Source organism: Clostridium sp. NSJ-145 (assembly GCF_021044725.1).
GTDB classification, from domain to species: Bacteria; Bacillota; Clostridia; order Clostridiales; family Clostridiaceae; genus Clostridium; species Clostridium disporicum_B.
Map to the genome: position 1 here is coordinate 1 of NZ_JAJNOS010000002.1, position 115,343 is coordinate 115,343.

The window sequence follows — 115,343 nt, forward strand, 5'->3', positions numbered from 1 at the left end:
ACCTCCTATTTGTCGTGTCAAAAAACTTGTTCATTTAGAAATAATTTCATATAAATATATGAATAAAAAATAAAAAGACCGTCTACTGAAATGATTTTAAAAATCATTTCAGAGACAGCTCCTTTTTTTATCCTGCCATTGAAAAAATAATTCCAATAACTGCTGAAGCTGCAATAAATACTACTGGATGTAGTTTTTTTGTAGCTTTTATTTTATTAGTAAGTATAAAAAGTATTATAGCTAGTAAAATTGCTCCAAAATTAAATAGGTCTAATATTGAGCCAGTAGCTTTAAATTTATCAGAATTTGTTAATGATAGCATTATTACAGGTACACCAGCAGCAGCTATTAATGCTGTAGAAGTTGGTCTTAAAGAGTAAAATATTGATTTAACTATATGGCTATCTTTAAACTTAGATAAGAACTTAGCTATAATAAGAATTACTATTATAGATGGAGCTATAAGTCCTAAAGTAGCTATTACAGAACCAAGAGGTCCTGCAGAAGTAAAACCAACATATGTAGCCATATTTACACCGATTGGTCCAGGAGTTGATTCAGATACTGCTATCATATCTACAAGTTGAGCTTGCGTAAACCAACCAGTTTTTAAAGCCATAGCATCTAAAAATGGAAGAGTAGCCATACCACCACCAACGGCAAAAAGGCCCGTCTTAAAGAATTCATAAAAAAGCATTAAATAAATCATTTATTTTCCCTCCATTTAAGTATTACTCCAGCTATACCAGCGAAAAGGACAAATACTATAGGTGATAAATTTGTAAAAATAGCTGCAATAAAAATTATAAAGAAAATTATTGTTGTAGCTATATCTATAACAGAACTTTTCCAAAGCTTAATTACAGCATTGATAATAAGTACACTTACACATATACGTATTCCGGCAAAAGCATTTTTAACAATGGCTAAATCAGCGAAGTTTTGAAGAAATGCTGCGATTAGAGTGATTATTATTAAAGAAGGAAAAACAACTCCAAGTGTAGCTACAATACCTCCGATATTACCAGCACATTTTTGTCCTATAAAGGTAGCTGTATTAACTGCAATTATTCCAGGAGTGCATTGGCCAATAGCATAATAATCCATTATTTCTTCATTAGTTACCCATTTTCTTTTTTCTACTACCTCACGTTGCAAAATTGGTAGCATTGCATAACCACCACCAAAGGTAAGCCCACCAATCCTAGCAAATGTGAAGAATAAATCTAATAATTGTTTCATTATTTATAATTCTCCTTATTTAAAAATACTTGATTATATTACCAAGTTTTTATACTTAGATGGTATAATAAAGATATACTAAATTATAATAGCACTTTTTTTTATATATTTAAATATTAATAAATTATGAATTATTTAAGGGGGCGACATCATGTTTGAAATGGGAATGTTTAATATAATGTCATTTATATTTCCAATATTTTTTATAGTATTTTTTGCAATGTTTATTTTTATAATAGTTAGCAATATAAAAGAATGGAGTAATAATAATAAACAACCAATTATACCAGTAGCTTCAACTATTATCTCAAAGAGGATTAATGTATCTCATCACCATCATGGAGAGACACATACTACCTCAAGAAGTACAACATATTATACAACTTTTCAATTTGATAATGGTGAAAGACTTGAGCTAAAAGTATCAGGTAAGGAATATGGATTAATGGCTGAAGGAGATAAGGGGATTTTATCTTTTCAAGGAACAAGATTTATTAGTTTTGAAAGAGAGAATAGATATTAAAAAAGAAGCTACATAACGTAGTTTCTTTTTTATTTATCATATATACTTAATGATAATTATTATCATAGTAAAAATGAGAACTTTGTTTGAAAATATCAATATAATATTAAAGAAGTACTAAAAAGGGGATATTACTATGGTGGAAGGAAAAGAAAATAAGTATCATATGATAAAAAAAGTACTAATAATAATATTGATAGCAAATTTTGCAGTATCGGTAGCAAAGATAATTATTGGTTATATAACTAAGAGCTTAAGTTTATCGGCAGATGGTTTTCACTCCTTTTCTGATGGGGCATCAAATATTGTTGGATTAATAAGTATAACTTTAGCTTCAAAACCAATAGATAATGAGCACCCATATGGTCACAAAAAAATAGAAACAATGGCTAGTTTAATAATTGGAGGAATGCTAGTATTTCTTACTTATAATATAGTGGTACAGTCAATACAGAAGTTTTTTAATCAGACAGAAATTACAGTTAGTTTAGAAAGCATTTTAATATTATTATCAACTTTGTGTATTAATATTTTTGTGGCTTATTATGAAAACAAGCAAGGTAAAAAATATAATAGCTCTTTCTTAATAGCAGATTCAATTCACACTAAAAGCGATATTTTTGTATCTATTGGAGTTTTAACTACTTTGATATGTATAAAAATGGGGGTACCTCCAATAATAGATGTTTTTGTATCAATTATTGTTGCTTGCTTTATTTTATATGCTGCCTACGAGATATTTAAGGATGCTTATAATGTGCTTATAGATAGTAAAATTTTGGATGAAGAGAAAGTTAGAGATGTGGTTATGAAGAGCTTCAACAATGTTAAAGATGTTCATAATATAAGATCAAGAGGTGGAAAAGATTATATTTTTCTGGATATGCACATAAAGGTAAATCCTGATTTACAAGTAAGTGAAGTTCACTCTCTTGTTCATAATATCGATAAAGTAATAAAGAAAAAAGATGAGAGGGTTATTGAAACAATAATTCATGTAGAACCATTTAAATGATTTACTAGATAAGTTTACAAGATTATAGTCAGTTTACGCTGAGGTTATGGTTTGACTTCGTCAAAGGTTATTGGGAAGCTTTGGACCCAGGTTATGGATTTGGCGAAGCAACCATCACCATTACATAATGAATCTATCACTTCTACGTGGTTTGTGCATTACTTTCATGAGATGAACCATAACTGTTGAGCTTTAGTAAACAATAGTTTATTATGTTAAATCTTTTTAATATATTTTTAACATTTAATGATAGATAGAAGATATAAAAAATCTGTAAAATGAAAAGTTTACATAAAAAAGCATTGTTTAACTAGTGTATATAATGGTATTATATACTTGTAAAAAATTATTAATTATCGAGAGGAATAATAATTAAATATGAGTAATTTTGAAATTTTTACAGGAATTTTTGGAGGTTTAGGTTTATTTCTATATGGAATGAAGCTAATGGGAGATGGCCTTGAGAATATGGCTGGGGACAAGCTAAAAAGCATCCTAGAAAAAATAACAAGCAATAGACTTATGGGTGTTTTTGTAGGTACTGTTGTTACAGCTATAATTCAAAGCTCAAGCGCAACTACAGTTATGGTTGTAAGTTTCGTTAATGCTGGTTTAATGTCATTAATGCAAGCTACAGGTGTAATTTTAGGAGCAAATGTTGGGACAACTATCACTGCTCAAATGGTAAGCTTTAAGTTAGATGCTATAGCACCAATATTTATAGGTGTTGGAGCAGTAATAATGCTTGCAGCTAAGAAGAAGAAAACTAAAGATTTAGCGTACATACTTTTAGGGTTTGGTATATTATTCATGGGTATGGGGATGATGTCAGGAGCTATGAAACCTGTATCTAAGCTACCTATATTTGAAGAGTTCATAGTTATAATGGGAAGTAATCCGTTATTAGGAGTACTTGTCGGAGTAATAATGACGGCGATATTACAAAGTTCATCTGCTACAACAGGTATATTAGTTGCTTTAGCAGCAGCTGGAACTATCGATATGAAATTAGCTTTCCCAGTTGTGTTAGGTTGTAATATAGGGACTTGTGTAACTTCTATGATGGCAGCGATAACAGCTAATAGAACAGCTAAGAAGGCAGCTCTATTACATTTAACATTTAAGATTTTAGGAACTATAATATTCCTACCTTTTGCATCACAAGTAGTAAAACTAGTTGGTTATATGACACCAGACAATGTTGGTAGACAAGTAGCTAATGCACATACTATATTTAATTTATCTATAACGATTATAATGTTACCTATTGCAGGGTATGTAGTTAAATTTGTAAATCGTATATTACCTGATAAAGAAGATGAAGAAAAAGAAGGAGCTATTTACCTAGACAAAAAGTTATTAGAGACTCCGGTTGTTGCTAGTGGACAAGTTGTTAAAGAAACTGTAAGAATGGCTGATATAGCAAAAGATAACTTTAAATTAGCTATGAAGGCGTTCTTTGAAGGTAACGAAGAAGATATAAACAAAGTTTATGAAAATGAGAATTTAATTAATATATTAGAAAAAGAGATTACTGAGTATTTAGTAGAGTTATCTCAACATAATTTACCAGAGGAAAATGCTAAATTATTAAGTGAAGCTTATCACTCTATTAATGATATAGAGAGAATAGGGGATCACTGTGAAAATATTGTTGAGCTTGCTTCGGCTAGAGTAAAGAAGAATATTGAAATTACTGATGATGCATTAGAAGAGTTAGAAGAAATCTATAAAGCAACATTAGATGCGTTAGAGATTGCGATAAGTAGTTATGAAAATGAATCAACAGAACATAATTCAATTATCGATAAAGTTGAAGATAGAATAGATTCATTAGAAAAGAAATTTAGAAGCAATAATATTAAGAGATTAAATAGTAAGAGATGTATGGCTGATGCTGGAGTAATGTTATTTGACCTTTTATCTAACCTTGAAAGAATAGGAGATCATGCAAATAATATAGCAACAGCTAAGGAAGTACACAATAATAGATTACACGCTTAATTTAATTAATAGTTAAGAGTTAATGAAGAAACCGCTGTGAGGCGGTTTCTTTTAATTTACTTAGAAATATAAATTTAAAAGTAAGAGAATTTTTTATGAAAAATAGATATTAGCTTTTCTCTTTTAACTCTTAACTAAAGAGTTCTCCACCTATCAGAGTTTTTTTCTCGTCTTATAGTATATTTAATATATTTAGATATTTCTGAATAGCCAGGAATTTTTTTGATACACACTGAGAATTTAGCAGAGAAAGCCTTTAAAGCAGTAGGAATTGCCTTTAAAGCTGTATTAAATAACTCTAATGGATTAAGATACTTATCCTTCTCTCTCATCATATTTAATGTATCAACAGCAGCTTCAGAACATTCGTCAACTATATTATTTATACTTTCTTTTATTGACTCATCAAAATCAGAAGGATAAGATACTTCAAGTACTATTCTATAAGATGTTACCCTTGTTTTTTTACAAGGAATTTTACTTTGAACACTATTGCCCTCAACTACACCAATTGTCTCAACTAAATAATCGTCTTTAGTTTCAGGAATATCAATATATGCTAGAGTCTTACTGTAAATTTCTCGTACATCAGATAAAGAAAATTCTTGCTTGGTTGCTTCATATTCAACTTCTGAGCCTCTAGTTAAATCGGAAGTTTCGTAATTATAATTTTCTTCTGCTCTATAACAAATAAATGAATCTATTCTTCTTAAATCAACACCGAAATATACCCAACTTCGACCTAGCCATCTAAATCCTGATACAGAACGACTATCAACATTTAATAAATAACACCAATAACTTCTACCATTAGTTTCCCAGATATATGTGAATTTATAAAGACAAAAACTTATAGAACCTGGACTGACAGCTTTGGTAGATAATCCGTCTTTTTCCCCTTTTTTATCTCCAGAACCGGATAATTTTTGAACTCCTTTATCATTTTTACTAGGTATATAATTTGGAGGACCACCCTGTGGACCACCAGAATTTACAGGAGAACCAGGTGGAGGGGGTGTATTTCCCGGGAAAAAAGGTATGTTTGGCATTGGGAAAAAAGGAGGACCTTGTCTATATTCCTCTTCATATGGAACAAGAGTAAACTCGAAGTTTATATAATCAGAGTTATCATCTTTGGATTCATAGTATTTTCTATCTTCTTTCATTGCAGACTCCTAATAAATTTATCCATAGTTATTATATTAAATAGAGAGGGTTTTGTGACAAAATTGAACTCTATATATAGGTTAATAAAAATTAAATATTACTATGAAACTGTATATGATAAAATTATATAATAAGATTTTATGAAAGAGGGATTTGAGATGGAAAGAAGTATTAGAGAGTTTATAGGGATTACTATAATTATTGTTATTTTATTTTTTGCTATGTCTGGAATATCGTCTTTAGGAAAAAATGAGATTGATCCTGAGACCATTGGAAAATTTAAAATTTATTCTAAAGATATAAATACTGATAAAGAGATAATAGTTGAAGAGTTTGGCTTTTATAAAGATGTAGATACTATAGAAAAAAGATTGAAGATAATTGCAAGTAAGTTGTCAGATAGTGAGTTTAAAATGTTGCCAATAGAGCTTATAGGTATTGAAGAGATAGATGGTAAAATTATAGCTACATTTAATCTAAAAGAGAATGAAGAAAATTTAAATGAATCAGACTGGACTAAATATTCAGAACCTAGTTGGGCTAAGAATTTCTTTCAAGGGTCAGCAGGTGGAAGTTGGACTTGTTATACATTACAAACAACTATGCTTCAACCAGAGTATGATGGTAAATGGATAGATGGGGTAAGATTTTTATATAACGGAGAAGAAAATAAAAATTTTCAACATATTGAAGGTTTAGATCAAATAAAGTATAGATAGTTTATTTGATAGAAATAAATAAGTCAGCTTTTATATAAATAGTGATTGAAGTATATTAAGTTGATTTTATATTGCAATTAGAGTAAAATTGTTATGACTAAAGTAAACTCCTTCTTTGAAGGAATGCACTCAGTGTAACTTCAAGTTACAAAATCTAAGATTTTGACTTTTAGTTAAGTTTGATATTTATAACTTTACTTAAAAGAGATTACTTTATTTTAAGATAAAATGAAAATATACTTATGAGGTGATTAGATGAGCGGTATTGCTGGAAGTGGTTGTGAAAGAATAATACCTGAGGAAGAAAGAAAATCTCTTGAGGAGATTGAGAGAAGTATTATTAAAAGATATAGAAAAGGAATTTGGTCTAAGTTTATAAAGGCAATAAAAGACTATAATCTTGTAGAAGATGGTGATAAAATAGCTGTTGCTATATCAGGAGGGAAAGACTCTTTACTTATGGCAAAGTTATTCCAAGAGCTTCATAAACATAGTCAAGTTAAATTTGATTTAGAGTTTATAGCTATGGATCCAGGATACCATCCACAAATAAGAGAATTATTAGAGGAAAACTGTAAGCATTTAAATATTCCAGTTAATATTTATGAGACTAAGATATTTGACATAATAGATGAAAAGGCTAAGGAATATCCATGCTACCTTTGTGCAAGAATGAGAAGAGGTTCTTTATATGCAAAGGCTAGAGAAATGGGATGTAATAAGCTTGCTTTAGGACATCATTATAATGATGTAATTGAAACTACTATGTTAAATGTGCTTTATGCTGGAAACTTTAAGACAATGCTACCTAAATTAAAGGCTGATAATTTCCCAGATATGGAACTTATAAGACCTCTTTACTATGTTGAAGAAGAATATATAAAGAGATTTATAAGATATACAGGACTTTGGCCATTAAACTGTGCATGTATGGTTGCAGCTAAAAAGGTTGGAAATAAGAGACATGAAATTAAAGATCTTATAGCTAAGCTAAAAGAAAACTTTAATGATGTAGATAAATCTATATTTAAAGCAGCAGCTAACGTAAATATGAACTCTATCTTAGGATGGGAAAAAGATGGAGAGAAGTATTCGTTTTTAGATATATATGACGGAGAAGAATAAATAAAGTGCGAAGCACTTTGGTGAAAAGTTTGACTTCGTCAAAGGGGAAAAGTCAACTAAAGTTCAGGGGAAAACATTGCCTATGGCAATAGGGGGAAATATCTCTAACGAGATGAAATACTTTTTCTGCTACTACAGTAGCGTTTTCACCTTAACATAGTTAAATTTTCTCTTCTACGTAGTAGCCTTTTCACTTCGACGAAGTCGACTTTTAACTTGCGCACTTAGTGCGCACTTTTTTTATGGTCTTGGGGTACGGTTTCCACCCATACCTCCGCCACCAGGCATTCCACCATTCATGCTTCCTCCTTCTGAAGCACCAGATGAAGTGACACTCATAACAGAGCTAGATAGAGTGAAATTTGTAAGCTTTGAACCACCACTATAATTTCCATTTTCATATAGTCCATCAATATCTTCTAAGCTATAATTTCCACCAGTAGAAACTGTGTAAGTATTTCCAGTTTGAAGTTCAGGAGTAGAGATTATTATAGAACTAAATGTTTTTGATGGTGCAAAGGTGATAATCTCATTTCCAGATTCATCAGTTACATTAACTAAAGTATTAGCTGTTCCGTTTGTGAATATATTAATAGAAGCTTGAGTAGAAGATGAACTTGGAGATTGAGCCATACCAGAGCTTCCAGCAGCTATAAATGTTCCACCAGTTATATTAAATGTAGTATCATAATCTAAAGCACCATTTCCACTATTTTCAGGACCATTAATAATAACAGTTCCACCAGACATTTCAATTGAACCGTTAGAGTCAACACCATCTCCAGCAGCATCTACATACAGATATCCACCAGTTATATTTATTACACCAGTAGAAGAACTGAATCCGTTTTGTCCTGGTCTACCATTAGTTGAAGAGCCATCATTTCCACCAGCAGCATTTAAGCCGTCATCGCTAGCTACTAGTCTGATATTACCATCATTTATATTTATAGTAGAACTTTCAATACCTTCATAAGATTTTGATATATCTATATTTCCACCATTAATATCAAGTAATGTATCAGAATGTATACCATCATCACCTGAAGCTAAAATTATATCTCCTCCATTTATAGTAATGCTATCATTACTATGGATTGAATCATCAGAAGAATCTATAGTAATATTTCCTCCATCTATAGTAATATTAGTTACTGCTTTGATACCTTTAGCACTTGATGAAGACTCAGTATCTGAGCTTGAAGTTGTAGCACCCCATTGTCCCCATGGATTCATCCTATCATTATTAGTTTTAGTACTAGCATTAGCACTTCCACCACCTGAAGATATTGTAATATTACCATCTAATACTGTTACATTGCTCTCAGCCTGAATTCCATCACAACCTGCAGTTATATTTAATGTTCCAGACTCTATTGATATATAGCCTTTTGTCGTATCTTCTGTATTAGTAGATTTTAATCCATCGCCTTGAGCGTTGACAATTATATTTCCACCTTTAATAGTAATAGAATCTTTACCTCTAATCCCATCATCTGCAGAATTAACAGTTATATTTCCACCAGTGATTTTTAAGTCGTCTTTACTTGTTATTCCGTCATTATAATTAGCATTTACCGTTAAAGAACCTTCGCCCTTTATTGTTAAATCATCTTTACTGAATATTGCAGAATTAGGCTCATCTGAAGTCGCATCTTGAAGAACATAATTTTCTCCATCAGTTATAGTATTTGTAGTACCTTCAGGTAAAACGATTATTGCATTTTCAGCAACCTTTACATATATTGGGGCACTATTGGTACAAGTTAAATCTACATTATTAAGCACAAGATAAACATTATTTAAATCAGGACTGTCAACTATTATTTGTCCATCGCTTAAGCTTCCATTGATAGAATAAGTACCTCCAGCTGTTATTGTAACTTTATTATTAGATACAGTGGCACCAGTTCCATCAACTGAGATACTATTTCCTAAAGTAATAGTTGCATCTACTGGCCCCATTTCATCTGAAGTATCAGTAGTAGCTACTGTTGAAGTTATAGTGTTAGAAGTTTCGGTATTATTAGATGTAGCACTTTGTGAACAGGAAACTATTGTTAAACATAGTGCTGTTACTGTAAGCATTGCAATAAATTTTCTTTTCATAATATTTTCCTCCAAAATAAGTTTAATAAATAATTTCTTTTAAATGAAATTATTTAATTTACATTTAAATAATTGAAGTTATTTCTGAAACTTAAAATAAGCAATATGTTTCAGAGGTAATAATTATTTAATACTTAAATTATAAAAAATTAACCTTAAAGAAACCTTAACAGATAAAATCCTTTTATTAAGTGAAAGTTAAAAAAATATTTTTAAGTTAAGCTTCGGTTAAGGTTTCGTTCTTATAATAAAAGCAAATGAACTATTAAACGAAAGGAGACTACGTGGTATGGCAATAAAATCATTTAAAAGATATGAAAAAAAATTTTTAATAAATAAAGAACAATATGATAATTTGATTCCGATATTACTTAAATATATGGATTATGATGAGTATTGCAAAGATGGAAGGAATTATAGCATTTATAATTTATATTATGATACTGAAAACGATGATGTAATAAGACATTCGATTTATAAGCCTTATTATAAAGAGAAACTTAGGTTAAGAAGTTATAGAACCCCAAAAACTTTAGAAGATAAGGTGTTTTTAGAACTTAAAAAGAAAATAAATGGAATAGTTAATAAAAGAAGAGTAGTAATGACATTAGGAGTAGCATATGACTTCTTAGAATCAGGAAAGAGACCTCAGACAGAGGATTATATAAATAATCAAGTTTTAAATGAAATAGAATATTATCTAAAAAACAATCCAGTATATCCCAAGGTATATATAGGTTATAGTAGAAAAGCTCTTTTTGGAAAAGAAGATAGGGATTTTAGAGTTACCTTTGATTCAGAGATTATGGCTAGAAGAGATGATTTATCATTAGAAAGTGGAAGTTATGGTAATGAATTATTAGAGGATAATATGTATTTGATGGAAGTGAAAATATTAGGTGCAATGCCATTATGGTTTGCCAATATACTTTCAGAATTAGAGATATATAATACGCATTTTTCAAAATATGGAGATGAGTATGTTAAATATACTTTAGAAAGACAAAATAGTGATCTAAGAAGGAGAGAGAAAATATGTTAGAAAAATTAATGACATCAATCAACAGTGGAACATTTACACTAAACAATGTTCTAATAGTAATAGCCACGGCTATAGTATTAGGGTTAGTTATTAGTCTAACCTATATAAAAACACATAAAAAAGAAGGATATGTACCAAGCTTCACAGTTACATTAATAATGCTTCCAGTAATAATTGCTATTATAATTCTTTTAGTTGGAAACAATGTAGCAAGAGCATTTAGTTTAGCTGGAGCATTTTCAATTATACGTTTTAGAAGTGCACCTGGAGATCCAAAGGATTTATCATATGTATTTTTTACTCTAGCAGTTGGGCTTGCAACTGGAATGGGCTTCATAGGATATGCTGTAATATTCACAATAATTCTTTGTCTATTAATGATTATTATAGAAGTAACAAAATTTGCAGTTCCAAAAAGTAAAGCATTAGAACTAAAAATTACTGTTCCTGAAAATTTAAATTATGAAGGGATTTTTGATGAAATATTAAATAAATATACAATTAGTTGGAATTTATCTAGAGTTAGAACAAGAGATTTTGGAGCTTTATTTGAATTAAGATATAAGCTTAATGTTAAACAAGAATGTGATACTAAAAAGTTTATAGACGAATTAAGATGTCGTAATGGAAATCTTAACATATCTCTTACAAGTGATTTTGTGGATGAGAGAGTATATTCATAAGTAAAGTTTTATATTATAAAGAGCTAGGGCTGCTTATAAATGCAGCACTAGCTTTTTAAATTTTAAGCAATATTTTTTGCATTTTTTTAACTGACTCTTCTAATTCTTTTAAATCATCATCAGACAAAGGTGATATTTTTTTTATTAAGTTAGATTTTACTCTTTGTTCTCGTTCCTTTAAAAAGTTACAAGCTGCCTCAGTAGCCTGAATTCGTATAACTCTTCTATCATTAGGGTCTTGGAATCTATTTATTAAACCTTCACTAACTAACTTATCAATAATAGGTGTCATATTAGGTTTAGATATAGATAAATCATTTCCAATTTGAGATATAGCGCGAGGTCCATTATGAATTAAATAAAATAGAGCTTTTACATGAGATGGTGGTAAGTTACAGTTTTTCAACATTTCTTCATGGTTAAATATCCTTTTATTTAGAGATAATAGTAACATATATAAATCATTTGAAATATTATTTAAATTAGTGTTATCCATTTTTGCCTCCTTAGAGAATTCTTTAGTATTATTATAATTCAATTGATAAAAATATACAAGAAAATAGTTATAGAAATATAACTATTATAAAAATATAATTATATTTCCATAAAAGTTATTGACATATAATAGTTATAAAAATATAATTATTTTATGTTAAAAAATAGTTTGTAAAGGAGATAGAGTAAATGAAGAAGATTATAAAGCACTTAAAGCCTTTTGTTGGAGCAATATTTATTTCTTTTGTATTGCTTTTTGTTCAAGCTATCTGTGATCTTTCTCTTCCAGATTATATGAGTAATATAGTTAATGTTGGTATTCAACAAGGTGGGGTAGACAATGCAGTACCAGAAATAATAAGAGCTTCTGAATTTGATAAATTATTAATTTTCATTAAAGATGAAGATAAAAGTTTAGTTAAGGATAGCTATAATTTATTAGATAAAAGTACTTTATCAGTAGATGAATATGATAAGTATGTAAAAAAATATCCTGAGTTAGCAAATGAAAATCTTTATAAGTTAGATACAAAGAATAAAGAGGATATAAAAAATTTAAATACTGTTATGGGAAAAGCTATAATGGTAACTATGATGTTTGAAAACCAAGGAAATGAATCTATGCTTAATAATATGGCAGGAAATAATACAGATTCAAATCAGATTACTGGAGCATTAAGCCAGATGCCTGAAGGAACAGATGTATTTCAAATGTTATCAATGATGCCTAAAGAACAATTAGATAGTATGTTGTCTCAAGTTGATGAAAAGATGTCAGCTGTATCAGATAGCATGATTACTCAAGCAGCAACTACATATATAAAATCTGAATATAATGCTATAGGAATAAATACAGATAAATTACAATCAAACTACATTATTATAGCTGGAGCTAAGATGTTAGGAATAGCATTAATCAGTATGATAGCTACAGTTATAGTAGGATTTATAGCAGCTAGAATTGCAGCAGCATTAGGAAAAAATTTAAGAAAAGATGTATTTACAAGTGTTGTTGGATTCTCAAATAATGAATTTGACCATTTCTCAACAGCATCACTTATTACAAGAAGTACTAATGATATTCAACAGATACAAACGCTTGTAGTAATGCTAATAAGAGTTGTATTTTATGCACCTATATTAGGAGCAGGAGGAATTTTAAAGGTTATTGGAACTAGAACTAATATGGGTTGGATTATTGGAATAGCTGTTTTATCACTATTAACAGTAGTTTCAGTTTTATTTGGATTAGCTATGCCTAAGTTTAAGGTTGTTCAAAAACTTGTAGATAAAGTTAACCTTGTAACTAGAGAATCTTTAACTGGTATGCTTGTAATTAGAGCGTTTAGTACTCAAAAGTACGAGGAAAAGAAATTTGATAATGCAAATAGAGACTTAACAAAAACAAATCTTTTTGTTACTAGAATTACATCTATGATGATGCCAATTATGATGTTGATAATGAATTCTATTTCATTATTAATAGTATGGATAGGAGCTCATAGAATAAATGATGGATTGCTTCAAGTTGGAGATATGATGGCATTTATTCAATATACAATGCAAATTATAATGGCATTTTTAATGATTTCTATGATTTCAGTTATCCTACCAAGAGCTGCTGCATCAGTACAACGTATAGCAGAAGTATTATCAGCAGATGTTTCTATTAAGGATATAGAAAATCCTAAGAGCTTTAATGAAGATCAAAAAGGTATAGTAGAATTTAAGAATGTAAGCTTCAGATATCCAGGTGCAGAAGAAAATGTATTAGAAAATATAAGTTTTATTGCAAAGCCAGGAGAAACTACTGCTTTTATAGGAAGTACAGGAAGTGGTAAATCAACTCTTATTAATCTAATACCTCGTTTCTATGATGCAACTGAAGGTGAAATACTTATTGATGGAACAAATATAAAAGAAGTAAGTCAACATGATTTAAGAGACAAAATTGGATATGTCCCTCAAAAAGGAATGCTTTTCTCTGGAACTATAGAAAGCAACTTAAAGTATGGGGATGAAAATTTATCTGAAGAGGGAATGGTTAAAGCTGCAAATATTGCACAAGCTATGGAGTTTATTTCAAGCAAAGAAAAAGGATTTGAAACTGAAATAGCTCAAGGTGGTACTAACGTTTCAGGTGGGCAAAAACAAAGATTATCTATTGCTCGTGCTCTAGCTAAGAGTCCAGAAATATTTATATTTGACGATAGTTTTTCAGCTCTAGACTTTAAAACTGATGCAACTTTAAGAAAAGCTCTTAAGAGTGAGATATCTGGAAGTACAATGCTTATAGTTGCACAAAGAATTAGTACAATTATGAATGCAGAACAAATTATTGTACTTGATGAAGGAAAAGTAGTAGGAAAAGGAACTCATAGCGAGCTTATGAAAAACTGTGAAGTTTACAAGCAAATAGCTTTATCACAACTTTCAAAGGAGGAGCTAGAGAATGAGTAATCATAAAAAAGGTCCAATGGGTGGACATGGAATGAGAAAAGTTGAAAAAGCTAAAGATTTTAAAGGTACAATGAAAAAGCTTTTAAGTTATCTTAAGCCATATTCTTTATCTATAATATTTGTATTTATATTTGCTGTTGCGTCAGCTACATTTTCAATAGTTGGACCTAAGATATTAGGAAATGTTACAACAGAGATTTTTACAGGACTTATGGAAAAGGTTCAGGGAATAACAGGTGGAGGAATTGATTTTACTTCTATAGGTAGAACAATACTTTTACTATTAGGTTTATACTTAATAAGTGCTTTATTCTCATTTATACAAAGCTTTATTATGACAGGTGTATCTCAAAAAGTATCTTATAATATGAGAAAAGATATATCTGAAAAGATTAATAGAATGCCACTTAAGTATTTTGATACAAAGACTCATGGTGAAGTTTTATCAAGAGTTACTAATGATGTTGATACAGTAAGCCAAACTTTAAATCAAAGCTTATCACAAATATTAACTTCTATAACAACTCTTATTGGTGTACTTATAATGATGCTATCAATAAGTGGAACTATGACATTAGTAGCACTTCTTATAATGCCACTATCAGTAGGGCTTATAGTTGGAGTAATTAAGAAGTCACAAAAATATTTTAAAGACCAACAAAAGTTTTTAGGTAGCGTTAATGGTCAGGTAGAAGAAATATATTCAGGACATAATATAATGAAAGCATTTAATGGAGAAGAACGTGCTATAAGAGAATTTGACGAATTAAATGAAGAATTATATAACAGTGCTTGGAAATCTCAGTTTTTATCAGGAATGATGATGCCTATTATGAGCTTTATTGGTAATTTAGGATATGTAGTAGTTTCTATATTAGGTGGATGGTTGACTATTAAAAATAGAATAGAGGTTGGAGATATTCAAGCTTTTATTCAATATATAAGAAGTTTTAACCAACCAATAGCGCAAACAGCTCAGATAGCAAATGTACTTCAATCAACAGCAGCTGCTGCTGAAAGAGTATTTGAATTCTTAGATGAAGAAGAAGAAACTAAGGATCCTGTATCTCCAGTTTCAACTGAAGAAATAGAAGGAGAAGTTGACTTTGAGCATGTTCATTTTGGATATAATGAAGATAAGATTATAATAAATGACTTTAATGCTAAGATTAAGCCAGGACAAAGAGTAGCTATAGTTGGACCTACAGGTGCTGGTAAGACTACAATAGTTAAATTGTTAATGAGATTCTATGACGTAAATGATGGCGCAATTTTAATAGATGGTCATGATATCAGAGAGTTTAATCGTGGAGAGTTAAGAAGTTTATTTGGTATGGTGCTTCAAGATACTTGGCTATTTAATGGTTCAATAATGGAAAATATCCGTTATAGTAAATTAGATGCTACTGATGAGGAAGTAATAGAAGCAGCTAAGGCTGCTCATGTTCATAGATTTGTTAAGACATTACCAGATGGATATAATATGGTTCTTAATGAAGAAGCAAGTAACGTATCACAGGGTCAAAAGCAATTATTGACTATTGCTAGAGCTATTTTAGCAGATCCGAAGATATTAATACTTGATGAAGCTACAAGCTCAGTTGATACTCGTACAGAAGTATTAATTCAAAAAGCTATGGATAATTTAATGCATGGTAGAACAAGTTTTATAATTGCTCATAGATTATCTACAATTAGAGATGCTGACTTAATCCTTGTTATGAAAGATGGAGACATTGTAGAGCAAGGAAACCACGAAGAGTTATTAGCTAAGAAAGGATTCTACGCAAATCTATACAATAGCCAATTCGAAGAAGTAGAAGCGTAAGTGAGTAGCGTGTTTCCTTTAGTAACAGTAAAATTATAGAGAAACTCCCTAAAGGGGAGTTTTTTCTTTTAAAGTGATTTGATTAAGAATTAAATTAAAAAGTTAATAATAAGAATATATTAGGCAGTTAATGGATTAATATGTTAACTTGAGGGGGCTGTTAGTATGTATACACTTATTAAATTTATTTTATACTTTTTAATATATAGTTTTTTAGGATGGGTATGTGAAACTATATATTGCTCTATACTTGATAGAAAATTTGTTAATAGAGGATTTTTAAATGGACCTGTATGTCCTGTATATGGTTTTGGGGCATTATTAGTTATAGCTTTATTAAATAAATATAGAGGAGATATTTTTGCTATATTTTTCTTAGGGATGATAGTTACATCTGTTGTTGAGTATATAACTGCTGTAATATTGGAGACAGCATTCCAAACAAAATGGTGGGATTATTCTAAACATAAATTTAATATTCATGGTAGAGTATGTCTTTTAAACTCAACACTTTTTGGATTATTGTCAGTAGTGCTTATAGAAGTAATAAATGTTAGAATTACTACAGTAGTAAATAGTATACCAAAGATGGTTAATGTGGTTTTAGCATGTGTAGCAATGATTATATTTTTATTAGATTTTATTACTACATTAATTGCTATGATTAAGTTAAATAAAAAATTGAATGACTTAATCCAAGTTTTAATAGAGCTAAAGAGTATGAATATTAAATTAAAAGAGTTAAATGAGCATGAATTTGAAGAGGTTATAAAAATGCTTAAAGATAAAAATGAATCAACATATGTAATAGATCAATTAACAAAAATTTATGATAGATATAAAAAGTTAAACGTTAGATCAATATTACAAAGAAGGATACTTAAAGCATTTCCCAATATAGAGCATAAAAAGTATAAAGAACAGTTTATTGGACTAAAAGAAATTATTAATAAAAAGATAAAAAAATAAGTAGCAAAATATTTTGTGAAATTAATTATTAGAAAATAAAGAACTCCCATTTGGGAGTTTTTTATTTGCAGAATATATTATTTATTGGAGAAAAGTTCATAATGAATTCTAGTAGTCGGAACTTCTAATTCTAATAAAGAATTTTCTAATGCTTTCATAAATGGAGGAGGACCACAGAAATAAAAATCAGAGTTCAAATCTACATTGTTTTCCAAATAATCTTTGCTAACATATCCTGAATAATCATAATCTATACCTAGTTTATCATTTTCTAAAGGTTTAGAGTAAAAAATAGTATTTTTTATACCTCGTACTTTTGCTATAGAAGCAATATCATCTTTAAAAGGATGAATTGTGGAATTTTGAACTGCTTGAATAAAATGAATATTATTTCTAGCAGAAGATTCTTCATATAGCATTGATAATAGAGGAGTAATACCAATTCCGGCAGATATTAAAACTAGAGGAGTATTTTTTGAAGAATTGCTTATTGTGAATAAGCCAGTTGGCACCATAGCTTCTATTGAATCGCCAACCTTAAGATTTTCATGTAAATAAGTACTTATTAAACCACAGTCAATTTTTTTAACACTAATTCTATATAGTTCATCATTTGGAAACATTGATAAACTATAAGTTCTAATAACATCTTTATATTTAGGGTCATTAGTTTTTATCTTAAAAGGTAAAAATTGACCTGCTTTATGCTTTACAAGTTTACCACCATCTTTTGATTTAAAATAGAAAGAAATTATTTCTGGGCACACTTCAACTTTATCTACTAAGATAAGTTCTCTAAAACCATTCCAAGAACCGTTAATCATATAAAAACCTCCTTTGATTTTATTATTAATTAATAATAATTATCTACTAATAATAAGCAAAAGTCAATATAATGTGAAAAAATATTCCATAAAGTGGATTAAAGGTATCTAGTATTTGTACATTTATATTAATAATATTTAGAAATAAGAATAAAAAGATAACACAAAAGTACAAACTTATTGGACCATAAAGCCTTAATTTTAAGATTGAGTAAGACTATACTATTAACAAATATAAAAGATTAAAAAGAAGGAAGGATAATTTATGAACAACTTAAATTTAAGAGATGCCTCAGAATGTGATGCCCCCATTATAGCCGAGCTAGTTTATGTTACGGAAGATGATCCACAGCATGAATGGGGTGAAGGCAGTAAAGAGGAAATTCTAGACAGGATTGGTTATTTAGTAAAGGTAGAAGGATCAAGATACTATTATAAGAATATAAAGGTAGCTGAGTTAGATGGTAAACCTTGTGGAGTTATAATACTATTAAAAAGCGATGATATACCAAGGCTAGACATTACTACAAGTATAAAATTATTTTTGTCTATAAAAGGAGTAATAAGAAAAATTAAATTTATAAAAGATATTATTTTAGCTTCTAGATTAGACGAATGTGGAGAACATGAAATATATGTAGCTAATCTTGCAACTAGTGAAGAGGTAAGAGGAAAAGGTATCGGAAAATCCCTTATGATTTTAGCAGAGAAAATGGCTAAGGAACAAGGGTATGAAAGATGTTCATTATTAGCAAAAGATAAGAGTCTTATAAAATTTTATTCTAAGTTAGATTATAAATTAGAAAAAGAAGAAAGATATTTTTCACACAACTTATATCGAATGGTTAAGGTGATTTAATAATAAAATTTATGTTATTTTATAATGTATCATATCAATATAAAGAAATAAAAGAATTTTTTATTTTTAAATAATATATAGAAAGAAGATGAAATTATAAATATTAATTCATATATATTAGGTATATTTCTTTGGAAAATTATTGAGAAATATATTTACAAGTTTGTATACCTTGTATTACTATTAGCAATACAAAGTATACAAAGGATAGGTGATGTTTTTGATTTTAAAATTAGATATGACAAGTAGTATTCCTATATATGTTCAGCTTAGAAATCAGATAGTGATGGGAATTGGAAGAGGGGAGTTAGAAATAGGGCAAGGTCTTCCTACTGTAAGACAGATGGCTGATGATATTGGGGTAAATATGATGACAGTAAATAAAGCCTATAATATTTTAAAAGCTGAAGGATATATTGAAATTGATAGAAGACATGGAGCTAAAGTTAATCCAGCTTTAGATACTAGTAAGGAGTTTAAGGAAAAAGTAGAGCAGGAACTTGAACTTATAATTGCTGAATCAGCTATTAAGGGAATTGATTATAAAGAATTTATGAAAATGTGTGAAGATATTTTTAATAATATGAATGGGTTAAAGATAGTGGGTAATGAGGGGTAGAATATGATATTTGATTTAATATTAGGATCAGCTATTTTAGTGGCATTAATAGCATTTTATTTTGAAAACAATACGGCAACGAAAGCTAAAAATGGTGTTTTGCTTGGAGTAACTTTACCTTATTCTGAAATTAAAAATAAAGATGTATTACAGATTGTAGAAGAATATAAAAAGGGTAATAAGATATTTGCTTTAATAGGTATTATAGTATTTTTTCCTATTGTTCTTATAAAGTATCCATCACTTAAAATGATATATTTGTTTATATGGATATTTTTTATGGAACTATTAAGTTATAAATTATTTGATAAGTATAATAAGAGACTAAAAATTTTGAAGATAGAAAATAAATGGTTCATTTCACAAACTAGACTCTTGACTATAGATACGGAAGTTACAAGGCTTAAAGATAAAATGCCGGTTTCAGCATTGTGGTTTATTCCGAGTATAATCATATCTCTTATTCCAATAGCTATTGTTGTTATAAATAAAAATTTTAGTTTTGGACTTTTAATATCAGCATCAACAGGATTTATTGGAACTGTAATATTTATAATAGTTTATAGAGTATATTGTAAGAAACCAACAGAGATTTATAGTGAAGATTCAAAGGTTAATATAGCTTATAACTTAATTTATAAGAGAATGTGGACAATGGGAACTGTTGTTGCTGCTACAGTTCAAAGTATAGGAATGTTATTCATATTTTTACCAATGACTTTAAATAGTAATAGCACTATATTGCTTATATTATCAGCAATAGTGCCTGCTACAATTATATTTGTAGGGATTTATTATATTAATAATAAAGTAACAGAAGAGCAAAATAGATTAATAAATACAAGTAATAATCCTATTTATGTGGATAATGATGAATATTGGTTTAGAGATATATATAACAATCCTAATGATAGAAGATATATAGTAGAACCTAGAGTGGGATATAAAATGACGTATAACTTAGGGACTAAAAAAGGTAGAAGAATATTCTACGGAATGTATATTTTCGTAGCTATATTATTAGTTGGAATATCTATTATGACTTTACGTTTAGATTTTAGCAAGATGAAGATAGTTATTAATAATGAAGTAGTTAAAATTGAAACTCCAAGTTATGGCTTTGATTTTAATATAGATCAAATTGAAGAAGTTAAGATGGTAGATAGCATTAAGGTGAACATAAGAACAAATGGAGCAGCTACAGATAAATACTCTATAGGATATTTTGATGTAGAAGGTTATGGAAATTGTAGACTGTATATATATGATAAAAAGAATCCATATATCATGGTTAAAGTAAAGGATGAAGGATATATTTTTATAGCTGGGACAAGCAAAGAAGAAACAGAGAGATATTATGAAGAATTTATAAAAAATGTTATTCGTTAAAGTTCACAACTTATTTATATATTTTGTAGTATGTAAATCCAAACTTGAATAATATTTATTAAGGGGGAGAGGTGAGGGGGATGAATTATTTATCACTAATAATATGTTTTATTGTAAATATAATTATATCTATTGGAATTCCTTTGGGGATATTAATTTATTTTGCAATAAAGAAAAAGCAATTTGTAAAGCCTTTTTTAGTAGGGGCATTGGTATTTTTAGTTTCTCAGGTAGTATTAAGAATGCCACTTCTAAATGGAGTGGTAGCTAAAACTGATTGGTTTTATAATATGTCAGTACTAAATCCAATATTGTATGCTGTATTTTTAGGGTTAACGGCAGGGATATTTGAGGAAGTAGGAAGGTTCATCGGGTTTAAAACTGGACTTAAGAAAAATAGGACATGGTATGATGGAATAGCTTTTGGATTAGGGCACGGAGGGATTGAAGCAATTCTATTTGCAGGAATATCAAGTATACAAAATTTATATGTAATATTTAGTTTGAATAATGGAACATTTAATTCATCATTAGTTGGAGCAAGTGAAGAGACTGTAAGAGGAATATTTGATTCAACTAGCAGTATTATGGTTTTATATGGGGGGATAGAGAGAATATCAGCAATTATAATGCATATTGGATTTACAATGCTTGTATTGTATGGAATAAATAAGGGGAAAAAAGTTTTATATTTACTTTGGGCTATATTAGCCCATGGAGTAGTGGACACTACAGTTGTAGTAGTACAACAGGCGGGAGCAAGTATACATATGGTTGAACTAATATGTATTGTATTTGCGATTATACTGTTGGTTGGCACTATTAAGGTTAAAGGTAGATTTGATAATTTTAAAGGGGTTGAAGAGAATGAAAAAGTTTATTAAAGTATTATCAATTATTTTATGCTTATTTATGTTTGTTAGTTGTAGCGCTGGAAAATTAAGTGATGCTTATAATGAAGATGAAGTTAAAGCAGCAGCTGAAGAGGTAATTAATGAATTAAATGATAAAAACTATGATGGGATTTTAGAAGATAGTAGTGATGAATTGAAAATTTCATTACCAGATAATAAGCTACAAGAAACATGGGAAGGGTTTAGTAAAGATATAGGAAAGTTTAATTCTATATCAAATATGACTTTAGCTGAAAAGAACGGATATGCAGTTGCTATAACAAATGTTAAATATGATAATAAAAAGGTTACATTTACATTATCATTTAATAAAGAGATGAAGCTAGCAGGAATATATATGAAATAATAAAGTAGTCCAGTAGATATCTTAAGGTTAATATAAAAGTAACCACCTAGGCAATGGTATAATACCAAAGCTAGGTGGTCTTTTTATAATGAAAATATTTTTAGGGCAATTTAATTTAACTAGTTTGCTTTAGCTTCGTTAGCTGCATTTTCACCAGCAACTCTTCCGTAGTAAGAACCAGCAGAGATTGCAACACCACATCCTGGGTATTCAGTACCGAATAATCCTTCAAATGCAGTTTCTCCAGCAGCGTATAATCCTTTGATTGGAGTGTTGTTAGCATCTAAAACTCTTGATTCAACGTCTGTAACTATACCACCAAATGTAACTGTAACAGCTGGGTTAAGTTTTATAGCATAGTATTTGTCGCCTTTGATTGGGTACATTTTATCAGCTGGTTTTCCGAAATCTTCGTCAACACCTTTTTCACATAATTCATTGTATCTATCAACAGTTGCTTGTAATGTAGCTGGATCAACTTCGATTAGTTTAGCTAACTCTTCTATAGAATCAGCACTTACAGTTGATTCTAAACTCATTCCGTATTGAACTGTAGGAGTTGGATCATTGCTTGTTGCAATATAGTATCCTAAAGAACTATTTTCTTTACGCATTGCATCACCAACATGATATTGGTAAGTATATTCATTTACAAATCTCTTACCATCTTCAGTAACAATAAGACCTGATTCTTCGTTTATACCAACACCGCAAGTGTAGCTTACATAAACAGTTTGAGTAGATGGACTATTGAATATTTGAGCTCCAACAGCTTCTGCCATTGTTATACCGTCACCAACGTTACCTGTAGGAACTTGAGTTGAATATCCAGTTGTGAAATCAGCATATCTAGCCATCATTTCTTTATTTTGTGCATAACCACCAGTTGCAATAATAACTGATTTAGCATTAACAGTTACTGTGCTACCATCTTTAGCTAAACCTTTAACACCAACGATTTCGTTATTATCATTAGTTAATAATTCGTTAGCAGTTACGTTGTAAAGTATATCACCATCTAATTCGTTGTACTTATTCATCATTGGAACGATAATTTGTCCACCGTGACCATCAGTCATACCGCCACCACCAAGAGTGTTATGAACTCTGTAAGGTGTTAATGAAGAGTGGATTGGTTCAACGTCTTGAACTTGAACACCCATATCTGTCATCCAGTTGTATGTGTCTAAAGAGTTATCAACAAATCCGTGTAATTTTTCATCATCTATTAAATCGCCACCTACTTCTTTTAGGTAGTCAAACATTAATTCATTTGAATCTTCGATTCCTTCAGCCTTTTGGATGTCAGTTCCGTTAGCCATAAGCTTACCACCAGATCTAGTAGTAGCGCCTCCAACTATACCTTGTTTTTCAAGTATTAAAACATCAGATCCGTTTGCTGCTGCTTCGATAGCTGCAGATATACCTGCAACACCAGCACCAACTACAACAACATCAACATCATAAGTTTGATCTTCAGCTTTAGTAGTTTCTGGTTTTGCTGATAAGTTTTCAACAGTTCCACCAGCTTGAACTACTGTATCTTTTACAGCGTTTAATATAAATGTAGTAGTTAAAGTCGCTCCTGTAACTGAATCAAGATCTACACTTTGAGTTTCAACTATTTTATTTGGTATAGTTTCAATTGGAGTTGTTTCCATTCCGTATCCGATACCAAAAGTTTCTCCGTGGCTTACAACTTTAACATCTGTTATTGAACTTTCATCAAAAGTTACATCTACTACCATTTCAGAACCATGCATTCCTTGTGTAGTAGCAGTATAAACACCTGGAGTATATTTGTTTGAACCTTTGCTAGTAGCTCCATCGTTACTATTACTAGAACAACCAGTAACTGTAGAAGCAAGAACTAAAGACGTTAATAATAAACATAAAGCTCTTTTCATTTTTATTTCCCCCTAAATCGTTAAAAAAATCTTGTTTTTTATTTCACAATAATCTTATCAGATACCCTAAGAGGAATGTCAAATATATTTTTTTGCGACAAAATAAGGGCATATCCAAGGAAAAGTATAGACTATTTTTTAACAAAGTGTTAATATTTAAGAAAACATATACAAAAAGTGTTACCTTAGGGTACTGTTTTGGAGGGGAAAATTTTGAAATTACAAAAAGTTTTAGAATTGACTAAACTAAGTAAAAAAGCGGTATATTTTTATATAAAGGAAGAACTTATAGAGCCAACTAAAAATATTGATAATGGGTATTACGAATTTTCAGAAGAAGATTTAAGAAAATTACAAATTATCATTTCCCTTAGAAATATTGGTATGTCTATACAAGATATTAAGGATTTATTTATATATCCAACGCTGACAAACTTCTTTATTCATAGGCAAATTAACAATTTAAAAAAAAGTTTGTATGATAATATAAGACAGTTACAAGCTAGTTATCAGTTAATTGAAGATATTCCGGCTAATGCAACACCTAAAAATCTAGAAATACCCTTACATATATTAGAAAAGCAAAGAATATCGAATGACTTAGTTTTAGAAAAGTATTTTCCTAATATAGATTCAAGAATGATATCAATATTATTATGTGCACCATTTACAGATATAGAATCTAGTGAATATCATAATTTCTTATTAGATAAGATTTCTAATGAACTTAAATTACAGTTAGAAAATAATTTAAGCTATCTTAAGAAATTAATTTATTTATTAACCCCAGAGCAAATAGATAGAATCTGCATAGAGCAATATAAATTCAGTAAAAAAATCGCTAATATAAAAGATGAAGAAATTAATGCTTATGAAGAAGAATTATATGCTGATTGTGTAGATTTATCTAATAATGTTGAACTTCAAAACTATTGGAAATTAGTTTATAATCCTATTTTAATGCCAACATTAAATTTTTTTATAAATAAGGGTATAAGGCTATTAGAAGAATATAATCCAGTATTTAAAAGATATAGTGATAATATGAAAAAGATTGCTGAAAGAGTATATATAAGACTTAAAGAAAATGAAGAACTTTTAAATAAACTAAATGCAACATTAGATAATAAGCTTGATATTGAAATATTCAATCATTCACAGCTTGTATGTATATATACATTTAGAGATAGTATTTTTACTCAAGTAAAGCTAGAAGTATTAAAAGAGCTACTTAATGAAGAGAGATAGAAAGTTGTAATACAATAAAAGCAACAAGCAAGCTTCATAGTGAAAAGTCGACTTCATCGAGGTGAAAATGCTACTATCGTAGTAGTGAAAGGTGTTAATATATATACTTTTCACTATTGCATAGGCAACATTTTAACTGTAACATCAATGAGTTTTTCCCTTTTGACGAAGTCAAACTTTTCACTAAAGTGCTTCGAATTTTATTTAAATAGAAACGTTTATTGAATTTATTAGATTATATTTAGTTGCTAAATTATCTAACATCTGATTTATCGAACTACCTATTATGTAGTAAGAGTCATCATTAAGGTTTGCTAAAGATACTCTTAATGACCATTCAGATGAAGCAAATCCATCTCCATTTAATAATATTATAGAGAAGTTATTAGCTAAAGTGTATATTATGTCTAATGGTCTATAGTTTGCTTCTATATATTCTGCAAAGCCATTATCATATTTTTCACGGGCTAAATCTAATAAGTTAAGTTCTGTATAATAAGCAGCATCATGAGGTTGATTTCTTAATTCCGTTTCAAGTCCATCAAATAATAATTTTTTACGATTTTTACATATTTCCTTTGTTAAGCTTTTATAATTATTATCTGTATCAATTAATGCAAAAGCACAGAAAAATGCCATTTGAACTTGCTGTGGAGTAGAAAGACCTGCTGTATGATTTAATGCAACTTGTCTACTATCAGCAACGATTCTATCAATAAAAGGAAGACTTTCAGGCTTTAAAGATAAATGAGTATATCTTTCATTAAGTCTTGCTTTTGTTTCGCTTGAAAGCTCGCTTAATAGCTTATTGTATATATTATCTTGATTTAGCATTATAGCACCAAGTCTCCATCCTGTTACACCAAAGTATTTAGAAAGAGAATATACGGCTAAGGTATTATAAGGTAAATCTGCTATTAATGAAGTAAAGTTATCTACAAAAGTACAGTATACATCATCAGTAATAATCATAAGGTTAGGATTATGATTATTTACTATATCTATAAGATTTTCTTTACATTTATCACTTAAAGCTATTGAAGCAGGGTTATTTGGATTTACTACGAAGACTACTTTAATATCTGTATCTTTAAGCTTGTCTAATTCGCTTTTAGGAAATTGGAAAGTTGAATAACCTTCTGAATCTACTTCATTAGCATGAATATTAACTACTTCAAAGTTATAGTTTGGTAAGTGAGGTATTTCTAAATACGGAGTAAAAATTGGTGTCATAAGTGCAATTTTATCACCAGGATTTAAAAGTGAGTTTGCAACTAGTGAATCGAAAATATAACACATAGCAGCAGTTCCACCCTCTACTGCAAAAACATCGAATTCACTTTCAAAGGATTTATTTTGACATAATTCCTTCATTAAGTAGTTATGTACAATCTTTTCGATATGTGTAAGCATTCTATCAGGAAATGGATAATTATCACCTATAATTGCGTCAGTAAGTTCAAAAATAAAGTTATCTTCATCAAAATATAAAACATTAGAACCATAATTTATTATATCTTTTAAAAGCTCAATTCCAGGAGCAGAGTTGTTTGATTCTATAAATTCTTTAAATCTTTTTGCAATGCCATTTCTTTGAACCATTCCAGCAAGATCAGATATATTCCAAGTTCTTTTAGTTTCTTGAACAGCAAATTGACCAAAAGTAAAAAATGCTTCACGTGGAGTTGCGGCAGTCCAGTTAGGATTACCTCTACCAGCATCTAAAATGTTATTATTATTCTTTTTAGCTACGGAAATAAGCTTGTCTTTAAATTCAAAAGGACTTATCTTACCATATATTCTAGAAAGTTCTTCTTTTGTTAATGTTGTATCCAAAATGAACATCTCCTTATATACTAAATATTATTAAATTATTATTATTTTTACACATTTATATATTTTATAATAAATTAATAAAAAATTATAGATAAAACATTAAATTTTAAAATTCATAATAAAGGCAAATATACAGGTAAAATCCTTATTATATTTTTAATAGATAGTGTATAATAATATTATTACTAGAAAAAGAGAATGAAATTTAATACCTGCTATGCGGGAAGGGGATATGTAAATGTTAATTAATACACATTTGATTATAGGAGAATTTTGTTTTAATCTATGTAATGAAAAATATGATTTAATGCTTAATAAAAGAAAGTTTTTATATGGATGTATTGAACCAGATTTGCATAAAAGAAAAAATAAGATAAAACATACTTATACAGTATCTAAAGAAAAGATGAAGGAATATAATGACCTAATAGAAAATGGTAATATGAATACAGATGAAATATCTTTTACATTAGGAAGGATAGCTCATTATATTGCTGATTGCTTTTGTAAATATCATTTAGAAGAGTACTATGGAAAAGATATGGCTAAGCATTTTATGTATGAAGTAACACTGCATAAAAAACTAAAGAATATTTTAAGATACAAACAAGAGATTTTTGATAATGTTTTAGATAATATGAAAGAAGATAGAGATTATTTAGAAGAGCTTAATATTAATAGAGAAAGCTATCTTTCATTAGATGAAGATTGTATAAATGATATATATTTTACAATTAAAACTACATGCTATCTTTTATATATGACACAAGTTTATTTTGGCAATCTAGTAATGGCGTAAATTATATATAAAATTTGTTTAAAAGATAAAGTTACAATAATAAAAAGCTCCAGCATATATAAATTATGCTGGAGCTTTTTGAGGAGATAAATTTTCTTAAAAGACAATCTAATATACATGATATTAGAACTAATTGTGGAACGATTTAACAAAAAAATAAAAATGAAATTTATTTATATTTGTTAAATTTGGTGGTATACTCACTATGAAATATAATTAATCAAAAGAAAAATTAAAAGGGGATAACAGATGGATTTAAGTCAAGTAATATCATTTGCAATTGTAGTAATGTGTGCATATTTTATTGAAGGTCTTATTGGGTTTGGTGGAACTATAATGGCATTACCTATTGCATCGGCTATAGCTGGTTTAAAAGTTACTGTACCAGTAATGACTATAGTAGTATTAATAGCTTCAGTAGTTATAGCAATAAGAGACTTCAAGCATATAAATAAAAAAGAGTTTATTAAAATAACTTCATTAATGGTATTAGGTTTACCTATAGGAATGTGGTTATTTTCATCATTACCAGAGAGACCTTTGAAAATAGCACTTGGTTTATTTATGATTATTGTGGCTATAAAAGGTTTATATGATAGTAGAAAAAAAGTGGAAGAAAATGTAGAAAAAATTAAAAGCAGGTATATTGGGATTGTACATAATGTTGTACTTTTTCTAGGCGGAATAGTACATGGAGCATTTACTTGTGGAGGTCCTTTTGTAGTAGTATATGCAACTGCAAATATAAAAGATAAATCAAGTTTTAGAGCAACTTTATGTGCTTTATGGGCAACACTAAATGCAATTATGTTATCTATAAACATATTTAGAGGTGAAATAACCTCGGGTATAGTAACGATGTCTTTAATAACAATGATATTTGTAATTGTTGCTATAGTAGTAAGTAATATAGTACATAAAAAGATAAAGGGAGATTCATTTACAAAGTTTGTATATGTAGCTTTATTTATTTCAGGAATTTTGATGATGATGTAAAGAAGAGTGCTGGAAGGCACTCTTTTTAATCTGCTAATGTTATCGCTGTTATTTCTTCGTATATATCAGAAGTTTTAGATGCATATTTTTTCTATGATTCAATATTTCTTTTGTATTGTTACTATGCATAAATTTCTTACATTTCGCAATAAATAATATATATTATTTGTAAAAATGCTAATAAAATTCTAATACAAATTATGTTTGAGAAATAATTATGTATACATCCATTGGCTTGTTATAGTATGATATATACTATTGAATAAGATAGTAGGGATATATACATATCAAAATTTCTTAATAAGGAGAAAAGAAATGGCTAGAAATAATAGTGTTAAAGGAAATTTTCATTACAACAAAGTTGAAAAGATGAATAAAAATTTTATGTATAATAATTTAGCTAGGAGTAATTGTTATGCTAGTAGCTTTGCTGGATCAAACTTTAATTTTGTAAGTTTTAGAGGAGCTCACTTTAAGTCATGTGATTTTTATGGATGTACTTTTAAAGGAGCAGAATTTATAGGAACTAATCTTAAAAATAGTAAGTTTAGACATGCAAAATTTGAAAATACTATTTTTGAAGAAGTAAATTTAGATAATGTAGACTTTAGAGATGCAGAATTTAAAGATGTTATATTTGTTGGGTGTGATTTAAGTAAATGTACTAATATGGGAATTGATGCATTAAATATTACTATATTTGATGAGATACCTGAATTAAATATAAGTGAAGAATTAGAAGCTGCTATAAATAAGGCTATGACAAATAAATATATTAAAGCATCTAGAGTGTTAGATACTAAGGAAGGTAAGATAAATCCGGTAAAGATTTATTTGCTTGAAAAACAATTTACTGAGGAAGAATTAATAAAAGGATTTAATGATATGACAGAAGAAATAGATAGAGAGTTTCATACATTAAGCTATTTATTAAGATTTTTTAGAGGATAATACAAAGTATTAAAATATAAAATGATGAGTTGCTGTAGATTTTTACCATATAAAAAACTACAGCTTTTTTTTATAAAAAATAATATAGAGTTTATTATTGTAATATATATATAGTAAACAGACTTTGATTTAATATGACTACATTGACAAGTAAAAGGTATAAATGTAAAATATAAACAGGAAACGATTTCAGGAATTTCTTGAGACGATGGGGGATAGGATTTATGAAAAAAATATTATTAGTATGCGAAGCAGGAATGTCAACAAGTATCTTACTTAGTAAAATGATAGAATACGTTAAAGTGAAAAAGGTTGATATCGATATTAAAGCTTTACCGATAACAGAGTGTGAAGAGGTAATAAATGATGTTGACATAGTTTTACTATCACCACAAGTTAGATTTCAAATGCCACAAGTTAATGCATTAGTTAATGGAAGAGTTCCAGTAAAAGTAATAGATGTAATACTATATGGAATGATGAACGAAAAAGCTATATTAGATCAAGTACTAAACTTATTAGACAAAAAATAGAATATATGAATTTATTAAAACATTTGCTGGTATTAGCAAATGTTTTTCTATTAGTGGAATAAAATAGTAAATATAATTTGTGTAAATGTTTGTAATGATTTGGTTAAAATGATAAGATAAAAGCCTAATTCTTATGAGGAGGATAGCTTATGAAAATAAAGGACGATATATATGGTGACTTTGAAATAGAAGGTGTTTTAGAAGAGTTAATAAATACTAAAGAATTTCAAAGATTAAAAAATATTCATCAAGGTGGTGCAAGCTATCTTGTAAATCCAAATTGGAATGTTACTAGATATGAGCATTCAGTAGGAACGATGCTACTTATTAAGAAGATGAATGAAACTATAGAAGAACAAATTGCTGGATTATTACATGATATTTCACATACTGCATTTTCTCATGTGGTTGATTTTGCATTAAATAAAAGCAATGAAGATTATCATGAAGAGATTTATGAAAAAATAATAGAAAATTCAGGTATACCTGAAATACTTATAAAACATGGGTATGATTATAAGGATATACTATATAATGAAAAGAAATGGACTATATTAGAAAGATCAGCTCCAGATTTATGTGCAGATAGAATAGATTATACTTTAAGAGATATGTACTCTTATGGATATATTTCATTAGTTGCAATAAAAAATTTCTTAGAAAGTTTACAGGTTATAGATGGAGAAATAATTATTACTACTATAAATGCAGCAGAATGGTTCGTAAATACTTATTATAAGGAGGTAATAGGATTTTTCTTAAATCCATTAAATATATATGCTTATAATAGATTATCAAATGCTTTAAAAGTAGCTTTAGATAATGATATTATAACTTTAGAAGATTTACTTCAGGATGATAATTATGTTTTAAATATATTAAAAAATTCTAAAAATCAAGAAATAAGAAGTTTGATTCAATCATTAAATTATAATGTAGATGTTATTGAGAATAAAGAAGAGTATGATATACATCAGGTTAATAAGTTAAGAATTATTGACCCTACAGTTATAATAGATGGAGTTATAAGTAAATCCTCTGAAAAGTCACCGTTAATTAAAATATTAACCCAGCAAGCATTACAAAAATCAAGAGAAGGTGTATTTGTAAAGTTTAATTAAAGTGCGAAAAATTTTCGCACTTTTTTAATTACTATCTTATTATAGGGCTTTTGTATAAAGTTCTGCCCAAACAGGAAAGAATCCAGAATTAATAGCCACATTTTGAGAGATAAAATGAGTTTCTACAGTTCCGTAGAAAGGAACTTTACCTCTATTTAATACTTCATTTTTTAATAAGGTTACAAGAGTAGTAGCAATCCCTTTTCCTCTATATTCAGGAAAAACGTCAATTCCGATTTGCCACATGGTATCACTATCTGCACTAGCTCCAGCCATTCCTAACATAGTATCTCCATCAAAAGCTGCCACTGCAAGAATATCAGGGTGATTTTTATCAAAGGCAAAGGCTTCACCAAATCTATCATCATTTGTAAATTGATTAATCTCTTCTTTTTCATACCATTTTATAGAGAAGGGAATTTCAATTTTTTCATTCATTGTTTTAGGAAGATAATAATGATGTATATCAGCAATTTCGTGGCCGAAGTTCTTAAGTTTAGTATCTATAACTTTTAATTTGGGGTATTCAGAAAGCCAGGCAGCATCTATAGTTAAAAGATTTTCTTTACACCAAGGAATAATTTTAGGATCAGCTGAAATAAAAGCTTTACCATTAAAGCATAGTATTTTTAAAAAGCATCCATCATTGTCATATATTCTTCTACCAGAAATAAGACTATTTTCAGTAATTATATTAGTATCTTTAGTAATATCATAATCTTTAAAATTATAGTCTAATGCAAATTGGGCTTTAGCAATTTGTAAAATTTCATTTTTAGTAAGCATATAATCAACATCCTTTATTGGTATTTATTAATCTATAAACTAATTCTAACACAATTAAATGCAATATATTACAAAAAATGGTTGAAAGTTAACAAGGTTTATGTATAATAGAAATAATACAAACTTAGATATTAATTTTGCATGAGAATTATTAAGTAATAGGGGTGAAGGGGTATGATGAAATTAGATGAGATTTATGAGTATTTCAATGAGGAAAAAAGATTGAATACTTCAAATGCAAGTAGTATAGAATTTATAACTACTACAAACTTTATAGACAAGTATTTAAAAGAAGATTCAAAAATATTAGATATAGGAGCTGCTACTGGAGCTTATAGTTTGCACTATGCATCAAAGGGATATGATGTTACATCTGTTGAACCAGTAAAGAGAAATATTGATATATTAAAATCAAACGTTACTGGAGATATGAATATAAAAGTTCATCAAGGAAATGCATTGGATTTATCATATCTTGAGGATAATAGTTTTGATATAGTTTTATGCTTTGGACCTTTATATCATTTAAAGAGTGATGAAGATAAATTAAGAGCTATTAAAGAAAGTAAAAGGGTATGTAAGAAAGATGGTAAAATATTATTTGCTTATCTTTCAAATGATATGGTCTTTGTTACTGAAACTTTTATTTATAATACTAAAAATCACTTATTAGGTGATGAGTATGATAAGGAAAGTTTTAAATTAATAGATGAAACTCCATTTTGTTTTATGACAGTAGGAAAAATGGATGAATTAATGAGAAAGAGCAACTTAAATAAAGTTACACAGTTTGCAGCTGATGGGCTAGCTGAACTTATGGCTGATAAGATTAATGAATTTAGTGAAGCTGAGTTTAATGAATGGATGAGATTTCATCTTTATACTTGTGAAAAGACAGAGTTATTAGGATATAGTAATCATATTGTCTTTGTTGCAAGTAAATAAAATCAAAAATTTATTATAAAATAAATGAATATTTAAGTTAATATAAATACTCTGAAATTGGTTTCTTTAATAAAAAAATTAATTTCAGAGTATTTTATTATTAAAATAATTATTTTAATAATAAAAGAATAACAAATAGATAAATTAGAATTAAGATAGTGATAAAAAATCCAAAAAAAGTATGGAAAATTTTCCGAGAGTAGGAATTCAAATCTGGAATAAAATCCGTATAATAAAACTTGAAAACGTTATTGAAAATGAGGGGGAAATAAAAATGAACTTTATTTCAAGATTTATTGAAGAAAAAATGGTTCCAGTAGTATCTAGATTTGCTAATCTAAGATATATGAGAGCTCTTAAATCAGGGTTTATGGTTATAATGCCATTAACAATTATTGCATCAGTATTTTTATTAATAACAGACTTCCCTATAGCTGGTTATCCAGAATTTATGGCAAGAATATTTGGTGAAGGTTGGGATAGTTTCCTTTCACCTGCATATAGAGCTACATTTGATATAATGGGAATCATGTTAGCTGGTACAATAGCTTACAAATTATCAGAAGATGATAAGATGGATCCGCTACCAGTTATGATTATTTCTATAGTAGCTTACGTAATAGTTACACCTAAATTTGTTACTGCTGAATCAGGTGAAGTAATAAACAAAGTACTTCCAATGGCATGGCTTGGAACAAAAGGTGTTATAACAGCAATTATAATGAGTATAACTTCAACAGAACTTTATAGATTTGTAGTTAAAAAGAACTTAGTAATTAAATTACCAGAAAATGTACCACCAATGGTATATAAGTCTTTCGTATCATTAATACCAGGAGTAATAGTAGTTGCATATGCATTATTAATAAACGGAATATTCTTAAGCATGGGAACTTCAATGCATGAATTCATATATGACATATTACAAGTTCCACTTCAAGGATTAACAGCATCTCCAGCTGCTATAACAGTAGTTGCAGGGTTAAATGGATTCTTATGGTGGTTTGGTATTCACCCAACAGTTGTTAACTCAATTGTAAACCCATTATTAAATGCAAACTCAGTAGAAAACTTAGAGTTATTTAAACAAGGTGCTTTAACATTAGAAAATGCAAATATCGGAACAATTCAAATGATTGACCAATTTGCAACTATAGGTGGAGCAGGTATGACTGTGGGACTAGTTTTAGCTATGGTAGTTGTTGCTAGATCTGAAAGAATGAAAATGATGAGAAACTTAAGTACAGTTCCAGCATTATTCAATATAAATGAACCAATAATATTTGGTTTACCAGTAATACTTAACCCATTAATGTTAATTCCATTAACATTAGCACCAATAGTTTCAGTTCTTATTGCAATATTTGCTATGAAGATAGGATTCTTAAGTCCATTTAACGGTGTAGTAGCTCCATGGCCAACACCACCAATATTCAGTGGATTCTTAGTAAGTGGATGGCAAGGTGCATTAGTACAAGTAGTTGCCATAGCAGCAGCATTTGCAATATACTACCCATTTGTGTTAGCTTTAGATAAGCAATATAGAGCTGAAGAATTAACTGAGGAGTTAATAGAAGCTTAGAATTTAAAGTGAGGTGCACATATGAAAATACACAGAAGAATTTCAGAGAACTCAAAGTATTTAACTAAATTAGAAAAAGAGTTATTACAATTATTATTGGAGAATAGCGCGCTATTTAAATATGATAATTTTACAATAGCTAATATTTCAGAAAAATTTTCTATTAGCAATACAAGTGTGCACCGACTTTCTAAAAAGTTAGGGTATAAAAGTTTTATACAATTTAAAGATGATTATTTTCAAAGAGATAAATTAGAAGAAGAAAACAAACCCAATATAGATGATACCGATTTTGTAAATCTAATGTTAGATACATATAAGTTAGTTAAGCAATCTGATATCGATGAAATAGTTGAAAAGATGATGAAATGCAAAAGAATAACTATATATGGAATGGGTATGAGCAATTATTTAGGTAAGATATTTCAAATAAAATTACAGCTATTAGGAATACCTGCAGAGCAACATGATGATTCAAGATTTATGAGATTATCTAGTAGAATATTAAATAAAGATGAAGATTTAGTATTTATGTTATCAAGAAGTGGAGAAACACCAGAGTTATTAGAGGTATTAGTTGAAACTAACCTTAGAGGGATTGACGTAGTACTTATAACAGAGTCTAGAAATTCTACCTTTGAAAAGTTATGTAAGTATAAGGTTTATACAGCGTATACTCAGGATTCAGATAGTAATATAGATACTCGATTAAACTTTCATATTGCAATGGATTATATAATAAAGAAATTTATTGAGAAATATGAAGAAAAGAGGTAGCAATGTATAATTTCGAAGACATATTACAAAGAAGAAATAATGGGTCTAAGAAGTGGAATGAAGAGTATATTGAAAAAAGATTCAAAGTAAAAGATGCAGCAAATTATTATCCACTATTCATTGCTGACATGGATTTTAAATTACCTAAAGAGGTAATAGAGCCTCTTATGGAATTTATAGCTTTAGGTGATTTTGGGTACTTTGATATAAAAGAAGAATTTTATAGTAGTATATTAAAATGGTATAAAGATAGATATAGATCAGAAATTAAACGTGAATGGATTGTTCCTTCAATAGGAGCATTATCTACTATGAATGTTATGGTAGATAAGTTGTTTAAAAAAGGTGACAATATACTTGTATTCACTCCAGCTTATGGACCATTTAAAGATGTTGTATCGAATAATGGTATGAATTTAGTTTCTTATAAAATGAAATTAAATAATAATAAATATACTTTAGATTTTAAAGAAGTAAAAGCTTTAGTGGAAAAAGAAGATATTAAGGGGTTAATAATCTGTAATCCACATAACCCATCAGGAAGATGTTGGAGCAAAGAAGAGATAAACGAGATTATTAATATTTGCATGGAAAAAAACATAATTATTATAAGTGATGAAGTTCATGGAGATTTAGATTTAGGAAATAATTTCAATACTTTTAGTGATTATTTAAACCAATATAAAAATATAATAGTTTTATCATCACCGAATAAAACATTTAATATAGCAGGTTTGGAAATCTCAACATTCTTATGTAGTAATGAAGAGATGAGAATTGATTTAGCAAATGAGTTAAGCAAAAGAAAGCTTCATCCAAATAGAGTTGGAACTAGAGCTTTAACCTTATGCTATGAAAATGGCTCACCTTGGGTTGATGAACTTATAATGAACATAAAAGAAAATTTAGATTTAACTGTGGACATGCTTAATGTAGAAGGAATCAGTACTATGGTTCCAGATGCAGGTTATTTATTATGGGTAAAGTTCGATAATATTTCAGATATTGATGATTTCATAATTAAGCTTGCGCAAGAAAAGAAAGTATTGCTTGAAACAGGAAGTAGGTTTATTAAAGATCATGAAGGATATTTAAGAATAAATGTAGCTACAAGTAAAGCAATATTAAAAGAAGCAATTCCAATGATAGTAGAATTCTACAAAGAATATATAAAGTAGTTAGGAGAATAGAAATGAAAAGAGAAGTAATTAATTCAGTTAAGGCTCCAGATGCAATAGGACCTTATTCACATTGTAATAAAGTAGGTAATTTCATATTTACCTCAGGACAATTACCATTGGATAAAGAAACTAAAGAATTAAAAACAGATATTAAAGAAGCTACAAGACAAAGCTTAGAAAATGTTAAGAGTATTTTAGAAGAGGCTGGGTCATCTATTAGAAATGTTGTTAAAGCAACAGTATTTGTAAAAGATTTAGCTCAGTTTGCTGAATTAAATGAAGTATACAATGAGTATTTTGGAGAAAATCCTCCAGCAAGAAGTTGTGTTCAAGTTGCTAAACTACCTATGGATGCAGTAGTAGAAATAGAAGTTATAGCAATAGCAGAATAATATTAGATTTCGAAAGTAAATAACACTTTTAATAGGAGAACTATAATGAATTGTATGTGCAGCAATTTAATATAGTTCTCTATTTCTATTTGTTTAATTATAGTTATGTATTACTTTAGAGTAAAGTAATCTACATTTTACATAAATACTAATGAAAAATCCACTTATGGTTAAATTTATAAAATTATGTTCATACTACAAGATATATAAAGGAGGAGAAGTGAAGTATGAACGTAGAAAAGACTTTTCTTAAAACATTTTTGAAAAACTTTGAAGGAGAAGCATTTGCAGTAGATTTTTGGGATGGAGAAGAGGTTGTATTAGGTAATGGGGAACCATTATTTAGGGTACATATAAAAAAGCCATTGAATAAAAAGGATTTATTAAGTAGTACATCATTAGCTTTTGGTGAAGCATATATGAATGGTGATGTAGAATTTGAAGGAGATTTATTCTTAGCGCTAAATACAGTGTTAAAGTACATGAATAAATTTAATAGTGACCATAAGGCATTACCAGAAATATTTCATAAAATAACTAATAAATCAAAGCAGAAAGAAGAAGTTTCATCTCATTATGATATAGGAAATGATTTTTATAGCTTGTGGTTAGACGAAACTATGAGTTATTCTTGTGGATATTTTAAAAATGAAAATGATACATTGTATCAAGCTCAAATGAACAAAATTCATCATATATTAAAGAAGTTAAATTTAAAAGAAGGTCAAAGTCTTTTAGATATAGGTTGTGGATGGGGAATGTTACTTATTGAAGCAGCTAAAAAATACAAGATAAAAGGATTAGGAATAACATTAAGCCAAGAACAATTTAATAAGTTTAGTGAAAGAATAAAGGAAGAAAATTTAGAAGATTATTTAGAAGTAAAACTAATGGATTATAGAGATTTAAAGAAATCAAAATTATCATTTGATAGAGTTGTAAGTGTAGGAATGATAGAACATGTAGGAAGACCTAATTACGACTTATTTTTTGAAAATGTAAATGCAGTTTTAAAAGAAGGAGGAGTATTCTTATTACATTATATAAGTGGAATAAAAGAATCTGAAGGAGATGCATGGATTAAAAAGTACATATTCCCAGGTGGGGTTATACCATCATTAAGAGAGATAATAAATATTTCAGGAGATTACAATTATCATGTTATAGATGTAGAAAGCTTGAGGTTACATTATACTAAGACCTTATTAGAATGGTATAAAAACTTTAATAATAATATAGATAAAGTTAGAGAGATGTTTGATGAAAAGTTTATTAGAATGTGGAGTATGTATCTATGCTCTTGCGCTGCTACATTCAATAATGGAATAATAGATTTACATCAAATTCTATTTACTAAAGGAATAGATAATGATTTACCACTTACAAGAGACTATTTATATAAAGAGTAGTATTTTAATATTTTTATAAAGGGAAATTTCTTGTTAGTGGGTATTTCTTACTGTATATTAGTATTATAAAAATATTAATATAGGAGATGATTTTATGGCAGTTAAAATGTTACATACATGTATAAGAGTTATGGATTTAGAAAAATCTCTAAAGTTTTATAGAGAGGCATTAGGTCTTGTTGAAACTAGAAGAAAAGATTTTCCAGAGCATAAGTTTACTTTAGTGTATCTTTCTAATGAAATTGGAGGATATGAGATTGAATTAACTTATAATTATAATCCAGAAAAGCCTTATGAATTAGGAAATGGATTTAGTCATATAGCAGTTGGTGTTGATGATTTAGAGGGTGAAAGAGAGAAACACAAAACTTTAGGGTATGAAGTTACTCCATTAAAGGGACTTCCAGGGCAAAAGCCAGGATACTATTTTGTAACAGATCCAGATGGCTATAAAGTTGAAGTTATAAGAAATAAATAGTTAGATTAATAGAGATGTAGAGATGCGTCTCTATTTTTTTAGAAAATTTTAGTTTACATAAAAACTATAATATAAGCTTAACCTAAATAGAGATATATTGAAAAATTAGGTTAAGAGGTGAGGTTGTGGAGAGATTTAAAACTATTAAAACTTATGCTAGCTTTTCAAGAAATGTACAAATAATTGTAATAAGTGAATTGATATTAGCTGCGGCTTTTGGTATATATGGATTTTTACAAATACTTTATTTAAATGAAATTAATATACCCTCTGATAAAATTGGACTCATCTTTTCTTTAGGTTCATTATTTTCAATGGTAGGTTTCTTTGTAGGACCATTTATACATATGTTTGGAAGAAAAAATATTTTAGCTTTAGGATGTTTATTAAGTTCTATAGGAATAGGGGCATATGCTGTATTTACTAGCTATATATTACTTTTACTATCACAAATCTTAACTAATATAGGGCTTTGTTTTATACAAGTTACAGAATTGCAACTACTTTATTCATATACAACACCAGACAAAGAATGTTGTGCATATAGTTATAAATCCTCTGTTAATTTTATTGCTTCAACTTTAGGAACTTTATTGGCTGGAAATATAGATAGGTTATCTATATTTAGTATTATAGGATATAGAAAATTATTTTACTTATCAGCAGGTATGACTTTAGTAGCTTTTGTTATGAGGTTATTTTTATTACCTAGAGATGAGAAAAGAATGCTTAATGAAGGGGAAATTAAGGAATCTATTGGAGATACATTTAAGTTACTTAGAGGTCATAAAAATATAAGGTTTTTTGCAATTTTTTTATTTATTATTGCTATAGGTGGAAGTGCTGTTTGGCCATATAATAATTTAATTATGAAAAATTACTTTGGTTTAAGTAACACAACAATGTCCATAGTTAGCTTCATAATAACAACGGTGGTAATGATGGGCGTTCTAGCTATGCCAACAATAATAGGTAAGATTGGAATAAAAAGATTTGAATTAATATCACTAATATGCTTGGCAGCAACAATGTTTTTTTTAACATTAAAATTAAATACTATTCCGTTTGTAACTATATTAATATTTAGATGTATTTTTGCAACTTTAGTTGGTTCATCTTTAGATAGCTCAATGATGAGCTATATTGAAATAGAGAATAGAGATGTATTTGCAGGAGTAAAATTATTGGTAAATGGAGTAGCTTCTGCAATAGGTAACTTTATTGGTGGATTTATAATTGAAAATATAAATTTTAGAGGTATATATATTTATGGCTTTTTAGTATTGATTATAGTAATTTTAATGTTTTATTTGAAAATTTCTAAGATTTTTGGAGATAGAGCAATAATATTAGAAAGATATAAAAGAAATTGTACATGTAAACTAAGGCATAGATATGTTGAGAGAAGAAGGTATTAAATAAAATAAGAATCACTTTGATAAAAGTTTGTCTTCGTAAAAAGATGAAAGATACTAATGATATAAAAAATATTGAATATGGAAATGTAGTTAAGTGGTTTAAGAGATTTATTATTTCACTAGTTAATTTTATTAGAGGTAGAAAACTTAAAAGATTAGAGAAATCATAACAATAAATGTAAAATTAAGGTAAAAATAGAATGTTGATATAATAAGATTTATATAATAGAATTAAAGTATATAAATCTTAAATTCTATTTATATAGGATTTAAGATTTATACTTATAGGAGTATATGCGATTTTGTCAATTAAACTTACTCCTAATGAATAAAAAATTAAAGGGTGACATATAAATGGCAAAGGTAGTCAATGTTATAGGAAAAGGCTCAAATGTTGGTAAGACTATTCTTATGGAAGGACTTATTAATGAATTGAAGAATAGAGGGCTAACTGTATCAACAATAAAACATGATGTTCATGGATTCGATATAGATAAAAAAGGAAAAGATACATACAGACATAGACAGGCTGGAGCAGAAACAGTAGTTATTTCATCTAAAAATAGATTTGCGATGATTAGAGAATTAGAACAAGAAATTAATTTAGATGATATAATTAAAATGGTAAGTGACAAGGATGTAGTACTTGTTGAAGGATATAAAAAAAGTGATTTAAGAAAAATAGAAGTTTATAGAGAGGGAGTTAGTGAAGAGATATTAACTCCTAAAGAAAAATTAATTGCTATTGCTAGTAATGAACATATTAAGTATAGTGATGTACCTATAGTTAAAAAGGATGATTATAAAGTATTAGCAGATTTAGTCCAAAAAGAAAAAGAGTTTAAATTTGAAAAATAGTTTTGTGTTTTCTAGTGTGTAAAAGTCTAAGGAATTTTCTATGACTTTTACGCCTGAATGTTTATCATTCACAGGGCAATAATTGAAAAGTTATTGTCTCCACGTATTTTGGGAAGGAAAATAAGTAGATTTAATATAGAAATGTATTAAGCTTGTTACTTATACCCAAAATAAGGGTAAAGTAGCAAGCTTTTTAAGTTCAAATTTATGAGTTAGTACTTTGAAGTTATACTGTAGAGGCACTCCTACAAATGCATGTGAGTAGTGAGTTCCATTAATTATTTGAGTATGAGGTGCAAGTTATGAAATCTTTTATTAGTTTAGAAGAAGCCATAGAGATTTTAAGTGAAAATGTTAGATTTATTGGAATTGAAGAAGTGTCATTACTTTCTGGAATAGGTAGAATTTTAAGTGAAGATATCTTTTCAAAGATAGATAATCCTCCATTTAACAAATCAGCTATGGATGGATATGCAGTGATTTCTATTGATACAGAGGAAGGAAAAAAATCCTTAAAGGTTATAGACCAAGTTTTTGCAGGTGATGTTTGCAAAAGTGAAGTAAAGCAAGGAACAGCAATTAAAATAATGACTGGAGCTCCTATACCAATTGGAGCTAATGCTGTAATAAAACAAGAAGATGTAACTTTTAAGGATGGTTTTATAGAGGTAAATAAGGTATTAAAAGCTGAAGAAAATATTTGTTTAAAAGGTGAGGATATAAAAGAGGGAACCCTTTTGGTGAAGAAAGGTAAAAAATTAGATTATGCAGACATAGGAATATTAGCTAGTTCTGGAATAAGAACTGTTAATGTTTATAAAAAGCCAAGAGTAGCTTTTATAAGTACAGGAGACGAAGTATTAGATTTAGATGAAGCATTAATAGGAGGAAAGATATATAATAGCAACAAGTATACAATATTAGGAAGATTAGCTGAGTTAGGTTATGAAGTAACCTATGTGGATCATGAAAATGATAGCTTTATTGGGATTGGAAATAAAATTAAGGAAGCTTCAAGAGGAGCAGATTTTATTATAACTACAGGTGGGGCATCTGTAGGAGAAAAGGACTTAATAAAAGAAGCAATAGATTATATTAATGGTGAAAAATTATTTTGGAAAATTAATATTAAACCAGGATCAGCTATGCTTTGTAGCAAATATGATAAAAAAATTATAGTAAGCCTTTCAGGAAATCCAACAGCTGCATTAACTACTTTTGAACTTATTGCTAAAACAACACTAGAAAAGCTAAGTGGAAAAGAAAATATAGAAATAAGTAGAGAAAAAGCTATTTTAACTAATGAATTTAAAAAGAAGAGTCCGAATAGAAGGTTTTTAAGAGGAACAGTAACTTCTGATGTTAATGGTCAAAAAGTAGAAATAACACAAGTTAAAAGTGGAAATGGAATTCTTAGCTCTACATTAAATTCTAATTGTTTAATAGAGCTGGAAGCTGGTAATGAAGGCGTTAATAAAGGAGATATAGTTACTATTATTAAATTTTAAGAGGTGAGTTGCTTTGATAAATAAAACACTAGCTATTTTGGCAGGTGGAAAAAGTAGTAGGATGAATTATAATAATAAAGCTTTTTTAAGTTTTAAGGAAAAAACTTTTATTGAGCATATTATTAATGCAGGAAAAAACTTCAAGGAAGTTATTATTGTAGCTAATGATAAAGAAGTTTATGAAAGGTTTAATTTAAGAGTTGTAGAAGATATATATAAGGGAAATGGTCCCTTATCAGGAATACATTCAGCATTGAAAAGTTCTACTACTGATTGTGTTTTATGTGTAGCTTGTGATATGCCTCTTGTAAGTAGTGAGTTATTAGATTTCTTAGGGAATTATAATGAAAATTATGATATATTAGTGCCTAAATATAAGGATAGATTACAGCCACTTTGTTCAATATATTCTAAAAATATATTAGGTAAAATAGAAGAGAGCTTAATAAAAAATGAAAATAAACTACAAAGATTTATAATGTCTTCAAATTATAAAGTAATCGAAAAACTAGACAATAGAAAATTTGAAGATGAAGATTTTTTAAATGTAAACACACCAATAGAATTTAATGAGTTGGAGGAAAGATAAATGTATACTGTAGGAATCGTTACGAGTAGTGATAAAGGATATGCTGGAGAAAGAGAAGATAAGAGCGGAGCAGTTATAAAAGAAATAGTAGAAGCTAAAGGTTTTGAAGTTGTAAGATATGTAGTATTGCCAGATGAAAAAGAAATGTTAGCGGAGGAGTTTAAACATATGGCAGATGACTTAGGTGTTAATCTTGTTTTAAGCACAGGTGGAACTGGGTTTTCAGTAAGAGATATAACTCCAGAAGCTACAAAGATGGTTATTGAAAGAGAAACTCCAGGAATATGTGAAGCTATAAGATATTTTAGCTTACAGATAACTAAGAGAGCAATGCTTTCAAGAGCAGTTTCAGGAATAAGAAAAAATACACTTATAGTAAATCTTCCAGGAAGTCCAAAGGCTTGCAAAGAAGCGTTAGATTTTGTATTAGATGATATAAAACATGGAATTGACATATTATTAGGTTCAGCAAGCGAGTGTGCTAGAAAGTAGTTTAGTCACCTGTGGTAAAGTGAAAAGTTTGCTTGCGCAAAGGGGAAAAGTCACTGCGTGAGGAGAAAAGATTGATTTCGTCAATGGAGAAAATATTTGCTGACGCAAATGTCCCAAAGTGCTTATGGCAGAAGGAGAGTTTGATTATTAGAATATTAAAAAGTATGAATAGATAATTAATATAGGAATGGAGTAGTTAGCTATGAAAATGATAAGAGTTGAGGATGCAATCGGGTGTATTTTATCTCATGATGTTACTCAAATAATACCTGGTGAGTTTAAGGGAAGAGTATTTAAAAAGGGACATATTATTAAAGAGGAGGATATACAAAAATTCCTTGAGATAGGTAAAGAGCATATTTATGTATGGGAGCCTAAGGAAGGTGAACTTCATGAAAATGATGCAGCTATAAGAATTTCAAACCTTGTTGTAGGTGAAGGTGTTGCTAAATCAGAAGAAATAAAAGAAGGAAAAGTTGATTTCTTTGCTGATAGAGATGGTGTTTTAAGAATTGATAAAGAAAAGTTATTTACTATTAATTCAATAGGAGAAATTATAGTATCAACACTGCATAATAATACTCCTATAAAAAAAGGTGAAAAGATAGGTGCTACTAGAGTTATTCCTTTAATTATAGATGAAAAGCCAATATTAAAAGCTGAAGAGTTAGTTAATGATAAAGTAATTTGGGTTGATGAAATAAAGCCTAAAAGATGTCTTTTGATAACTACAGGTAATGAAGTTTATAAGGGAAGAATTAAAGATGCATTCTTACCAGTTATAAAAGCTAAGCTTGGATATTACGGAAGTGAAGTTGTAAGACAAGTAATTTTACCAGATGAAAAAGAAAGAATAATTGAAGAAATTCAAAAAGGATTAGAAGAAAAAGTTGATATGATAATTTGTACTGGAGGAATGTCTGTTGACCCAGATGATGTTACTCCAACAGCGATAAAAGAAAGTGGTGGAGAACTTGTAACATATGGTTCACCAGTATTACCAGGTGCAATGTTCTTACTTGCTTACCATAATGATACACCAATACTTGGAGTTCCAAGCTGTGCTATGTATTCAAAGAGAACAGTACTTGACCTAGTATTACCAAGAGTTTTAGCAGATGAAAGATTAAGTTTTGAAGATATAGCTCATTATGGACATGGTGGATTATGTTTAGATTGCGATGTATGTACATTCCCACATTGCTCATTTGGGAAATAAAAGGAGAAAAGATATGAATAACGGATTAACTCATTTTGATAATAGTGGAAATGCAAGAATGGTTGATGTTTCTGAAAAGATAGAAACTGCAAGATGTGCAGTAGCTGTATCTAAGATAAAGGTAAGTAAAGAAACATTAGATCTTATAGAGGCTGGAAAAATAGGAAAAGGAGATGTGCTTGGAGTTGCTAGAGTAGCAGGAATAATGGCTAGTAAGCAAACTTCTAACTTAATTCCTATGTGTCATCCTTTAATGATATCTAGCGTTAATGTTGACTTTGATATAAATAAAGAAGAAAGTGCTATAGATATAACAGCAACAGTAAAAATAGTTGATAAAACAGGTGTTGAGATGGAAGCTTTAACAGCAGCAACAGTTGCAGCCTTAACTATTTATGATATGTGCAAAGCTGTAGATAAGAGAATGGTAATCGAGGGAACTCATCTGTTAAAGAAAACAGGAGGGAAAAGTGGTGAATTCAATTTCTTTGAATAGCCACATAATTAGAGATGAAGGATAAATTTAAAAGAGAAATTGATTACTTGCGATTATCTGTAACTGATAATTGTAATTTAAGATGTATATATTGCATGGATGAAAAAGAAAATAATTTCTTAAAAACATCTGAGAAGTTAAGTGATGAAGAAATATTAAGAGTAGTTAAATCTTGTGCTGAAGTTGGTATAAAGAAAATAAGAATAACAGGGGGAGAGCCTCTAGTTAGACCTAATATAACTAAACTTATAGATAGTATAAATAATATTGAAGGTATAGAAGAAATTTATATTACTACTAATGGAATACTTTTAGCTGATAAGGTTGAGGCTTTAGCTAAAAGTGGTGTTAAGGGAGTAAATATAAGTCTGGATTCTTTGAAGGAAGATAGATTTAAGAGTTTAACAAGAAGAGGTGAACTTTCAAAAGTTTTAGAAGCTATTGATAAGTGCATAGAGTTTGGAATAAAAGTAAAGCTTAATACAGTTATGGTTAATGATATAAACCATGATGAGATTATGGACTTTATAAAGCTTACAATAAATAAGCCTATAGATGTTAGATTTATTGAACTTATGCCAATAGGTGTAGGAAAGGTTTATAAAGGAGTTAGTAATCAAGAAATAAGAGATATTATAAAGGATAACTTTGCTAATGCAGTTGAGATAGGAAAAGAAAAAAGTAGCGGGCCAGCTAAATATATAAAGATAGATGGCGCTTTAGGTAAGGTTGGATTTATAAGTGCTATGAGTAATTGCTTCTGTGAAGAATGTAATAGAGTTAGAATTACACCAGAAGGATTTTTAAAGCAATGTTTACACTTTGATTATGGAGTAAGCTTAAGAGACCTTATTAGAGAAGGTATATCCGACGAAGAGTTAAAGAAAGAGATTGAAGAGACTATTTATAACAAACCAGAGAAACATTTATTTAATCAAAATAAAGAGCATGAAGAAATAAGATTTATGAATCAAATTGGAGGATAATATTATGTGTAAGGTAATAGCTGTATGTACGAGTGAGAAAAAAGGGACTGCTAAGCAAATGGTAGATGAAGCGAATCTTATTGAAGAATTTGGAATTGAAGGAGATGCTCATGCTGGAAAATGGCACAGACAAGTAAGCCTTTTAGGATTAGAAAAGATAGATGAGTTTAACTCTAAAGGTGGAGGAGTAAACTTTGGTGATTTTGGTGAAAATCTAGTTATATCAGGTATTGAACTTACTAAAATGCCTATAGGACAAAGATTTAAAGTTGGAGAAACTATTTTAGAACTTACTCAAATAGGAAAGCAATGCCATGATAAATGTGAAATATTTTATAGAGTTGGGCAGTGTATAATGCCTACTAATGGAGTATTTACAAGAGTTATAAAAGGCGGGAAAGTAAGAGTTGGAGACGAAGTTATTCTTCTAGAAAGTGAAAGAAAAACTTTAAGTTTATAATAAGAAAAAATGGTAGTATCAAAAGTAGTTTGATACTACCATTTTTGATTTTAAGAAAATATATATTTGGACAAAAATCAACGAGAGTAATAGTTTATTTATTTAATGGCTTTTCATATAATGTAATATTAATTATTTGATATATAAGGAGAAAATTTGTGGCTTCGAGCAATGGTGATAGATTAGAAAAGTTATCAAAGAAAAAAAGAATTAAAGTTAAAAAGAGGAAATGTTCAAAACAGTTATATCCAGCATTAAAAAACACTAAGAATGGTGCAATATATGGATATATAAATAATAAAGGTGAATTTGTAATAGAACCTAAGTTTGATGGGGCTTATGATTTTAATGACAATTGTTTAGCTATAATAAATGAAAATAATAAAGATGGAATAATTGATTTAAAAGGAGAATATAAGGTATATCCAATATATGATAGTATAAGTCCATTTAAAGAAGATAGGGCTGTTTTTAATAGAGATGGTACTATGGGAGTAATAGATCAAGATGGAAATTTAATAACTAAGAAGAACTATGGAATAGTAGGAAATTTTAATGATGATAGAGCAGTGGTTGGGGATAGTAAATCAGGGGATTATAAATATGGATATATAGATAGAAATGGAAAGGAAATAATACATTTAAAGTATGAAAATGCTAATGATTTTATAGATGACATTGCAATAGTAAAGATAAAAGATAATGAGTATGGGTTAATAGATAAAGGTGGAAATATTTTGAATACCTATAAATATTATTTGGTATCTCAATATGGGAATGGCGTTATGGTGTTTTCTGAGGAATCAGGGGGTTCTTACGGATATATAGATACTGATGGAAATGTAATAATTAAGCCTGTATTTACATCAGCGAGTGAATTTAATGATGGAATTGCAATAGTATCTACTGAGGAAAATTATAATGGACCATATGGAGTAATTAATAAAAATGGAGAATATGTTTTTACTCCTATATTTAGTGAGGTTAGATACTTAGGTGAAGATAGATTAGCTTTAGGAATGCCTATAGGTAAACCATTAGGGGATGATAAATTCATAGCGCCTAGTATATTTGCTATAGGCGATACAAGTGGAAATGTGTTAACTCAATTCAAATATTATGATGTAGGAAATTATGAGAAAGGTATAGCATATGCTTCAAATAATACTTCGACTTTTTTTATAGATAAAAATGGAAGGGTAGTTAATTCATTACCAAAAGTTAAGGGAAGTGGTGAGCTTGTTATAAAAGATGATATAATTTATGCTAATATAGATTATTCACCATATTATTTGACAAGATCAGGAAAAATTATATATAAGCCAAATGATGAAATTACACTTGATAATAGATATTCTGTAATTAAAGATAGATATAAACCAAACTTTAACTTTTTAATTTATATCCCACAAGTTAATGGTATTAAAAATAGAAGAGTTGAAAAGAAGGTAAATAATAAGCTTAAAACCTTATCATATTTTAAACCATTTGCAGAAGAGCAAATTACTCATAGTATAAATGAAAATGATGTTTTGGATTATAGTTATTATGGAACCTTTGAGGTAGTATTTTTTAAGAAGGATATACTTATACTAAGCTTGCAAGGGTATTATTATCCTTTAGGTGCTGCTCATGGATTATCTTCTAAAATAACACCTGTAATAAATCTTGAAAATGGTGAGTTTTATAGCTTAGAGGATTTATTTAAACCAGGATCAGATTGGAAGAATAGATTAAATTCAATAATACAAAAAATGATAAATGAAGATCGACAATATGATTATGTATATAAAGATGGATTCAAGGGAATAAATGAAGGTCAAAACTTTTATTTTAATGAAGATAATTTATATATTTATTTTCAACCTTATGATATAGGTCCGTATGCGGCAGGATTTATTACATTTAAAATACCATTTAGTCTTATAGATGATATTATGAAGAGTAAAAATATTTAATAAAAAATATAAGTAAGATTAATATAGGGAGTGCTTTAATAGCCAACGGGTTCCATTTCTAGGTGCAAAAGTTGCTAATTAACTTAAAATCTCAACTAAAATCACATGCAGAATCACACTATGATTCACATGTGATTTTTTATTCATAAATGGCTTAAATACTTGAATATTAATGAGTACATAAATAAATATTTGTGTATAATCACAATATAAATCACATATAAAATCACAGGTATTTTTGAAAAATAATAAATCTATTATCGTTGTGAATATATGTGTGAATTGATATGTGATTTGTCATATAATATTTCTAGTGGAAAGAGGTTTTATGGAATATTTTTGTAAATTATGTTAATATAATAATAAACAAGTAACGAAGAATTTGTATTATTAAGTTCGTAACTTAGAGTTATTTTAAAGAGGGCAAAGATGAAGAAAAAATATAAAATTATATTTGCAAGTATGTTAGTAATTGCAGTATTATGGTCTACATTAACATTTTTAGATTACCGTAGAGTATGTCATTTGTTTGAAAAGCCTTACTTTGCAATTCCAACAATCACTGCTGATGATGGAGGCTCTGGGAGATATGTTGGATTGGGGTATTGGTTTAATATAGAAGGTAACTTTATGCCGTTAGATGAGTTAAAAGGTGTTACAAAGGCTGATTTATATTTATTCGGAATACATTTAAAACAAGTGATAAGAGAGTAATATTCAACAAATTATTTGAATAATTTTAAAGTTTAGCGTAACAATGTATTTTAAATAAGGAGGTTATAATAAAATGACTGCTAGTAATCAAGCTATACTTAGATACTCACTTGCTATTGTTATCCTCGTTGCATTTATTGCAATGATTGTTTATTTTTTGATTGGCTTAAAAAATAAAAACTATGCAAAAGCAAAAATATTTACGATTATTTATCTATGTTCAAATGCATTGCGACTTCTATTAGAGCATTTTAATTTGTATTGATTTAATACTCCATTTTAAAGTATTACCACTTAAGTAAAATAAATAGAGGCAGACTATTTGCCTCTATTTATTTTATTTTTATTTTGTGATTAGGGTTGTGATTTAAGGTGTGATTTTGTATGTGATTATAATGTTTTGCACCTCAAATCGGAACCCGTTGTTTAATAGCACCCTCTTTTTTGTTTAAAAAATATAAAAATACAAATACTATAATTAAAATAAAATTTTTTTAGGAGAATAGAAATATGGATAAAAAAAACTTAATGAAAAATATAGTATCTAAAACTATACTTTTTATTGCAATTATACTATTTGTTTTGGTATTTAAAACATTCTTTGGAGATGAAAATGTCCCAATAGCTATTGCGACTGTAATTACATTGTTAATGCTATTATCGAAAAACTTAACTAAAAAACCTGTAAGGAATTTTTCGATTTTATTAGGAATTAACTTAGCTATAGGGATAGGAGCTCTTATAGCAGCTAGTAATGTATGGCTTGGAATAATAATAGATTTTACAGCACTATCTTTAATTGGTTATTATTTTAGTTATGAAATGACAAAAGGTTTAATATTACCTTATGGATTACAATATTTATTTTTATTAAACGGACCAGTGTATGGAGAGGAGTTTATAAAAAGAATATTAGCATTAATAGCTGGGGCAGTAATTATTATGATAAGTCAATTTATTGTGAATTCTAAGAAAAATGATTCATTTAAGGAAGAAAATCATATTTTATCAATTAAAGGACGTAAGAGTGATAAGGTATATAAAACTATAAATATATTTGGAAGAGATGTTAAAGTGCATACTATAAGAGCTTCATATGCAATAAGAGTAGGTATTCTTACCGCATTAACATCATTTATTGCACAGTATTTTAAATTAGCTGAAGGACGATGGATGGCTTATACAATATTTTCTTTAACAGAACTTTATTCTGAAAATACTAAAATAAAAGCATTAAAGAGAATACAAGGAACAATCATAGGATCTATAATATTATTAGTTATTTTTTTCTTTGTTAAAAGCCCTGCTTTAAGAGGTGTAGTAATATTAATTGCAGGATACTTAAATTCATTTGCAGTAGATTATAGAGATATGATGATATTAGTTACAATATCAGCAGTAGCACCGCTTGCACTTGTAGAAGGGGCGGGACCAGCAGTTTTTGAAAGAATATTTTATGTTGTAATTGGTATAATACTAGCATTACTTGCTAACAAATTTATTCTTAGAAAAAGTAAAGAAGACTATATAGAAGAATAAATGGAATATAGAGAAAGAGTAGAGTATTATAAAATTAAAATAATATATTAATATATAGCTATCCCTCCAGTTTAAATATTGGAGGGATAGCTTTTTAGGCAATATTTATAGAGATAACGATAAATAGTTGAGTTTTAATAGATTTATAAGCATATAAAGGAGTAAGGGAAGTTTTTAACAAATAGAAAAAAATGGTAAAATAACAGTTGTTAATATAATTACAAATTAAAAGGGAGAAATAAAAAACATATGGATATAACCCGTGAAGAGAAAAAGCTATTTTCTCAAATATAGATTTAAGAAAGTTAATAATACCGTTGATTATTGAGCAATTACTGGCTGTTACAGTAGGCTTAATAGATACTGTGGTGGTTTCTAATGTAGGTGAATATGCTGTTTCAGCTGTTTCATTAGTTGATACAATAAATATCTTATTAATAAATATTTTTGCAGCTTTAGGCACAGGTGGAGCTGTAGTTGCAGCTCAGTTAATTGGTAGAGGATCAAAAGAAAAGGCTAGGACTTCAGCAAAACAATTAATTTTGATAACTGCTATTTTATCAGTAATCATTATGATAATTTGTTTAATTCTTAATGAAGCATTGTTAAGGTTGATTTTTGGAAGTGTTGATTCAAAGGTAATGTATAATGCTAAAATTTATTTTTTCTATTCTGCTATTTCATATCCGTTTATAGCATTATATAATTCAGGGGCTGCATTATTTAGATCGATAGGAAATTCTAAAATCTCAATGATAAATTCACTTATTATGAATGTTATTAATATTATATTAAATTCAATATTTATTTTCGGATTAAAGCTTGGAGTTTTAGGAGCAGTTTTAGCTACATTAATAGCTAGAGTTATTGCTTGTATTATAATTCTTTATATGTTAACCAAAAAGAAAAATGATTTATATATAGATAATTATTTAAATATAAAATGGAACTTAAAATATATTAAAAAGATTCTTGCAATAGGAATTCCTTCAGGATTAGAAAATGGGATGTTTCAGTTAGGAAAGATTTTAGTACAAAGTTTAATTGCTACATTTGGCACATATTCTATTGCGGCTAATGCAGTTGCAAATAATATTGCACAAATGATGATAATACCAGGTAGTGCAATTGGACTAGCTATGATAACAGTAGTAGGTCAATGTATAGGGGCTAATGATTATGAAGAATCTGTATATAATACTAAAAAACTTATGAAGATAACTTTTATTTCTATGTCTATATTAAGTTTATTTTTAGGATTAATTTCACCTAAGATATTATGGATATATTCTCTCTCTCCTCAAACTACTACCTTGGCATTAAAATGTATTTGGATACATGCAATAGTAGGAATGGTTATATGGCCGATATCTTTTACGTTACCTAATGCTCTACGTGCAGCTAATGATGCAAGATTTACAATGCTTGTTTCAATTTTTTCAATGTGGATATTTAGATATTTCTTAAGCTTCTTACTTGCTAGGGATTTAGGATTAGGACTTGTTGGAGTATGGTTAGCTATGACTGTTGATTGGGTTGTTAGGTCTATATTGTTTATTTATAGGTATAGAAGTGGAAAGTGGAAATATAAGAAGTTAGTATAATTAATGAAGGCATAGTGTTATTATATTTACAATAAAGGTATAATACTATATAATAATCATTATTATTTATAGAACGGAGAGAACAATTATGGGTAAGAAAATAGAGCTAGTTTATGAAGATAAAAAATACATAGTTTCAATAGATGGGTCAGAGGTAGAAAAACTAGAAGATGTAGATAAGGCTTTTGAAAGATTTAAACAAGTTATAAAAAATAATGATAGCAATAATGATAAGTCATGGTTATATATTGAGGAGACAATAAAATCATTTGAAAATGAAAATGTAGAAATTAATGGACAATTTAAGACAGTAACTATTGGGCCTTTAAAATATTTCTATAATACTGGTAAGGTGTTTTATATATCAGAAAGTGATATGACTCAATTAATTGGAGGATATGGATTAATTAAGTTTATATTAGAAACTCCTGGATTACAAGAGAAAGAAAACATTGAAAGCTTCTTAGAATTATGTAAAGTTGCAGTTGAAAATGGAGCTAATTATAGATTAAGTGGTGGAAGTATAACAATAATTAGTGCAGTATTAAATTATGGATCTGTAGAATTTAACTTTAACTACAATAAAATAAATAAAGGTATAGCAATTGAAGACGGAAGTTTTGAAGAATTTAAAAAATATGTTTTAGAAACTATTAATAAATAGGGTATTATGAGCCTCTGAGATATAAAAGTATGATATCTCAGAGGCTATTTTTATATATAATTTTATGATGTACAAAAGTAAATAATAAAGAGTAATATATAATAATAATACTTATTGAGTGAGAAGATATGGACTATTATAAGATGTTCGATGATTTTATGAAGAATTGTGGATATGATTTTAGTGAATATAGAGATGATAATTCAAGTGATAACGAAGAAGCGCCACCAGGAGTGGCAGATGAAGAGTGTAGATGTGGAGATAGTGATATTCCAGGCGGATTTCAAGATTTAAATCCGATGCTATTTATAATAATTGCACAAATAATAGGGGATATTACGGCTAGTAGAATTCCATTTAATGTACAAAATGCGCTAGGAAACTGGCTTCAATTAATAGGTCAAGCTATATTAACTTATAATGCACAACAACAATATTTTCAAGGTGGACCAGGAAGATACTATAATCCTATATATAGAAATGCTTCTAATCCTTTTTGTGAAAATACAGTAGATGAAAGTGGTGCTAATACAGTAGGAACATCTAGCAGGTCATCTGGAAAGAGTAGTACTACAACCTCTAATGATAGTAATAATAAAGAATTGCAAAAGAGAGTGGAATCTCTAGAGAATGAAATAGAAAAACTTAAAAGAAAGCTAGATAACATTAAATGAAATTATTTATGCTATAGAAAGACTTCTAGTGTTTTTATAGCATAATATATTTTTTTATATAAAAAATAAAATTAAGAAAACATTTATATCATATTAAATAAGGTCTATAATATAAGTATACTTAAGAAAACTTACTACTTGTATACATTCGTAGGAGTATACTCAAAGTGTAAGTTTAAATCAGAGATTAAGATTTTCAGTTATAGTTTTACTAAGACGTTACAGAATGGAGGATTAATATGAAAAAGGTAGATGAAAGATTTTTAGAATATGTTAAAGTAGATACAAAAAGTGATACTACAACAGGAACAACTCCAAGTACAAAAGGACAGCTTGTTTTAGCGGATATATTAGCTAAAGAGTTAAAAGAAATGGGGTTAAATGATGTAACTATAAGTGAATATGGATATGTATATGCAACATTAGAAAAAAACTGTAACAAAAAAATTCCAACTATAGGATTTATAGCTCATATGGATACAGCACCAGATTATAGTGGAAAAGATGTAAACCCTCAAATAGTTAAAAATTATGATGGTGGAGATATAAAATTAAATGAAGATACTATTTTATCACCAAAGTTTTCACCAGAACTTAAAAATTATATAGGGAAAACATTGATAACTACAGATGGAAATACTCTTTTAGGTGCTGATGATAAAGCTGGTATAGCTGAAATAATGACAGCTGTAGAATATTTAATTAATCATCCAGAAATAGAGCATGGAGATATTAAAATAGGATTTACACCAGATGAAGAAATAGGAGAAGGTGCAGACCATTTTGATGTTAAATATTTTGGAGCAGATTTTGCTTACACTATTGATGGAGGAGCTATAGGAGAGTTAGAGTATGAAAACTTCAATGCAACAGGAGTTAAGGTAACTATTAAAGGCGTTAATGTTCATCCTGGATATGCAAAGAATAAAATGGTAAATTCAATAACTATTGCAAATGAATTTGCTTCTATGCTACCTGTGGATGAAGTTCCAGAAAAGACTTCAGGATATGAAGGTTTCTATCATCTTATAGAGCTAAATGGAACAGTTGAAAATACATCAATGCAATATATAATAAGAGATTTCTTTAATGATACTTTTGTTAAAAGACAAGAAAGATTAAAAGAAATAGAAAAGGATTTAAATCAAAAATACGGTGAAGGAACAGTAACTGTAGATATAAAAGAACAATATAGAAACATGAAAGAAATGGTTGAGCCAGTAATACACATAGTTGATAACGCTAAAAGAGCTATGGAAGAGGCTGAAGTTACACCAGAAATTAGACCAATAAGAGGTGGAACAGATGGATCAAGACTTTCATATATGGGATTACCAACACCTAATATGTTTACTGGAGGAGAAAATTTCCACGGTAAATATGAATATATAGCTATAGAATCAATGGAAAAAGCTGTTGAAGTTATTGTAAACATAGTGAAAAATTATGCTAAGTAACACCCGCTTACTTAGGTGAGTATTTAAGAAACGACAATTAGAAATATACATTATGAAGTTAGAGCTTTTCTAATAGAAATATTAATAGTTATTATAGTAGATAAAAAATTACGATAGATAAGAAGTAAGCCTGACGGCGAAATGTTAGGAGTGTTATTTTTGCTAGATGAAAAAATATACAATGGATATTTAGAAATACTTAAAGAAGAAATTGTACCTGCAATGGGATGCACTGAACCAATAGCTATAGCCTATGCTTCAGCTAAGGCTAAGGAGGTTTTAGGTGAAATGCCTAAAAAAGTTATAGTATGGTGTAGTGGTAATATAATTAAAAATGCTAAGTGTGTAACTGTTCCAAATACAGGAGATTTAGTAGGTATAAAGGCAAGTGCTATAATTGGAATTTTAGCTGGTGATGCTAGTAAAGGATTAGAAGTAATTAATGTTGTTGATGATGTTAGCATTGAAAAAGCTAATGAACTTGTTACAACAGATTACTGTGAGGTTAAGAGATTAGATACAGAAGTTCAACTTCATATTTTAGTAGAAGCATATGGTGAAAATGACAAGGTTACTGTAGAAACTAAATATGCTCACACAAATATATGTAAAATAACTAAGAATGATGAAGTTTTACTTGAAGTTGAAGAATCTCCAGATAAATATTTAGGTGTATTTGTTGATAGAGGTATATTAAATGTAAAAGATATATATGAATTTGCAAATACAGTTAAAATTGAAGATGTTAAAGAGCTTTTAGATAAGCAAATAGCTTATAATATAAGCATAGCAGAAGAAGGGTTAAAAGGTACTTACGGAATAGGGATAGGGAAGGTCATTTTAGAAAGCTTCCCAGGAGATTCTGTAGTTACTAAATTAAAAGCTTATGCGGCAGCAGCTTCTGAAGCAAGAATGACTGGAAGTTCGTTGCCTGTTATGACTAATAGTGGAAGTGGAAATCAAGGGATGACAACTTCTATTCCAGTTATTATTTATGCAAAAGAAAAAGGTCTTAATGATGAACAATTATATAGAGGATTAACTTTCTCTAATCTTATGACTATTCATCAAAAGACAGGGATAGGAAGACTTTCAGCTTTCTGTGGAGCAGTTAGTGCTGGATGTGCTAGTGGAGCTGCTATAACTTATTTAGAAGGTGGATCATTAGAACAAATCAATAAAACAGTAACAAACACTCTTGCAAATATATCAGGAATAGTATGCGATGGAGCTAAAGCTTCATGTGCAGCTAAAATAGCAACAAGTATAGATGCCGCTATGATGGCACACTATCTTGCTATGTCAGATCAATCATATCGTGCTAATACAGGAATACTTAAAGAAGATATAGAGGATACTATAATAGCTGTTGGTAGACTTGGAAAAGAGGGTATGAAAGAAACAGATAAAAAGATATTAGATATAATGCTAGAAGAATAGGAAAAGGAGCCACATTAGTATAAAAGTTATACTAATATGGTTCTTTTAATTTTTACTTAAACTCATAGAAATGATGAAATGCAGAGAAAAGTAAATAATATATCTAAAGAAATATGGGACTTATTGGGTTGCAAGAGTTATGCACGAATTGATATGATAGTAAGTAATGGAGAACCATATCTTTTAGAGGTAAATACTTTACCAGGAATGACAACATCAAGTTTAATTCCTAAAAGTGCAGAAGCAGTAGGTATGAGTTTTACAGAATTATTAGATAGGATAATAGAGTATTCCTTAGAATAGGAGTGAAAGAGTGATTTTTTCTAGCTTAGAATTTAATAATGATGAACCTATATATCTACAAATTGAAAATTATATTAAATATATGATAAAAAATAATATGGTAGTTACAGATGCAAAATTACCATCATCAAGAGATTTAAGTAAGATTTTAGGAGTAAGTAGAAATTCTGTAATAGTTGCTTATGAAAACTTAGAAGCTGATGGTATTGTGTATACTATAAAAGGTAGAGGAACATTTGTATCTAAAAATAAAGAAGATTATAAAAATGGATGGAAGGTATCCTGGGATAATATGATAAATAACTATGGAAGATTAGCTGAAGAGCTAGACATAGTAAAAACAGAAATACCTTGGGAAAGAGGGATGATTTCTTTTAAAAGTATCTCTCCTGATGGTTCTCTATTTGATATTGATGAGTTTAAAAAGTCTTTTCTAAATAGAATATCTTTAGAAGGAGATAAGATATTAAACTACGGATATGCTAAGGGATATAAGTCTTTAATAGATTATCTTTTAGAGTATATGAAGCAAAAGGGAGTTAGTATAGAAAATAAAGATATCATTATTACAAATGGGTTTACAGAAGGATTAGAAATGATTTTAAATACTTTTTGTAATCCAGGAGATAAGATACTATGTGAAAATCCAACTCATAATACATCTATAAAAATAATGAAAATTCTTGGTTTAGATATAATTGGAGTTAAGATGAATCAAGATGGAATAGATATAGAAGAGTTAGAGAATAAATTAAAGAACAATAAAATTAAGTTTGGATATTTGATTCCTTCATATCATAACCCAACAGGAATAGTTATGAAAGCTGAAAAGAGGCAGCAAGTATATAAATTGTTTAGAAAGTATGATATTCCAATAATTGAGGATGGATTTAATGAGGAGCTTTTATATAATAGTACTCATATTTCACCTTTATCGTCTATAGATAAAGGTGGTAATGGTGTAATTTATATAAGTAGCTTTTCTAAAATCCTTTTCCCAGGATTGAGAGTAGGGTGGATATTGGCAGATAAAAGGATAATAGATGTTTTAGAAAGTGTTAAGAGATGTAAAAATATCCATACTTCATTTTTAGATCAAGGGATTCTTTATGAATATTTAAAGAGTGGAGCTTTTGATAAAAATGTAAAAAAGATAAGAAAGGTTTATAGAGAAAAATATGATTTTGCATTAAATTGCATTAATAAATATATTAAGCCTGATTTTATATGGGGGGAAGGAGCTCTTCATATTTATATTGGAATAGAAGGAGTAAAATCAAGAAAACTTCTAGAAGAATGTTATAAGGAAAATGTTATATTTACTCCAGGGGATATATTCTCTGTAGATAATTCTTGTGAAAATACTCTTAGAATAGGATTAACAAGATTAAGCTTAAATCAGATTGAAGAGGGAATAAAGATAATTGGAAAAAATGTAGAAAGGATAAAATTAAATGAGGATAAATAAACTTCTTAGCAATTATGGGGTTTGCTCAAGAAAAGAAGCTAATAGAATAATTGAAGAAGGTAGAGTTATAGTAAATGGCGAATTAGCCTTTCCGGGGCAGTGGGTAGAAGAATATGATGATATTCTTTTAGATGGAGAAAAATTAAAGCCAAAGGAAAGAATTTATATAGCCTTAAATAAACCAGTTGGAATAACTTGTACAGCGGCAAATGATGTAGAGGATAATGTAATCCAATATATGAATTATCCTGAATATATATTTCCAGTAGGAAGATTAGATAAATTATCACAGGGACTTATTTTGATGACTAATGATGGTGATTTAGCTAATAGTATTTTAGAGGCAGATAATAATAAAGAAAAAGAATATATAGTAACAGTAGATAAAGAGTTTGATAATAAATTTATTGAAGGAATGTCAAATGGAGTAGATATAGGTGGAGTTATAACGAGACCTTGTAAAGTAAGTAGAGTAAATGATAAGACATTTAATATCATTTTAACTCAAGGTTTAAATAAACAGATTAGAAGAATGAGCAAAGCTTTTGGGTTTAATGTAGTTAGATTAGAGAGAGTTAGAATAATGAATATAAAAATAGATGGTATAGAATATGGGAAATGGAGAAAGCTAACCGAGGATGAGATTAGTGTGTTGAGAGAACATGCTAAATAAAGTATTAGTGATGAAAAGATATACTAAATAGAATTAATTTTAGATAAGATTATTTGTAATATATTAAAAGAGGATTATAATAAAGTAAGTACTTCACTATATGGAGGTGGGAGATAGTATTTTGAGTAATATATGTAGCGGATTAGCGGAATGTGAATATTTAAAATTACTATTTGATAAGGTACGAGTAATAAATCCTTTGAAAAATGAAATAATTCATATCTTTAGTAAAGGTGTAAATGAGAGTGATGGTAAATGCTATAGCATATGGAATAAAAGTAATATGTGTGAAAATTGCATATCTATGAGAGCTTATAATGAAAATAAAGTTTTTACTAAAGTTGAGTATAACGATAATAGAGTATTTGCAATTACAGCAATTCCTATGAACAAAGGTAGAGAGCATTATGTAATAGAATGTATTAAAGATATAACAGATTCTATGCTTATAAATGAAGTTTCATGTATTGCTATAAGTGAAATTTGCGAGGAAATTGAAAAATTAAATAAGCTAGTTATTACTGATGAATTGACAGAATGTTATAATAGAAGGTACATAAATGAAAGATTTCCTCTAGAAATAAAAGAATCAAAAAGAAAAAATGAGAAATTAACTATTGTACTTATGGATATAGATAATTTTAAAAAAATTAATGATAAATATGGGCACCAATCAGGAGACTATGTTTTAAAAGAAATTGGAAAAATTGTAAAAAGCAATATTAGAAAAGAATATGATTGGGTTTCTAGATATGGTGGAGAAGAGTTTTTAATAGTATTTAAAAATATGGATACTGAAAATTTTATAAAATCTACAGAGAAAATTCGTAAAAGTATAGAAGAGCATAAGTTTATATATAATGGAGTTGAGATTAAATTAACTGCGAGCTTTGGAGTAGCTGAGTTATCTGATAAAATTGATGAAATGGATATGCTTATAGCTGAAGCAGATAAAAAATTATACAAAGCAAAGGAATTAGGAAAGAACATAGTTATAATATAAGAAATATTAAAGTCTACAATATTTATAAGAATATTGTGGACTTTTTTAGCAATAAAGGTATAAAATATGGAAGGTGTAACAATATAAATGTAAAATGTAGATATAATGTATTAATAGGGGGCAAGAATTATGAAGACTGTTGCAATAATAGGAGCAGGACAAAGGGGACAAGATATTTATGCAAACTTTATTAAAAATCATAGTGAAATGGGTAAGGTTGTTGCTGTAGTTGAACCAAATGACTTTAGGAGAGAAACATTAGTAAGAGAACATAACATACCACAAGAGAATATATTTACTAATTGGGATGATTTCTTTAAGAGAGAAAAGTTAGCAGACCTAGCTATAATATCTACATTAGATAGATTACATTATGAACCAACTATGAAAGCTTTAGATAAAGGATATAATATTTTATTAGAAAAACCTATGTCAATAAATAAAGAAGAGTGTGTTCATATGGTTAAGAAGGCAGAAGATAAAGGTTTACTACTTATGGTATGTCATGTTTTAAGATATACACCGTTCTTTACTAAATTAAAAGAAATTATTGATAGTGGAGAAATAGGAAAAGTAGTTAATATTCAGCATAATGAGAATGTTGGTGCTTTTCATATGGCTCATAGCTTTGTAAGAGGAAATTGGAGAAATTCAGATGAAACTTCACCAATAATATTACAAAAGAGTTGTCATGACATGGATATATTGTCATGGCTTGTAGATGATGAATGTGAAAGTATTTCTTCCTTTGGGGAGTTAAGTTTTTTTAATAATGATAATAAGCCAGAAGGTGCAGCAGATAGATGTGTAAGCTGTAAGGTTGAAGATTGTGTATTTGATGCAAGAAAGATATATCCACCAATGAAAGGTGGATGGCCATCAACTGTAGTAAGTGAAGTTCAGACAGAAGAAGGTATATTAAATGCTATATCTGAGAATGAATATGGTAGATGTGTATTTAATTGTGATAACAATGTTTGTGACCATCAAAGTACTATAATCAAATTCAAAAATGGAGTAACAGCTACATTTAGTCTTTCTGCATTTACAGATGAAATTTCAAGAACTATAAAGATAATGGGAACAAAAGGTGAAATAAGAGGTCACGAAGGTAAAAGAGAAATTGAAGTAATAAAATTTAGATCAAATGTAAAACAAGATAAGGATATAACAGTTCATAAGATTGAAATTCCAGTAGGTGGGCATAGTGGTGGAGATAATGGCTTAATGAATGAGTTATTTAGACTTTTAGAAAATAAATCAGTTGAATCTCTTTCTAGTGGGTCGAAATCATTGCAAAGTCATCTTATGGCTTTTGGAGCTGAAGAGGCTAGAAAAAATAATATAGTAGTACAAGTTAAGTAAAATAGATACTATAAAAATAGAAAGTTAAATAATAGAAGTATAGCTAACATTCTATTATTTAACTTTTGAATTTAAAATTAAAAAAGTATAAATAATATAATTCCTAAAAATAAAAAATATTAAATTCCATCATCTTCAACTATTTCATAAAGAGGTAATTCAAGAGTTTCTGGATGCTTTAGTAATTTAGAAAAATATCGAAGTGCCTTTACTAGATATATACCATCTGCTATTCTTTCGTCAACAGAAAAAACTACATTTAAAAATGATTTATCATTTCTTTTAGTTATTTTACCCATGGTTAGAAAAATTGATGTTGTGCCCCATTCAAATAAATGATGGTGGAGAGTGTTATGGCCAATACTCCCTAAGTTTGATATATAGACACTACTAAAAAGAGGAATAGCATCAGTAATCTTTTTAGGAACTACACCGATGTGTATAAGATTATTAATTGCCCAAGCTGAAAAGGTCAATATAGGTGAAGGGAGATTTGCAAAAAAACTCATAAGCTTATCATCATCTTTTACAACGTTAGATCTAGAAAGCTCAATGGCATCATTAATTTTTTTAGAAACTTCAAAAATACTTTCAGTTTTGTTAAAAAAAACTTTTGCTGTACTTTCTACATATTTTCCGTCTATAAGCTTTAAGACTACAAAACAAAGTGAAAAATTATTTCTAGCATAAATTTTTTTATTAGCTACAAATCTATTTAGATAAGGGTACATAGCAAATGTTCTAATAAGAGCAGTGATTATTAATTCAAATGTTCCGATTTTTAAACCAGGGTTTGATTTATTTAAGTTCCTTAAATAATCTTTTGAAAAGTCAAATTCTATTTCTTCAGGGGAGTATACTATATTACCATTTCTACTTTTAAAAAGATATGGCATGAGCTTTCTCATTGGGTCAATATTTTTTAATAATATTCCGTCTTTACGCATGATAACTTTACTCCTAATTAAATTATTATGGTAAAGTATATGAGTGGAAATCGTTTATTATTTTATAAATGTAAATAAATTATTAAAAATATCTATACTTATTTTTAGTAAAAATATATACAGTTTTTATGTTTAAGAATTTTAACAAAAAAATAATCATATTAAGATATTCTAATTAGTGCTAAAATTATAAATATACAGTAAATTAATATGAATATTTGTAGAGATAAAATAGTTAGCTAAATAAAAATAAATAGAGAACAGTTAAAATATAGGAGGAATTGTTATGAAAATTGCATGGATAGGTGTAGGGGTAATGGGGAAATCTATGGCTCTAAATTTAAAAAAAGCTGGCCACTCTGTTAGTGTATATAATAGAACTTTATCAAAGTGTGAAGGATTGGAAGATGAGGGAATAAGAGTTTGCGAGACTATAAAAGACTGTGTAGAAGGTGCGGATGCTATTTTTACTATAGTTGGATATCCTAAGGATGTTGAGGAAGTATATTTAAGCGAAGAAGGAATATTTGCTAATGCTAAAGAAGGAGCATATATAGTAGATATGACGACATCATCACCAGCTTTAGCAAAAAAACTTTCTGAATTAGGTACTAAGTTTCATGTGTTAGATGCTCCTGTTTCAGGAGGAGATATAGGTGCTAAAAATGGAACTTTATCAATAATGGTGGGAGGAGAAAAAGCAGATTTTGACTTTTTACTTCCTGTATTTGAAGCTATGGGTAAAAATATTATTTATTTAGGAAAAGCAGGCAGTGGACAGAACTGTAAAGCTTGCAATCAAATAGCTATAGCTGGAACAATAGCAGCCACAGCTGAAGCAGTTCATTATGCAGAAAGCGTTGGATTAGATGGAAAGACTGTATTAGAGGCAATTTCAAAAGGTGCAGCAGGTAGCTGGCAAATGGATAATAATGCGCCTAAGATGCTTGTACATGATTATGAACCAGGCTTTTTTATAAAGCATTTTATTAAAGATTTAAAAATAGCAAGAGATACTATGGAAAGTAAAAATGAAGAATTACCAGTTTTAAATAAAGTATTAGAACTATATGAGAAAATTGCGGATGATGGATTAGAAGATGAAGGAACTCAAGCTATTATTGAGTATTATAAATAAGACAAAAGATAAGTTAAAGGTTAAGGGGCAGAGAATATGAAAAAGGTATTAGTTACAGGAAGTAATGGATTTTTAGCATCGAGATTTAGCGAGCATTATAAAGATAAATATGATATCTTAGCCTTAAGTCATAAAGATTTAGATATTACTAATGAAAAAAAGGTTTATGATTTATTTAAAAATAATAATTTCGATATAGTATTTCATTCAGCTGCAATATCCGATACAGGAAGGTGTCAAAATGAACCTGAGTTAGCAAATAAAATAAATTTTGATGGGACTGTAAATATTGCTAAAGGCTGTGCATTAAAAAACTCAAAATTGATTTTTGCAAGTAGTGATCAGCTTTATGCTGGAAATGAAGAAGAAGGTCCATACTTTGAAAATATTATAGTAAAGCCTAATAATGTATATGGAGTTACAAAACTAAATGCTGAAAATGAAATTAAAAATATTTTTGATAAATATTATAATTTAAGATTAACATGGATGTTTTCTTATGCAGAAAGAAATAAAAGAGTTAATACAAACATAATTACTAATATATTAAATGCAGCACTAAAAGGTGAAAAAATATCATTAGCAACTAATGAATATAGGGGAATTAGCTATGTTTATGAAGTTATAGAAAATATAGAAAAGCTAATAAATATACCTTTTGGAGATTATAATTTTGGTTCTGAAAATGATATTTGTACCTATGATATTGGATGTAGTGTTCTTGAGAATTTAGGCTTACAGAATAGAATTGAAGATATAATTATTAAAGATACAGAAAGATTTAAAGATAAGAAGAGGGATCTTAGAATAAGTAATAAAAAGTTAAAAGATAATGGTATTTATTTTGAGAGTACTGAAGAAGCTATAGCAAGGTGTATAAAAGAGTTTAAGTAAGAGTCAAATTTAAAATATAAAAGATTTATGTTGACAAAGAAAAAAACAAGCATATAATAATAAATAAGAATTGAATTGTTAAAGCTTTGAAGAGAAAGAGTAGAATTAATAGAGTTATAAATAGAGGTCCTGGGTGGTGAAAAGGGCATAACAAGTTAATTTGAATACGTCTCTGAGCAGCACTCCGAAAGATTACAACCAGTAGGCAGATGTCGGATTCGCACCCGTTATAGTGCTAGGGTATAACCAGATTTTTTTGGCGTACCTGAAGAGGTTGTTAATGTGAGTTAACAATAAAATTAGGTGGTAACACGTGAGTTTTATGCTCTCGTCCTTTATATGGACGAGGGCTTTTTTGTATTTAAAAATATACGCGCGGATTTTTAAGTATAGGGAAAGCTATGAGTTACTATAAGTTAGGCTATAAATTTCACCCACAGGGCCACATGTAATTTAGATAACCAAATAAAATTATATAAGAATACAGAGAAAGTTTTGGAGGAATAAAGATGATTAATATAGATGAACAAATAAAGATAATAAGCAAAGGTGTAGATGAAATAATAGGACTTGAAGAATTAAAGGTAAAGTTAAAAGATAAAAAAGAGCTAGTAGTCAAATTAGGATTAGACCCTAGTGCGCCAGATATTCACTTAGGACATACTGTGGTTTTAAGAAAGTTAAAACAAATTCAAGATTTAGGGCATAAAGTAGTTATAATAATCGGAGATTTTACAGGAAAGATAGGAGATCCAACAGGGAAATCAAAAGCTAGGAAGCCATTAACGACAGAGCAAGTGCTTGAAAATGCTAAGACTTATGAAACTCAAATATTTAAGATACTTGATAGAGAGAAAACAGAAGTTAAATTTAATAGTGAATGGTTATCTAAGATGACTTTTGAAGAAGTAATAAAGCTAGCTGCAAAATCTACAGTTGCAAGAATGTTAGAAAGAGATGATTTTAAAAAGAGATATGAAAGTAATATGTCTATATCTCTTCACGAGTTTTTCTACCCGTTGATGCAAGGTTTTGATTCAGTAGAAATTAAAGCTGATATTGAAATGGGAGGAACTGACCAAAGGTTTAATGTTTTAATGGGAAGGATGCTTCAAAAGGAATTTGGGCAAGAGCCACAATCAATAATAATTATGCCATTACTAGAAGGTCTTGATGGCGAAAATAAGATGAGCAAAAGCTTAGGAAACTACATTGGAATAGATGAAGATGCGGCAATTATGTTTGAAAAAGCTATGACTATTCCAGATAACTTAATAATTAAATATTTTGAACTAGTTACAGATATTCATCCAGACGTAGTTGGAAAGATAAAAAAGGATCTTGAAGAAGATAAAGTAAATCCTAGAGATGTGAAAATATCTTTAGCTAAAGAGATAGTAGAATTATACCACGGAAAAGAAGAAGCAAAGCTAGCAGAAGAGAGATTTAGAAAAGTCTTTCAAAAAGGAGAAATTCCAGAAGATATAAAAACTGTAGAAGTTAATAAAGAAGACTTTAATTTGGCAGATATAGTTTTAAATAATAATCTAGTACCAAGTAAAAAAGAGTTTAGAAGATTAGTTGAACAAGGTGGAGTTAAGGTAAATGGAGAGAGATTGACAGATATAAATGAAATTAATGAACTGTCAGAAATTATTCTTCAAATAGGTAAAAAGAAATTTATTAAAATAATTGCAAATTAAAAAAATGGTGGCATTATGCCACCACTTTTTATGAAACTAAACCATGTTTTCCCACTCTTCATAAAGATTAGCAATCTCTTCTTCTAAATCTTTAATCTCATTATTGACTCTTTGGCTTTCGGTTGGGTTAGAGTAAATTTCTTCCAAACAAAGATCTTCTTGAAGTTTAACTAATTCCTCTTCTTTTTCAGATATTGTTTTTTCAATGTTTTTTAATTTAAGCTGCATAGCCTTAGCTTCTTTTTCAGCTTCTCTTTTCTTTTTCTTATCTTCTTTAATTTGAGTTTTAGTTTTTCCATTAGCTATTTCTTCATAGTCTTCAAATCTGCTTGGATTAAGCTTCTTTTCTTGATAGTAATTATAGTTACCAAGATACTCGGTTACACCATCTTCATTAAGCTCTAAAATTCTTCCAATTACTTTATTTAAGAAATATCTATCATGGGAAATTATCATTAATGTTCCATCATATTCTAAAATAGCATCTTCTAAAGCTTCTCTTGAGATTATATCAAGGTGGTTTGTAGGTTCATCCATTAATAACAGATTAGATTTAGAAAGCATAAGCTTTAATAAATTTATTCTACACTTTTCACCACCGCTAAGAGTATTTATAACTTTAAACACATCATCGCCTGTGAATAAGAAAGATGCTAAAGCATTTCTTAGTTTAGTTGTAGTCATATTAGGAAATGCATCCCATACTTCATCTAAAATTGTTTTATTTAAATCTAGGTCAGATTGTTCTTGATCATAATAACCAACATTAACATTAGTTCCAAGAACTTTAACACCGGTATCAGCTTTAACTACATCCATTATTATTTTAAATAGAGTAGTTTTACCTCTACCATTTTCACCTATTAAAGCGATTTTTTCACCGCGTTTTAAATCCATATTAAGATTTTTAAATAATACTTTATCTCCATAAGCTTTACTCATTTTTTCGATATGAAGAACATCATATCCGCTTTTTACTGAAGCTTCAAATTTAATTTTTGAACCTTCTTTTTCATGAGTAGGAGCATCTATTCTTTCCATCTTATCTAGAGCTTTTTCTCTACTTTCAGCAGCTCTTATACTTTTTTCTCTATTAAATGAACGGAACTTTTCAATTATAGCCTCTTGTCTTTTAATTTCAGCTTGTTGAAGATTATAAGCCTTTAATTTAGCTTCATAGTTCTTTTTTCTTAATTCAATAAACTTAGTATAAGGAACATTGTAGCATTCAACTTCACCATTTATTACTTCAAATGTATTATTAGTAACAGAATCTAAGAAAAATCTATCATGAGAAATTACAAGAACTGTGCCTTTATAAGTTTTCATATATTCTTCAAGCCAAGCTATAGCTTCTAAGTCAAGATGGTTAGTAGGCTCGTCAAGAAGTAGTATATCAGGTTTTCTTAATAGTAGCTTACAAAGAGCTACTCTAGTTTTTTGTCCACCACTTAATGTACTTATATCTTTATAAAAATCAGCTTCAGTAAATCCAAGACCTTTTAATACTCTAGAGATTTCACCTTTATATATGTATCCACCTTTATGAGAATAAATATCTTGAAGAGTAGTGTAATCTTTAATTAACTTTTCATGATAGTCTGCTTTAGATTCATCATAAGGCTCGTTCATTTTGATTTCTAATGTAGACAATTTATTTTCTATGTTAATAAGCTCATCAAATACAGAGAGTGTTTCTTCGTAGATATTTTTATCTGTATCTAAATTAAGATTTTGAGATAAATACCCAAGAGTTTTATTTTTATCTATAAAAATCTCACCAGAGTCTTGAGATATTTCTCTGCATATTATTTTAAATAGAGTTGATTTACCTTCACCATTAGCTCCAATAATACCAACTTTATCACCTTCATTTATTGAAAATGTAACTTTTTTTAGTACATCCCTAATTCCATAACTTTTACATATATCTTTACAACTTAAAACTATCATATTATCCTCCATATCCCGAAGTTTCCATATAATTATACTATTAACATTATGTTTATTCAAATAGGAGAAAAATATAAATAAATTGCGTAGCAATTGGGCGGAAAGTTTGACTAGGTCAAAGGGGAAAAGTCAGCTGAAGCTGAGGAGAAAATATCACTAAGGTGATAGGGAAAATATTGCCCTTGGCAATTGTATAATATATCTATTTTAATACTTTTCCCGTTAACTTTAGTTAACTTTTCCCTGCTACGTAGTAGCTTTTTCACCTCGACGAAGTCGACTTTTCAATTGCGAGCCTTAGCTCGTACTTTTTTTTCTACCGTTCGTCTTCTACAAATAAATAACCAAGTGGTGGATTACCATTAAATATTCCTAAAATATAAATTGTATAAAGTTTTCCGCCTTCTAGAGTTAAGTTTTTAATATTTTTATTTAGTGCTGTTCCACCTGTGCTTTCAACTCTAAAGTTGTATATTCCAGGAGATGTTGTATAGTAGCCTGTTGTTTCTAAGTATTCAACAGCAGTAAAAAGTTCATTTCCATTAGGTAGGTCTAGGTTTAATAGAGGTGCACTTTGTGAAAGATTCATAAATCTTAAATAAGTATATTCAGTTGAAGTTGCAATTGAAGCATCTCTTAATTTAAATAGAAATAAACCTCCTAATGTAACTACAGAAATAGTATAATTAGCACTTGGTGCTAATTGAACACTTTGTGTAGCTAATGGTGTATCATAAAAGCCAGATCTATATACTTGAAGTTCATAAGTTCCTGGTGATAGATTTAAGTAATTAGATATAGAACTAAAAGAAAGATCTGATAATATTAAACTACCATTTGCGTAAACATCGATATTAGGTGCATTTGGAACTGCATGAAGAATTCTAATGCTAGAGTTTACATCAGGTGTATTTAATCTTATATAAGTCATAAAATCACCTTCCTTCATATTCAAGAGTAAGTTTTATTATATTTTTAATTAGTAATTTGGCAATAGGATAAGGAATTCTATAAGCTTTCATTGTTGCTAAAACTACAGAGTTATTATCTTCTATTTTTTTGAATATTTTATCTACTTCACTTTCTTTGTTATCACCTCTATAATCATTAGAAAGTGAGATATCTTCTAATGTAAAATTTCTTACAATATCTAATGGATTTACGGAATTTTTATCATAGTTATCATTTAGTCTAGGTTTATTATAAGAATATAGGTCCTCTGAGTTTACTTCAGATGGATATTCTAAATTACTAGACTCAGTAGGAAAACTACTTGGAACTTTGTTAGTGGTATTATTTGAATTATTAGTATTAGTACTAGGTAAAGTTTGTGTTTGTTCAATATCTGGAATATTTGAAGGGTATGGAGTTAATGGTACAGTACTTGGTTTATTTTCATTATTCATAGCTGGATTCATCATATTAATTGATGGAGCAGGAAAGCACATATACATTGTCCCATTACTCATAGGACCACCGCTTATATTAGGAGTAGGAAAATTAGCTGGTTTAAGAGCATCTTGAATATTCATAGGAGCAAAAGTTAAATCATTATCTTTCTTATTTTTATTGGTTTTATTGGTTTTATTTGAATCCATTTATATCCTCCGAAGAATAATTTATTATCAATATATGTCTATTTTAGGACATATGTTACTTTATAGAATATGATGGAAATAGGTTATTTAGTACATTTATCATCACACTAATTTATATACAAGAATAGAATGTAGGGGGAGGGATTGTTATGCATAAAACTAATATGGAAAAAATAAGGGAATTATTTGTGGGTATAGATAAAAAAATTGAAGTAGAAGGAAAAGGAAAAATAGTTCCTATAAATTTTGATAATGCAGCTACCACTCCGGCATTTAAAAGAGTGTTGAAAAGAATATTAGAATGTAGTGAAATGTATGGTTCAATAGCTAGAGGTGATGGACAAAAATCACAATTTTGTAGTGATACTTATGATGAATGTCGAAAGTATATAATGAATTATTTTAATGCACCTGAGGATTTATATACGGCGATTTTTACAGATAATACTACAATGGGGCTAAATAGATTATCAAATATATTGATTAAAGATAGAGAGGATATTGTTATTACTACTAGAATGGAACATCACTCAAATGATTTGCCTTGGAGAGGAAAATGTAACTTAAAGTATCTAGAAGTAGACGAAAATGGAAGAGTAAAAGTAGATGAACTTGAGGAGTTATTAATAAAGTATTGTGGTAAAGTAAAATATGTTACAATAAGTGGTGCATCTAATGTTACTGGATATCTAAATGATATAAGGAAAGTAGCGAAGCTTACTCATAAATATGGAGCCCATATAATTGTAGATGGAGCACAATTAGTCGCTCACAAAAAGGTATCTATGTTAGGTGTAAAAAGTGATGAGAATATAGATTATCTTGTATTTTCTGCACATAAGATGTATGCTCCGTTTGGATGTGGTGCAATAATTGGATTAAAAGAAACTTTTAATTATTACCCTCCTGATATAGTTGGTGGAGGAATAGTATATATTGTAAGAGATGAAGGGCAGATTTATTTAGATACTCCAGAAAAAAATGAACCAGGAACACCAAATTTTTTTGGAGTAGTAGCTATGACTCAAGCGATGAAGGATATGGAGAGAATAGGGTTTAAAACAATAGAAGACAATGAAAAAAATATATTCTCTAAGTTATTAGAAGGTATGAAAAATATAGCTGATGTTAATTTATATGGGGATTGTGAAAACATTGATGATAGATTAGGAATAATGGTATTTAATATAAATGGAATGAATTATGAAGAAGTAGGAGAAAAACTTGCTAGCATAAGAGGAATTGCTGTTAGGGAAGGTGGATTCTGTGCTCATCCATATACAAGAAGACTTTTAGGAATTAAAGATAAAGATCTTGATGAGTATATAGGAAAGAATGGAATTCCTGGGATGGTAAGAGCAAGTCTTGGAATATATAATACGGAAAAGGAAGTAGATATTTTCTTAGATACTATAGAGTATATTTGTAGAAGATATTTACCTAAAAAATAAGTAAAAGTAAAATGCTTAATGATGCCATGGGTATAGATATCATTAAGCATTTATTATTATTTATTAAACACCTTAAAATTAGGCATAGGTGACTGAGTTAAAATTGATGGAAGTGAGGATACAAGAGGAGCTAAATATTCAATAGCTTCTTCAGTAACACCATTTCCTTCTTCGTTAATCCATTCCTTAGGGAAGTATTTAACATTGTTGGCTATTTTATCAGCTTCTACTAAGAAATATGAGCTTGAATAAGGAGCATTTGAATCTCTTTTTATAGCAACCATATATCCGCTATGTCCCATATTAGCATATTTTAATGCTTCATAGCCAACTTGATGAGCTTCTTCTAAATCTAAGCTTGAAGCACAATGCATAGCACATCTTTGAAGTACTCCAAGTTCTAAAGATTTTACTCTCTTTGTGATTCCAGATTGTATTATTAAATTCTTTAAATACATACCAACTCCACCAAGTTGAGCATGTCCGAATTTATCATGAGCTTGTGAAGATGTTTCAGCAACAAATGTACCATCAGCAGTTCTAATTCCTTCAGATACAACTATGTATACTTGGTTTTGCTCTTCAAATTTTAATTTTACATCATGTAAAAACTTATCTACATCAAAAGCAGATTCAGGTAAATATATAAAATCGGCAACTTGTTTACCATTAAGTTTAGCTAAAGCAGCTGATGCTGCAAGCCATCCAGTATCACGTCCCATAGTTTCAACTATGAATATTCCGTTATTTATGTATACTGATGAATCTAAATATGTTTCAAGAACTGTTGTTGCAATAAACTTTGCAGCTGATCCAAAGCCAGGAGTATGATCTGTGTACATTAAATCATTATCTATAGTTTTTGGAATACCTATAAATTTGATATCTAGACCTGTTTCTTTAGCGTACTTACCAAGCTTTGCAGTAGTGTCCATTGAATCATTTCCACCAACATAAAAGAAAGCTTTTATATCATTAGCTTTTAAAATTTCTAATAGTTTATCATATTCTTCTGTTGATTCTTCTAACTTTTTCATTTTGTATCTGCAAGAACCTAATCCAGATGAAGGAGTATATCTAAATGAGTTAATCTCTTCATCACTAAAGCTAGATAACTCTATGATATTTCCATTAAGAATACCTTCTATTCCGTTTAAACCAGCATAAACTTTATCAAAAATTTTTAAATCTTTATTAGCATCTATTAATCCAACGACACTAGAGTTTATTACAGATGTTGGACCACCAGATTGAGCTATGATACAATTTGCCATTATGTTACTCTCCTTTATGTGAAAATCAAAAATAATTATAAAATATATTAAATGTGATACACAATTTGCTTATTATTTTGAATACAATATATACTATACAATAAAAGGTGTGAAAAATAAAGTGTTATTTATTAAATTTTAATAATTAAATAATATAATTCATATGTAAAGGTGATTGTTAATACAATTATATAGAAGTAAATTTCTAGTAGGAGAGAGAATATGGATTTAAGACATTTAATTATTATTGGAATAGCTTTGGCTATGGATGCATTAGGTGTTACATTAAGTATAGGTCTAAACCCAAGAGTTAGAAGAGATAGTAAGATAAAATATATAATTTCTTTTGGTTTTTTTCAGTTTTTATTTTTCTTTTTAGGAGGAGTTTTTGGATATCTTTTTGAAAAATATGTAGTTGCTATACCTAATATAATAGGCGGAATAGCCATTGGAATTGTTGGAATTATGATGTTTAAAGAAGGATTTGAATCTGAAGAGAAAGATGATGAACTATTACTTAAAAAGGGAATGCCAATAATTTTAGGAATATCTGTTAGCATAGATGCACTAGTTGTTGGATTTACAGCATCACATAGAGCATGCATATGTCTTCTTATGGTATTAAATGCAGTTATGATTGGATTAATAACATTACTAATTTGTACAACAGGATTTTTCTTATGTAGGTATATAAGGAGACTTGACTTTGTAACTAGATATGCAGATTTTTTAGGTGGAATAATATTAATTATTTTTGCAATTAAAATGATATTTTTTTAATGACGCCGTAAAAGATTCATAAAAATAGCTACTATGACAACGGTATATGGTAGCTATTTTATTATACTTTAAAATTTTGAAATTAAAGGAGTATTTATTTGTGTATAAACATTATTAATAGTGGAAATATATGAAAAACAACCTATTTGAATATAACCTAGATACATAATTAAACCTATTTTTAAAAATCTAAATACTCTTGGAGAAATTGCAAATAATATGGTAGAAGGTAAATTTAATAATAAGCAATTAGTATTATAAAAGAGAAAGAGAGGTATTTTACAACAGATTTCTTGATATGGAAGAAAGGTTTGAAGGTGCTTTAATAGATTTTAGAGAAGGAAAAGTTAATTTAGAAAATATTACTAATGATATATCGCATTAATTAAACAGAATAGATTGGGTTATTACCACTTTATTAAAGTATGCAAGAATATAAAGTAATGCAATAAATTATAATAGGTCTTTACTTTCTTTAAAAGATACTATAAATTATTGTATGCAGCCTTTAAAAGTTAAGGCTGAGGAAAAAAACAAAAGATAAGATTAGATTTTAAGGGTGAGGGCCTTTACTTTCATGATGAGAAATAGATAGGAGAAGTTTTTAGTAATATTATTAAAACTCTATAAAGCATACTGCTATAGGAGAAAATATAAAAATTTCTCTTGATGAAACAACATTAAGCGTTACAGTAACTATAAGTGACAATGGTGAAGGGATAGAAAAGAAAGATCTTAAAAATATATTTAAAAGATTTTATAAGGGTAAGAATTCTATAAATCCTAAGAGCATTGGAATAGGATTATCTTTAAGTAAAAAGATAATTGAAGCTTATAATGGGAGTGTAGTTGCAGAAAGTGAAGTTGGGGTAGGCACAACCTTTTATATAACATTTCTAAAATTAGTAGTTTAAGGAGAAAGAAATATGACAAGAGACACAAGAGAAGAATTATTAGAATTATACACTGAGCTAACTGATTGTGGAGTAGTTTTCCACTATGGTAATGAAGAAATTGATAATGGCGAAATAACTAATTTTGAAATTAATGATGAAGATGTGATAACTATCGAATTAGATGGTTGTGAAACTTATGAAATAGAATTACAAGACTTTATAGATAATCACTCAAAGGATGGAGTTAACTACCATAGCTTTGAAATGGGAAGAAGATTTGATCATATATTAGCTGATAAATAATATGAAAAAAGACAGTAGAAAGGTTATGTAACCTATCTACTGTCTTTGATTTATTCAGCGTTTTTTTGTGAATCATCTTTTTTTTCTAATGAGTTCATTACCCATGATCCACTAGAATCTTTTGTTAATTCTCCTACTAGTGTAGTTCTTTGATGTGGCTCATTATGACTAAGGCCAAAAGCTTCTACGATAACTTTATCCTCGGTTTTATCAACGAATGTCATACTTTGAACTCTGTTAATTCTTAAATCTTTATCTTTCCAATTAGTGAAGTAGTAATCAATTGCATAAGTTAAATTACTACATCTGTAAGAAACGTACTTTCCTTTTAATAGGATTCCACTAGTAATCAATAATACAACAACAACTATAGGAAAAATTATTGCAAATAACTTTTTTCTACGTTTTTTTAAGCGTTGAACTCTAGTGTATGTCCTATTTTTTTTAGAACGTTTTTGCACCATAAAATCGCCCCCAAAAAAACTCTATGTTAATATATTACCATAAATTGTAAATATGTAAAGTGGATATTGTATAATTAAAGAAGGAAACATATAATAAGGATAAGACAAAAAAATGAAAACAATGGAAGAATAGAAGGAGAATATAAATATGGATTACTCAAGTTTAATATTAATGGAAAGAGATGCTGAAACAGGATTTGTTACAAAAGAGTTAGGAAGTTATCAAGTATCTGTTGAAGCTGAATATGTAAAAGGGTTTTATGTAAAAGGAGATACTGTTTATATAAAATTTGACACAAATAAAGATGTTGAAGAGTGGGAATACTCTGCAATATATGATGTATTTAATTATTCTATATTTGAAGAAGAAGGATTTAAGATTGAAGATGTGGATGATGAATATAATCCAACATTCTTAATTACTTTTAAATATGAAGATGAACATCAATATATTAGTGAAAAATTATCTTTAGCTTTAGGGTTAATTCATGAAGCTATGGAAAAAGCTTTTAATGATATAGAAGGAAAAGAAGAAGAATATAAGTAGAAAGGAGTAGCCGAAAAAGGCTAGGTGTGCTATGGAAAGTAAGGTTTTAAAGAAGAGAGAGGAAATTCAAGAAATAGATAAATGGAGTGTTAATGAAGTTTATCCTAGTGATGAAGCTTGGGAAAAAGAGTATAAGGAGCTTCAACAAGAAGCTCCAAAGCTTAAAGAATTTCAAGGAAAACTTAAAAATGGAGAAGTATTAATAGAATATTTAGATTTAAATGAGAAGATTTCAAGAAAAGCTGAAAAAATATATGTTTATGCTCATTTAAAATCAGACGAAGATACATCAAATCCTAAATATCAAAGCATGATGAATAAAATTGATGCTTACATGGCAGAGTACGCAACATATTCAGCTTATTTTGTACCAGAATTATTAAGTTTACCAGACGGATTTATAGAAGAAGAGATAAAAAGATTAGATGGATTAAAACCATATGAATTTTTATTAATTAATATAATTAAGGAAAAACCTCATGTATTAAGTAAGGAAGAAGAGGAACTTTTAGCAGCTGCTTCTGATTGTCTTGATGCTCCATCATCAATTCATAATATAATGACTAATGCTGATATGAAATTTGGAAAAATTAAAGATGAAGATGGTCATGAAGTAGAATTGACAGAAGGAAACTATTCTTCATTTATTAAATCTAAAGATAGAAGTGTTAGAGAAGCTGCATTTAAAGATTTATTTGGACAATATAAGGATTTTGAAAATACTTTAGCTACAACACTTTCTAGTTCAATAAAAGCATTTAATTTCTCAGCAAGAGTGAGAAAGTATAATAGTGCTTTAGAAGCGGCTTTAAAACCAGAAGATATTCCACTTGAAGTTTATAAGAATGCTATTAAAACTATAAATGATAATATTGAATCACTTCATAGATATGTAAGAATAAAGAAAAAATTACTTGGACTTGATGAAATGCATATGTATGACTTATATGTGCCAGTTATAGAAATTGATAAGGAACATGTAGAATTTGATAAAGGCGTTGAGATGGCAATTGAAGGTCTTAATCCACTAGGAGAAGAATACTTAGATATATTTAAAGGTGGAATTGAAGGTGGATGGATAGATAAATATATTAATAAAGGTAAAAGAGGTGGAGCTTATTCATGGGGTGGATATGATACAAAACCATACGTATTATTAAATTATAATTACGATTTAAATGATGTATCTACCTTAGTTCATGAAATGGGTCACTCAATCCATTCTTATTATTCAAGAAAAGAACAAAGCTACTATTATGCAGGATATTCAATATTCTGTGCAGAAGTTGCTTCGACTACTAATGAAGCTCTACTTATTCATCATTTAATAAATAAAGAAACTGATGAAAAGAAAAAACTTTATTTAATAAATCAAGAGTTAGAACAAATAAGAACAACTGTATTTAGACAAATAATGTTTGCAGAGTTTGAACTATATACTCATGAAAGCTTTGAAAAAGGTATGCCATTAACAGCAGAAGATTACAATGCTAAATGGCATGAATTAAATGTTAAATACTTTGGTGAAGACATAGTTGTAGATGATGAAATAGATGTTGAATGGGCAAGAATCCCTCACTTCTATAATGATTTCTATGTATATCAATATGCAACAGGTTATGCAGCTGCATCTGCTTTTGCAAAATCTATTTTAGATAAAGAACCAAATGCTGTTGAAAAGTATACTGGCTTCTTAAAGAGTGGAGGAAGTAATTATCCAATAGAAATATTAAAGAAAGCAGGAGTGGATATGACTACACCTAAGCCTTTAGAAGCTACTATTGAAAGATTTAATGAATTATTAGATATGTTAGAGAAAGATATTTAATATGAAAAAGTTTGAAGATAAATTTTTTAATATATTGATTAATAGATATGGTTTTTATATAAAAGATTATTTCAGTTCATCTAAGAACGAAAATAGGTGGGTTGCAATATCAGAAAATGAGAATTATGCATATGCCGTTATAGTATGCGATGAAATGGAGGCTACTTCGCTTTATAGTGAAGCTTATGAATCTTTAAAAAAAGTATTTACTAAACCTATAGCATTGAATGTAGTTATTACAACTAAAAGTAATGAAGTAGCACAGGAGTATTTAGGACAATATAATAAACTTATTTATTCATTAAGTGAAGAAAGAGTGCTTTACAGCGGAGATGGCTGTAAGCCTCTCCTTCAAGTATATGAATATATGAGTAAAAAAGAGCAAAAGCATAGAAATAGATTTAAGGATAATAAGCTTACTTATATATTGATAGGAATAAATGTTTTAATTTATATATTAACTGCAATAATGTCTAGAGATGTACTTAATAGCAATACCTATGTGTTAATAAGATTAGGTGCAAAGGTTAATGAATTAATTAACCGTGGACAAGTTTGGAGATTGTTAACTTGTGCGTTTTTACACGGAGGAATTATGCACTTAGTCTTTAATATGTATGCGCTAAAAATAATAGGATCAGAGGTTGAATATGTTTTTGGACGAAAGAAATATTTAATAATATATTTAATGGCAGCTTTAGGGGGAAGTCTATTTAGCTATATCCTTAGTCCATACTCTATATCTGTAGGAGCTTCAGGAGCAATTTTTGGACTTTTAGGAGCTATGTTGGTATTTGGAGTTAAGCATAGAGATAAAATAGGAAAAAGTTATATGATGAATATTATTCAAGTTATAATTATTAATGTAATTATAGGGGTTTCATTAAGTAACATAGATAATTATGCACATCTTGGTGGACTAATTATAGGTGGAATAACTGCTTTAATAGTTAAAAGTAATTTAGAAAAATCATTTAATTAATGGATTTTATCTATGATTAAAGCGGCAGAGGAGGCGTTGGCTTTGGATTTGAAAAAAGATAAAGCACTAATTATTAATTTGGCATATATGGTTATATTAGCTTTAACCTTAGTATATGATATGATGGCTAAAGAAGGAGTTCATACATTTAGGATAGCATTAGCAGCAGTAACTGCATGGATTATGTTCTTTGTTTATAAGAAGACTTTCTTAAGAAGATCAAGAATAAGCTTTTATTTGATATTTACATTCGTATTTGCAGCAATGTATTTAGGAAGTGTATTAGATTTTTATATAATAATTCCAGGATACGATAAGATACTTCATTTAATTTCAGGAGTAATAATAGCTTATATCGGATATATTTTCTATTTAACCTTGGTTAAGACTGATGATAAAGAAGCTGTTAATCCTATGATGGGAGTAGTATTCTCTATAATATTTTCAATTGCAGCAGCAGGAGTATGGGAAATTTGGGAGTTTAGTACAGACCAATTATTTGGATTTACATCACAAAACAATAGTTTGATTGATACTATGATGGATATTATATGTGGGACAGTTATGGGGATTTTAGCAAATATTCCAATAGCCATGTATATAAAGGGAAAGAAAGTAAAGTTTATAGAAAAATTGGTTGAAGATATGAGAAGATAAAGTGCAAAGAACTTTGGTGAAAGGTTTTCTTGTGAAAAGGTGAAAATGTCACTAACATGACAGGAAAAAGATTGCTTTAGGCAATATTGAAAAGTTACTACCGTAATACTTTTCACTTTAACTTAAGTTAACTTTTTATAGCTACGTCAGCAGCTTTTTAATCTCAACATAGTTGACTTTTCACCTAGTAAGTGAGCTTTGTACTTATATATTAATAAATAAAGTAGTATGTGTTATTAAGTGGTAAATTGTATTTATCACTTAATTTTTTTAGGTATTCTTTACACTTTGAATAGGATTGATCTTTATAGTTTTTGTTATAATGATTAATTTCTTTTGAATTTAAATCCTTTCTTATAGATTCAAATCCTTGGTTTAATGCACGCCTAAATGATACTTCGTTATATTCTTCATAGATTAATGAATCTATAAATGTGTATAGCTTTAAAAAATTGTTTTGAGGTTTTATATCTTTCAATTTAGATATACCACTATAATCATATTTTTCTAATACAAATAATTGATAGGCTTGTATCTCGTTTAAATAATCAATATAAGAAAAGTTATTATTAAGATAGTTTATAGAGTTTATTGCCTTTATTGCAGAAACTTCTTTGTCTTTGACTTCTAGCATTATATCTATATTTGAGAAATCGTAATTATTTATGTAAGCTAGAAAATTATCTATAAAAATAGTGGGAGAATGAGCACCGCTCTTTTTAGTAATATCTTGTATACTATAGTGTACCTTCATATCTCCATCATCTTTTTTCCAGGTTCTTTGTATTAATGGCAATAATTCAGGTATAGACATAGAAGTATCTCCGTAACATTCATAATGTAGATTATCAAATACTATTGGTACTTTGCATTTAGTATAAATCTCTAATAAATCATATATAGAAAAAAAGCGTTCATCATTTTCTATTATTAATCTTTTCTTAATATTATTATCTAAATTGTTGTACTCAGTTATAAATCTTTCTATAGCACTTTTTTTATTTCCGTAAACACCACCAACATGAAGAACTATTTTATGACTTGATGGTAAGTTAAGGCTATCTAAAAACTTGCAATGAAACTTTAAATCACATATAGATTTTTCTACAACTTCTTTTTTAGGAGAGTTTAAAAGCGTATATTGACCTGGATGCATGGATACTCTAATATTATTTGTTTTTATATAAGAACCTATTTTATCTAAAAGATTTTTATTATTATCCCACCAATTATAGTTATTTATTGGATGGCTCCCTAAAGGAATTACATCAGAGCTTATTCTAAAAAAATTAATGTTTTTAGAATTGTTATAATAAAGTATAGAATATAAGTCTTCAAGATTTTCTTTTATTAGTAAAGAGACTTTTTCTTCAGAATAATTTGAAAGAGTTAATTTTCTTGTTGTTTTATATGGAACCATAAGTGGAGTACAGGCATATCCAATTTTCATACTTAGTCTCCTTGTGTTAAAATATATTTAAAAAAACGTTAAATTTAGTATTAGTATTTTAATATAAAAGTTGATATATTCATAAAATAAATCTAAATATTATGTTAAATTTTTGATATTTCAGCAAAAAAATATGAAATAACATGGAAAATATTTAAAATATGTTGTATCATTTAATAGAAAAAGAATGTTAGGGGCGATATATATGAATGGAAGAGAGTACGTATTAAAAGTTTTAGATGAAGTTAGTAATAGAAATGCAGGAGAGAAAGAATTTTTAGATGCGGTTAAAGAGGTTTTATTATCTTTATCACCAGTTTTTGATAAACATCCAGAATATATTGAAGCAGGTTTATTAGAAAGAATTGTTGAACCAGAAAGACAAATTATGTTTAGGGTTCCATGGGTAGATGATAATGGAAATGTTAGAGTAAATAGAGGATTTAGAGTACAATTTAATAGTGCTATAGGGCCATATAAAGGAGGATTAAGATTCCATCCAACAGTTAATGCTAGTATTATTAAATTCTTAGGATTTGAGCAAATATTTAAAAATTCTTTAACTGGACTTCCAATAGGTGGAGGAAAAGGTGGATCAGACTTTGACCCTAAAGGAAAATCAAATGGAGAAGTAATGAGATTCTGTCAAAGCTTTATGGCAGAGCTTTATAGACATATAGGTCAAGATACAGATGTACCTGCAGGAGATATTGGGGTAGGTGCAAGAGAAATTGGATATATGTACGGATATTATAAAAAGCTAAGAGGTGCAAATGACCCTGGAGTTTTAACAGGTAAAGGCTTAACTTACGGTGGAAGTTTAACTAGAACTGAAGCAACTGGATATGGATTAATTTACTTCACAGAAGAAATGATGAAGGATAACAACTTATCATTAGCAGGTAAAACTGTAGTTATATCAGGCTCAGGAAATGTTGCTATATACGCAACAAAGAAGGCTACTGAATTAGGGGCAAAAGTAGTAGCTTTAAGTGATTCTAATGGATATATATATGATGAAAATGGAATTAACTTAGATGCAGTTAAGGAAATTAAAGAAGTTAAAAGAGGTAGAATTAAAGATTATTTAAACTATGTTCCAACTGCTAAGTATGTTGAAGGATGCAGAGGAATATGGAATATTAAGTGTGACGTAGCTCTTCCATGTGCAACTCAAGGTGAAATAGATGAAGAATCAGCTAAAGTTCTAGTATCAAATGGAACTAAAGTAGTAGCAGAAGGAGCTAATATGCCTTCGAGCTTAGATGCTATAAAAGTGTTCCAAGAAAATGGTATATTATTTGGACCTGCAAAAGCAGCAAATGCTGGTGGAGTTGCTTGTTCAGCACTAGAAATGTCACAAAATAGTATGAGATTATCTTGGACATTTGAGGAAGTTGATAATAAATTAAAAGATATAATGGTTAATATATATAGACAATCTGCTGAAGCGGCTAAAGAATATGGAGAAGAAGGTAATATATTAATGGGATCAAATATTGCTGGATTTAACAAAGTTGCAGAAGCTATGATGGCTCAAGGAATAGTATAAAAAAATAAAAGAAGTCAACGTTTAATATGCGTTGACTTTTTTTGGTTTCTGAAAAACTTTGCTAATTCATAAAATACGGGATAATATAAGTATGTAAAGTAAAAGTGAAAAAATTACCAGATAATAGCTGTTTTTAAAAATTTTTAGAAATAAATTTGCAATCGAAAGTATGTTTATGTAAAATTAAAAGATATGACAGAATTAATTGAAAAAAAGATAGGTTTTATATAGATTTTTCTTGGAGGTTTATATGAGTAATAATATAGATAATAGATATGATGTAACAGACTTAACATCTTTAGAAAAACTTGAGCCAGTTAGAGTAAGACCAGGTATGTATATAGGTTCAACTGGAACTAAGGGATTACATCATTGCATATGGGAAATTTTAGACAACTCCATTGATGAAATTTCAAATGGTTATGGGGATAAAGCAACAATAATTATCAATAAAGATAAAAGTATTACTGTTATAGATAATGGAAGAGGAATACCAACTGGAATTCACCCAACTAAAAAGAAGTCTGGAGTTGAAATGGTATTTACAGAATTACATACAGGAGGAAAATTTAATAATAAGAATTATAAAACCTCTGGAGGGCTTCATGGTGTTGGAGCTGCTGTAGTTAATGCCTTATCAAAATGGTTAGAAGTTGAAGTGCATCAAAATGGTAATATTTACAGACAAAGATTCGAATTTGCTTATGATAAAGAACTTAAGAAGGATATGCCAGGTACTCCAGTTACAGCTTTAGAGGTAGTCGGAAAATCTAAGACTACTGGAACAAGAGTAACATTTAAGCCTGATAATGAAATTTTCTCTACTACAGATTTTAAATTTGACATAATAGATGAGAGATTAAAAGAATTAGCATTCCAAAATAAAGGGATACGTTTAGAGCTTATAGATAGAAGAAAAGATGAAGAGGTAGTTAAGGAGTATTACTCTGAAAGAGGTTTACTAGATTTCATCGAATATTTAAATGAAAGTAAGATGGTATTACATCCAAATCCAATTATTTTTGAAGGAGAAAGAACTGTAGATAATATACAGATGTTTGGAGAGGTATGTATTCAATTTACTGATTCAACTACAGAATATATAGCAAGCTATGTTAATAATATTCCAACTACTGAAGCTGGTACTCATGAAGCTGGATTTAAAACTGGTATGACAAGAGCTTTCAAAGAGTGGGCTAGAAAATTAGGGCTTGTAAAAGAAAAGGATAAGGATTTTGAAGGCGATGACCTTAGAGAAGGTATGACTGCTATAGTAAGAATTAAAATTACTAATCCTATATTTGAAGGACAAACTAAGACTAAGCTAGGAAGTTCAGAAGCCTATACAATGATGAATGATTTAGCATACACTAGACTTGGTGAATGGATAGAAGATAATAAAGAGCTTGCAACAACGATTATAAATAATGCATTAGCTACTGCTCAAAGAAGAGAAAAGATTAAAAAGATAAATGAAGCTGAAAAGAAGAAAATAGGTAAGGGTACTGCACCGTTAGCTGGTAAAGTTGCTGTATGTACATTAAAAGATAATACAGTTAATGAGTTTATCGTAGTTGAGGGAGATTCTGCGGGAGGTTCTGCAAAGCAAGCTAGAGATAGAAGATTCCAAACTATTATGCCATCAAAAGGTAAGATAATGAATACTGAAAAGCAAAAACTTGAAAATGTATTAGCGTCTGAAGAACTGAAAATATTTAATATTGCAGTAGGAACAGGAACTTTAGACAACTATAGAGAAGAAGATTTAAAGTATGACAAAATAATAATTATGAGTGATGCCGATGTTGATGGATATCATATCAGAACATTATGGATGACATACATTTATAGATATATGAGACCTCTTATACAGAATGGACATCTTTATTTAGCTCAACCACCATTATATAAGGTTTATAAAACTGTTAAGGGAAAAGAAGTTCATAAATATGCTTATAGTGATGATGAGTTAGAAAAGGTAAAAAAAGAAATCGGTAAAGGCGCATTAATTCAAAGATATAAAGGACTTGGAGAAATGAATCCAGACCAACTTTGGGATACAACATTAAATCCTGAGACTAGAACTCTTTTCCAAGTTACCATAGAAGATGCAGCTAAGGCTGAGAAAATGGTATCTCTATTAATGGGAGATGTAGTTGAACCGAGAAAAAATTATATGTATAAGTATGCGGAATTTTAAATAGTACGAAAGGAGCTTTTTAATGGCTAAGAAGGAACACAATATTCCAAGAGATAATAATATTTTAAGAGTACCTCTTGAAGAGGCTATGCCTGATAACTACCTTCCTTATGCAGTAGAAGTTGCTAAGGATAGAGCGTTGCCAGATGTTAGAGATGGATTAAAGCCGGTACATAGAAGAATACTTTATGGTGCATATATGTTAAAGGCTTTTCCAGATAGACCATATTATAAGTCTGCAAGAATAGTAGGAGACGTACTAGGTAAATTCCATCCTCATGGAGATTCATCAGTTTATGATGCTATGGTATTAATGGCTCAAAACTTTTCTACAAGAGAGCCTTTATTTGATGGACACGGTAACTTCGGTTCTATGGATGGTGATGGAGCTGCAGCGATGCGTTATACTGAGGCTAGACTTTCTAAGATAGCTATGGAAATGCTAAAAGATATAGATAAAAATACAGTAGATATGGTTCCAAACTATTCTGATTCAGAAATGGAACCTAAAGTATTACCATCTAGATATCCAAATCTTTTAGTTAATGGAACCTTTGGTATAGCGGTAGGATTAGCTACTAATATACCTCCTCATAACTTAGGAGAAGTAACAGATGGTGTGCTTGCATATATTGATAATCCAGAAATAACTACAAAAGAGTTAATGGAATATATAAAAGCACCAGATCTTCCAACAGGAGGAGTTTTAATAGGTAAAAACTCTTTATTAGCTGCCTATGAAACTGGAGAAGGAAAGGTTACGTTAAGAGCTAAGACTGATATAGAAAAATTAGATAATGGCAGATGGGGAATAGTAATAACAGAATTCCCGTATAGAAGAAATAAATCAAAGATACTTCAAACAATCTCTGAAATGACTGGAGATAAAAGACATCAAAAAGCTTTAGAAGCTATTACTGATATAAGAGATGAATCAGATAGAAGTGGTGTTAGAGCTGTAATTGAACTTAAAAAAGCTGCAGACAAAGATGTTGCAGATAAAGTACTAAAATACTTATTTAAGAAAACAGATCTACAATCTAATTTAAGCTTTAATATGGTTGCTTTAGCAAATGGCAAACCTCAGACTATGGGGTTAAAAACTATAATAACTCACTATGTTAACCATCAAAAGGATATAGTGACAAGAAGAACTATAAGAGAACTGGAAGTAGCAGAAAAAAGACATCATATAGTAGAAGGATTTATAAAAGCTATAGATGTTTTAGATGAAGTAATTAAAACAATAAGAGAATCTAAGTCTAAAAAGGATGCAGGGGAAAATCTTATAGCTAGGTTTGGTTTCAGTGCACTTCAAGCAGAAGCTATATTAGAGCTTATGCTTTATAGACTAACAGGCCTTGAGATAAAGGTATTCCAAAAAGAATATGCAGAGCTTGAAAAGACTATTAAGAGATTAAGAAAGATATTAGCAGATGAAAAAGAACTTCTTAAGGTTATAAAGACAGAGTTAAAGGAAATCACTGATAATTATAGAAATCCTAGAAGAACTAAAATAGTTGAGGATGATAGTGAAGCTAAGATTGATATAGAAGAACTAATAGTTGTAGAAGATGTAATGATAACTCTTTCTAAAGATGGGTTTATAAAGAGAATACCTCTTAAGACATATAATAGATCTAATTCTAATGCTGATGATATAGATTATAGAGAAGGTGACGAACTTAAATTCTTGGTTAAATCTAACACAACTGAAAGTTTAATAGTATTTACCGACAAAGGAAATATGTATCAAACAAAAGGAATTAATATTCCAGAATTAAAATGGAAAGAGAAAGGTGAAAGAATAGATTCTATTATTAAAACATTAAACTTAGATGACGAGAATATAGTACAAGTAATGTCTGTTCCGTTATTTGACTCTAATAAATCTATTCAATTTATAACAAATAAGGGAACTATAAAAAAGAGTTCTTTAGATAAATTCCAAACAAATTATAGCAAATTACAAGCTGTAAAGCTTAAAGATGGTGAGGTTATAATCGATGTGATAATGCTTGATTGTGATGAAAATAAGTCATTTTTAAGTGTTGAATCTAAAAATGGATTAAAATTTACGCTTGAAATACCTACTCTTGAAGATACACCAAGAAATGTTTTAGGATTATCATTATTTAACTTAACTGCTAATGATGAAGTCACAAAAGTAGAGTATGTAGAACAAATTGAGTATAAACAGTTCTGGGTAGGAGTAACTCAAAAAGGGACTATAAAATCATTTTCTAGAGGTAGAAGCAGTGATAGATTGAAAGTAAATACAGACACAGCAAGTGAATTACTTTTATTCACTGATAAAGGAAATGTATTTAAGTTACCAACATTCTTAATTCAAAATGTAACAGAAACAGAGATTCCTTTAGAAAAAGTTATAGAAGGATACACATCAAAAGAGAAGATAGTAGATGTATACTCACTGAAGAGCTATGATGATAATAAGTTAGTGTATTTCTTTACTAAAAAGGGAATGATAAAAAAGACATTATTAAAAGAGTATGATGGTAATTATGCTTATCAAGTAGCATATAAATTAAAGTATGAAAATGATGTTGTTGTTTCAGTTAATATATGTAGTGAGGGTAATGGAAATGTAATTATAGCAACTAAGAATGGTATGGCTATAAGATTCCTAGAGGAAAGTGTAAGCACTATGGGAAGAGTTGCATCAGGGGTTACCGGAATAAGCTTAAGAGATGATGACTTTGTAATAATGGGTAAAGTCGTTGAATTGAAAAATAGCTTATCTGATGATGAAATCGCCGTAGGTTTAGCTAATGTAGATTTAACTTTAACTACAAGAAATAAAGAAATAAAAGTTGTAAATATAAATGAAATTAAGCTTCAAAACAGGGCAGGTAGAGGAACAACAGTTATGGTTACTGCTTTTGAAGATGAAGTTGTAGAAGCAGAATTTAATCAATAAAGGGAGGTTTTATGATGAAGGTTGCTGTGTTATTAGCAGATGGATTTGAAACTTTAGAAGGTTTAACAGTAGTAGATATAATGAGAAGGGCAGGGGTATGTTGTCATACTTTTGGAACAAAATCTCAAAATGTTAGAACATCGCATGACGTGGTTGTAGAAGCTGACAAGTTATTAAATGATGAAGTTTTAGAATATGATATGATAGTTTTACCAGGAGGAATGCCAGGATCAGTTAACCTAAGAGATGATGAGAAAGTAAATGAAATTGTTATGGATTTCTATAAGAATAATAAAATAGTAGCTGCAATATGTGCAGGTCCAATAACTTTAGGAAAACTTAAAATTTCAGAAGGTAAAAATGTTACATGTTATCCAGGATTCCAAGATCAACTTGGAAATTGTAACTACAAAGAAGAATTAGTTGTAGTAGATGGAAATATAATAACAGGAAGAGGTCCTGCAGCGGCAATACCATTTGCTTTTGAATTATTAAAGCATGCTGCACCAGATAAAGTAGAAGAGCTACAAAAAGGGATGCTTTTTAAATAAGTTAATAGCAAAGAATTAAAAGTTAAGAGTTAAGAGTTAAAAAGGAAAATTGTTTAGACGATTTTTTTATAATGTAAGTTTGAAAGTCAGCGTATAGCTGGCTTTTTTCCTGAATCATTAACTATAAAATATTAACTTTTAACTAAGAAAAAGGGGTGAGTAAGTATGGAAAAGTGGACAGTTAGAAATGTTAAATTTAACTGTGAAGCATTTGCTAAAGCTCTTGGAGTTAGCAATGTAGTAGCTAGATTATTAGTTAATAGAGATATTTATAAATTAGAAGAGGCTAATAGTTTTTTAAATAGCAAAATAGATGATTTTGAAGATTACAAAAAGCTTTTAGATATGGATAAAGCTATAAAAATAATGAAAGATAGCATAGATAAAGGTGAAAAAATTCTTATTGTAGGAGACTATGATGTTGATGGAGTAATAAGTTCCTATGTACTTTATAGTGGATTAAAAAAATGTAAAGCTAATGTAAGTTATGTGATTCCAGATAGAATAAAGGATGGATATGGAATCAATGAAAATATAATAAAAAATGCTTATGCTGATAAAGTAGATTTAATAATAACATGTGACAATGGTATATCAGCTATAGAGCAAATAAAATTAGCTAAGGAATTAGGGCTAAAAGTGATAATAACTGACCACCATGATGTACCTTTTGTTGAAAATGAAGATGGTGATAGAACATTTATAGTTCCTGAAGGTGATGCTGTAATTAATCCTAAACAAGAAGAATGCAAATATCCATTTAAAAAGCTTTGTGGTGCAGGAGTTGCATATAAATTTATTGAAGGTATGTATGAAGCCTATGGAATAAATAAGAATGAAGCACTTGAATTATTACAATATGTTGCGATTGCTACTGTTTGTGATGTAGTTGATTTAATTGGAGAAAATAGAATAATCGTAAAAGAAGGTTTAACGATAATTAATAAAACTGATAATATAGGATTAAGAGCTTTATTTAAAGAAACAGGTCTTGATAATAAAGAGATTTCAGTATACGCATTAGGCTTTGTTATTGGACCAAGTATAAATGCATCAGGTCGTTTAGAACAAGCAGAGTGGGCTTTAAAGATGTTGCTTTCAAAAAATGAAAAGGAAGCAGAAGAACTTGCTAAAAAGCTTAATGAACTAAATAAAGAGAGACAAGAATTGACAAGAGAAGGATTAGAGAAAGCTATTGAGATAATAGAATGTAACAACATGAATAAAGAAAAAGTATTAGTTGTATACTTAGAGGAAACTCATGAAAGCATAGCTGGAATAATCGCAGGTAGAATAAGAGAAAAATATAATTTGCCAACTATTGTATTAACATCAGCTCACGAAGGAGCTAAGGGGTCAGGAAGATCTATTGAAGAGTATAATATGTTTGAGGAATTAATAAAGTGTAAGGATTTATTGGGAAAATTTGGAGGGCATCCCATGGCTGCTGGAATGTCTATTGCAAATGAAAACATAAATGAGTTTAGAAAAAGATTAAATACTCAAACTACATTAACTGATGAAGATATTATTCCAAAAGTATCTATTGATATGCCTTTAGCATTAAAAGATATAAATTTTAATCTTATAGAAGAGATAGCTAAGTTAGAGCCTTATGGAAAAGCTAATCCTAAACCAACTTTCGGTATTAAAAATTTAAAAGTATTAGAAGCGAAAATTTTAGGTAAAGATAAAAATGTTTTAAAGCTAAAGATAAGTGATGGTAATCTTTGTATAGATGGAATATACTTTGGAGATATAAATGATTTTGATGAAGCTTTAAAAGTAAGTTATGGAGAAGATGAATATAATAAGGTATTTAATGGATATCCTAATAGGGTAAAGATTGATGTAGTATGTGTTCCAGAGATAAACGAATTTAGAGGAAATAAAAAAGTTCAGTTGATAATTCAAAATTATAGATTTAATTAAAAGTTATACTGCTAGTAAAATTTCAATTACTCAATAAAGCAAGTAGATAAGTTGATAAATATAAAACTTTTTTATACTTAATATTTTTAGGTTAAAACTAAAGGAGGAAATGAATAAACATTTCCTTCTTTATTTAAATACTAGTTTTTACAAGATTATGATGTTGATATTCTAGCATATGTAGTGAGTGTTATGCATGGCGGTTATTTTAAACCTGATTCGTATTGTTCAACCATACGTTTAACCATTTCACCACCAACGCTACCACATTGTTTTGAAGTAAGGTCTCCATTGTAATCTGTAAAAGGAACACCCATTTCAGTAGCAACTTGGCTCTTGAATTTTGCTAAACCTTGTTTAGCTTCAGGTACTAAATTATATGCCATAGTTTCACCTCCTTTTATCTTTACGTTAATAGCTTATCCAAATTTTTAAGTTGTATTTTATTAAATTAAAGGAAAAGGTGGCAAAATAACGACTTAGTGGTAAAATAGAGATGATTTATAATTTAAAATTTTATATGAGGTGTTTTATGAGTAAATATAAAATAATAATGACTGGTGGGGGAACTGCAGGACATGTAACTCCAAACTTAGCATTGATTCCTGAACTGAAGAAGAGAGGGTTTGATATAAAATACATAGGAAGTATAGATGGAATAGAAAAAGAAATAATAGGAGATGCTAATATTCCATATTTCCCAATTTCAAGCGGAAAATTAAGACGCTATTTTGATATGAAGAATTTTTCAGATCCTTTTAAAGTTATAAAAGGTATTTACCAGGCTAAAAGAATTCTTGATAAAGAAAAGCCAGATGTAGTTTTCTCAAAAGGTGGGTTTGTTGCCGTACCAGTAGTTATAGCTGCATCTATGAAAAAGATACCTGTTGTTTCTCATGAATCAGACTTAACGCCAGGATTAGCAAATAAACTTTCAGCTCCTTTCTGTAATAAGCTTTGTGTTACATTTAGAGAAAGTTTAGCTTATGTAAAAGATGGTAAAGGTGTTTTAACAGGAACTCCTATAAGAAATGAAATACTTCAAGGTAGCAAAATAAGAGGAAAAGAAATTTGTGGATTTAAGGATGATAAAGATATTCTGCTTGTAATTGGTGGAAGTTTAGGTGCTAAAAGTATAAATGATGAAGTAAGAAGAGATTTAAGTAAGATTTTATTAGATTTTAATGTTATTCATATATGTGGAAAAGGGAATTTAGATGAAAGCTTAAACTCTATAAATGGTTATAAACAGTTTGAGTACGTAAAAGAAGACTTACCACATCTTCTTCAAGCGGCAGATTTTATAATATCTAGAGCTGGAGCAAATGTTATTTTTGAGCTATTAGCATTAAAGAAACCAACACTTTTAATACCTCTTTCTAAGAAAACAAGTAGAGGAGATCAAATTCTAAATGCGAATTCTTTTGAAAAAGAAGGTTACTCTTTAGTTTTAGATGAAGATGAAATGATGGAAAAACATAATTTAATTGATAAATTAACAGATTTGAAGAATAATAAAAATAAACTTATTACCTCTATGCAAAATAGTAAGGTAAAAAATGGTGTTGGTGAAATAATAAGTATTATTTTGAAAAGTATTAATTAAAAACGTATAACAAATTTAGTAATACACGAAAATATTACATTTGATAACTTGAAAAAAAATTCAGCTGTTATATAATAAAAGATGGAGTGTAAAAATAGGAAGTATTTTAGAAAAATAAGAGGTGCTAGTATATGAAGAAAGTTTCAATTATTTATTGGAGCAATGGCGGAAACGTTGAGCTTTTAGCTAACTGCATAGCAGAAGGTATTAAAGGTGATATAGAAATAAATTTAAAACACGTTAATGATGCTTCAGAAGAAGATGTTATAACAGCTGATGCTGTTGCTATGGGGAGCCCGGCAATGGTGGAGGATGAGATAGAACAATTAGAAATGAAACCCTTCATAGATAAGTTATCTAGTATTAGATTTAATAATAAGCCTTTAGTGTTATTTGGTTCTTGTGGATGGAGAGACGATAAGTTTATACATAACTGGGAAGCTATTATGAATGATTATGGGTTTGAAACTATAGGGAAAGTAGTTTGTAAAGAGTCTCTTACAGAAAAGGATGTAGAGTTAGCTAAAACTTTAGGCGAAGAAATATCAAAATTATTATTATAATTAAAACCTTATTAGAGAAATCTCTAATGAGTTTTTATATATAACACTTAAAAGTACTTTAAAATGGTTTTTATGATATTATACGATATCATATAATAAATTTTATTGATTATTTTTAGATGGAAAGAGAGGTAGACACAATGAGAAAAATGAAAACTATGGATGGTAATACTGCTGCAGCTCATATATCATACGCATTTACTGAAGTGGCAGCAATATTCCCAATCACACCATCATCACCAATGGCTGAACACGTTGATGAATGGGCTTCTCAAGGAAGAAAAAATATTTTTGGCCAACCTGTACACGTAATGGAAATGCAATCTGAAGCAGGTGCTGCAGGTGCAGTACACGGTTCATTACAAGCTGGAGCTTATACAACTACTTACACAGCTTCACAAGGGTTATTATTAATGATCCCTAACATGTATAAGATTGCTGGTGAAAGATTACCAGGAGTTATTCATGTTTCTGCTAGAGCTTTAGCAACATCTTCATTAAGCATCTTCGGTGACCACCAAGACGTAATGGCTGCAAGACAAACTGGTTTTGCGATGTTAGCTGAAGGATCAGTACAAGAAGTTATGGACTTATCTGCAGTTGCTCACTTAGCAGCTATAAAGAGCAGAATTCCATTCATGAACTTCTTTGATGGATTTAGAACTTCTCACGAAATTCAAAAAATAGAAGTTTTAGAAACAGAAGAATTAGCTGAATTAGTAGACTGGAATTCAGTAGAAGAATTCAGAAAAGGAGCTTTAAATCCAAATCATCCAGTAACAAGAGGTACTGCTCAAAACCCAGATATCTACTTCCAAACTAGAGAAGCTGTTAACAGATTCTATGATGATGTTCCAGAAGTAGTAGAAAGCTATATGGCTGAAATTACTAAATTAACTGGAAGAGAATATCACTGTTTCGATTACTATGGAGCACCAGATGCTGATAGAGTTATCGTTGCAATGGGATCAGTTACAGATGTAGTTGAAGAAACAATTGACTACTTAAATGGTAGAGGAGAAAAGGTTGGGGTTGTTAAAGTAAGACTTTACAGACCATTCTCAATAGAAAGATTATTAAAGGCTATTCCATCTACAGTTAAGAAGATAGCTGTATTAGATAGAACTAAGGAACCAGGATCAATTGGTGAACCTTTATACTTAGACGTTGTATCAGCATTCTCAGGAAAAGCAAATGCTCCACAAATCGTAGGAGGAAGATTCGGATTAGGATCAAAAGATCCAAACCCATCTCACATTGCTGCTGTATATGCTAACCTTACTAAGGAAGAGCCAAAGAACGGCTTCACTATAGGTATAGTAGACGACGTAACTAATACTTCATTAGAAGTAACTGAAGATATCGATGCTACTCCAGCAGGAACAAAAGCATGTAAGTTCTGGGGATTAGGATCAGATGGTACAGTTGGTGCTAATAAGAGTGCTATCAAAATTATCGGAGATAAGACTGATATGTATGCTCAAGCATACTTCTCATATGACTCTAAGAAGTCAGGTGGTATAACAGTATCTCACTTAAGATTTGGTAAATCTCCAATTAAGTCACCTTACTTAATAGATAAAGCTGATTTCGTAGCTTGTCACAACCAATCATATGTTTATAAATACAATGTTTTAGAAGGATTAAAGAAGAACGGTAAGTTCTTATTAAATACTATCTGGACACCAGAAGAATTAAATGAAAAATTACCAGCAAGCATGAAGAGATTCTTAGCTGAAAACAACATTGAATTCTATACATTAAATGCTGTTAAGATAGCTCAAGAAATCGGTCTTGGTGGAAGAATCAACATGATAATGCAAGCTGCATTCTTTAAGATAGCTCACATCATTCCAGTAGAAGATGCAATCAAGTACTTAAAAGAAGCTGTTGTAACTTCATACGGTAAGAAGGGTGAAAAAGTTGTTAACATGAACAACGCTGCTATCGATATGGGTGTAGAATCTATCGTTAAGGTAGAAGTTCCAGCTGACTGGAAAGATGCTGTTGATGCTGAAGTTGAAACTACTAAAGATGTTCCAGCATTCATCAAAGAAATAGTTGAACCAATCAATAGACAAGAAGGATTCTCACTTCCAGTATCTACTTTCGTAGATCACAACATGGAAGATGGTACTTTCATGGCTGGTACTGCAGCTTATGAAAAGAGAGGAATAGCTATAAATGTTCCTGAATGGCAACCAGATAAGTGTATACAATGTAACCAATGTGCATATGTATGTCCACATGCTACAATCAGACCATTCTTAATAAATGAAGAAGAAAAGAACAATGCTCCAGAATCTATGAAGATAGTTGCTGCTAGAGCATTAAAGACTGAAGAACCAATGTCATACAGCATCGGTGTATCACCACTTGACTGTACTGGATGTGGAAACTGTGCTCAAGTATGTCCAGCTCCAGGTAAGGCATTAATTATGAAACCAGCAGATACTCAACACGATCAAATCGCTGCTTGGGATTACGCTGTAGAAGAAGTTTCAGCTAAGAAGAACCCAATGAACAAGAACACAGTTAAGGGAAGCCAATTTGAGCAACCATTATTCGAGTTCTCAGGTGCTTGTGCTGGTTGTGGAGAAACTCCATATGCTAAGTTAGTAACTCAATTATTCGGTGATAGAATGATGATAGCTAACGCTACTGGATGTTCATCAATTTGGGGTGGATCAGCTCCTTCAACTCCATACACAGTTAACCATAACGGACATGGTCCAGCTTGGGCTAACTCATTATTCGAAGACAATGCTGAATTCGGATTAGGTATGTTCTTAGGAGTTAAGACAATAAGAGAAAGAATTGCTAGCAATATAGCTAAGCTTATTGAAACTGAAGAATTATCAGAAGATGTTAAAGCAGTATTAAATGACTGGTTAGAACACAGAGAAAGCGGAGAAGGTACTAGAGATAGAGCTAATAACCTTACAGCTGCTCTTGAATCTATAAATTCTGAATTAGCTAACACTATATTAAAAGACAAAGAATTCTTCGTTGCTAGATCTCAATGGATCTTCGGAGGAGACGGTTGGGCTTACGATATAGGATACGGCGGATTAGATCACGTATTAGCATCAGGAGAAAACGTAAATGTATTAGTATTTGATACAGAAATTTACTCAAATACTGGTGGTCAATCTTCTAAATCTACACCAACTGCTGCAATCGCTAAGTTTGCTGCTTCTGGTAAGAGAACTAAGAAGAAAGACTTAGGTATGATGGCTATGTCTTATGGTTATGTATATGTTGCTCAAATTTCAATGGGTGCAGATAAGAACCAAACATTAAAAGCTATAGCTGAAGCTGAAGCTTATGATGGACCATCATTAATCATAGCTTACGCTCCATGTATAAGCCATGGTATTAAATCTGGTATGGCTAATTCACAAGATGAAGCTAAGAAAGCTGTTGATTCAGGATACTGGGCTCTATACAGATACAACCCAGCATTAAAGGGAACTAAGAACCCATTCTCATTAGATTCTAAGGAGCCAAAAGCAGACTTCAGAGAATTCTTAATGGGAGAAGTTAGATATGCTGCATTAGCTAAAGCATTCCCAGAACAAGCAGAAGCTTTATTCCAAAAGACTGAAGAAGATGCTAAAGAAAGATTAAACAACTACAAGAGACTTGCTGCTCAAGAGTAGTTATAAATAAAAAGAGACCGAAAGGTCTCTTTTTTAGTTGAAGATTGACATAAATATATAATTTGCGTAAAATATTAATATTAAATTTTAAAGTTTTACTTTTATTTTCCTATAAATAAGGGTACAATGATAAGGACTACTTAAATATAAGGAGGAGTTAAGATGGATAACGAATTAAATAAATGTGGATGCGGTGAAAGCTGCGGATGCGATCATGATCACAACAATGAAGGTTGTGGAGAAGGCTGTGGATGTGGAGAACACGAACATGAGCATATGGTTGTAGACCTAGAAGACGATAACGGAAATGTTATTTCTTGTCCTATAATTGATGCATTTGAATACGAAGGTGAAGAGTATGTTTTAGCTCAAGATCCAGAAGGTGATTCAATATACTTATTTAGAGCTACTGAATCAGGAGAATTAGTAGTTCCAGATGAAGCTGAATTCGATAAAGTTGCTGATTACTATAGCAACGTTTTAGCTGAAGAAGAATAATAAAAAAAGTGCCTTGGGCACTTTTTTTATTATAATTTTATTTAAATATCTATAGTAATTTACAATCTATTCAGCTAGTGATATATTTATTAATAAGGAAAAATAGATAAGAATTTCACTTGAGGAAAAGGTGGATAAAATGAAATCAGTAGATTTACATATACATTCATGCTATTCTGATGGAATATACACACCAGAACAAATAGCAAAGACGGCAAAGGAAAAAGGAATTAAATGCATTTCTATAACTGACCACGATTCAATAGCAGCTCAATATATTGTAAATACAGAATATAATAATAAAGACTTAAAAATAATACCAGGAATAGAATTAAGTACAGAATATAAAGAAATGGAATTACATATACTTGGATATTTTATAGATATAGAAAACAATAACTTAAAATGTTTAGTAGATAATCTGAATAAACAGAGGTTAAAAAGAGTAGAGAAAATACTTTATAATTTAAAAGGATATGATATAAATATACAATTAGATGATTTAGGTGTAGATTTAAATTCTACAATAGGTAGAAGCCATATAGCTAATGCAATGGTTAAAAAGGGCTATTTTGATAATTATAAAACAGCATTTAAAAGTTATTTAATTAAAGGTAAACCAGGGTATGTTAAGGGTTTTAAATTAACTTATAGAGAAGCTTTAGATATAATTATGGAAAGTGGAGGAGTACCAGTTTTAGCACATCCAGGACAAATTTATAAGAAGATAGAAGTAGAAAATATTATAAAAGAATTAAAGTGCTTTGGATTAAGTGGAGTGGAGGTATATCATCCAAGTCATTCTGCGATAGATACAAATAAATTTTTTAATATGGCGAAAAAATATAAATTATCAATTACTGGAGGAAGCGATTTTCATGGAAGAGCAAACTTTGATGAACAATCTATAGGTAGTTGTGGAATAAATGATATATTATTAAATAAATTTATAAAAAATAGATAATAATTGGGGGAAATATGGAGCTATCGACAAAAGCAAGAAAAATAGAACAATCTGTAACTTTAATGATAACAGCAAAGGCTAAAGAACTAAGAGCAAAAGGAATTGATGTAGTGAGTTTCGCTGCAGGTGAGCCAGATTTTAATACACCTAAAAATATTATAAATGCAGCAAAAGAAGCAATGGATAATGGAAATACTAAATATACTCAAACTAGTGGAATAATAGAATTAAGAAAAGCTATATGTAAAAAGCTAAAAGACGATAATGGACTTTTATATGATGATTCACAAATAGTTGTTTCTACAGGGGCTAAACAATCTTTAGCAAATACTTTTATGGCAATATTAAACCCAGGAGATGAAGTTATAATACCAGTTCCTTATTGGGTTAGCTATCCTGAACTAATCAAATTAGCTGATGGAAAGCCTGTATTTGTAAATACTGGAGAAGAAAATGATTATAAATATAATGTAGAAGCTTTAGAAAAGGTTATAACTAGCAAAAGCAAGGCTATTATATTAAATAATCCTAATAATCCTACAGGAACTATTTATACAAAAACAGAATTAGAAGCTATAAGTGAATTTGCTAAAAAATATGATTTAATGATTATTTCTGATGAAATATATGAGAAATTAACTTATGATGGAAATAAGCATGTTAGTATAGCATCGTTAAGTGAAGACGCGAAATCTAGAACTATTGTAATTAATGGATTCTCTAAAACTTATTCTATGACTGGATGGAGAATCGGGTATACAGCATCTTCAACAGAAATTGCTAAGATTATGACAAATATTCAAAGCCATATGACATCAAATACATGCTCTATAACTCAATATGCGGCTCTAGAAGCGTTAAATGGGCCACAAGAAGATATTTATCATATGATAGAGGAATTTGAGCGTAGAAGAGATTATATGTATAAAGAATTGTGTAATATAGAGTGTATAAAACCAATAAGGCCACAAGGTGCTTTTTATATTATGATTAATGTAGAAGAGACAATTGGGAAAGCAATTAATGGAGAAACTATAAAAAGTTCATTAGATTTTGCTAGATTATTATTAGATAATGAAAATGTTGCAGTAATACCAGGAGAAGCTTTTGGATTAGATAATTATATTAGAGTATCATATGCAACATCTATGGAAGCAATTGAAAAAGGAATTAATAGAATAAGAGAATTTATAAGTAAGTTGAAATAAAGTGCGAAGCACTTTGGTGAAAGGTTTGATTTCGTCAAAGGGGAAAAGTCAGCTAAAGCTGAGGAGAAAATATTGCCTAGGGCAATAGGGAAAAGATCTCTAATGAGATAAAATGATTTTCTCTGCTACTTATAGTAGCATTTTCCCCTTAACGTAGTTAACTTTTCCCAGCTACGTAGTAGCCTTTCACTTCGACAAAGTCGACTTTTCACTTGCGAGCCTTAGATCGCACTTTATTTAATGTTGGAGGATAAGATGGAGAAAGTTAAATTAGCTTTATTTGATATAGATTATACTATAACTAGAAAAGAAACACTTATGGAGTTTTATAAGTATATAGTGTCTAAAGATATAAAAAATATTAAGTTTTTGCCAAGAGCTTTATATTCAGGACTTATGTATGGAATTAAAGTTTATGATGAAAAGAAAGTTAAAGAATGTTTCTTAAAATTTATAGAGAATATAGAGGAGAAGGATTTAGCTATATTGACTAAAAAGTTTTATGATGAAAGATTAAGTAAAATTCTTTATAAAGATGCACTAGATATGATGCATAAATTAAAAAGTGAAGGATATATGGTTATATTAATATCTGCATCACCGGAATTTTATATAAAGGAATTTTATGCTATAGATGATGTAGATTTTATTATAGGTACTCGATTTACTTTTGAAAATGGAAAGTTTGTTAGAAAAATGAGCGGCAATAATTGCAAAAGAGATGAAAAAGTGAGTAGATTGAAAGCATATCTTAAGGAAAATAATATAGAAGCAGATTATGAAAATTCTTATATGTTCTCTGATTCATTATCTGATTTACCTCTTTTAGAGTTAGTTGGTAAGCCATATCTTATAAATTATAATAAGAATCATAATATAGAGGTTTTAAGATGGAAGTAAAAGGAGAGAGTTTAATGAAGGTAGAAGCTATAAATAAGTTCTATCTAAAAGATGGAAAGATTTGCGAAGTAAAAGACTTTGTAGATGATAATAGTGATAAAGGAAATATTATTTATGAAGTTTTTAGAATAGAAGGTGGGACTCCTATTTTTCTAAAGGATCATACAGAAAGGTTACAGAGATCTTTTTCGCTTTTAAATTTAAAAATGCCATTTTCTATTGAAGAGTTTAGAAATAATATTGCGAAAGTTATAAAGGCTAATGATTATGTTCTTGGAAATATGAAGATGACTTATAATATTTTAAGCAAAGAGTTAAAGATATTCTATATACCTCATAAGTATCCATCAGAAAAAGATTATGCAGATGGAGTTAAAACAATTCTTTATCATGGAGAAAGAGAAAATCCAAATATAAAGATAGTTAACAAAAGCTTTAGAGAATTAATAAATGAAGAGTTAGCTAAGCAAAATGCATATGAAGCTATATTAGTTGACAGAAATGGTGATATAACAGAAGGTAGTAGATCTAATATCTTTTTTATAAAAGATAAAAAGCTTATAACAGCACCAGGGCAGGCTGTTCTTTTAGGAGTAACAAGAGCAAAGGTTATGTTAATTGCTAAAGATTTAAAAATTGACGTTATAGAGAGAACTGTAAAAGAAAGTGAAATAAAAGATATGGATGCAATGTTTATTTCAGGGTCATTAGCTAAGGTTCTTCCAATAGCTTATGTTGATGATATGAAAAAAGATGCACATAATGAAATATTAAGAAATATAATAGATAGATATAATTATATGGTAGATGAATGTATAAAAGAAAATAAAGAATAAAAAATCCAGCAAGAGCTGGATTTTTTTATTAAGCTGAAGTTATTGTGTTTGTTATTGGTGGTACAACTTGTTTCTTTCTTGAAAGAACTCCTGGAAGGAAAGCACCGTTATCTTTTAATGTAACATTAAATGCTTTTTCAACTATTTCAGGTTGTTCACCAGCAACTAATATTTCAGAACCTTCGTTAAGTATATCTGTTAATAAAAGCATAACCATATCTAAGTTAGCTTCTTTTGCTTTAGTTTCCATGTACTGAAGCATTTCTTCTTTTAAAGGCATAAATCCTTCGATATCCATAGTGTTAACTTGAGCTATTCCAACTCTAGTACCTTCTATAGTGAATGGTTTATAATCTTGGTTAAAGATTTGAGCTACAGTCTTACCTTTTAGTGAAGTACCAGCTTTAAACATTTCTTTAGCGAATTCTTCTACATTAATTCCTGCTATTTCTGCAAGCTTTCTGCAAATATATTCATCAGATGGAGTACAAGTTGGGCTTCTGAATAATAATGTGTCAGAAATTATTGCTCCACATAATAAACCAGCAGCCTTCTTAGAAGGTCTTAATCCATTTTCAAAGAAGCATTTAGCAACTATTGAAGAAGTACTTCCAACTGGCTCATTTCTGAAGTATATAGGATTACTTGTTTGAATATCAGCAACTCTGTGGTGGTCTATTATTTCGATTACTTCAGCATCTTCTAAACCATCAACAGATTGACCTCTTTCATTGTGGTCCACTTGAATAACTTTTTTCTTATGATTTGAAATTAAGTGATATCTAGATACTGTTCCTAAAACTTTTCCGTTAGAATCTGTTACAGGGTAGCTTCTAAATCTAGTTTCAATCATAATTGGCTTTATATCATCTACTAAGTCATCAGTTGTGAAAGTAACTAAGTTATCCTTAACCATAACATATCCAACTGGTATACTTTGAATTATTAATCTTGAAGTTGTAAATGAATCATAGTTAGTAAGGATGACAGTTACACCGTGTTCTTTAGCTAAATTAACTATATTTTCAGATGGAGCATGAGCACCAGTTATTATTAATAAAGAAACATTAAGTTTAATTAAAGCTTCTTGAACTTCTTCTCTGTCACCAACTATTGCGATATCTCCAGCATCAATATGATCAACCATGCTATTAGGTTGCATAGCTGTAACAACTATTTTACCAGGGAAAGTTTTTGTATTTTGGTTAACATAGATAGCTTTAGCTGAAAGTGTATCTAAGATATTGTCTAAAGACGTATTACTTTTAGCTAATATTTGATTATCCCATATATCCATATAACATGATGTAAGGTTTGAAACTGCAAGTACACCTAATAAGTGTTCATTTTCATCAGCTACTGGAATAGTTTTTATATTCTTGTCACTCATTATTTTCCAAGCCATCTTTAAAGATATTTCAGGTGAAATTGGAGTGATGTAATCAAATTGTAAGTCTTCTACTTTTAACTTAACAGTATTTAAATATTTTGGAGCTTCTGCTTTGAAATAATCTAAAATAAATTGAGTTTCTTGGTTTGGATTACCAAGCCTACAAGCTACTGCAGGAATGTTTCCTGTCTTGTTTTTAAACTCAGCATAAGCATAAGCTGCGCAGATTGAGTCTGAGTCTGGGTTTTTATGACCAGTTACATAAATTAAATCTTTCAACTTTTTTTCCTCCTTAAGTTTAAAATGCATTCTAAGCATATAGTAATATTCTATATATTTAATTACAATTTGTAAATGAAAAAATAGACATCTCTTATTCATATATTACATAAACATTAATATATATATAGAAGAGTTCTAATGAAGGAGGATAAAATGTGATACAGGAAAGAGAATTTACTAGAGGATTATCTACAAGAGAAGCTGAAAAAAGACAAATGACTTATGGATTAAATGAACTTAAACATAATAAGAAAAAGTCACCATTTTTAATTTTTTTATCTCAATTTAATGACTTTATTACCTGGGTTCTAATAGGAGCTACAATTATATCAGGTATTATGGGAGATGTAGCAGATGCTATTACTATTTTAATTATAGTATTTGTAAATGCAATATTAGGATTTGTACAAGAATTTAAGACTGAAAAATCTTTAGAAGCTCTTCAGGAGTTAGCTGCACCTACTTGTAAAGTTGTTAGAGATGGAGCTATAAAGGTTATAAATTCAAAGGAATTAACAATTGGTGATTTAGTAGTACTAGAAGCAGGAGATAGGATTCCAGCAGATGGTAATTTTATAGATTGTCAAAATGTAATGGTAGATGAATCATTATTAACAGGAGAATCTGTAGGAGTTAGTAAAGATGCTGAGCTAGATGTAGGGAAAAATGGGGATAAAAATAGATGTAAAGGCTTTATGGGAACTATAATATTAAAGGGAAGAGGTCTATTACTAGTTGATGCTATAGGAATGAAGACTGAAATGGGGAAAATAGCAAATCTTCTTGATAATATTGAAGAAGAAAAATCACCTTTGAAAATAAGGCTAGATTCTTTAGGAAAGATTCTTGTCGCTATATGTTTAGTTATATGTTTTATAGTAACTGTTCTAGGGATAATTAGAGGTAATGATATTACAGAAATGTTCCTACTTGGAGTATCATTAGCAGTTGCGGCAATACCAGAAGGTTTAGCAGCTATAGTTACTGTTGCATTAGCATTAGGTGTTAATAGAATGCTTAAGAGAAATGCTTTAGTTAGAAAGCTGCCAGCAGTTGAAACTTTAGGATGTACATCCGTAATTTGTTCAGATAAGACAGGAACATTAACTCAAAATAGAATGACTGTAAAAGAACTTTTGGTTAATGGCAAGATATATGAAGTGGATAAAGGAATGCCAGACAACTGTGAGATGTTAAAAAAAGCTTTTGTATATTGTAATGATACAAATTACGATTACTCTAAAAAAGATATGGAAAAAGCTCTTATGGGAGATCCTACAGAGACAGCTTTGATTAAAGTGTTCTTTAAAAATGCAAAGGATATAAAAAATTTTGTTTCAGGTGGAATAAGAACATTTGAAATACCATTTGATTCTAATAGAAAGATGATGAGTGTAATTATTCAAGAGCATAATAAAGAAGTTTGTTATATGAAAGGTGCACCAGAAAGAGTTCTTGAGAGATGCTCTAGTATATTAGAAAATGGGAAGGTTAGACCTTTAACACCTCAAAAGAAGAAGCAGATATATAACTATATTGAAGCTATGTCTAACAGAGCTTTAAGATGTATTGCAGCAGCATATAGGGATGAAGCTGTAGTGAAGAGTGATATGGTAGAAAATGATTTAATTTTCTTAGGGGTAGCAGGTAGTATTGACCCACCAAGATTGGAAGTAAGGGATGCGGTATTAAAATGTAAGATGGCAGGAATTAAACCTGTAATGATTACAGGAGACCATAAAAATACTGCATTAGCAATAGCAAAAAGTATAAATATTTGTACTAGCGATGACCAAGCTTTAACAGGAGAACAACTTGAAAAGATGTCTGATAAGGAATTAGTTGAAAAGGTGGCTAAAGTTAGGGTATTTGCTAGAGTATCACCTAATCATAAGTTAAGAATAGTAAAAGCTTTTAAGAAAACAGGAAATATTGTTGCCATGACTGGTGATGGTGTTAATGATGCACCAGCTATAAAAGAAGCTGATATCGGAGTTGCTATGGGTATTTCAGGAACTGATGTAACTAAGGAAGCAGCATCTATGGTTCTTATTGATGATAATTTTGCAACAATTGTATCAGCTGTAGAAGAAGGAAGAATAATATATGATAATATAAGAAAGTTCATAAGATACTTATTATCTTGTAACTTAGGAGAAGTCCTTACAATGTTCTTAGCATCATTATTTTATTTGCCAAATCCATTAACACCTATACAAATTCTTTTTGTAAATTTAGCTACAGATGGTCTTCCAGCTATTGCGTTAGGAGTAGACCCTGCAGATAAAGATATAATGAGGCAACAGCCAAGAGAAAAAGATGAAAATATTTTTGCTAGAGGATTGTGGGAAAAAATAGTAGTTAGAGGATGCTTAATTGGAGTATGTACATTATTAGCATTTATGGTAGGTAGATTCTATAGATTAGATTTAGCAACATGTAGAACAATAGCTTTATGTACATTAGTAATGTCACAATTATTCCATGTTTTTGAATGTAGATCAGAAAGACATTCAATATTTGAAATTAAGTTGTTTACTAATCCATATTTAGTTGGAGCAGTATCAGTATCAATAATCATGATATGTAGTATACTATATATTCCTTTCTTAAGTGGAATATTTAATACTGTACCACTAAGATTGAAAGAGTGGACATTAGTATTATTCTTCTCAGGAAGTATTTTCTTAATAAATAGTATTTACTTATTGATTAAGTCTAAAAAATCAAATTAAAAAGTCAGCTTAGCTGGCTTTTTATTCTATTTATAAACATATATATAATTAATAGTTAAATATTTTTTAATTCTAAGTAGGAATATTGCAGCAATAGGAATATTATGGTAATATTTGATGGGGGATTTAAAGTTATATAAGATATCATTTAGATTATAATATATACTAAAATTTTATGAGGAAAGAAGGGGTTATAGTGAATAAAATTATACTTATGACAGATTCATGTTGTGACTTGCCTTATGATTTTACAGAGGATAATAATTTAGTAGTTATTCCACTAATGTTAACATTAGGAGATAGGACTATAGCTGATGACTTAGGAAAAACTTTAAAATATGAAGATTTTTATAAAGCTGTTAGAAGTGGAGAGATGCCAAAAACAGCACAAGCAAATGTTTATGAATTTGAACAAGAATTTGAAAAACATATTAAAAATGGAGATAAGATAATTTATATAGGTTTTTCATCTGCATTAAGTGGAACTTATAATAGCGCTAATGTTGCGATGGAATCTTTAAAAGAAAAATATAGTGATGCTGATATATCAGTAATAGATAGCAAGAGTGCATCTATGGGGTTAGGCCTTTTAGTATATTATGCAAACAAGATGATTAAAGAAGGAAAAAGTAAAGATGAAATAGTAAAATGGGTAGAAGAAAATAAACTTAAAGTTGTTCATTGGTTTACAGTAGAGGATTTAAATTATTTATATAGAGGTGGAAGAGTATCTAAAGCAACAGCAACAGTTGGGTCTTTATTGAGTATAAAACCTGTTATGCATGTAGATAATGAAGGAAGATTAACACCAGTAGAAAAAGCTAGAGGAAGAAAAAAATCATTAAGCGCATTAGCAAACAAGTTAATCGAAGAGATAGTAAATCCGGAAGAACAAATTGTTTTTATAAGTCATGGTGACTGTATAGAAGATGTAGAGTATGTAAAAGAAAAAATTTTAGAAAAAGTAAAGGTTAAGGAAATTGTTGTTAATCATGTGGGGCCAGTTATAGGGTCGCATTCAGGACCTGGAACTGTAGCAATTTTTTATTTTGCAAAAGGAAGAGAATAAGAAATTGGATAGATTTGTCTTTGACAAGTCTATTTTTTTATAGGAAAATTTTATATAAAAAAACATTAAGAATTTAATGTATAAAATAAGTGAATAATAAAAGGAGGGAGTGATAATATGGATATTTATTTTGATAATAGTGCTACTACAAAGCCTTATGAAGAGGTTATAAAGGCTGTAGCTGATGGGATGAGGGAGTATTTTGGTAATCCATCATCACTTCATAAGATAGGTATTAAGTGTGAAAAAAGATTAACTCAATGTAGGGAATATATTTCATCGACAATAAAGTGTGATAAAGATGAGATATATTTTACTTCAGGTGGAAGTGAAGGAAATAATTTTATTTTAAAAGGATTATTAAAGCCAGGGCATCATTTTATAACAACTTCTTTTGAACACGGTTCAATAATGAATACATGTAAAGAATTAGAAGACAAAGGTGTTAAAATTACATATTTAGATGTTGACCAATATGGAAACATATCTTTAGAGGATTTAGAAGAAGCAATAACTAAAGATACGGTATTAGTTTCAATAATGTATGTTAATAATGAGATGGGTGCTATCCAGAACATTGAGGAGATAGGAAAACTTATAAAAGAAAAATCAAATAGAGCAAGATTACATGTTGATGCTGTTCAAGCTTATGGAAAGTTTGATATTGATGTAAAAAAGATGAATATAGACTTTTTAACAGTTGCAGGACATAAAATTCATGGGCCAAAGGGAGTTGGATTTTGTTATATTAAAAAAGGTATAGTATTAAATCCATTAGTTTCTGGAGGTGAACAGGAAAAAGGGTTAAGAGCCGGAACCGTTGATTTACCAAGCATAATAGGATTAGAAAAGGCTGCTCAAATAACATTTGCTCATAAAGATGAGACTTATAAAAAGGTTTATGAGTTAAAAAAATATATGATAGAAAGACTTAAAGAAATAGAGGATATAAGAATAAATAGTCCTTTAGAAGGAAATTTCTCTCCATATATTCTAAATGTATCTTTTAGAGGTGTAAGATCAGAAGTATTATTACATTTGCTAGAAGATCAAAATATTTATGTAGCAACTGGTTCAGCTTGTAGTTCAAAAGTAAGTATGTCAAAAGGGAGCTATGTTATTAAGGCATTAGGACTTAATGCTAAAGAGATAGAAAGTGCTATAAGATTTTCATTTAGTTATGAAAATACAAAAGAAGAAGTGGATAAAACTATTGAAGTTTTAAAAGGATCACTTATGTTTTTAAGGAGAGTTAGAAGATGAATAAATTAATATTAGTTAAGTATGCACCAGAGATATTTTTAAAAGGTCTAAATAGAGGTAAATTTGAAAGACAACTAATGAATAATATCAAAAAGAGATTAGATGATATTGAGTATGAAATAGTTGTGGATCAAGGAAGATACTTTATAAAGGCTCAAGATGTTGAAGCTGCGGTAGAAAGAGTTAGAAAAGTATTTGGTGTTGTCGAAGTTTGCTTAGTAACTGAAGTTAAAAGAGATTTAACTGTTATAAAAGAAGAAGTTTTTAAAATGGTTAACGAAATAAAACCAAGAACATTTAAGATTGAGACTAATAGAGCAAACAAGAAATTCCCATTAAACTCTATAGAAACATCAAGAGATGTTGGAGGATATGTATTACATCACTACGGAGAAGGATTAGAAGTTGATGTTAAAAATCCAGAATGTCTAGTAAATATTGAAATAAGAGAAAAAGGAGCATATATATTTACAAGCAAAGATAAGATAAAAGCTGTTGGTGGATTACCATATGGAATAAATGGTAGTACTATGCTTATGCTTTCAGGTGGAATAGACTCACCGGTAGCAGGGTATTTAATGGCAAGAAGAGGTGTAGCATTAAACTGTGTTTACTATCATAGCCATCCATATACATCTGAAAGAGCAAAAGATAAAGTTAAAGAACTAGCTAGAATTTTATCTGAATATGCAGAAAAAGTTAAATTATATATAGTTCCGTTTACTGAAATTCAAATGGCTATAATAAATGGATGTAGAGAAGATGAGTTAACTATAATAATGAGAAGATTTATGATGAGAGTAGCATGTGAATTGGCTGAAAGAAATGGAATTCAATCAGTATCATCAGGTGAAAGTATAGGGCAAGTAGCTTCTCAAACTATGGAAGGATTAATAGTAAGCACAGATTGTGCTGATAGACCAGTATTCCGTCCATTAGTTACAATGGATAAAACTGAAATTATGGATATAGCTAGAGAAATAGGTACATATGAAACTTCAATTTTACCTTATGAAGATTGTTGTACAATATTTGTACCAAAGCATCCAAAAACAAAACCAAGATTAGAAGATATGAGAAGAGCAGAGTCAGTATTAGATATAGAAGCTTTAGTTAATAAGGCTATAGAAGAAACAGAAATTGTTACTTATTAGAAGGAAAGTGCGAAGCACTTTGGGCAAAAGTTTGACTTCGTTAAAGTTCAAGAGGTCACTTTGTGACTACCAAGAGATTTACAATATCCAATAGTAATGATTTAGAATTTAAAAAGCCTTTGGACATTTACGAAGTAAATATATTGGATTGCCGTAGGCAATCTTGGACTTGACGAAGTCGACTTTTGGACTACGCATTTAATGCACAATTAAAAAAAGGAACTGCAGTTGCAGTTCCTTTTTTATTATCTTGTTCTCATTTTCGTAGCTTGTTGTCTAGCCTTCTTTATTTGAGCGTGATCAAATGGATGTAGGTCTTTTTTAGTAGTTAAGTTAGCTATATTAGAAATAAGTACTGTATCAGCTTCAGCTTTACCTTTTTCCCCTTTGATTCCCATAATAATTACTTTGTGACCTTGATTAACATCGATAAAAGTTGGCTTTTTAAACCATTTATTCATTTTATATTGACATTTAACTACTTGTTTTCCTGCTTCAGGTTTAACAACTAGATATACTCTTATTTTATTGAAAATTCCTAGAATACTCTTAGTTTCAGTTTTCACTGATAAAATAGTACCAGAAACGCTAGTCATTCTATCCCCATATTTTTGCATGTATGCATCTGAATAATATTTACCTAATTTATCTTTGAAACCCATTTCAAAAACTCCTTTTATTAAAAAATTCTACTACCAGTAACTACATTATAACATAGGAAACATAATTATAAAATAATAAATGTTTATATTTGTATACACATTTATTATTTTAATTTGATAATGAACGTTTATATTCTATTATTCCGTTATATAATGCTTCGGCACAAGCTAATTGACCAGGTTTAGATTTAAGATAATATTCATCTTGAAAATTACTAATAAAGCCTAATTCCACTAAAGCGGAAGTCGCAGTAGTTTTTTCAAGAACAGCTAATGCATCATCTTTATCTTCATAGAATTTTAAACCACGATCAGTTGTATAGTTTAAATTAACTAATTTGTTTTGGAGATAAGAAGCAAAAGTTTCATTAGTTTTGAAGGAGGGATTATACCATGTTTCTACTCCTTTTGCATTTGTATCATTATAATTGCTATTACAATGAAGTGATATAAATAAATCAGCATTTGCTAAGTTTGAAATTTTAATTCTCTCTTTTAAGCTATCATTAGCACTTTCTAACCAAGGTAGAGAATCTGATGTTCTAGTATAAATGACCTTTATATCTTCTTCAACACTTAACAAATCTCCTAATTTTAACGCAATATTTAATACTATGTCTTTTTCTTGACATCCAGAGATACCTAATGTACCAGCATCCCAGTCACCGTGACCAGCATCTATACATATAACAAAATTTCTATTATCAGTGTTATCAACTTTTTGAATAGTAGTAATAAAATTACTTTCACTTTTAATAGAGAGAATCAGTGGAATCAAAATAAAAGAGAGTAAAATGGTGCTAGTAATTATTTGACGTCTTTTCTTACGTTTTTGAAGCATTTTTCTTCTGTAACCTAAATTAAAGTTTGATGGTTCCATAAGCACCTCTTATTTACAGTAGATATATAAATAGTATAACAATGTAAATAAATTATGTAAATATATGGAAATGTTAAGAGTAATGCAGATATGTTCATAAAAAGTAAAAAAAAAATTTTTTTTACTGGAACAATTTATAGGTATTTGTAGTCTAATGAGTGAAAATAAGAATAACATAAGAAGAAATGCAAAATATATAAATAAAAAAGTGCGTTTTTTGAAAATTGTTGTATTATTAAATTTTTAATATTTATTAACTAGAGAGGTGCTCAAAATGAAAAAGATATTAGTAAGTTTATTAGTAGCAGCTATGGTAGGTGCTACATTAACAGGATGTGGATCAAAGGCTGAAGGTAATGGAACTCAAGTAGAACAAGGATCATCAGTATCAGCTGCAGACATAGTAGAACAATTAAAAGAATATATGCCAATGCCTATGGAACCAACAGAAGAGGAAGCTAAAGATATTTATCATTTAAATTTAGATGATGTAGAGAGTTATGGAATAGCTTTAACTGGAAGAAGTCCAGGAGTTGGATTTGCTATGGTTGTTAAAGCTAAAGATGGTAAAGTAGATGCTGTTAAAGCTTCAGTAGATAAAGTTTTAGAAGATAGAATAGGAGCAGCTTTTTATCCAGATGAAAAAGATGTTGCTGAAAAAGCAAAAGTTGAAGTTGATGGAAACTTTGTTTCATTATTAATATTTAATGATGATGTAGCAGCTGAAGCAACTCAAGTTTATAAAGATGCAATTAAGTAATTAATTAAAAAACTAAAGGGGCTGATAATCAGCTCCTTATTTTTATTAATAGATTGTAAATGGAGAAAGTACAATGGTTTTTAGTAGTATTTTATTTATTTTTAGATTTTTACCTTTAGCTTTAGGAATATATTATTTAACACCTAAAAAATATAAGAATTTTATCTTGATTATATTAAGTTTAATTTTTTATTCCTGGGGAGAAGCAAAATATTTCGTAATAATGATTTCATCAATAATAGTAGATTATTTTGTGAGTAGAGGAATTGAAAAATATCGAGAAAAGAAAAGTATTAAAATAGGACTCTTATGTATTTCTATATGCTTTAATTTAGGAATGTTATTTTTCTTTAAATACTTTAACTTTTTTATTGATAATATAAATTCAATCTTAGGATTAACTTTAAATCATGTAAAGATTACGTTGCCTTTAGGAATTAGTTTTTATACATTTCAAACTATGTCTTATACTATAGATGTTTTCAGAGGAAAGGTTAGTGCAGAGAAAAATATAATTTCTTTTGGTGCATTTGTATGTCTGTTCCCACAACTTATAGCAGGGCCTATAGTAAAATATACAGATATCAACAAAGAACTAAAAGAAAGAAAGATGAATGCAAATCAAATAGAGGATGGCATAGAGTTATTTATATTAGGCTTAGGGAGAAAAGTATTAATAGCTAATAATATAGGAATGCTTTGGACTGAAGTTGAAGGATTAGGATTTTCTAATATATCATCTATTTTAGCTTGGCTTGGGGTTATAGCTTTTGCTTTTCAAATATATTTTGATTTTAGTGGATACTCTCTAATGGCAATTGGATTAGGGAAAATGTTAGGATTTAATTTTCCTCAGAATTTTAACAATCCATATATATCAAGAAGTATAACTGAGTTTTGGAGAAGATGGCATATAACTTTAGGATCTTGGTTTAGGGAATATGTTTATATACCTTTAGGGGGAAATAGAGTTAATAAAGGTAGGCTTGTATTTAATTTATTTATAGTATGGTTTTTAACTGGATTTTGGCATGGGGCAAGTTATAATTTTATAATGTGGGGAATCTATTTCTTTATTCTTATAGGAATTGAAAAGCTAGGTTTATTAAAATTTTTAGAAAATCACAAAATATTTTCTCATATATATTCAATATTCTTTATATTGATAGGTTGGGCGTTATTTGCAGTAACAGATTTAAGTCAGCTTAAGATTTTATTTGAAAGATTATTCAATATGAATGGGGGAATAGATTGGATTTATTATATAAGAAATTATGGAGTTACATTAATTGTAGCAACTTTATTTTCAACACCTATAATTGAAATAACTTACAGAAGAGTTGTTAAAAGTAAGTTGATAAATACATTAATTTTAATGGGGATTTTTATAATATCCATTGCTTACTTAGTAGATGCTACTTATAATCCCTTCTTATATTTTAGATTTTAGGTGGTGATATGATGAAAAGAAATTATTTATTATATAGTTTTTTTATAGTTTTAGCTTTATTGAGCATATTAGATATAATTAAGCCTGATAAGACTTTTTCTGATTTAGAAAATAGAAATTTAAAACAAAAAGTGAAATTTACTGTGGAGGGATTTTGGGATAATAGTTTTCAACAAAACTATGAAAGCTATATTAATGATCAATTCATATTTAGAGATGGATGGATTGATATAAAATCAAGAAGTGAATTTTGTTTAGGTAAAATTGAAAATAACGGAATTATATATGGTGATAATGAATATTTATTTGAAAAATACTCTAACTTTGAGAAGAGTAGATTTTTAAATAATATAGAGGCCATAAATATTTTTAAAAACAATATTTCATCAAATATATCGCTTATGATAGTACCTAATTCTTATGAAATATATAAAGAGTTGGTACCTAAAGCAGCACCGTTAGTTCCTCAAGAAGAGAATATAGATTACATATATGATAATGTATTAGAAACAAATAATATTAAATTATTTGATGTTATGACAGAAAATAAAGATAAGTATATTTACTATAGAACGGATCACCATTGGACTGCCTATGGAGCATATTTAGCTTATAAAGAGTTTATTGAAAGTATAGGGGAAAAACCTATAGAATTAAATCAAGAAGACTTTGTAGAAGTAGATGATTTTTATGGAACGTATTTTTCTAAAGCTAAGCCTTTTAATGTAAAGCCAGATATTTTTAGCTATTTAGATTTAAGTGGAGTAACCATGAATATTTCAGGGGAAGAGTTTGATTCTATTTATGATTATTCTCAGTTAGAGTTAAGAGATAAATATGCTTTATTTTTAAGAGGAAACAATCCTTTAACTATTATAAAAAATACTAATTTACAAAATGGTAAAAAGATAGTTGTCATTAAAGACTCATACGCTAATTCTTTAGTACCTTACCTAACTCAAAATTATGAAGAGATACATGTTATTGATTTAAGAACTTTTAAAGAACAAGTAGGACAATATGTAGATGAAAATGATATAAAAGATGTGTTAATATTATATAATTTTATTAATTTTACTAGAGATGTAAATATAATTAGGTTAAAATATTAGAGGTATCAAAAGATACCTCTTTTTGTTATTATAATATGTTTTCTTGAAATATGAACAAAGATAAGTATATATATATAAACTAATATTGTATAAAATTTTTAAGTATAAGTGGAAAAATTATTATGTATAAACGAGGAGATTTTCATATTCATTCTACTGCCTCAGATGGAGCGTTAAAACCAGAAGAGATAGTATTGTTTGCAAAAAAGAGAAATTTAGATATTATATCATTAACAGATCATAATACAGTTGCTGGAGTCGAGGCAGCAGTAAAATGTGGTAAAACACATGGTATTAAAGTGATACCAGCATTAGAACTATCGACTAGATATAAGGGAATTAGAATTCATATCTTAGGATATTTCAATTGTGATATTTATCAAAATGAATTATTTATAGATACAATAAATAATATTAAAAAAGGAAATATATCATATATAAAAAATCGTTTCAAAGATATACTTACATTAAATAGAGGTAGTAAAAAAATATCTATTGAAGATGGAATAAAGATACTTAAGTATTTTAATGCAGTTGTAGTATTAGCTCATCCGGTTTTATTACCAAGAAATATTTTTAGTGAAGTAGTCGTTATGGATTTTGATGGGCTTGAAGCAAAGTATTTTGCAAATACGGAAGAGGATACTGAGTACTTTATTGAAATAGCTAATAAAAGAAATATGATATATACAGCTGGATCTGATTATCACAATGGATATGATTATTATAGAGCACATGGGTGTATTGGTGATGTATTTTTAGAAGAAGAAGAAATCAAAAGATTTTTAGAGAGGTTATATAGCAAATGAGAAGAAAGTAGGGATATAGTGAAATATATTTACAATTTAGCATTTAAAATGGCTTTAAGTGCAACTATAGCTTTGGTTATAGGAGAAGCACTTGGATTTAAATATTCCACTGTAGCTGCAGTTATAGCTATTTTAGGAATTCAAGATACAAGAAGAAAAGCTTTAATAGTGGGGAGAAATAGAGCTATTGCCTGCATAATTGGACAAATACTATCTTTAATTATTTATGGAATATTAGGCAATGGAGCTATAAGTTTTGGAATATTTTTATTAATATTGATACCGATAACTTCTAGATTTAACATACAAGAAGGGATGATAGCATCAGTTGTATTATCTACTCATTTATTAGTAGCAGATAAAATAGATTTAAATCTAATAATAAATGAATTTGGAATTATGATAATAGGTATAGGGGTATCATCAATAGCCAATCTGTTCATGCCTGCATTAGAGGATGAATTTAGAAAAGATAAGATATGGATAGAAGAAAAATATAAAGTTATATTATTAAAAATGTCTAAGTCCTTATTAACTCAAACCGTAGATATAGATGAGCAAAAAATAATGGATGATATAGAGAAAAAGTTAATTAGTAGCAATATTACTGCATATAAAATTGTAAATAATAATTTCTTTAAAAGTTCATCATACTATACTGATTATATTGCTATGAGAAGGAATCAATTTGATACTATCAAAAAGATGAGAAAAAATTTTGAGAGATTTAGTATGCCAGTTGATCAAATGAAAAACATGTCTATATTTTTAAAAAGAGTTGCAGAAGATATTAGAGAAAATAATGACTGCAAAGAGTTATTATATGGATTAGAAAAGCTAAAGCTACAGTATAAAGAGATGGAACTTCCAAAAACAAGAGAAGAGTTTGAAAATAGAGCGCAATTATTAAATTTATTAAATGATATGGAAGATTTCTTAAATATAAAAAGAAACTTTGTTTTAAATAATAAAACAGAAAAGTAAGCTCTAAAATAATAAAAATGAAAAATATTATAGTGACAAGTTAAGAGTAACAAGTGGCAAGTTAATGAATAAATTCAGCTTAGGCTTAGTTTACAAAAGTTGAATTTAAAAGAAACTGCAAGTAGTTTCAACATTAACTTGTCACTTGTAATTTGTTACTTATCATTAAGAAAATGCTTTGCACTTCTTTACCATTGTCCAGGATACGCAATTAAATAAACTGACACATCTCTTCTTCCCCAATTCATACAATCATCATGAGAATTAAGATATAAGTCTATAATATTTCCTTGTATTGCACCACCCGTATCTTCAGCAACGGCATAGCCATACCCATCTATATATAACAGTGAT

Annotated in this window: 104 protein-coding genes, 2 pseudogenes, 1 riboswitch and 1 other annotated feature (1 of these 108 running past the window's edge); of the genes and pseudogenes, 85 read left to right on the forward strand and 21 right to left on the reverse strand. The window is 29.1% G+C overall.

The genetic code is table 11. From position 1 onward, the window contains the following. Positions 1 to 127: 127 nt before the first annotated feature. Both LQE93_RS02625 and LQE93_RS02630 read right to left on the reverse strand, forming a co-directional pair. Positions 128 to 709 carry a chromate transporter gene (locus LQE93_RS02625; RefSeq protein ID WP_055263938.1) on the reverse strand — a complete coding sequence of 194 codons (582 nt, stop codon included), beginning with the start codon at positions 707 to 709 and terminating at the stop codon, positions 128 to 130. After that, the gene (locus LQE93_RS02630) at positions 706 to 1,242 is read right to left on the reverse strand and encodes a chromate transporter (RefSeq protein ID WP_055263940.1); all 537 of its coding nucleotides are present in this window, start codon (positions 1,240 to 1,242) and stop codon (positions 706 to 708) included. The genes LQE93_RS02625 and LQE93_RS02630 overlap by 4 nt, the downstream gene beginning before the upstream one ends. A gap of 151 nt (positions 1,243 to 1,393) precedes the next feature. On the opposite strand from LQE93_RS02630, the gene LQE93_RS02635 reads away from it, so the two are divergent. From LQE93_RS02635 to LQE93_RS02650, 4 genes are all read left to right on the forward strand, one after another. Then, the gene (locus LQE93_RS02635; protein ID WP_055263942.1) at positions 1,394 to 1,765 is read left to right on the forward strand and encodes a DUF2500 domain-containing protein; all 372 of its coding nucleotides are present in this window, start codon (positions 1,394 to 1,396) and stop codon (positions 1,763 to 1,765) included. A gap of 136 nt (positions 1,766 to 1,901) precedes the next feature. Then, positions 1,902 to 2,780 (forward strand): cation diffusion facilitator family transporter, encoded by an 879-nt coding sequence (locus LQE93_RS02640; RefSeq protein ID WP_055263944.1) that lies wholly within the window; start codon positions 1,902 to 1,904, stop codon positions 2,778 to 2,780. 51 nt (positions 2,781 to 2,831) lie between these two features. Next, positions 2,832 to 2,969, forward strand: coding sequence for a hypothetical protein (locus LQE93_RS02645; protein ID WP_172675735.1), 138 nt, complete (start codon positions 2,832 to 2,834; stop codon positions 2,967 to 2,969). A 189-nt stretch (positions 2,970 to 3,158) separates the two neighbouring features. Then, positions 3,159 to 4,784: a Na/Pi cotransporter family protein gene (locus LQE93_RS02650; RefSeq protein WP_055263946.1), complete on the forward strand. Its 1,626-nt coding sequence runs from the start codon at positions 3,159 to 3,161 to the stop codon at positions 4,782 to 4,784. A 134-nt stretch (positions 4,785 to 4,918) separates the two neighbouring features. On the opposite strand, the gene LQE93_RS02655 is transcribed toward LQE93_RS02650, so the two are convergent. Further along, on the reverse strand, positions 4,919 to 5,950 hold the full coding sequence (locus tag LQE93_RS02655) for a DUF3824 domain-containing protein (RefSeq protein WP_055263948.1): 1,032 nt from the start codon (positions 5,948 to 5,950) through the stop codon (positions 4,919 to 4,921). Between the two features lie 159 nt (positions 5,951 to 6,109). Here LQE93_RS02655 and LQE93_RS02660 point away from each other — a divergent pair, with 159 nt between their 5' ends. Together LQE93_RS02660 and LQE93_RS02665 are read left to right on the forward strand one after the other, a co-directional pair. Further along, positions 6,110 to 6,670 (forward strand): hypothetical protein, encoded by a 561-nt coding sequence (locus LQE93_RS02660; RefSeq protein ID WP_055263950.1) that lies wholly within the window; start codon positions 6,110 to 6,112, stop codon positions 6,668 to 6,670. 255 nt (positions 6,671 to 6,925) lie between these two features. After that, positions 6,926 to 7,795, forward strand: a complete 870-nt coding sequence (locus LQE93_RS02665; RefSeq protein WP_055263952.1) for a tRNA 2-thiocytidine biosynthesis TtcA family protein — start codon at positions 6,926 to 6,928, stop codon at positions 7,793 to 7,795. Positions 7,796 to 8,035: 240 nt separating this feature from the next. On the opposite strand, the gene LQE93_RS02670 is transcribed toward LQE93_RS02665, so the two are convergent. Further along, the gene (locus LQE93_RS02670; RefSeq protein ID WP_231071853.1) at positions 8,036 to 9,904 is read right to left on the reverse strand and encodes a carbohydrate-binding domain-containing protein; all 1,869 of its coding nucleotides are present in this window, start codon (positions 9,902 to 9,904) and stop codon (positions 8,036 to 8,038) included. Positions 9,905 to 10,193: 289 nt separating this feature from the next. Here LQE93_RS02670 and LQE93_RS02675 point away from each other — a divergent pair, with 289 nt between their 5' ends. Together LQE93_RS02675 and LQE93_RS02680 are read left to right on the forward strand one after the other, a co-directional pair. Next, complete coding sequence (locus LQE93_RS02675) at positions 10,194 to 10,946, forward strand: polyphosphate polymerase domain-containing protein (protein WP_231071854.1); 753 nt, start codon at positions 10,194 to 10,196, stop codon at positions 10,944 to 10,946. Further along, positions 10,940 to 11,629, forward strand: a complete 690-nt coding sequence (locus LQE93_RS02680) for a DUF4956 domain-containing protein (protein ID WP_231071856.1) — start codon at positions 10,940 to 10,942, stop codon at positions 11,627 to 11,629. Before LQE93_RS02675 ends, LQE93_RS02680 begins: the two co-directional genes overlap by 7 nt. Before the next feature lie 55 nt (positions 11,630 to 11,684). Here the strand turns inward: LQE93_RS02680 and LQE93_RS02685 are convergent, their stop codons facing one another. Beyond that, entirely contained in the window at positions 11,685 to 12,125 is a 441-nt protein-coding gene (locus LQE93_RS02685) for a MarR family winged helix-turn-helix transcriptional regulator (RefSeq protein WP_055263956.1), read from the reverse strand. Positions 12,126 to 12,313: 188 nt separating this feature from the next. On the opposite strand from LQE93_RS02685, the gene LQE93_RS02690 reads away from it, so the two are divergent. From LQE93_RS02690 to LQE93_RS02700, 3 genes are all read left to right on the forward strand, one after another. Then, positions 12,314 to 14,584: an ABC transporter ATP-binding protein gene (locus tag LQE93_RS02690; RefSeq protein ID WP_231071858.1), complete on the forward strand. Its 2,271-nt coding sequence runs from the start codon at positions 12,314 to 12,316 to the stop codon at positions 14,582 to 14,584. Beyond that, positions 14,577 to 16,412 (forward strand): ABC transporter ATP-binding protein, encoded by a 1,836-nt coding sequence (locus LQE93_RS02695; RefSeq protein ID WP_231071859.1) that lies wholly within the window; start codon positions 14,577 to 14,579, stop codon positions 16,410 to 16,412. Before LQE93_RS02690 ends, LQE93_RS02695 begins: the two co-directional genes overlap by 8 nt. A gap of 165 nt (positions 16,413 to 16,577) precedes the next feature. After that, positions 16,578 to 17,381, forward strand: a complete 804-nt coding sequence (locus tag LQE93_RS02700; protein WP_186837951.1) for a putative ABC transporter permease — start codon at positions 16,578 to 16,580, stop codon at positions 17,379 to 17,381. A 77-nt stretch (positions 17,382 to 17,458) separates the two neighbouring features. Here the strand turns inward: LQE93_RS02700 and LQE93_RS02705 are convergent, their stop codons facing one another. Then, a complete protein-coding gene (locus tag LQE93_RS02705) occupies positions 17,459 to 18,205 on the reverse strand; it encodes an FAD-binding oxidoreductase (protein WP_231071861.1) in 747 nt (248 codons plus the stop codon). Positions 18,206 to 18,470: 265 nt separating this feature from the next. Here LQE93_RS02705 and LQE93_RS02710 point away from each other — a divergent pair, with 265 nt between their 5' ends. The 5 genes from LQE93_RS02710 (at position 18,471) to LQE93_RS02730 (ending at position 22,332) form a co-directional block, all read left to right on the forward strand. Continuing rightward, complete coding sequence (locus LQE93_RS02710; RefSeq protein ID WP_231071863.1) at positions 18,471 to 19,064, forward strand: GNAT family N-acetyltransferase; 594 nt, start codon at positions 18,471 to 18,473, stop codon at positions 19,062 to 19,064. Positions 19,065 to 19,284: 220 nt separating this feature from the next. Further along, positions 19,285 to 19,683, forward strand: a complete 399-nt coding sequence (locus LQE93_RS02715) for a GntR family transcriptional regulator (protein WP_055263968.1) — start codon at positions 19,285 to 19,287, stop codon at positions 19,681 to 19,683. 3 nt (positions 19,684 to 19,686) lie between these two features. Beyond that, on the forward strand, positions 19,687 to 21,072 hold the full coding sequence (locus tag LQE93_RS02720) for a PH domain-containing protein (protein ID WP_055263970.1): 1,386 nt from the start codon (positions 19,687 to 19,689) through the stop codon (positions 21,070 to 21,072). Between the two features lie 80 nt (positions 21,073 to 21,152). Continuing rightward, the gene (locus tag LQE93_RS02725) at positions 21,153 to 21,956 is read left to right on the forward strand and encodes a YhfC family intramembrane metalloprotease (protein ID WP_231071864.1); all 804 of its coding nucleotides are present in this window, start codon (positions 21,153 to 21,155) and stop codon (positions 21,954 to 21,956) included. Further along, entirely contained in the window at positions 21,940 to 22,332 is a 393-nt protein-coding gene (locus LQE93_RS02730) for a DUF3887 domain-containing protein (RefSeq protein ID WP_231071866.1), read from the forward strand. Before LQE93_RS02725 ends, LQE93_RS02730 begins: the two co-directional genes overlap by 17 nt. A 119-nt stretch (positions 22,333 to 22,451) precedes the next feature. On the opposite strand, the gene LQE93_RS02735 is transcribed toward LQE93_RS02730, so the two are convergent. Then, positions 22,452 to 24,239, reverse strand: a complete 1,788-nt coding sequence (locus tag LQE93_RS02735) for an FAD-dependent oxidoreductase (protein ID WP_231071871.1) — start codon at positions 24,237 to 24,239, stop codon at positions 22,452 to 22,454. A gap of 213 nt (positions 24,240 to 24,452) precedes the next feature. Here LQE93_RS02735 and LQE93_RS02740 point away from each other — a divergent pair, with 213 nt between their 5' ends. After that, positions 24,453 to 25,487 (forward strand): MerR family transcriptional regulator, encoded by a 1,035-nt coding sequence (locus LQE93_RS02740; RefSeq protein ID WP_231071873.1) that lies wholly within the window; start codon positions 24,453 to 24,455, stop codon positions 25,485 to 25,487. A gap of 204 nt (positions 25,488 to 25,691) precedes the next feature. Here LQE93_RS02740 and aspD read toward each other — a convergent pair whose 3' ends face one another. Further along, positions 25,692 to 27,326, reverse strand: a complete 1,635-nt coding sequence (gene aspD, locus LQE93_RS02745; RefSeq protein WP_442870530.1) for an aspartate 4-decarboxylase — start codon at positions 27,324 to 27,326, stop codon at positions 25,692 to 25,694. A gap of 235 nt (positions 27,327 to 27,561) precedes the next feature. Between aspD and LQE93_RS02750 the strand changes: the two genes are divergently transcribed. The 5 genes from LQE93_RS02750 (at position 27,562) to LQE93_RS02770 (ending at position 31,723) form a co-directional block, all read left to right on the forward strand. Beyond that, positions 27,562 to 28,122, forward strand: coding sequence for a zinc dependent phospholipase C family protein (locus LQE93_RS02750; RefSeq protein ID WP_055263981.1), 561 nt, complete (start codon positions 27,562 to 27,564; stop codon positions 28,120 to 28,122). 249 nt (positions 28,123 to 28,371) lie between these two features. Further along, complete coding sequence (locus LQE93_RS02755) at positions 28,372 to 29,118, forward strand: sulfite exporter TauE/SafE family protein (RefSeq protein WP_231071876.1); 747 nt, start codon at positions 28,372 to 28,374, stop codon at positions 29,116 to 29,118. 315 nt (positions 29,119 to 29,433) lie between these two features. Continuing rightward, positions 29,434 to 30,069 (forward strand): pentapeptide repeat-containing protein, encoded by a 636-nt coding sequence (locus LQE93_RS02760; protein WP_231071878.1) that lies wholly within the window; start codon positions 29,434 to 29,436, stop codon positions 30,067 to 30,069. Between the two features lie 224 nt (positions 30,070 to 30,293). Next, positions 30,294 to 30,602, forward strand: coding sequence for a PTS sugar transporter subunit IIB (locus LQE93_RS02765; protein ID WP_231071879.1), 309 nt, complete (start codon positions 30,294 to 30,296; stop codon positions 30,600 to 30,602). Positions 30,603 to 30,751: 149 nt separating this feature from the next. Then, positions 30,752 to 31,723 (forward strand): HD domain-containing protein, encoded by a 972-nt coding sequence (locus LQE93_RS02770; RefSeq protein WP_231071880.1) that lies wholly within the window; start codon positions 30,752 to 30,754, stop codon positions 31,721 to 31,723. 39 nt (positions 31,724 to 31,762) lie between these two features. Here LQE93_RS02770 and LQE93_RS02775 read toward each other — a convergent pair whose 3' ends face one another. Further along, a complete protein-coding gene (locus LQE93_RS02775) occupies positions 31,763 to 32,509 on the reverse strand; it encodes a GNAT family N-acetyltransferase (protein ID WP_231071882.1) in 747 nt (248 codons plus the stop codon). Positions 32,510 to 32,683: 174 nt separating this feature from the next. On the opposite strand from LQE93_RS02775, the gene LQE93_RS02780 reads away from it, so the two are divergent. The 30 genes and pseudogenes from LQE93_RS02780 to LQE93_RS02925 all read left to right on the forward strand — a co-directional run bounded on the left by LQE93_RS02780 (position 32,684) and on the right by LQE93_RS02925 (position 62,161). Further along, on the forward strand, positions 32,684 to 33,454 hold the full coding sequence (locus LQE93_RS02780) for a class I SAM-dependent methyltransferase (protein WP_231071883.1): 771 nt from the start codon (positions 32,684 to 32,686) through the stop codon (positions 33,452 to 33,454). A 274-nt stretch (positions 33,455 to 33,728) separates the two neighbouring features. Continuing rightward, complete coding sequence (locus LQE93_RS02785) at positions 33,729 to 35,036, forward strand: PTS sugar transporter subunit IIC (RefSeq protein ID WP_231071884.1); 1,308 nt, start codon at positions 33,729 to 33,731, stop codon at positions 35,034 to 35,036. Positions 35,037 to 35,057: 21 nt separating this feature from the next. Next, the gene (locus LQE93_RS02790) at positions 35,058 to 35,813 is read left to right on the forward strand and encodes a MurR/RpiR family transcriptional regulator (protein WP_231071885.1); all 756 of its coding nucleotides are present in this window, start codon (positions 35,058 to 35,060) and stop codon (positions 35,811 to 35,813) included. A 2-nt stretch (positions 35,814 to 35,815) separates the two neighbouring features. Then, entirely contained in the window at positions 35,816 to 36,991 is a 1,176-nt protein-coding gene (locus LQE93_RS02795) for a MalY/PatB family protein (RefSeq protein ID WP_186837964.1), read from the forward strand. A gap of 14 nt (positions 36,992 to 37,005) precedes the next feature. Then, positions 37,006 to 37,386: a RidA family protein gene (locus LQE93_RS02800; protein WP_231071887.1), complete on the forward strand. Its 381-nt coding sequence runs from the start codon at positions 37,006 to 37,008 to the stop codon at positions 37,384 to 37,386. 227 nt (positions 37,387 to 37,613) lie between these two features. Then, the gene (locus LQE93_RS02805) at positions 37,614 to 38,795 is read left to right on the forward strand and encodes an SAM-dependent methyltransferase (protein ID WP_186837965.1); all 1,182 of its coding nucleotides are present in this window, start codon (positions 37,614 to 37,616) and stop codon (positions 38,793 to 38,795) included. 94 nt (positions 38,796 to 38,889) lie between these two features. Beyond that, positions 38,890 to 39,273, forward strand: a complete 384-nt coding sequence (gene gloA, locus LQE93_RS02810) for a lactoylglutathione lyase (RefSeq protein WP_055263998.1) — start codon at positions 38,890 to 38,892, stop codon at positions 39,271 to 39,273. 125 nt (positions 39,274 to 39,398) lie between these two features. Further along, a complete protein-coding gene (locus tag LQE93_RS02815) occupies positions 39,399 to 40,691 on the forward strand; it encodes an MFS transporter (RefSeq protein WP_231071888.1) in 1,293 nt (430 codons plus the stop codon). Positions 40,692 to 40,708: 17 nt separating this feature from the next. Beyond that, positions 40,709 to 40,861, forward strand: coding sequence for a hypothetical protein (locus tag LQE93_RS02820; protein WP_231071891.1), 153 nt, complete (start codon positions 40,709 to 40,711; stop codon positions 40,859 to 40,861). A 184-nt stretch (positions 40,862 to 41,045) separates the two neighbouring features. Continuing rightward, positions 41,046 to 41,549: a molybdopterin-guanine dinucleotide biosynthesis protein B gene (gene mobB / locus LQE93_RS02825; protein ID WP_055264000.1), complete on the forward strand. Its 504-nt coding sequence runs from the start codon at positions 41,046 to 41,048 to the stop codon at positions 41,547 to 41,549. Continuing rightward, positions 41,546 to 41,685: riboswitch (molybdenum cofactor riboswitch) on the forward strand. (Overlaps the previous gene by 4 nt.) 166 nt (positions 41,686 to 41,851) lie before the next feature. Next, a complete protein-coding gene (locus LQE93_RS02830) occupies positions 41,852 to 43,057 on the forward strand; it encodes a molybdopterin molybdotransferase MoeA (RefSeq protein ID WP_231071892.1) in 1,206 nt (401 codons plus the stop codon). Between the two features lie 13 nt (positions 43,058 to 43,070). Then, positions 43,071 to 43,646 carry a molybdenum cofactor guanylyltransferase gene (locus LQE93_RS02835; protein WP_231071894.1) on the forward strand — a complete coding sequence of 192 codons (576 nt, stop codon included), beginning with the start codon at positions 43,071 to 43,073 and terminating at the stop codon, positions 43,644 to 43,646. Beyond that, entirely contained in the window at positions 43,647 to 44,138 is a 492-nt protein-coding gene (locus LQE93_RS02840; RefSeq protein ID WP_055264006.1) for a MogA/MoaB family molybdenum cofactor biosynthesis protein, read from the forward strand. It begins immediately after the preceding gene. A 202-nt stretch (positions 44,139 to 44,340) separates the two neighbouring features. Beyond that, complete coding sequence (locus tag LQE93_RS02845; protein ID WP_186837967.1) at positions 44,341 to 45,357, forward strand: molybdopterin-binding protein; 1,017 nt, start codon at positions 44,341 to 44,343, stop codon at positions 45,355 to 45,357. Positions 45,358 to 45,370: 13 nt separating this feature from the next. Then, on the forward strand, positions 45,371 to 45,853 hold the full coding sequence (gene moaC / locus LQE93_RS02850; protein WP_055264010.1) for a cyclic pyranopterin monophosphate synthase MoaC: 483 nt from the start codon (positions 45,371 to 45,373) through the stop codon (positions 45,851 to 45,853). Positions 45,854 to 45,867: 14 nt separating this feature from the next. Then, entirely contained in the window at positions 45,868 to 46,839 is a 972-nt protein-coding gene (gene moaA, locus LQE93_RS02855) for a GTP 3',8-cyclase MoaA (RefSeq protein ID WP_231071896.1), read from the forward strand. Between the two features lie 4 nt (positions 46,840 to 46,843). Further along, a complete protein-coding gene (locus LQE93_RS02860; protein ID WP_055264014.1) occupies positions 46,844 to 47,299 on the forward strand; it encodes an MOSC domain-containing protein in 456 nt (151 codons plus the stop codon). Positions 47,300 to 47,457: 158 nt separating this feature from the next. Next, positions 47,458 to 49,257, forward strand: coding sequence for a WG repeat-containing protein (locus tag LQE93_RS16865; protein WP_231071898.1), 1,800 nt, complete (start codon positions 47,458 to 47,460; stop codon positions 49,255 to 49,257). Positions 49,258 to 49,686: 429 nt separating this feature from the next. Further along, positions 49,687 to 49,971 carry a hypothetical protein gene (locus LQE93_RS02870; RefSeq protein WP_231071899.1) on the forward strand — a complete coding sequence of 95 codons (285 nt, stop codon included), beginning with the start codon at positions 49,687 to 49,689 and terminating at the stop codon, positions 49,969 to 49,971. Between the two features lie 510 nt (positions 49,972 to 50,481). Further along, on the forward strand, positions 50,482 to 51,510 hold the full coding sequence (locus tag LQE93_RS02875) for an FUSC family protein (protein ID WP_231071901.1): 1,029 nt from the start codon (positions 50,482 to 50,484) through the stop codon (positions 51,508 to 51,510). Positions 51,511 to 51,788: 278 nt separating this feature from the next. Next, positions 51,789 to 53,114, forward strand: a complete 1,326-nt coding sequence (locus tag LQE93_RS02880) for an MATE family efflux transporter (protein ID WP_442870531.1) — start codon at positions 51,789 to 51,791, stop codon at positions 53,112 to 53,114. Between the two features lie 88 nt (positions 53,115 to 53,202). Then, entirely contained in the window at positions 53,203 to 53,778 is a 576-nt protein-coding gene (locus LQE93_RS02885; RefSeq protein ID WP_055264020.1) for a hypothetical protein, read from the forward strand. A gap of 128 nt (positions 53,779 to 53,906) precedes the next feature. Further along, complete coding sequence (locus LQE93_RS02890) at positions 53,907 to 54,452, forward strand: hypothetical protein (protein ID WP_055264022.1); 546 nt, start codon at positions 53,907 to 53,909, stop codon at positions 54,450 to 54,452. A 239-nt stretch (positions 54,453 to 54,691) separates the two neighbouring features. Then, positions 54,692 to 55,909, forward strand: coding sequence for a peptidase T (gene pepT / locus LQE93_RS02895; RefSeq protein ID WP_231071904.1), 1,218 nt, complete (start codon positions 54,692 to 54,694; stop codon positions 55,907 to 55,909). A 222-nt stretch (positions 55,910 to 56,131) separates the two neighbouring features. Continuing rightward, positions 56,132 to 57,349: an L-cysteine desulfidase family protein gene (locus LQE93_RS02900; RefSeq protein WP_442870532.1), complete on the forward strand. Its 1,218-nt coding sequence runs from the start codon at positions 56,132 to 56,134 to the stop codon at positions 57,347 to 57,349. A 78-nt stretch (positions 57,350 to 57,427) separates the two neighbouring features. Continuing rightward, a pseudogene (locus tag LQE93_RS02905) lies at positions 57,428 to 57,652 on the forward strand (D-alanine--D-alanine ligase); the annotation flags it as partial. A gap of 13 nt (positions 57,653 to 57,665) precedes the next feature. Then, entirely contained in the window at positions 57,666 to 59,120 is a 1,455-nt protein-coding gene (locus LQE93_RS02910; RefSeq protein WP_331000402.1) for an aminotransferase-like domain-containing protein, read from the forward strand. Further along, positions 59,107 to 59,793 (forward strand): pseudouridine synthase, encoded by a 687-nt coding sequence (locus tag LQE93_RS02915; RefSeq protein WP_231071909.1) that lies wholly within the window; start codon positions 59,107 to 59,109, stop codon positions 59,791 to 59,793. The genes LQE93_RS02910 and LQE93_RS02915 overlap by 14 nt, the downstream gene beginning before the upstream one ends. A 121-nt stretch (positions 59,794 to 59,914) precedes the next feature. Next, complete coding sequence (locus LQE93_RS02920; RefSeq protein WP_231071910.1) at positions 59,915 to 60,796, forward strand: GGDEF domain-containing protein; 882 nt, start codon at positions 59,915 to 59,917, stop codon at positions 60,794 to 60,796. A 129-nt stretch (positions 60,797 to 60,925) separates the two neighbouring features. Then, on the forward strand, positions 60,926 to 62,161 hold the full coding sequence (locus LQE93_RS02925; RefSeq protein ID WP_231071912.1) for a Gfo/Idh/MocA family protein: 1,236 nt from the start codon (positions 60,926 to 60,928) through the stop codon (positions 62,159 to 62,161). Between the two features lie 119 nt (positions 62,162 to 62,280). On the opposite strand, the gene LQE93_RS02930 is transcribed toward LQE93_RS02925, so the two are convergent. Next, a complete protein-coding gene (locus LQE93_RS02930) occupies positions 62,281 to 63,108 on the reverse strand; it encodes a hypothetical protein (protein ID WP_231071914.1) in 828 nt (275 codons plus the stop codon). A 286-nt stretch (positions 63,109 to 63,394) separates the two neighbouring features. On the opposite strand from LQE93_RS02930, the gene LQE93_RS02935 reads away from it, so the two are divergent. From LQE93_RS02935 to tyrS, 3 genes are all read left to right on the forward strand, one after another. Next, positions 63,395 to 64,246 carry an NAD(P)-dependent oxidoreductase gene (locus LQE93_RS02935; RefSeq protein ID WP_231071921.1) on the forward strand — a complete coding sequence of 284 codons (852 nt, stop codon included), beginning with the start codon at positions 63,395 to 63,397 and terminating at the stop codon, positions 64,244 to 64,246. Between the two features lie 36 nt (positions 64,247 to 64,282). Next, a complete protein-coding gene (locus LQE93_RS02940) occupies positions 64,283 to 65,140 on the forward strand; it encodes an SDR family oxidoreductase (protein ID WP_231071923.1) in 858 nt (285 codons plus the stop codon). A 77-nt stretch (positions 65,141 to 65,217) separates the two neighbouring features. Beyond that, positions 65,218 to 65,479 (forward strand) — a binding site (T-box leader). Positions 65,480 to 65,649: 170 nt separating this feature from the next. Then, entirely contained in the window at positions 65,650 to 66,843 is a 1,194-nt protein-coding gene (gene tyrS, locus LQE93_RS02945) for a tyrosine--tRNA ligase (RefSeq protein WP_231071925.1), read from the forward strand. A 36-nt stretch (positions 66,844 to 66,879) separates the two neighbouring features. Here tyrS and abc-f read toward each other — a convergent pair whose 3' ends face one another. From abc-f to LQE93_RS02960, 3 genes are all read right to left on the reverse strand, one after another. Continuing rightward, on the reverse strand, positions 66,880 to 68,796 hold the full coding sequence (gene abc-f / locus LQE93_RS02950) for a ribosomal protection-like ABC-F family protein (protein ID WP_231071927.1): 1,917 nt from the start codon (positions 68,794 to 68,796) through the stop codon (positions 66,880 to 66,882). 316 nt (positions 68,797 to 69,112) lie between these two features. Further along, positions 69,113 to 69,727, reverse strand: a complete 615-nt coding sequence (locus tag LQE93_RS02955; RefSeq protein ID WP_055264051.1) for a DUF4397 domain-containing protein — start codon at positions 69,725 to 69,727, stop codon at positions 69,113 to 69,115. A gap of 4 nt (positions 69,728 to 69,731) precedes the next feature. Beyond that, positions 69,732 to 70,394 (reverse strand): hypothetical protein, encoded by a 663-nt coding sequence (locus LQE93_RS02960; protein WP_055264053.1) that lies wholly within the window; start codon positions 70,392 to 70,394, stop codon positions 69,732 to 69,734. Between the two features lie 149 nt (positions 70,395 to 70,543). Here LQE93_RS02960 and LQE93_RS02965 point away from each other — a divergent pair, with 149 nt between their 5' ends. Then, a complete protein-coding gene (locus tag LQE93_RS02965) occupies positions 70,544 to 71,845 on the forward strand; it encodes an aminotransferase class V-fold PLP-dependent enzyme (protein ID WP_055264057.1) in 1,302 nt (433 codons plus the stop codon). Between the two features lie 56 nt (positions 71,846 to 71,901). Here LQE93_RS02965 and LQE93_RS02970 read toward each other — a convergent pair whose 3' ends face one another. Next, complete coding sequence (locus LQE93_RS02970) at positions 71,902 to 73,119, reverse strand: 6-phosphofructokinase (protein WP_055264059.1); 1,218 nt, start codon at positions 73,117 to 73,119, stop codon at positions 71,902 to 71,904. A gap of 222 nt (positions 73,120 to 73,341) precedes the next feature. Here LQE93_RS02970 and LQE93_RS02975 point away from each other — a divergent pair, with 222 nt between their 5' ends. The 3 genes from LQE93_RS02975 to LQE93_RS02985 all read left to right on the forward strand — a co-directional run bounded on the left by LQE93_RS02975 (position 73,342) and on the right by LQE93_RS02985 (position 75,098). Continuing rightward, entirely contained in the window at positions 73,342 to 73,899 is a 558-nt protein-coding gene (locus LQE93_RS02975) for a manganese efflux pump MntP (RefSeq protein ID WP_055264061.1), read from the forward strand. A 626-nt stretch (positions 73,900 to 74,525) separates the two neighbouring features. Next, a complete protein-coding gene (locus tag LQE93_RS02980) occupies positions 74,526 to 74,813 on the forward strand; it encodes a sensor histidine kinase (RefSeq protein WP_084758949.1) in 288 nt (95 codons plus the stop codon). Positions 74,814 to 74,825: 12 nt separating this feature from the next. Next, the gene (locus tag LQE93_RS02985; protein ID WP_231071929.1) at positions 74,826 to 75,098 is read left to right on the forward strand and encodes a hypothetical protein; all 273 of its coding nucleotides are present in this window, start codon (positions 74,826 to 74,828) and stop codon (positions 75,096 to 75,098) included. Between the two features lie 50 nt (positions 75,099 to 75,148). Here the strand turns inward: LQE93_RS02985 and LQE93_RS02990 are convergent, their stop codons facing one another. Further along, entirely contained in the window at positions 75,149 to 75,562 is a 414-nt protein-coding gene (locus LQE93_RS02990; protein ID WP_055264065.1) for a hypothetical protein, read from the reverse strand. Positions 75,563 to 75,710: 148 nt separating this feature from the next. Here LQE93_RS02990 and LQE93_RS02995 point away from each other — a divergent pair, with 148 nt between their 5' ends. From LQE93_RS02995 to LQE93_RS03010, 4 genes are read left to right on the forward strand one after another with little or no spacing between them, the layout of a single operon-like run. After that, complete coding sequence (locus LQE93_RS02995; protein ID WP_055264067.1) at positions 75,711 to 76,109, forward strand: DUF6762 family protein; 399 nt, start codon at positions 75,711 to 75,713, stop codon at positions 76,107 to 76,109. 31 nt (positions 76,110 to 76,140) lie between these two features. After that, positions 76,141 to 77,937, forward strand: coding sequence for an oligoendopeptidase F (gene pepF / locus LQE93_RS03000; RefSeq protein WP_231071931.1), 1,797 nt, complete (start codon positions 76,141 to 76,143; stop codon positions 77,935 to 77,937). 1 nt (position 77,938) lies between these two features. Further along, entirely contained in the window at positions 77,939 to 78,919 is a 981-nt protein-coding gene (locus LQE93_RS03005; protein ID WP_231071933.1) for a rhomboid family intramembrane serine protease, read from the forward strand. Positions 78,920 to 78,961: 42 nt separating this feature from the next. After that, the gene (locus LQE93_RS03010) at positions 78,962 to 79,576 is read left to right on the forward strand and encodes a hypothetical protein (protein ID WP_084758945.1); all 615 of its coding nucleotides are present in this window, start codon (positions 78,962 to 78,964) and stop codon (positions 79,574 to 79,576) included. A 211-nt stretch (positions 79,577 to 79,787) separates the two neighbouring features. On the opposite strand, the gene uvsE is transcribed toward LQE93_RS03010, so the two are convergent. Then, positions 79,788 to 81,026 carry a UV DNA damage repair endonuclease UvsE gene (gene uvsE / locus LQE93_RS03015; RefSeq protein WP_231071935.1) on the reverse strand — a complete coding sequence of 413 codons (1,239 nt, stop codon included), beginning with the start codon at positions 81,024 to 81,026 and terminating at the stop codon, positions 79,788 to 79,790. Between the two features lie 205 nt (positions 81,027 to 81,231). On the opposite strand from uvsE, the gene gdhA reads away from it, so the two are divergent. From gdhA to recJ, 5 genes are all read left to right on the forward strand, one after another. Further along, positions 81,232 to 82,578: an NADP-specific glutamate dehydrogenase gene (gene gdhA, locus LQE93_RS03020; RefSeq protein ID WP_186837999.1), complete on the forward strand. Its 1,347-nt coding sequence runs from the start codon at positions 81,232 to 81,234 to the stop codon at positions 82,576 to 82,578. Positions 82,579 to 82,828: 250 nt separating this feature from the next. After that, positions 82,829 to 84,778 carry a DNA gyrase/topoisomerase IV subunit B gene (locus LQE93_RS03025; RefSeq protein ID WP_231071936.1) on the forward strand — a complete coding sequence of 650 codons (1,950 nt, stop codon included), beginning with the start codon at positions 82,829 to 82,831 and terminating at the stop codon, positions 84,776 to 84,778. Between the two features lie 22 nt (positions 84,779 to 84,800). After that, entirely contained in the window at positions 84,801 to 87,719 is a 2,919-nt protein-coding gene (locus tag LQE93_RS03030) for a DNA topoisomerase IV subunit A (RefSeq protein WP_231071938.1), read from the forward strand. An 11-nt stretch (positions 87,720 to 87,730) separates the two neighbouring features. Next, positions 87,731 to 88,270 (forward strand): DJ-1 family glyoxalase III, encoded by a 540-nt coding sequence (locus LQE93_RS03035; RefSeq protein WP_231071939.1) that lies wholly within the window; start codon positions 87,731 to 87,733, stop codon positions 88,268 to 88,270. 165 nt (positions 88,271 to 88,435) lie between these two features. Continuing rightward, positions 88,436 to 90,202, forward strand: a complete 1,767-nt coding sequence (gene recJ / locus LQE93_RS03040; protein ID WP_231071941.1) for a single-stranded-DNA-specific exonuclease RecJ — start codon at positions 88,436 to 88,438, stop codon at positions 90,200 to 90,202. Positions 90,203 to 90,405: 203 nt separating this feature from the next. Here recJ and LQE93_RS03045 read toward each other — a convergent pair whose 3' ends face one another. Further along, positions 90,406 to 90,588: an alpha/beta-type small acid-soluble spore protein gene (locus tag LQE93_RS03045; protein WP_032117680.1), complete on the reverse strand. Its 183-nt coding sequence runs from the start codon at positions 90,586 to 90,588 to the stop codon at positions 90,406 to 90,408. 146 nt (positions 90,589 to 90,734) lie between these two features. Between LQE93_RS03045 and LQE93_RS03050 the strand changes: the two genes are divergently transcribed. From LQE93_RS03050 to LQE93_RS03085, 8 genes are all read left to right on the forward strand, one after another. After that, positions 90,735 to 91,808 (forward strand): undecaprenyldiphospho-muramoylpentapeptide beta-N-acetylglucosaminyltransferase, encoded by a 1,074-nt coding sequence (locus LQE93_RS03050; RefSeq protein WP_231071942.1) that lies wholly within the window; start codon positions 90,735 to 90,737, stop codon positions 91,806 to 91,808. Between the two features lie 131 nt (positions 91,809 to 91,939). Further along, positions 91,940 to 92,371 carry a flavodoxin domain-containing protein gene (locus tag LQE93_RS03055; protein ID WP_055264089.1) on the forward strand — a complete coding sequence of 144 codons (432 nt, stop codon included), beginning with the start codon at positions 91,940 to 91,942 and terminating at the stop codon, positions 92,369 to 92,371. A 140-nt stretch (positions 92,372 to 92,511) separates the two neighbouring features. Beyond that, positions 92,512 to 96,033 (forward strand): pyruvate:ferredoxin (flavodoxin) oxidoreductase, encoded by a 3,522-nt coding sequence (gene nifJ, locus LQE93_RS03060; RefSeq protein ID WP_055264091.1) that lies wholly within the window; start codon positions 92,512 to 92,514, stop codon positions 96,031 to 96,033. A gap of 162 nt (positions 96,034 to 96,195) precedes the next feature. Next, a complete protein-coding gene (locus LQE93_RS03065) occupies positions 96,196 to 96,531 on the forward strand; it encodes a DUF1292 domain-containing protein (RefSeq protein ID WP_055264093.1) in 336 nt (111 codons plus the stop codon). 139 nt (positions 96,532 to 96,670) lie between these two features. Beyond that, positions 96,671 to 97,495: a PHP domain-containing protein gene (locus LQE93_RS03070; RefSeq protein ID WP_055264095.1), complete on the forward strand. Its 825-nt coding sequence runs from the start codon at positions 96,671 to 96,673 to the stop codon at positions 97,493 to 97,495. 14 nt (positions 97,496 to 97,509) lie between these two features. Continuing rightward, on the forward strand, positions 97,510 to 98,703 hold the full coding sequence (locus LQE93_RS03075) for a pyridoxal phosphate-dependent aminotransferase (RefSeq protein WP_186839346.1): 1,194 nt from the start codon (positions 97,510 to 97,512) through the stop codon (positions 98,701 to 98,703). A 255-nt stretch (positions 98,704 to 98,958) separates the two neighbouring features. Then, entirely contained in the window at positions 98,959 to 99,603 is a 645-nt protein-coding gene (locus LQE93_RS03080) for an HAD-IB family hydrolase (protein WP_055264099.1), read from the forward strand. After that, positions 99,594 to 100,439, forward strand: a complete 846-nt coding sequence (locus LQE93_RS03085) for an aminotransferase class IV (protein WP_231071944.1) — start codon at positions 99,594 to 99,596, stop codon at positions 100,437 to 100,439. Before LQE93_RS03080 ends, LQE93_RS03085 begins: the two co-directional genes overlap by 10 nt. Positions 100,440 to 100,467: 28 nt before the next feature. On the opposite strand, the gene LQE93_RS03090 is transcribed toward LQE93_RS03085, so the two are convergent. Next, the gene (locus LQE93_RS03090) at positions 100,468 to 102,108 is read right to left on the reverse strand and encodes a putative manganese-dependent inorganic diphosphatase (protein WP_231071950.1); all 1,641 of its coding nucleotides are present in this window, start codon (positions 102,106 to 102,108) and stop codon (positions 100,468 to 100,470) included. Between the two features lie 158 nt (positions 102,109 to 102,266). On the opposite strand from LQE93_RS03090, the gene LQE93_RS03095 reads away from it, so the two are divergent. The 4 genes from LQE93_RS03095 to thiI all read left to right on the forward strand — a co-directional run bounded on the left by LQE93_RS03095 (position 102,267) and on the right by thiI (position 108,332). After that, positions 102,267 to 104,846: a calcium-translocating P-type ATPase, SERCA-type gene (locus LQE93_RS03095; protein WP_231071952.1), complete on the forward strand. Its 2,580-nt coding sequence runs from the start codon at positions 102,267 to 102,269 to the stop codon at positions 104,844 to 104,846. Between the two features lie 196 nt (positions 104,847 to 105,042). Continuing rightward, complete coding sequence (locus tag LQE93_RS03100) at positions 105,043 to 105,915, forward strand: DegV family protein (protein ID WP_231071960.1); 873 nt, start codon at positions 105,043 to 105,045, stop codon at positions 105,913 to 105,915. Positions 105,916 to 106,032: 117 nt separating this feature from the next. Beyond that, positions 106,033 to 107,178 (forward strand): cysteine desulfurase family protein, encoded by a 1,146-nt coding sequence (locus tag LQE93_RS03105; protein WP_055264107.1) that lies wholly within the window; start codon positions 106,033 to 106,035, stop codon positions 107,176 to 107,178. After that, positions 107,175 to 108,332, forward strand: coding sequence for a tRNA uracil 4-sulfurtransferase ThiI (thiI, locus tag LQE93_RS03110; protein ID WP_055264109.1), 1,158 nt, complete (start codon positions 107,175 to 107,177; stop codon positions 108,330 to 108,332). The genes LQE93_RS03105 and thiI overlap by 4 nt, the downstream gene beginning before the upstream one ends. A 245-nt stretch (positions 108,333 to 108,577) precedes the next feature. Here the strand turns inward: thiI and LQE93_RS03115 are convergent, their stop codons facing one another. Both LQE93_RS03115 and LQE93_RS03120 read right to left on the reverse strand, forming a co-directional pair. Further along, positions 108,578 to 108,994 (reverse strand): hypothetical protein, encoded by a 417-nt coding sequence (locus tag LQE93_RS03115; protein WP_055264111.1) that lies wholly within the window; start codon positions 108,992 to 108,994, stop codon positions 108,578 to 108,580. A gap of 109 nt (positions 108,995 to 109,103) precedes the next feature. Further along, positions 109,104 to 109,874, reverse strand: a complete 771-nt coding sequence (locus LQE93_RS03120) for an N-acetylmuramoyl-L-alanine amidase family protein (protein ID WP_055264113.1) — start codon at positions 109,872 to 109,874, stop codon at positions 109,104 to 109,106. A gap of 274 nt (positions 109,875 to 110,148) precedes the next feature. Here LQE93_RS03120 and LQE93_RS03125 point away from each other — a divergent pair, with 274 nt between their 5' ends. The 5 genes from LQE93_RS03125 to LQE93_RS03145 all read left to right on the forward strand — a co-directional run bounded on the left by LQE93_RS03125 (position 110,149) and on the right by LQE93_RS03145 (position 114,989). Further along, a complete protein-coding gene (locus LQE93_RS03125; RefSeq protein WP_055264115.1) occupies positions 110,149 to 110,634 on the forward strand; it encodes a DUF4358 domain-containing protein in 486 nt (161 codons plus the stop codon). 73 nt (positions 110,635 to 110,707) lie between these two features. Then, positions 110,708 to 112,084 (forward strand): MBOAT family O-acyltransferase, encoded by a 1,377-nt coding sequence (locus LQE93_RS03130; RefSeq protein WP_055264117.1) that lies wholly within the window; start codon positions 110,708 to 110,710, stop codon positions 112,082 to 112,084. An 11-nt stretch (positions 112,085 to 112,095) separates the two neighbouring features. Continuing rightward, positions 112,096 to 113,196, forward strand: a complete 1,101-nt coding sequence (locus LQE93_RS03135; protein WP_055264119.1) for a DHHW family protein — start codon at positions 112,096 to 112,098, stop codon at positions 113,194 to 113,196. Positions 113,197 to 113,318: 122 nt separating this feature from the next. Then, positions 113,319 to 114,005 (forward strand): PHP domain-containing protein, encoded by a 687-nt coding sequence (locus LQE93_RS03140; RefSeq protein WP_055264121.1) that lies wholly within the window; start codon positions 113,319 to 113,321, stop codon positions 114,003 to 114,005. A gap of 18 nt (positions 114,006 to 114,023) precedes the next feature. Continuing rightward, positions 114,024 to 114,989 (forward strand): aromatic acid exporter family protein, encoded by a 966-nt coding sequence (locus LQE93_RS03145; protein ID WP_055264123.1) that lies wholly within the window; start codon positions 114,024 to 114,026, stop codon positions 114,987 to 114,989. Positions 114,990 to 115,177: 188 nt separating this feature from the next. Here the strand turns inward: LQE93_RS03145 and LQE93_RS03150 are convergent. Continuing rightward, positions 115,178 to 115,343: pseudogene (locus LQE93_RS03150) on the reverse strand (3D domain-containing protein) (its annotated part continues 110 nt past the right edge of the window); the annotation flags it as partial.

Excerpts from the sequence above, each read along its gene's own strand:
- LQE93_RS02940 (WP_231071923.1), top strand. The coding sequence starts at position 64,283 with ATGAAAAAGGTATTAGTTACAGGAAGTAATGGATTTTTAGCATCGAGA.
- gloA (WP_055263998.1), top strand. The coding sequence starts at position 38,890 with ATGGCAGTTAAAATGTTACATACATGTATAAGAGTTATGGATTTAGAA.
- pepF (WP_231071931.1), top strand. The coding sequence starts at position 76,141 with ATGGAAAGTAAGGTTTTAAAGAAGAGAGAGGAAATTCAAGAAATAGAT.
- LQE93_RS03055 (WP_055264089.1), top strand. The coding sequence starts at position 91,940 with ATGAAGAAAGTTTCAATTATTTATTGGAGCAATGGCGGAAACGTTGAG.
- LQE93_RS03080 (WP_055264099.1), top strand. The coding sequence starts at position 98,959 with ATGGAGAAAGTTAAATTAGCTTTATTTGATATAGATTATACTATAACT.
- LQE93_RS02650 (WP_055263946.1), top strand. The coding sequence starts at position 3,159 with ATGAGTAATTTTGAAATTTTTACAGGAATTTTTGGAGGTTTAGGTTTA.
- LQE93_RS02725 (WP_231071864.1), top strand. The coding sequence starts at position 21,153 with ATGAATTATTTATCACTAATAATATGTTTTATTGTAAATATAATTATA.
- moaA (WP_231071896.1), top strand. The coding sequence starts at position 45,868 with ATGAAGGATAAATTTAAAAGAGAAATTGATTACTTGCGATTATCTGTA.
- LQE93_RS02800 (WP_231071887.1), top strand. The coding sequence starts at position 37,006 with ATGAAAAGAGAAGTAATTAATTCAGTTAAGGCTCCAGATGCAATAGGA.
- LQE93_RS03125 (WP_055264115.1), top strand. The coding sequence starts at position 110,149 with ATGAAAAAGATATTAGTAAGTTTATTAGTAGCAGCTATGGTAGGTGCT.
- LQE93_RS02760 (WP_231071878.1), top strand. The coding sequence starts at position 29,434 with ATGGCTAGAAATAATAGTGTTAAAGGAAATTTTCATTACAACAAAGTT.
- LQE93_RS02935 (WP_231071921.1), top strand. The coding sequence starts at position 63,395 with ATGAAAATTGCATGGATAGGTGTAGGGGTAATGGGGAAATCTATGGCT.
- LQE93_RS03065 (WP_055264093.1), top strand. The coding sequence starts at position 96,196 with ATGGATAACGAATTAAATAAATGTGGATGCGGTGAAAGCTGCGGATGC.
- LQE93_RS02630 (WP_055263940.1), bottom strand. The coding sequence starts at position 1,242 with ATGAAACAATTATTAGATTTATTCTTCACATTTGCTAGGATTGGTGGG.
- LQE93_RS02720 (WP_055263970.1), top strand. The coding sequence starts at position 19,687 with ATGATATTTGATTTAATATTAGGATCAGCTATTTTAGTGGCATTAATA.
- LQE93_RS02680 (WP_231071856.1), top strand. The coding sequence starts at position 10,940 with ATGTTAGAAAAATTAATGACATCAATCAACAGTGGAACATTTACACTA.
- LQE93_RS02885 (WP_055264020.1), top strand. The coding sequence starts at position 53,203 with ATGGGTAAGAAAATAGAGCTAGTTTATGAAGATAAAAAATACATAGTT.
- LQE93_RS02660 (WP_055263950.1), top strand. The coding sequence starts at position 6,110 with ATGGAAAGAAGTATTAGAGAGTTTATAGGGATTACTATAATTATTGTT.
- LQE93_RS02640 (WP_055263944.1), top strand. The coding sequence starts at position 1,902 with ATGGTGGAAGGAAAAGAAAATAAGTATCATATGATAAAAAAAGTACTA.
- LQE93_RS02860 (WP_055264014.1), top strand. The coding sequence starts at position 46,844 with ATGTGTAAGGTAATAGCTGTATGTACGAGTGAGAAAAAAGGGACTGCT.
- LQE93_RS02960 (WP_055264053.1), bottom strand. The coding sequence starts at position 70,394 with ATGGATTCAAATAAAACCAATAAAACCAATAAAAATAAGAAAGATAAT.
- LQE93_RS02840 (WP_055264006.1), top strand. The coding sequence starts at position 43,647 with ATGTATACTGTAGGAATCGTTACGAGTAGTGATAAAGGATATGCTGGA.
- LQE93_RS02795 (WP_186837964.1), top strand. The coding sequence starts at position 35,816 with ATGTATAATTTCGAAGACATATTACAAAGAAGAAATAATGGGTCTAAG.
- LQE93_RS02890 (WP_055264022.1), top strand. The coding sequence starts at position 53,907 with ATGGACTATTATAAGATGTTCGATGATTTTATGAAGAATTGTGGATAT.
- LQE93_RS02915 (WP_231071909.1), top strand. The coding sequence starts at position 59,107 with ATGAGGATAAATAAACTTCTTAGCAATTATGGGGTTTGCTCAAGAAAA.
- uvsE (WP_231071935.1), bottom strand. The coding sequence starts at position 81,026 with ATGAAAATTGGATATGCCTGTACTCCACTTATGGTTCCATATAAAACA.
- LQE93_RS02805 (WP_186837965.1), top strand. The coding sequence starts at position 37,614 with ATGAACGTAGAAAAGACTTTTCTTAAAACATTTTTGAAAAACTTTGAA.
- LQE93_RS02710 (WP_231071863.1), top strand. The coding sequence starts at position 18,471 with ATGAACAACTTAAATTTAAGAGATGCCTCAGAATGTGATGCCCCCATT.
- LQE93_RS02665 (WP_055263952.1), top strand. The coding sequence starts at position 6,926 with ATGAGCGGTATTGCTGGAAGTGGTTGTGAAAGAATAATACCTGAGGAA.
- LQE93_RS02900 (WP_442870532.1), top strand. The coding sequence starts at position 56,132 with ATGGGATGCACTGAACCAATAGCTATAGCCTATGCTTCAGCTAAGGCT.
- moaC (WP_055264010.1), top strand. The coding sequence starts at position 45,371 with ATGAATAACGGATTAACTCATTTTGATAATAGTGGAAATGCAAGAATG.
- LQE93_RS02765 (WP_231071879.1), top strand. The coding sequence starts at position 30,294 with ATGAAAAAAATATTATTAGTATGCGAAGCAGGAATGTCAACAAGTATC.
- LQE93_RS03070 (WP_055264095.1), top strand. The coding sequence starts at position 96,671 with ATGAAATCAGTAGATTTACATATACATTCATGCTATTCTGATGGAATA.
- LQE93_RS02995 (WP_055264067.1), top strand. The coding sequence starts at position 75,711 with ATGGATTACTCAAGTTTAATATTAATGGAAAGAGATGCTGAAACAGGA.
- LQE93_RS02870 (WP_231071899.1), top strand. The coding sequence starts at position 49,687 with ATGAAGAAAAAATATAAAATTATATTTGCAAGTATGTTAGTAATTGCA.
- LQE93_RS02675 (WP_231071854.1), top strand. The coding sequence starts at position 10,194 with ATGGCAATAAAATCATTTAAAAGATATGAAAAAAAATTTTTAATAAAT.
- LQE93_RS03120 (WP_055264113.1), bottom strand. The coding sequence starts at position 109,874 with ATGGAACCATCAAACTTTAATTTAGGTTACAGAAGAAAAATGCTTCAA.
- LQE93_RS02685 (WP_055263956.1), bottom strand. The coding sequence starts at position 12,125 with ATGGATAACACTAATTTAAATAATATTTCAAATGATTTATATATGTTA.
- LQE93_RS02700 (WP_186837951.1), top strand. The coding sequence starts at position 16,578 with ATGTATACACTTATTAAATTTATTTTATACTTTTTAATATATAGTTTT.
- LQE93_RS03140 (WP_055264121.1), top strand. The coding sequence starts at position 113,319 with ATGTATAAACGAGGAGATTTTCATATTCATTCTACTGCCTCAGATGGA.
- tyrS (WP_231071925.1), top strand. The coding sequence starts at position 65,650 with ATGATTAATATAGATGAACAAATAAAGATAATAAGCAAAGGTGTAGAT.
- LQE93_RS03045 (WP_032117680.1), bottom strand. The coding sequence starts at position 90,588 with ATGGCATATAATTTAGTACCTGAAGCTAAACAAGGTTTAGCAAAATTC.
- LQE93_RS02975 (WP_055264061.1), top strand. The coding sequence starts at position 73,342 with ATGGATTTAAGACATTTAATTATTATTGGAATAGCTTTGGCTATGGAT.
- LQE93_RS02970 (WP_055264059.1), bottom strand. The coding sequence starts at position 73,119 with ATGGCAAATTGTATCATAGCTCAATCTGGTGGTCCAACATCTGTAATA.
- LQE93_RS02990 (WP_055264065.1), bottom strand. The coding sequence starts at position 75,562 with ATGGTGCAAAAACGTTCTAAAAAAAATAGGACATACACTAGAGTTCAA.
- LQE93_RS03030 (WP_231071938.1), top strand. The coding sequence starts at position 84,801 with ATGGCTAAGAAGGAACACAATATTCCAAGAGATAATAATATTTTAAGA.
- LQE93_RS03075 (WP_186839346.1), top strand. The coding sequence starts at position 97,510 with ATGGAGCTATCGACAAAAGCAAGAAAAATAGAACAATCTGTAACTTTA.
- LQE93_RS02925 (WP_231071912.1), top strand. The coding sequence starts at position 60,926 with ATGAAGACTGTTGCAATAATAGGAGCAGGACAAAGGGGACAAGATATT.
- LQE93_RS02785 (WP_231071884.1), top strand. The coding sequence starts at position 33,729 with ATGAACTTTATTTCAAGATTTATTGAAGAAAAAATGGTTCCAGTAGTA.
- LQE93_RS02730 (WP_231071866.1), top strand. The coding sequence starts at position 21,940 with ATGAAAAAGTTTATTAAAGTATTATCAATTATTTTATGCTTATTTATG.
- nifJ (WP_055264091.1), top strand. The coding sequence starts at position 92,512 with ATGAGAAAAATGAAAACTATGGATGGTAATACTGCTGCAGCTCATATA.
- LQE93_RS02695 (WP_231071859.1), top strand. The coding sequence starts at position 14,577 with ATGAGTAATCATAAAAAAGGTCCAATGGGTGGACATGGAATGAGAAAA.
- LQE93_RS02955 (WP_055264051.1), bottom strand. The coding sequence starts at position 69,727 with ATGACTTATATAAGATTAAATACACCTGATGTAAACTCTAGCATTAGA.
- LQE93_RS03105 (WP_055264107.1), top strand. The coding sequence starts at position 106,033 with ATGGATATTTATTTTGATAATAGTGCTACTACAAAGCCTTATGAAGAG.
- LQE93_RS02750 (WP_055263981.1), top strand. The coding sequence starts at position 27,562 with ATGTTAATTAATACACATTTGATTATAGGAGAATTTTGTTTTAATCTA.
- LQE93_RS02670 (WP_231071853.1), bottom strand. The coding sequence starts at position 9,904 with ATGAAAAGAAAATTTATTGCAATGCTTACAGTAACAGCACTATGTTTA.
- LQE93_RS03005 (WP_231071933.1), top strand. The coding sequence starts at position 77,939 with ATGAAAAAGTTTGAAGATAAATTTTTTAATATATTGATTAATAGATAT.
- LQE93_RS02780 (WP_231071883.1), top strand. The coding sequence starts at position 32,684 with ATGATGAAATTAGATGAGATTTATGAGTATTTCAATGAGGAAAAAAGA.
- LQE93_RS03085 (WP_231071944.1), top strand. The coding sequence starts at position 99,594 with ATGGAAGTAAAAGGAGAGAGTTTAATGAAGGTAGAAGCTATAAATAAG.
- LQE93_RS02875 (WP_231071901.1), top strand. The coding sequence starts at position 50,482 with ATGGATAAAAAAAACTTAATGAAAAATATAGTATCTAAAACTATACTT.
- LQE93_RS02790 (WP_231071885.1), top strand. The coding sequence starts at position 35,058 with ATGAAAATACACAGAAGAATTTCAGAGAACTCAAAGTATTTAACTAAA.
- thiI (WP_055264109.1), top strand. The coding sequence starts at position 107,175 with ATGAATAAATTAATATTAGTTAAGTATGCACCAGAGATATTTTTAAAA.
- LQE93_RS02965 (WP_055264057.1), top strand. The coding sequence starts at position 70,544 with ATGCATAAAACTAATATGGAAAAAATAAGGGAATTATTTGTGGGTATA.
- LQE93_RS02635 (WP_055263942.1), top strand. The coding sequence starts at position 1,394 with ATGTTTGAAATGGGAATGTTTAATATAATGTCATTTATATTTCCAATA.
- LQE93_RS02705 (WP_231071861.1), bottom strand. The coding sequence starts at position 18,205 with ATGATTAACGGTTCTTGGAATGGTTTTAGAGAACTTATCTTAGTAGAT.
- LQE93_RS02655 (WP_055263948.1), bottom strand. The coding sequence starts at position 5,950 with ATGAAAGAAGATAGAAAATACTATGAATCCAAAGATGATAACTCTGAT.
- abc-f (WP_231071927.1), bottom strand. The coding sequence starts at position 68,796 with ATGATAGTTTTAAGTTGTAAAGATATATGTAAAAGTTATGGAATTAGG.
- LQE93_RS03050 (WP_231071942.1), top strand. The coding sequence starts at position 90,735 with ATGAGTAAATATAAAATAATAATGACTGGTGGGGGAACTGCAGGACAT.
- mobB (WP_055264000.1), top strand. The coding sequence starts at position 41,046 with ATGGCAAAGGTAGTCAATGTTATAGGAAAAGGCTCAAATGTTGGTAAG.
- LQE93_RS03130 (WP_055264117.1), top strand. The coding sequence starts at position 110,708 with ATGGTTTTTAGTAGTATTTTATTTATTTTTAGATTTTTACCTTTAGCT.
- LQE93_RS03135 (WP_055264119.1), top strand. The coding sequence starts at position 112,096 with ATGAAAAGAAATTATTTATTATATAGTTTTTTTATAGTTTTAGCTTTA.
- LQE93_RS02985 (WP_231071929.1), top strand. The coding sequence starts at position 74,826 with ATGACAAGAGACACAAGAGAAGAATTATTAGAATTATACACTGAGCTA.
- LQE93_RS02845 (WP_186837967.1), top strand. The coding sequence starts at position 44,341 with ATGAAAATGATAAGAGTTGAGGATGCAATCGGGTGTATTTTATCTCAT.
- LQE93_RS02930 (WP_231071914.1), bottom strand. The coding sequence starts at position 63,108 with ATGCGTAAAGACGGAATATTATTAAAAAATATTGACCCAATGAGAAAG.
- LQE93_RS03035 (WP_231071939.1), top strand. The coding sequence starts at position 87,731 with ATGATGAAGGTTGCTGTGTTATTAGCAGATGGATTTGAAACTTTAGAA.
- LQE93_RS02770 (WP_231071880.1), top strand. The coding sequence starts at position 30,752 with ATGAAAATAAAGGACGATATATATGGTGACTTTGAAATAGAAGGTGTT.
- pepT (WP_231071904.1), top strand. The coding sequence starts at position 54,692 with ATGAAAAAGGTAGATGAAAGATTTTTAGAATATGTTAAAGTAGATACA.
- LQE93_RS02625 (WP_055263938.1), bottom strand. The coding sequence starts at position 709 with ATGATTTATTTAATGCTTTTTTATGAATTCTTTAAGACGGGCCTTTTT.
- LQE93_RS02690 (WP_231071858.1), top strand. The coding sequence starts at position 12,314 with ATGAAGAAGATTATAAAGCACTTAAAGCCTTTTGTTGGAGCAATATTT.
- LQE93_RS02755 (WP_231071876.1), top strand. The coding sequence starts at position 28,372 with ATGGATTTAAGTCAAGTAATATCATTTGCAATTGTAGTAATGTGTGCA.
- LQE93_RS02830 (WP_231071892.1), top strand. The coding sequence starts at position 41,852 with ATGAAATCTTTTATTAGTTTAGAAGAAGCCATAGAGATTTTAAGTGAA.
- gdhA (WP_186837999.1), top strand. The coding sequence starts at position 81,232 with ATGAATGGAAGAGAGTACGTATTAAAAGTTTTAGATGAAGTTAGTAAT.
- LQE93_RS03025 (WP_231071936.1), top strand. The coding sequence starts at position 82,829 with ATGAGTAATAATATAGATAATAGATATGATGTAACAGACTTAACATCT.
- LQE93_RS02775 (WP_231071882.1), bottom strand. The coding sequence starts at position 32,509 with ATGCTTACTAAAAATGAAATTTTACAAATTGCTAAAGCCCAATTTGCA.
- recJ (WP_231071941.1), top strand. The coding sequence starts at position 88,436 with ATGGAAAAGTGGACAGTTAGAAATGTTAAATTTAACTGTGAAGCATTT.
- LQE93_RS02735 (WP_231071871.1), bottom strand. The coding sequence starts at position 24,239 with ATGAAAAGAGCTTTATGTTTATTATTAACGTCTTTAGTTCTTGCTTCT.
- LQE93_RS03115 (WP_055264111.1), bottom strand. The coding sequence starts at position 108,994 with ATGGGTTTCAAAGATAAATTAGGTAAATATTATTCAGATGCATACATG.